The sequence below is a fragment of the Xanthomonas sp. NCPPB 901 genome, assembly GCF_056725085.1.
In genome coordinates this window covers 4,219,167-4,331,515 of the sequence record NZ_CM161511.1, presented here as the reverse complement: position 1 = coordinate 4,331,515, position 112,349 = coordinate 4,219,167, and the positions used below count along the sequence as shown (strand labels likewise).

General features: G+C 68.0%; 100 protein-coding genes and 1 riboswitch (1 of these 101 only partly in view). Of the genes, 54 read left to right on the top strand and 46 right to left on the bottom strand.

Translation table 11 applies throughout. From position 1 onward, the window contains the following. The 5 genes from atpG to AC1PME_RS18315 form a co-directional block, all read left to right on the top strand. Positions 1-708, top strand: partial view of a F0F1 ATP synthase subunit gamma gene (gene atpG, locus AC1PME_RS18335; protein ID WP_254459258.1) — the 3' portion only. 156 nt of this gene lie to the left of the window's left edge; only the last 708 of its 864 coding nucleotides appear in the window; its start codon lies beyond the left edge, outside the window; the stop codon is at positions 706-708. A 119-nt stretch (positions 709-827) separates the two neighbouring features. Further along, positions 828-2,234, top strand: coding sequence for a F0F1 ATP synthase subunit beta (atpD, locus tag AC1PME_RS18330; protein ID WP_307552592.1), 1,407 nt, complete (start codon positions 828-830; stop codon positions 2,232-2,234). A 169-nt stretch (positions 2,235-2,403) separates the two neighbouring features. Next, positions 2,404-2,826: a F0F1 ATP synthase subunit epsilon gene (locus AC1PME_RS18325; RefSeq protein ID WP_019796279.1), complete on the top strand. Its 423-nt coding sequence runs from the start codon at positions 2,404-2,406 to the stop codon at positions 2,824-2,826. Positions 2,827-2,860: 34 nt separating this feature from the next. Beyond that, complete coding sequence (locus tag AC1PME_RS18320; RefSeq protein WP_481096634.1) at positions 2,861-3,229, top strand: hypothetical protein; 369 nt, start codon at positions 2,861-2,863, stop codon at positions 3,227-3,229. A 462-nt stretch (positions 3,230-3,691) separates the two neighbouring features. Beyond that, on the top strand, positions 3,692-4,270 hold the full coding sequence (locus AC1PME_RS18315; protein ID WP_481096633.1) for a chorismate mutase: 579 nt from the start codon (positions 3,692-3,694) through the stop codon (positions 4,268-4,270). Between the two features lie 954 nt (positions 4,271-5,224). Here the strand turns inward: AC1PME_RS18315 and AC1PME_RS18310 are convergent. Continuing rightward, positions 5,225-5,608, bottom strand: a complete 384-nt coding sequence (locus tag AC1PME_RS18310) for a GtrA family protein (RefSeq protein WP_026144629.1) — start codon at positions 5,606-5,608, stop codon at positions 5,225-5,227. A gap of 140 nt (positions 5,609-5,748) precedes the next feature. Between AC1PME_RS18310 and glmU the strand changes: the two genes are divergently transcribed. Both glmU and AC1PME_RS18300 read left to right on the top strand, forming a co-directional pair. Next, a complete protein-coding gene (gene glmU / locus AC1PME_RS18305) occupies positions 5,749-7,116 on the top strand; it encodes a bifunctional UDP-N-acetylglucosamine diphosphorylase/glucosamine-1-phosphate N-acetyltransferase GlmU (protein ID WP_481096632.1) in 1,368 nt (455 codons plus the stop codon). Positions 7,117-7,118: 2 nt separating this feature from the next. Then, the gene (locus tag AC1PME_RS18300; RefSeq protein ID WP_481096631.1) at positions 7,119-7,640 is read left to right on the top strand and encodes a GNAT family N-acetyltransferase; all 522 of its coding nucleotides are present in this window, start codon (positions 7,119-7,121) and stop codon (positions 7,638-7,640) included. A gap of 455 nt (positions 7,641-8,095) precedes the next feature. Here the strand turns inward: AC1PME_RS18300 and AC1PME_RS18295 are convergent, their stop codons facing one another. The 14 genes from AC1PME_RS18295 to AC1PME_RS18230 all read right to left on the bottom strand — a co-directional run bounded on the left by AC1PME_RS18295 (position 8,096) and on the right by AC1PME_RS18230 (position 25,916). Then, positions 8,096-9,451, bottom strand: a complete 1,356-nt coding sequence (locus AC1PME_RS18295; protein WP_481096630.1) for a sensor histidine kinase — start codon at positions 9,449-9,451, stop codon at positions 8,096-8,098. Further along, positions 9,448-10,785, bottom strand: coding sequence for a sigma-54-dependent transcriptional regulator (locus AC1PME_RS18290; RefSeq protein WP_481096629.1), 1,338 nt, complete (start codon positions 10,783-10,785; stop codon positions 9,448-9,450). The genes AC1PME_RS18295 and AC1PME_RS18290 overlap by 4 nt, the downstream gene beginning before the upstream one ends. A 102-nt stretch (positions 10,786-10,887) precedes the next feature. Then, positions 10,888-12,108, bottom strand: coding sequence for an ABC transporter permease (locus AC1PME_RS18285; RefSeq protein WP_307552577.1), 1,221 nt, complete (start codon positions 12,106-12,108; stop codon positions 10,888-10,890). A 38-nt stretch (positions 12,109-12,146) separates the two neighbouring features. Next, on the bottom strand, positions 12,147-13,448 hold the full coding sequence (locus AC1PME_RS18280; RefSeq protein WP_481096628.1) for an ABC transporter permease: 1,302 nt from the start codon (positions 13,446-13,448) through the stop codon (positions 12,147-12,149). 49 nt (positions 13,449-13,497) lie between these two features. Beyond that, the gene (locus AC1PME_RS18275; RefSeq protein WP_254459249.1) at positions 13,498-14,724 is read right to left on the bottom strand and encodes an ABC transporter permease; all 1,227 of its coding nucleotides are present in this window, start codon (positions 14,722-14,724) and stop codon (positions 13,498-13,500) included. 46 nt (positions 14,725-14,770) lie between these two features. Next, positions 14,771-16,066, bottom strand: coding sequence for an ABC transporter permease (locus AC1PME_RS18270; RefSeq protein ID WP_481096627.1), 1,296 nt, complete (start codon positions 16,064-16,066; stop codon positions 14,771-14,773). A gap of 13 nt (positions 16,067-16,079) precedes the next feature. Further along, a complete protein-coding gene (locus tag AC1PME_RS18265) occupies positions 16,080-17,321 on the bottom strand; it encodes an ABC transporter permease (RefSeq protein ID WP_481096626.1) in 1,242 nt (413 codons plus the stop codon). Next, positions 17,318-18,628, bottom strand: coding sequence for an ABC transporter permease (locus AC1PME_RS18260; protein WP_481096625.1), 1,311 nt, complete (start codon positions 18,626-18,628; stop codon positions 17,318-17,320). The genes AC1PME_RS18265 and AC1PME_RS18260 overlap by 4 nt, the downstream gene beginning before the upstream one ends. 12 nt (positions 18,629-18,640) lie before the next feature. Then, the gene (locus tag AC1PME_RS18255) at positions 18,641-19,855 is read right to left on the bottom strand and encodes an ABC transporter permease (RefSeq protein ID WP_254459245.1); all 1,215 of its coding nucleotides are present in this window, start codon (positions 19,853-19,855) and stop codon (positions 18,641-18,643) included. A gap of 15 nt (positions 19,856-19,870) precedes the next feature. Next, positions 19,871-21,193: an ABC transporter permease gene (locus AC1PME_RS18250; RefSeq protein WP_481096624.1), complete on the bottom strand. Its 1,323-nt coding sequence runs from the start codon at positions 21,191-21,193 to the stop codon at positions 19,871-19,873. 12 nt (positions 21,194-21,205) lie between these two features. Further along, the gene (locus tag AC1PME_RS18245) at positions 21,206-22,441 is read right to left on the bottom strand and encodes an ABC transporter permease (protein ID WP_481096623.1); all 1,236 of its coding nucleotides are present in this window, start codon (positions 22,439-22,441) and stop codon (positions 21,206-21,208) included. Positions 22,442-22,451: 10 nt separating this feature from the next. Then, positions 22,452-23,780: an ABC transporter permease gene (locus AC1PME_RS18240; RefSeq protein ID WP_481096622.1), complete on the bottom strand. Its 1,329-nt coding sequence runs from the start codon at positions 23,778-23,780 to the stop codon at positions 22,452-22,454. A 13-nt stretch (positions 23,781-23,793) separates the two neighbouring features. Then, entirely contained in the window at positions 23,794-24,519 is a 726-nt protein-coding gene (locus AC1PME_RS18235; RefSeq protein WP_481096621.1) for an ABC transporter ATP-binding protein, read from the bottom strand. 128 nt (positions 24,520-24,647) lie between these two features. Continuing rightward, the gene (locus AC1PME_RS18230) at positions 24,648-25,916 is read right to left on the bottom strand and encodes an efflux RND transporter periplasmic adaptor subunit (protein ID WP_254459240.1); all 1,269 of its coding nucleotides are present in this window, start codon (positions 25,914-25,916) and stop codon (positions 24,648-24,650) included. A 205-nt stretch (positions 25,917-26,121) separates the two neighbouring features. Here AC1PME_RS18230 and glmS point away from each other — a divergent pair, with 205 nt between their 5' ends. Beyond that, positions 26,122-27,954 carry a glutamine--fructose-6-phosphate transaminase (isomerizing) gene (glmS, locus tag AC1PME_RS18225; protein ID WP_481098148.1) on the top strand — a complete coding sequence of 611 codons (1,833 nt, stop codon included), beginning with the start codon at positions 26,122-26,124 and terminating at the stop codon, positions 27,952-27,954. Between the two features lie 67 nt (positions 27,955-28,021). After that, positions 28,022-28,450 carry a hypothetical protein gene (locus AC1PME_RS18220; protein WP_481096620.1) on the top strand — a complete coding sequence of 143 codons (429 nt, stop codon included), beginning with the start codon at positions 28,022-28,024 and terminating at the stop codon, positions 28,448-28,450. Here the strand turns inward: AC1PME_RS18220 and gloA are convergent. Beyond that, entirely contained in the window at positions 28,425-28,949 is a 525-nt protein-coding gene (gene gloA, locus AC1PME_RS18215) for a lactoylglutathione lyase (protein WP_254459238.1), read from the bottom strand. The genes AC1PME_RS18220 and gloA overlap by 26 nt on opposite strands. A gap of 207 nt (positions 28,950-29,156) precedes the next feature. On the opposite strand from gloA, the gene AC1PME_RS18210 reads away from it, so the two are divergent. After that, positions 29,157-29,618 carry a hypothetical protein gene (locus AC1PME_RS18210; RefSeq protein WP_481096619.1) on the top strand — a complete coding sequence of 154 codons (462 nt, stop codon included), beginning with the start codon at positions 29,157-29,159 and terminating at the stop codon, positions 29,616-29,618. Between the two features lie 200 nt (positions 29,619-29,818). Here AC1PME_RS18210 and AC1PME_RS18205 read toward each other — a convergent pair whose 3' ends face one another. The 3 genes from AC1PME_RS18205 to AC1PME_RS18195 form a co-directional block, all read right to left on the bottom strand. Then, positions 29,819-31,009 carry a copper resistance protein B gene (locus tag AC1PME_RS18205; RefSeq protein WP_481096618.1) on the bottom strand — a complete coding sequence of 397 codons (1,191 nt, stop codon included), beginning with the start codon at positions 31,007-31,009 and terminating at the stop codon, positions 29,819-29,821. After that, positions 31,006-32,823 carry a copper resistance system multicopper oxidase gene (locus AC1PME_RS18200; RefSeq protein WP_481096617.1) on the bottom strand — a complete coding sequence of 606 codons (1,818 nt, stop codon included), beginning with the start codon at positions 32,821-32,823 and terminating at the stop codon, positions 31,006-31,008. Before AC1PME_RS18200 ends, AC1PME_RS18205 begins: the two co-directional genes overlap by 4 nt. Before the next feature lie 120 nt (positions 32,824-32,943). After that, on the bottom strand, positions 32,944-33,351 hold the full coding sequence (locus AC1PME_RS18195) for a CopL family metal-binding regulatory protein (RefSeq protein WP_481096616.1): 408 nt from the start codon (positions 33,349-33,351) through the stop codon (positions 32,944-32,946). Positions 33,352-33,467: 116 nt separating this feature from the next. On the opposite strand from AC1PME_RS18195, the gene AC1PME_RS18190 reads away from it, so the two are divergent. The 6 genes from AC1PME_RS18190 to AC1PME_RS18165 all read left to right on the top strand — a co-directional run bounded on the left by AC1PME_RS18190 (position 33,468) and on the right by AC1PME_RS18165 (position 41,106). Continuing rightward, the gene (locus AC1PME_RS18190; RefSeq protein WP_254459233.1) at positions 33,468-33,908 is read left to right on the top strand and encodes a heavy metal-responsive transcriptional regulator; all 441 of its coding nucleotides are present in this window, start codon (positions 33,468-33,470) and stop codon (positions 33,906-33,908) included. Continuing rightward, positions 33,905-36,343: a heavy metal translocating P-type ATPase gene (locus tag AC1PME_RS18185; RefSeq protein WP_481096615.1), complete on the top strand. Its 2,439-nt coding sequence runs from the start codon at positions 33,905-33,907 to the stop codon at positions 36,341-36,343. Before AC1PME_RS18190 ends, AC1PME_RS18185 begins: the two co-directional genes overlap by 4 nt. A gap of 34 nt (positions 36,344-36,377) precedes the next feature. Continuing rightward, entirely contained in the window at positions 36,378-36,587 is a 210-nt protein-coding gene (locus tag AC1PME_RS18180; protein WP_254459231.1) for a heavy-metal-associated domain-containing protein, read from the top strand. Between the two features lie 124 nt (positions 36,588-36,711). Further along, positions 36,712-37,815: a PLP-dependent cysteine synthase family protein gene (locus AC1PME_RS18175; protein WP_254459230.1), complete on the top strand. Its 1,104-nt coding sequence runs from the start codon at positions 36,712-36,714 to the stop codon at positions 37,813-37,815. 61 nt (positions 37,816-37,876) lie between these two features. Then, positions 37,877-39,901, top strand: a complete 2,025-nt coding sequence (locus tag AC1PME_RS18170) for a M3 family metallopeptidase (RefSeq protein WP_481096614.1) — start codon at positions 37,877-37,879, stop codon at positions 39,899-39,901. Between the two features lie 668 nt (positions 39,902-40,569). Continuing rightward, positions 40,570-41,106: a hypothetical protein gene (locus tag AC1PME_RS18165; RefSeq protein ID WP_481096613.1), complete on the top strand. Its 537-nt coding sequence runs from the start codon at positions 40,570-40,572 to the stop codon at positions 41,104-41,106. A gap of 46 nt (positions 41,107-41,152) precedes the next feature. On the opposite strand, the gene fabB is transcribed toward AC1PME_RS18165, so the two are convergent. Then, positions 41,153-42,361: a beta-ketoacyl-ACP synthase I gene (gene fabB, locus AC1PME_RS18160; protein WP_481096612.1), complete on the bottom strand. Its 1,209-nt coding sequence runs from the start codon at positions 42,359-42,361 to the stop codon at positions 41,153-41,155. Next, complete coding sequence (gene fabA / locus AC1PME_RS18155; protein WP_481096611.1) at positions 42,361-42,876, bottom strand: 3-hydroxyacyl-[acyl-carrier-protein] dehydratase FabA; 516 nt, start codon at positions 42,874-42,876, stop codon at positions 42,361-42,363. Before fabA ends, fabB begins: the two co-directional genes overlap by 1 nt. Positions 42,877-43,085: 209 nt before the next feature. Between fabA and dinB the strand changes: the two genes are divergently transcribed. Both dinB and gph read left to right on the top strand, forming a co-directional pair. After that, the gene (gene dinB, locus AC1PME_RS18150) at positions 43,086-44,147 is read left to right on the top strand and encodes a DNA polymerase IV (RefSeq protein WP_481096610.1); all 1,062 of its coding nucleotides are present in this window, start codon (positions 43,086-43,088) and stop codon (positions 44,145-44,147) included. A gap of 460 nt (positions 44,148-44,607) precedes the next feature. Then, positions 44,608-45,261: a phosphoglycolate phosphatase gene (gph, locus tag AC1PME_RS18145; protein ID WP_481096609.1), complete on the top strand. Its 654-nt coding sequence runs from the start codon at positions 44,608-44,610 to the stop codon at positions 45,259-45,261. 82 nt (positions 45,262-45,343) lie between these two features. Here the strand turns inward: gph and AC1PME_RS18140 are convergent, their stop codons facing one another. From AC1PME_RS18140 to AC1PME_RS18130, 3 genes are read right to left on the bottom strand one after another with little or no spacing between them, the layout of a single operon-like run. After that, positions 45,344-46,186 (bottom strand): MBL fold metallo-hydrolase, encoded by an 843-nt coding sequence (locus tag AC1PME_RS18140; protein ID WP_481096608.1) that lies wholly within the window; start codon positions 46,184-46,186, stop codon positions 45,344-45,346. A 15-nt stretch (positions 46,187-46,201) separates the two neighbouring features. Further along, positions 46,202-46,528 (bottom strand): hypothetical protein, encoded by a 327-nt coding sequence (locus AC1PME_RS18135; RefSeq protein ID WP_254459222.1) that lies wholly within the window; start codon positions 46,526-46,528, stop codon positions 46,202-46,204. A gap of 7 nt (positions 46,529-46,535) precedes the next feature. Next, the gene (locus tag AC1PME_RS18130; protein WP_481096607.1) at positions 46,536-47,081 is read right to left on the bottom strand and encodes a hypothetical protein; all 546 of its coding nucleotides are present in this window, start codon (positions 47,079-47,081) and stop codon (positions 46,536-46,538) included. A gap of 162 nt (positions 47,082-47,243) precedes the next feature. Between AC1PME_RS18130 and AC1PME_RS18125 the strand changes: the two genes are divergently transcribed. After that, positions 47,244-48,143, top strand: a complete 900-nt coding sequence (locus tag AC1PME_RS18125) for a LysR substrate-binding domain-containing protein (RefSeq protein ID WP_481096606.1) — start codon at positions 47,244-47,246, stop codon at positions 48,141-48,143. Between the two features lie 40 nt (positions 48,144-48,183). Here AC1PME_RS18125 and AC1PME_RS18120 read toward each other — a convergent pair whose 3' ends face one another. The 4 genes from AC1PME_RS18120 to AC1PME_RS18105 all read right to left on the bottom strand — a co-directional run bounded on the left by AC1PME_RS18120 (position 48,184) and on the right by AC1PME_RS18105 (position 51,956). After that, the gene (locus AC1PME_RS18120; RefSeq protein WP_481096605.1) at positions 48,184-48,639 is read right to left on the bottom strand and encodes an N-acetyltransferase family protein; all 456 of its coding nucleotides are present in this window, start codon (positions 48,637-48,639) and stop codon (positions 48,184-48,186) included. A 181-nt stretch (positions 48,640-48,820) separates the two neighbouring features. Then, positions 48,821-50,692 carry a TonB-dependent vitamin B12 receptor gene (btuB, locus tag AC1PME_RS18115; RefSeq protein ID WP_254459218.1) on the bottom strand — a complete coding sequence of 624 codons (1,872 nt, stop codon included), beginning with the start codon at positions 50,690-50,692 and terminating at the stop codon, positions 48,821-48,823. A gap of 114 nt (positions 50,693-50,806) precedes the next feature. After that, positions 50,807-51,023, bottom strand: a riboswitch (cobalamin riboswitch). A 25-nt stretch (positions 51,024-51,048) separates the two neighbouring features. Beyond that, positions 51,049-51,477, bottom strand: coding sequence for a TfoX/Sxy family protein (locus AC1PME_RS18110; protein ID WP_481096604.1), 429 nt, complete (start codon positions 51,475-51,477; stop codon positions 51,049-51,051). Continuing rightward, positions 51,474-51,956: a GAF domain-containing protein gene (locus tag AC1PME_RS18105; RefSeq protein ID WP_481096603.1), complete on the bottom strand. Its 483-nt coding sequence runs from the start codon at positions 51,954-51,956 to the stop codon at positions 51,474-51,476. Before AC1PME_RS18105 ends, AC1PME_RS18110 begins: the two co-directional genes overlap by 4 nt. Positions 51,957-52,072: 116 nt before the next feature. On the opposite strand from AC1PME_RS18105, the gene bioD reads away from it, so the two are divergent. Further along, entirely contained in the window at positions 52,073-52,762 is a 690-nt protein-coding gene (gene bioD / locus AC1PME_RS18100; protein WP_481096602.1) for a dethiobiotin synthase, read from the top strand. A gap of 416 nt (positions 52,763-53,178) precedes the next feature. Here bioD and AC1PME_RS18095 read toward each other — a convergent pair whose 3' ends face one another. Then, positions 53,179-53,556 (bottom strand): phasin family protein, encoded by a 378-nt coding sequence (locus tag AC1PME_RS18095; protein WP_254459215.1) that lies wholly within the window; start codon positions 53,554-53,556, stop codon positions 53,179-53,181. Between the two features lie 277 nt (positions 53,557-53,833). After that, positions 53,834-54,193: a 6-carboxytetrahydropterin synthase QueD gene (gene queD, locus AC1PME_RS18090; RefSeq protein ID WP_254459214.1), complete on the bottom strand. Its 360-nt coding sequence runs from the start codon at positions 54,191-54,193 to the stop codon at positions 53,834-53,836. A gap of 195 nt (positions 54,194-54,388) precedes the next feature. On the opposite strand from queD, the gene AC1PME_RS18085 reads away from it, so the two are divergent. Continuing rightward, complete coding sequence (locus tag AC1PME_RS18085) at positions 54,389-56,998, top strand: TonB-dependent receptor plug domain-containing protein (RefSeq protein ID WP_481096601.1); 2,610 nt, start codon at positions 54,389-54,391, stop codon at positions 56,996-56,998. Between the two features lie 32 nt (positions 56,999-57,030). Next, positions 57,031-59,307 carry a transferrin receptor-like dimerization domain-containing protein gene (locus AC1PME_RS18080; protein WP_481096600.1) on the top strand — a complete coding sequence of 759 codons (2,277 nt, stop codon included), beginning with the start codon at positions 57,031-57,033 and terminating at the stop codon, positions 59,305-59,307. A 157-nt stretch (positions 59,308-59,464) separates the two neighbouring features. On the opposite strand, the gene AC1PME_RS18075 is transcribed toward AC1PME_RS18080, so the two are convergent. Beyond that, positions 59,465-60,844, bottom strand: a complete 1,380-nt coding sequence (locus tag AC1PME_RS18075; protein WP_254459211.1) for a DEAD/DEAH box helicase — start codon at positions 60,842-60,844, stop codon at positions 59,465-59,467. A 344-nt stretch (positions 60,845-61,188) separates the two neighbouring features. Here AC1PME_RS18075 and AC1PME_RS18070 point away from each other — a divergent pair, with 344 nt between their 5' ends. Both AC1PME_RS18070 and maiA read left to right on the top strand, forming a co-directional pair. Further along, positions 61,189-62,178: a fumarylacetoacetate hydrolase family protein gene (locus AC1PME_RS18070; RefSeq protein WP_481096599.1), complete on the top strand. Its 990-nt coding sequence runs from the start codon at positions 61,189-61,191 to the stop codon at positions 62,176-62,178. Positions 62,179-62,267: 89 nt separating this feature from the next. After that, positions 62,268-62,924: a maleylacetoacetate isomerase gene (maiA, locus tag AC1PME_RS18065; protein WP_481096598.1), complete on the top strand. Its 657-nt coding sequence runs from the start codon at positions 62,268-62,270 to the stop codon at positions 62,922-62,924. A 138-nt stretch (positions 62,925-63,062) separates the two neighbouring features. Here maiA and AC1PME_RS18060 read toward each other — a convergent pair whose 3' ends face one another. Further along, positions 63,063-64,202: a PilT/PilU family type 4a pilus ATPase gene (locus AC1PME_RS18060; protein ID WP_254459208.1), complete on the bottom strand. Its 1,140-nt coding sequence runs from the start codon at positions 64,200-64,202 to the stop codon at positions 63,063-63,065. Between the two features lie 99 nt (positions 64,203-64,301). On the opposite strand from AC1PME_RS18060, the gene AC1PME_RS18055 reads away from it, so the two are divergent. The 17 genes from AC1PME_RS18055 to AC1PME_RS17975 all read left to right on the top strand — a co-directional run bounded on the left by AC1PME_RS18055 (position 64,302) and on the right by AC1PME_RS17975 (position 83,853). Next, on the top strand, positions 64,302-64,694 hold the full coding sequence (locus AC1PME_RS18055; protein WP_481096597.1) for a DUF4398 domain-containing protein: 393 nt from the start codon (positions 64,302-64,304) through the stop codon (positions 64,692-64,694). 17 nt (positions 64,695-64,711) lie between these two features. Then, a complete protein-coding gene (locus tag AC1PME_RS18050; protein WP_481098147.1) occupies positions 64,712-65,584 on the top strand; it encodes a hypothetical protein in 873 nt (290 codons plus the stop codon). A 334-nt stretch (positions 65,585-65,918) separates the two neighbouring features. Beyond that, the gene (locus AC1PME_RS18045; protein ID WP_010340228.1) at positions 65,919-66,137 is read left to right on the top strand and encodes an HP1242/YdcH family protein; all 219 of its coding nucleotides are present in this window, start codon (positions 65,919-65,921) and stop codon (positions 66,135-66,137) included. 192 nt (positions 66,138-66,329) lie between these two features. Beyond that, positions 66,330-67,700: a pyridoxal-phosphate dependent enzyme gene (locus AC1PME_RS18040; protein ID WP_481096596.1), complete on the top strand. Its 1,371-nt coding sequence runs from the start codon at positions 66,330-66,332 to the stop codon at positions 67,698-67,700. A gap of 84 nt (positions 67,701-67,784) precedes the next feature. Further along, the gene (locus AC1PME_RS18035) at positions 67,785-68,969 is read left to right on the top strand and encodes a cystathionine gamma-synthase (RefSeq protein ID WP_481096595.1); all 1,185 of its coding nucleotides are present in this window, start codon (positions 67,785-67,787) and stop codon (positions 68,967-68,969) included. Between the two features lie 25 nt (positions 68,970-68,994). Further along, positions 68,995-70,386, top strand: a complete 1,392-nt coding sequence (locus tag AC1PME_RS18030) for a glycosyltransferase family 4 protein (protein ID WP_481096594.1) — start codon at positions 68,995-68,997, stop codon at positions 70,384-70,386. After that, complete coding sequence (locus AC1PME_RS18025) at positions 70,374-71,165, top strand: ABC transporter permease (RefSeq protein WP_307552500.1); 792 nt, start codon at positions 70,374-70,376, stop codon at positions 71,163-71,165. The genes AC1PME_RS18030 and AC1PME_RS18025 overlap by 13 nt, the downstream gene beginning before the upstream one ends. Beyond that, positions 71,162-72,406, top strand: a complete 1,245-nt coding sequence (locus AC1PME_RS18020) for an ABC transporter ATP-binding protein (protein ID WP_481096593.1) — start codon at positions 71,162-71,164, stop codon at positions 72,404-72,406. Before AC1PME_RS18025 ends, AC1PME_RS18020 begins: the two co-directional genes overlap by 4 nt. Further along, positions 72,403-73,908, top strand: a complete 1,506-nt coding sequence (locus tag AC1PME_RS18015; protein WP_481096592.1) for a methyltransferase domain-containing protein — start codon at positions 72,403-72,405, stop codon at positions 73,906-73,908. Before AC1PME_RS18020 ends, AC1PME_RS18015 begins: the two co-directional genes overlap by 4 nt. Continuing rightward, a complete protein-coding gene (locus AC1PME_RS18010) occupies positions 73,901-74,821 on the top strand; it encodes a GDP-mannose 4,6-dehydratase (protein WP_307552495.1) in 921 nt (306 codons plus the stop codon). Before AC1PME_RS18015 ends, AC1PME_RS18010 begins: the two co-directional genes overlap by 8 nt. Beyond that, the gene (locus AC1PME_RS18005; RefSeq protein ID WP_307552493.1) at positions 74,818-75,786 is read left to right on the top strand and encodes a GDP-mannose 4,6-dehydratase; all 969 of its coding nucleotides are present in this window, start codon (positions 74,818-74,820) and stop codon (positions 75,784-75,786) included. The genes AC1PME_RS18010 and AC1PME_RS18005 overlap by 4 nt, the downstream gene beginning before the upstream one ends. 22 nt (positions 75,787-75,808) lie before the next feature. Beyond that, complete coding sequence (locus AC1PME_RS18000) at positions 75,809-78,304, top strand: glycosyltransferase family 4 protein (RefSeq protein WP_481096591.1); 2,496 nt, start codon at positions 75,809-75,811, stop codon at positions 78,302-78,304. 596 nt (positions 78,305-78,900) lie between these two features. After that, the gene (locus AC1PME_RS17995) at positions 78,901-79,851 is read left to right on the top strand and encodes a UDP-glucuronic acid decarboxylase family protein (RefSeq protein ID WP_307552489.1); all 951 of its coding nucleotides are present in this window, start codon (positions 78,901-78,903) and stop codon (positions 79,849-79,851) included. A gap of 11 nt (positions 79,852-79,862) precedes the next feature. After that, positions 79,863-80,801 (top strand): glycosyltransferase, encoded by a 939-nt coding sequence (locus tag AC1PME_RS17990; protein ID WP_307553057.1) that lies wholly within the window; start codon positions 79,863-79,865, stop codon positions 80,799-80,801. Continuing rightward, on the top strand, positions 80,785-81,183 hold the full coding sequence (locus tag AC1PME_RS17985; protein ID WP_481096590.1) for a GtrA family protein: 399 nt from the start codon (positions 80,785-80,787) through the stop codon (positions 81,181-81,183). The genes AC1PME_RS17990 and AC1PME_RS17985 overlap by 17 nt, the downstream gene beginning before the upstream one ends. Next, positions 81,180-81,779, top strand: a complete 600-nt coding sequence (locus tag AC1PME_RS17980) for a hypothetical protein (protein WP_307552485.1) — start codon at positions 81,180-81,182, stop codon at positions 81,777-81,779. Before AC1PME_RS17985 ends, AC1PME_RS17980 begins: the two co-directional genes overlap by 4 nt. A 16-nt stretch (positions 81,780-81,795) precedes the next feature. Then, a complete protein-coding gene (locus tag AC1PME_RS17975) occupies positions 81,796-83,853 on the top strand; it encodes a hypothetical protein (protein WP_481096589.1) in 2,058 nt (685 codons plus the stop codon). 68 nt (positions 83,854-83,921) lie between these two features. Here the strand turns inward: AC1PME_RS17975 and AC1PME_RS17970 are convergent, their stop codons facing one another. Beyond that, positions 83,922-84,272: a hypothetical protein gene (locus AC1PME_RS17970; protein WP_307552481.1), complete on the bottom strand. Its 351-nt coding sequence runs from the start codon at positions 84,270-84,272 to the stop codon at positions 83,922-83,924. Between the two features lie 680 nt (positions 84,273-84,952). Between AC1PME_RS17970 and AC1PME_RS17965 the strand changes: the two genes are divergently transcribed. After that, positions 84,953-86,119: a nucleotide sugar dehydrogenase gene (locus AC1PME_RS17965; protein WP_307552479.1), complete on the top strand. Its 1,167-nt coding sequence runs from the start codon at positions 84,953-84,955 to the stop codon at positions 86,117-86,119. 407 nt (positions 86,120-86,526) lie between these two features. On the opposite strand, the gene AC1PME_RS17960 is transcribed toward AC1PME_RS17965, so the two are convergent. Next, positions 86,527-87,468, bottom strand: a complete 942-nt coding sequence (locus tag AC1PME_RS17960; RefSeq protein WP_481096588.1) for an electron transfer flavoprotein subunit alpha/FixB family protein — start codon at positions 87,466-87,468, stop codon at positions 86,527-86,529. Then, the gene (locus AC1PME_RS17955) at positions 87,468-88,214 is read right to left on the bottom strand and encodes an electron transfer flavoprotein subunit beta/FixA family protein (RefSeq protein ID WP_254459193.1); all 747 of its coding nucleotides are present in this window, start codon (positions 88,212-88,214) and stop codon (positions 87,468-87,470) included. The genes AC1PME_RS17960 and AC1PME_RS17955 overlap by 1 nt, the downstream gene beginning before the upstream one ends. Before the next feature lie 234 nt (positions 88,215-88,448). Between AC1PME_RS17955 and rfbB the strand changes: the two genes are divergently transcribed. From rfbB to AC1PME_RS17930, 5 genes are read left to right on the top strand one after another with little or no spacing between them, the layout of a single operon-like run. After that, positions 88,449-89,504 (top strand): dTDP-glucose 4,6-dehydratase, encoded by a 1,056-nt coding sequence (gene rfbB / locus AC1PME_RS17950; protein WP_481096587.1) that lies wholly within the window; start codon positions 88,449-88,451, stop codon positions 89,502-89,504. Between the two features lie 52 nt (positions 89,505-89,556). Further along, a complete protein-coding gene (rfbA, locus tag AC1PME_RS17945) occupies positions 89,557-90,444 on the top strand; it encodes a glucose-1-phosphate thymidylyltransferase RfbA (protein ID WP_017911203.1) in 888 nt (295 codons plus the stop codon). Further along, positions 90,441-91,013 carry a dTDP-4-dehydrorhamnose 3,5-epimerase gene (rfbC, locus tag AC1PME_RS17940; RefSeq protein ID WP_043090220.1) on the top strand — a complete coding sequence of 191 codons (573 nt, stop codon included), beginning with the start codon at positions 90,441-90,443 and terminating at the stop codon, positions 91,011-91,013. Before rfbA ends, rfbC begins: the two co-directional genes overlap by 4 nt. Continuing rightward, positions 91,010-91,900: a dTDP-4-dehydrorhamnose reductase gene (gene rfbD / locus AC1PME_RS17935; RefSeq protein WP_307552470.1), complete on the top strand. Its 891-nt coding sequence runs from the start codon at positions 91,010-91,012 to the stop codon at positions 91,898-91,900. Before rfbC ends, rfbD begins: the two co-directional genes overlap by 4 nt. 55 nt (positions 91,901-91,955) lie before the next feature. Further along, positions 91,956-93,194: a hypothetical protein gene (locus AC1PME_RS17930; RefSeq protein WP_481096586.1), complete on the top strand. Its 1,239-nt coding sequence runs from the start codon at positions 91,956-91,958 to the stop codon at positions 93,192-93,194. A gap of 64 nt (positions 93,195-93,258) precedes the next feature. Here the strand turns inward: AC1PME_RS17930 and AC1PME_RS17925 are convergent, their stop codons facing one another. After that, entirely contained in the window at positions 93,259-94,662 is a 1,404-nt protein-coding gene (locus AC1PME_RS17925; protein ID WP_481096585.1) for a mannose-1-phosphate guanylyltransferase/mannose-6-phosphate isomerase, read from the bottom strand. A gap of 54 nt (positions 94,663-94,716) precedes the next feature. Further along, entirely contained in the window at positions 94,717-96,063 is a 1,347-nt protein-coding gene (locus tag AC1PME_RS17920; protein WP_481096584.1) for a phosphohexomutase domain-containing protein, read from the bottom strand. A 132-nt stretch (positions 96,064-96,195) separates the two neighbouring features. On the opposite strand from AC1PME_RS17920, the gene AC1PME_RS17915 reads away from it, so the two are divergent. Then, entirely contained in the window at positions 96,196-96,933 is a 738-nt protein-coding gene (locus tag AC1PME_RS17915) for a CoA transferase subunit A (protein ID WP_481096583.1), read from the top strand. A gap of 1 nt (position 96,934) precedes the next feature. Further along, positions 96,935-97,567, top strand: a complete 633-nt coding sequence (locus AC1PME_RS17910; RefSeq protein ID WP_307552462.1) for a CoA transferase subunit B — start codon at positions 96,935-96,937, stop codon at positions 97,565-97,567. 18 nt (positions 97,568-97,585) lie between these two features. On the opposite strand, the gene AC1PME_RS17905 is transcribed toward AC1PME_RS17910, so the two are convergent. Then, entirely contained in the window at positions 97,586-99,652 is a 2,067-nt protein-coding gene (locus AC1PME_RS17905; RefSeq protein ID WP_481096582.1) for a glycoside hydrolase family 99-like domain-containing protein, read from the bottom strand. Further along, complete coding sequence (locus tag AC1PME_RS17900; protein ID WP_481096581.1) at positions 99,649-101,292, bottom strand: electron transfer flavoprotein-ubiquinone oxidoreductase; 1,644 nt, start codon at positions 101,290-101,292, stop codon at positions 99,649-99,651. Before AC1PME_RS17900 ends, AC1PME_RS17905 begins: the two co-directional genes overlap by 4 nt. A gap of 113 nt (positions 101,293-101,405) precedes the next feature. Between AC1PME_RS17900 and AC1PME_RS17895 the strand changes: the two genes are divergently transcribed. Then, a complete protein-coding gene (locus AC1PME_RS17895; protein WP_481096580.1) occupies positions 101,406-101,981 on the top strand; it encodes an alpha-ketoglutarate-dependent dioxygenase AlkB family protein in 576 nt (191 codons plus the stop codon). 362 nt (positions 101,982-102,343) lie between these two features. Here the strand turns inward: AC1PME_RS17895 and AC1PME_RS17890 are convergent, their stop codons facing one another. The 4 genes from AC1PME_RS17890 to AC1PME_RS17875 all read right to left on the bottom strand — a co-directional run bounded on the left by AC1PME_RS17890 (position 102,344) and on the right by AC1PME_RS17875 (position 105,961). Then, a complete protein-coding gene (locus AC1PME_RS17890; RefSeq protein WP_254459182.1) occupies positions 102,344-103,018 on the bottom strand; it encodes an ABC-type transport auxiliary lipoprotein family protein in 675 nt (224 codons plus the stop codon). Further along, entirely contained in the window at positions 103,015-103,941 is a 927-nt protein-coding gene (locus AC1PME_RS17885) for an MlaD family protein (protein WP_019797240.1), read from the bottom strand. Before AC1PME_RS17885 ends, AC1PME_RS17890 begins: the two co-directional genes overlap by 4 nt. A 4-nt stretch (positions 103,942-103,945) precedes the next feature. Next, positions 103,946-104,767 carry an ABC transporter ATP-binding protein gene (locus tag AC1PME_RS17880; RefSeq protein ID WP_307552453.1) on the bottom strand — a complete coding sequence of 274 codons (822 nt, stop codon included), beginning with the start codon at positions 104,765-104,767 and terminating at the stop codon, positions 103,946-103,948. Positions 104,768-104,848: 81 nt separating this feature from the next. Beyond that, positions 104,849-105,961, bottom strand: a complete 1,113-nt coding sequence (locus AC1PME_RS17875) for an ABC transporter permease (protein WP_481096579.1) — start codon at positions 105,959-105,961, stop codon at positions 104,849-104,851. Between the two features lie 100 nt (positions 105,962-106,061). On the opposite strand from AC1PME_RS17875, the gene AC1PME_RS17870 reads away from it, so the two are divergent. Next, positions 106,062-107,321 carry a threonine/serine exporter family protein gene (locus AC1PME_RS17870; protein ID WP_254459179.1) on the top strand — a complete coding sequence of 420 codons (1,260 nt, stop codon included), beginning with the start codon at positions 106,062-106,064 and terminating at the stop codon, positions 107,319-107,321. A 59-nt stretch (positions 107,322-107,380) separates the two neighbouring features. Here the strand turns inward: AC1PME_RS17870 and AC1PME_RS17865 are convergent, their stop codons facing one another. The 3 genes from AC1PME_RS17865 to AC1PME_RS17855 all read right to left on the bottom strand — a co-directional run bounded on the left by AC1PME_RS17865 (position 107,381) and on the right by AC1PME_RS17855 (position 110,264). Continuing rightward, positions 107,381-107,842 carry an H-NS histone family protein gene (locus AC1PME_RS17865; RefSeq protein ID WP_307552451.1) on the bottom strand — a complete coding sequence of 154 codons (462 nt, stop codon included), beginning with the start codon at positions 107,840-107,842 and terminating at the stop codon, positions 107,381-107,383. A 245-nt stretch (positions 107,843-108,087) separates the two neighbouring features. Next, positions 108,088-109,782 (bottom strand): proline--tRNA ligase, encoded by a 1,695-nt coding sequence (locus tag AC1PME_RS17860; RefSeq protein WP_481096578.1) that lies wholly within the window; start codon positions 109,780-109,782, stop codon positions 108,088-108,090. 89 nt (positions 109,783-109,871) lie between these two features. Beyond that, the gene (locus tag AC1PME_RS17855; RefSeq protein WP_254459176.1) at positions 109,872-110,264 is read right to left on the bottom strand and encodes a DUF4124 domain-containing protein; all 393 of its coding nucleotides are present in this window, start codon (positions 110,262-110,264) and stop codon (positions 109,872-109,874) included. Between the two features lie 77 nt (positions 110,265-110,341). On the opposite strand from AC1PME_RS17855, the gene pssA reads away from it, so the two are divergent. From pssA to rimI, 3 genes are read left to right on the top strand one after another with little or no spacing between them, the layout of a single operon-like run. Beyond that, the gene (pssA, locus tag AC1PME_RS17850; protein ID WP_254459175.1) at positions 110,342-111,118 is read left to right on the top strand and encodes a CDP-diacylglycerol--serine O-phosphatidyltransferase; all 777 of its coding nucleotides are present in this window, start codon (positions 110,342-110,344) and stop codon (positions 111,116-111,118) included. Between the two features lie 14 nt (positions 111,119-111,132). Then, positions 111,133-111,582 carry an alanine acetyltransferase gene (locus AC1PME_RS17845; RefSeq protein WP_481098146.1) on the top strand — a complete coding sequence of 150 codons (450 nt, stop codon included), beginning with the start codon at positions 111,133-111,135 and terminating at the stop codon, positions 111,580-111,582. Continuing rightward, entirely contained in the window at positions 111,579-112,067 is a 489-nt protein-coding gene (rimI, locus tag AC1PME_RS17840; RefSeq protein WP_254459174.1) for a ribosomal protein S18-alanine N-acetyltransferase, read from the top strand. The genes AC1PME_RS17845 and rimI overlap by 4 nt, the downstream gene beginning before the upstream one ends. Positions 112,068-112,349 lie beyond the last annotated feature (282 nt).

Genomic DNA, 112,349 nt, shown 5'->3' with positions numbered 1-112,349 from the left:
ATCGGGCATCTGGCGCAGGCCAGCACCGACTACACCCATCCGTTCCTGGTCCAGCGCGAGTCGGTCAAGCGCGTCGGCTACATCGTGATCTCCTCCGATCGCGGCCTGGCCGGCGGCCTGAACAACAACCTGTTCCGCAAGATGCTGGGCGAAGTGCGCCAGTGGCAGGACCAGGGTGCGGGCGTGGACGTGGTCACCGTCGGCCAGAAGGCCTCGGTGTTCTTCCGCCGGCTCAAGGTGGACATGGTCGGCAGCGTCAGCCACCTGGGCGACCAGCCGCGCGTGGAGCAGCTGATCGGCGTGATCAAGGTGATGCTGGACGCGTTCACCGAAGGCAAGCTGGACCGCGTGTACCTGGTCTACAACCGCTTCATCAACACGATGACGCAGAAGGCCAGCTTCGACCAGCTGCTGCCGCTGCCGGCGGCCGAGAGCCAGGTCGCGCACCACGACTGGGACTACCTGTACGAACCCGATGCCGCGAGCGTGCTCGAGCACGTGATGACGCGCTACATCGAGTCGCTGGTGTACCAGGCGGTGCTGGAGAACGTGGCGTCCGAGCACGCGGCGCGCATGGTCGCGATGAAGGCGGCCAGCGACAACGCCAGCAAGCTGATCAGCACCTTGCAATTGGTCTACAACAAGGCGCGTCAGGCTGCGATCACCCAGGAAATTTCCGAAATCGTCGGCGGCGCAGCCGCTGTGTAGCCGGGAATAGGGAATGGAGAAACGGGAATGGTCGCAGCATCGCTCGATCTTCCCATTCCCGATTCCCCGTTCCCCATTCCCGACACCAGTTTCGAATAGACATTAGTGGAGTTATCCAAATGAGTCAGGGCAAGATCGTTCAGATCATCGGCGCGGTCGTCGACGTCGAATTCGCGCGTGCCGATGTGCCGAAGATTTACGACGCACTGAAGGTCGACGGCACCGCCATCACGCTGGAAGTGCAGCAGCAGCTGGGCGACGGCATCGTGCGCACCATCGCCCTCGGTTCCACCGACGGCCTCAAGCGCAACCTGGTCGCCACCAACACCGGCCGCGCGATCTCGGTGCCGGTCGGTGCCGGCACGCTGGGCCGCATCATGGACGTGCTGGGCCGTCCGATCGACGAAGCCGGCGACGTGCAGGCCAGCGACCATTGGGAAATCCACCGTGCGGCGCCGACCTACGAAGATCAGTCCTCGGCCACCGAGCTGCTGGAAACCGGCATCAAGGTCATCGACCTGATGTGCCCGTTCGCCAAGGGCGGCAAGGTCGGCCTGTTCGGCGGCGCCGGCGTCGGCAAGACCGTCAACATGATGGAGCTGATCAACAACATCGCCAAGGCGCACTCGGGTCTGTCCGTGTTCGCCGGCGTGGGCGAGCGTACCCGCGAGGGCAACGACTTCTACCACGAGATGAAGGACTCCAACGTCCTGGACAAGGTGGCGATGGTGTACGGCCAGATGAACGAGCCGCCGGGCAACCGCCTGCGCGTCGCGCTGACCGGCCTGACCATGGCCGAGTACTTCCGCGACGAGAAGGACGCCTCGGGCAAGGGCAAGGACGTGCTGCTGTTCGTCGACAACATCTACCGCTACACCCTGGCCGGTACCGAAGTGTCGGCGCTGCTGGGCCGCATGCCGTCGGCGGTGGGCTACCAGCCGACCCTGGCCGAGGAAATGGGCGTGCTGCAGGAGCGCATCACCTCGACCAAGTCCGGCTCGATCACCTCGATCCAGGCCGTGTACGTGCCCGCGGACGACCTCACCGACCCGTCGCCGGCGACCACCTTCGCCCACCTCGACGCCACCGTCGTGCTGTCGCGTAACATCGCCTCGCTGGGCATCTACCCGGCGGTGGATCCGCTCGACTCGACCAGCCGCCAGCTGGACCCGAACGTGATCGGCCACGAGCACTACGACACCGCCCGCCGCGTGCAGTCCACCTTGCAGAAGTACAAGGAACTGAAGGACATCATCGCGATCCTGGGCATGGACGAACTGTCCGAAGAGGACAAGCAGGCCGTGTCGCGCGCGCGCAAGATCGAGCGCTTCTTCAGCCAGCCGTTCCACGTGGCCGAAGTGTTCACCGGTTCGCCGGGCAAGTACGTGTCGCTGAAGGACACCATCCGCGGCTTCAAGGCCATCGTCGACGGCGAATACGACCACCTGCCGGAGCAGGCCTTCTACATGGTCGGCGGCATCGAGGAAGCGGTCGAGAAGGCCAAGAAGATGGCCGAGAAGGCCTGATCTGGACGCCGGCCGCATGCGGCCGGCATCCGGGAATGGGGAATCGGGAATAGAGAATCGTCAAGGCGGGAGACACGGCATCCGAGGCATCGCACAGTGGTCAGAGGCAATCCGCTTCTCCCATTCCCGATTCCCGATTCCCGATTCCCGCCTCACCCAGTGAGGCACCATGAGCACCATCCGTTGCGACATCGTCAGCGCCGAGCATGAGATCTACCACGGCGACGCCACCCTGGTGGTCGCGACCGGCGAGCTGGGCGAGTTGGGCATCGCGCCCAAGCACGCGCCGTTGATCACCCGGCTCAAGCCCGGCAAGGTGGTGGTGACCACCCCCAGCGGCGAGCAGCTGGATTTCGCCATTTCCGGCGGCATCCTCGAGGTGCAGCCGCAGGTGGTGACGATCCTGGCCGACACCGCGATCCGCGCGCAGGACATCGACGAGGCGTCGGTGCGCAAGGCCAAGGAAGAAGCCGAGCGCCTGCTCGCCAACCGCGGCGAAGGCATGGACGTGGCCGAGGCGCAGGCCAAGCTGGCCGAAGTCACCGCGCAGTTGCAGGCGCTGGAGCGCCTGCGCAAGAACCTGAAGCACTGAACCGGCGCGCGCGCCGCCAGACCGGGGGACAGCCGTGGGCAAAGCGATCGCCTATCTCATCGTCGTCCTGGTCGGCGTGCTCCTGCTGCGCAGCACCGGGCTGTTCGATGGCATGGGCAGCCGCGGCAATCTGCAGGAACGCGACGCGTTCTGGCAGAAGACCGCCAGCGCAGAAGCCCCCGCAGGAACCGCGAAGGCCGCGGTGGAAGCGCTCGCCGCGCGCCATGGGGTAGTGCTCGACTGCTTCAGTTCCTCGCTCACGCCGCCGGTGACCGAGTGCCGCGGCGACGATCCGACCGCCAAGGGCGGCACGGCCGGTCATCCGGTGACGCTGCGGTTGAACTTCACGTTCCACGGCGATGCCTTGGCCGCGTTCGAGACGAGCCGGCGGGTCATTCAGTAGGGTCAGGCCCATCCGCTTTGCCCCGGCCGGCACCGATGGCGTGCAGCCGGTGTGGCGCAGGTCAAGCAGGCAGTGGCGCGTGCGCAGGATCGATTGTTCGACAAACGAGGTGGACGCATCGGCGTTTGCGGGCGTCGTCGCGTTCCTTGCAGTTGCTCAGCCATGGCGACCGTGCCGTGCTGACCGCTTTCGCCCAGGAGTTCGACGGCTCGCCTTCGTCCTGCGACCCGTCGGCCAAGCGCGGCGCGGACACGCTGCGCTTGTGCGCATTGTTTGACCCTCGTCGCGCGGCCGTCGTGCATTGCGACGCAGCGCACGGCGCAGGCTTGCTGGTCGCTGACTCGATGGCGTCGCCATGCGACAAGACGGATCCGCGGTCATCGAGCGGTCCCTCGACTGCGGCAAGATGGCCGCCCGATCTGCGGCCATCCCCCATCCGCAGACGGCTACCGGAGAACCGAGATGAGCCTGTCCGCTTCCATTCCTCGCCCCTGTGCGCATGCCCTGACCGCCGTCCTGGCCGGCGCGATGCTGATGGGATGCGCGCTGCCCGCGCGCAGCGCCACCCCGTTGGAGCCGCTGCTGGATCGCATCGTCGAGCGCAATGCGATCGGCGACCAGGTCGCACTGAGCAAGTGGGATAGCGGCAAGCCGGTGCTGGATGCCACGCGCGAGGCCGCGGTGCTGGCCAGCGTGCGCGCGCAGGCGCCGGCCCACGGCGTGGATCCGGACGATGCGGCGCGCTTCTTCGGCATGCAGATCGAATCCAACAAGCTGGTGCAGTACGAGCTGCTGTCGCGCTGGCACTTGCGCGGCCGTGCGCCCAACAGCCCGCGCCCGGACCTGGCCGCGCTGCGTGCGCGCCTGGATCAGCTGCAGGGCGAGATGCTGGATGCCCTGCAGGCCAGCGCCGCGGTGCGCCAGGCGCCCGACTGCCCGGCCACGACCGCGCGCGCGGCCGAGGCTTATGCGCTGCGCTGGCAGTTGGACCAGCTGCACCGTACTGCGCTGGTGCGCAGCCTGGGCGACTTCTGCCACTGACGTGGCAGCAGCGGGAGCGGAGGGGCGGATGGTGCGATGCCAGCGCCCGAAGGGCGATGGAGCCGAGCTGGCGCTCTGCAGGCCCGATCCGCGCTAGCAGTTTAGGCTTCGCTCGTCGCGACTGAAGTCGCTCCCACGGGGAGACTCCCTGCATCCGGTGGGTTCCTTGTGGGAGGGGCTTCAGCGCCGACCGCGGTCGTCGCCGATCGCCGTTTGGACTTCGCTCGTCGCGACTGAAGTCGCTCCCACAGGGAGACTCCCCGCATCCGGTGGGTTCCTTGTGGGAGGGGCTTCAGCCCCGACGGCGGTCGTCGCCGACCACCATTCGGTCCTCGTTCGTCGCGACTGAAGTCGCTCCTACAGGAAGGCTCCCTGCAGCCGGTGGGTTTCTTGTGGGAGGGGCTTCAGCCCCGACGGCGGTCGTCGCCGATCACCATTCGGTCCTCGTTCGTCGCGACTGAAGTCGCTCCTACAGGAAGGCTCCCTGCAGCCGGTGTGCTCCTTGTGGGAGCCGCTTCAGCGCCGACGGCGGTCGTCGCCGACCGCCGTTCGGTCTTCGCTTGTCGCGACCGAAGTCCTTCCCACAGCGAAGTTTCCCGTATCCGATGGGTCGCTTGTAGGTGGGGGGTGAGCCCGGTCGCTGTCGAAACCGATTGCTGCCCGGACTTCGCTCTTCGCGGCGGAAGCTGCCCCTGATGGCAATGGCACGCGCAGCCGTAGGAGCGGCTTCAGCCGCGACGCGGCGTTACCGATAACGCGTCGCGGCTGAAGCCGCTCCTACGGTGCAACCCATTCATCGCGGAAACCGGTGGTGAGAGCGATCCGAAATCGCTCCCATGGGCAGCCTGGTGCATCTGCTTGGCCTTCCGTGGGAGAGGGCGTCAATCCCCACTGCCGTCGCCGCGAACCGCATGCAGGCAGTACCGCGTGTCCGCCAAACCGTGCTCGCCAGCGCTAGCGGTAGACCAACTGCCGGCCCAGGAAGAACGACACCACCGCCAGCATGCCCTCGACCAGTGGCTTGGCCAGCCAGGCCAGGCGCAGGCCCAGCGCGTGCGCGCACAGCGCCACCAGCCAGGTGCTGAGCGCGGTAAGCACGAGCCACATCGCCATGAAGCGGCCGAAGCGCCGCCAGCCCAGGCGCGCGGCGTCGTCGCTGGCGAAGGTGATGCGGCCGTTGAGCCAGAAGCCGAGCAGGGCGCCGCAGACGCGGCCCAGCACGTTGCCCGGCACCGTCGGCATGCCGGCCGCGGTGGCGGCGACGAACACGCTCCAGTCGACCAGCAATTGCAGCAGGCCGATCAGCAGGAATTGGCTGCCCTGGCGCAGGAGACCCATGAACATCCGCAGGAGAAGACGATCGCGCATGCTAGCGCCTGCCGCGCCGATGTACAGCCCGCCGCGCGTGCGGCGGTCGTGACGGCAGGCGCGGCCGGCACGCTCTAGAATTCGTCGTCCCCCCGCACCGGAACCGCCCCATGAGCCTGCCCCTGCACGTCGTGATCCTCGCCGCCGGCGCAGGCAAGCGGATGAAGTCGGACAAGCCGAAGGTGCTGCAGCCGATCGCCGGCCGGCCGATGCTGGCGCATGTGATCGAGACCGCGCGCCACCTGCAGCCGGATGCGATCCACATCGTCCATGGCCACGGCGGCGACGCGGTGCTGGCGGCCTTCGCCGACCAGCCGGACCTGCGGTGGGCCGAGCAGGCGCAACAGTTGGGCACCGGCCACGCGGTGCAGCAGGCGATGGCGGCCGTACCCGACGCGGCCACGGTGCTGGTGCTGTACGGCGATGTGCCGCTGATCCGCGCCGAGACCCTGACCCGCCTGCTGCACGCGCCCGGCCGCGTCGCGGTGCTGGTCGCCGAACCGGAGGATCCCAGCGGCTATGGCCGCATCGTGCGCGACGCCGCCGGCAAGGTCGCGGCGATCGTCGAGCAGAAGGACGCCGACGACGAGCAGCGGCACATCCGCACCATCAACACCGGCATCGTCACCGCCGAGTCCACCGCGCTGAAGCGCTGGCTGGCGCAGTTGCGCAACGACAACGCGCAGGGCGAGTACTACCTGACCGATATCTTCGCCGCCGCCGCCGCCGAGTTCACCCCGGCGGAGATGGTGCTGGTGGCCGACCCGATCGAGGCTGAGGGCGCCAACGATCCGTGGCAGCTGGCGCAACTGGAACGCGCCTGGCAGGCGCGGGCCGCGCGTGCGCTGTGCGAACAGGGCGTGCAGCTGATCGACCCCAACCGCCTGGACCAGCGCGGCCGCGTGCGCGCCGGCCGCGATGTGCGCATCGACGCCAACGTGATCCTGGAAGGCGAGGTGGAACTGGGCGACGGCGTCAGCATCGGCCCGTTCGTGCGTTTGAAGGACGTGGTGCTGGGGCCGGGCACCGAAGTGCGCGCGCATTGCGACCTGGAAGGCGTGGTGGCCGAGGGCGCGGTGCAGATCGGCCCGTTCGCGCGGCTGCGCCCGGGCACGGTGCTCGCCGACGGCGTGCACATCGGCAACTTCGTCGAGACCAAGAAGGCGGTGCTCGGCGTCGACAGCAAGGCCAATCACCTGACGTACCTGGGCGATGCGACCATCGGCAGCGGCGTCAACGTCGGCGCCGGCGTCATCACCTGCAACTACGACGGGGTCAACAAGTCGCAGACGGTGATCGGCGACGGCGTGTTCGTCGGCTCCAACAGCGCACTGGTGGCGCCGCTGGAGATCGGCGACGGCGCCACCATCGGTGCCGGTTCGGTGATCACCCGCAGTGCGCCGGCCGGCAAGCTGAGCGTGGCACGGGTGCGCCAGGAAACGGTCGAAGGCTGGAAGCGTCCGGGCAAGCGCGACTGAGCATGGCCGGGCGCATCCGCCTGGCGCGCGCGCAGGAGTTGGCGCGGTTGCCGCGGATCGAGCGGCGCGCCGGCGCCCTGTTGCAGGGCCATGCGGCGCAGGCCGTGTTCGCGGCGCATACGCTGGATGCGCAGGCGCTGCGCGCGGGGCTCGCACGCGGGCAACTGTGGGTGGCGCTGGAGGAGAATGGCGACTGCGCCGGCTATCTGCTCGGCGGCTGCCTGGACGAGGGCTTCCACGTGCAGCAGATGGATGTCGACCCACGCTACGGTCGTCGCGGCCATGGTCGTGCGCTGCTGCGGCATGCGCGCGTGGCCGCGCTGGCCGCCGGCTTCCCGTGCATGCTGCTCACGACCTTGCGCGACGTGCCGTGGAATGCCCCGTTCTACGTCAGCGAAGGCTTCGCCGAACTGCCACCCGCGCAATGGGGGCCGCAGCTGCGCGCGACGCTGCAGCAGGAAGCCGCGATGGGCTTCCCGATGCATCTGCGGGTGGCGATGCGCTGTCCGCTGCGGGACGACTGAGCGCGGGGGGCGCTGGGCGATCTCGTGGTCGTCCGCTTGCAGGGGGCTGGTCAGCAGCGCAGCCATGCCGCTGCGACACGACGATAGGGAGCACACGATGCAAGGGGCGTCGGGGTGTCGGCCCGGGTGTTGCGCATCTTTCCGGCGTCGACATCCGGACACCGCGAGTAACGACGGGACGCGTCCTGTAGGAGCGGCTTCGGCCGCGACGGGTTTACCGGGAACGCCCGTCGCGGCCGAAGCCGCTCCTACGGGACAGCGTCATGTGTGGCAAAAGCAGGTGATTCGAGGTGCCCTTCAGCCGCGCCGAACGCGTCCTTGGTGCACGCCGCCGCACCGCGGAGCGTTCGCTGGAACAAAGTTCAGTGCGGCGGTCGCTGCGTTCCCTACCCTTGATTACGCGCTTCCGGTCCCGGGTCCCCAATCCCCAATCCCCAATCCCGGCTCCCAAAAAATCAGCCCCGCTCCCCCTGCGGCAACTGCACCGTCACGCACAATCCGCCTTCTTCGCGATTGTGCAGCGACAGGCGGCCGCCGTGGGCCTCGACGATCTCGCGGGTCAGGGCAAGGCCCAGGCCGGTGCCGTTGCGCTTGGTCGAATAGAACGGCATCAGGGCGTTGTGCAGTACCGCCTCGTTCATGCCGCTGCCGCGGTCCAGCACTTCCAGGCGCAGCCAGTCCGGGCGGGTGGACACGCGCACGCGCACGCCGTCTGCCGGCGTCTGTCCTTCCGGCAGCGATTCGTGCGCGTTCTTGACCAGGTTGAGCAGGGCCTGCTGCAGTTGCGCCGGATCGACCCGGCTGTGCAGGTCCGGCGCCTCCAGTTCCAGCGCGAATGGGATGTGCTGCTGCAGCCCGGCCAGGAACTGCGCCCAGTGCACGGTCTGCAGCTGCGGCTGCGGCAGCTTGGCGAAGCGCGCATAGCCGCGGATGAAGCCTTCCAGGTGCCGCGCGCGCTCTTCGATGGTGCCGAACACTTCTTCCAGCCGTTCCACCTTCTGCCGCCGCACCAGTTCGGCACCGGAATGCGCCAGCGAGGCGATCGGCGCCAGCGAGTTGTTGAGCTCGTGGCTGATGACCCGGATCACCTTCTTCCAGGTGTGCACTTCCTGGCGCCGCAGTTCGGCGGTGAGCAGGCGGATCAGCAGCAGTTCGTGCGGGCGGCCGTTGAGATGGAAGCGGCGCTGCGACAGGTGGTAGATCTGCTCTTCGTCTGGATCCTCGTCGCCGCCCTCGATGGCGAACAGGCTGTCGCCGCCGCGCGAGATCGCCTCGCGCAGCGGCGCCGGCACGCCCAGCAGCAAGTCGTCCAGGCGCTGGCCCTCCAGCTTCCAGCCGCTGTGCAGCAGCTTGCGCGCGGCCAGGTTGGAGAACACCACGCGGCGCAGGCCATCGCCGCCCTTGGAAGTGAGCAGCATCGCCACCGGGGTGTTCTGCACCATGGTGTCGAGCATCAGTTCGCGTTGCGCCAGGCCCTGGCGCTGCTCGCGCAGGATCTCGCCCAACTGCGCGTGCGCGGCGACCATCTCGCCGAGTTCGTCGTCGCCGCGCCAGTGCACGCCGAAGTTGTACTCGCCGTCGCGGTAGCTGCTGACGGTGCCGGCCAGGGCGCGGAACAGCGAGCGCATCGGCGCGGTGGCGCGGCGCAGGGTCCACCACATCAGCAGCAGCAGGGCCAGCGCCGAGGCGGTCACCACTTCCCAGCCGCGGTCCATCCAGTAGGCCAGCAGCCACGGCAAGGCCGCGGCCAGCGCCAGCACCGGCAGCAGGCGCAGGAACAGCATGACGGTGAAGGAGCGGCGCAGTTTCATTCGCGCGGGATGCCGTAGCGGTCCATGCGCCGGTACAGCGCCTGCCGGCTCATGCCCAGTTCGGCGGCGGCCTGGGCGATGACGCCGTGCGCACGGCCCAGTTCCGCCACGATGCGCTCGCGATCGGGTTCGGCGGCGGCCGCCAGGCGCGGCGCTGCCGGCTTCGGCAGGTTGAGGTCGGCCGCCTCGATCTGCGTGCCGCCGGCGAGCAGTTCGGCGCGTTGCACCACGTTGCGCAGCTCGCGCACGTTGCCGGGCCAGGCGTGGCGCTGCAGCGCCTGGCAGGCGCCGGCCGACAGCGGCTTGTCGCCGGACAGGAAGTGCTCGGCCAGCGGCACGATGTCGCCGGGGCGCTCGGCCAGCGCCGGCAGCGACAGCTCCACCGCGTTGAGCCGGTAGTACAGGTCCTCGCGGAACGTGCCCTCGCGGATCATCGCGGTCAGGTCGGCATTGGTGGCGCTGATCACCCGCACCTTGACCTGCCGCTCGCGGTTGGAGCCGAGCCGCTCGAAGCGGCCGGTCTCCAGCACGCGCAGCAGCTTCATCTGCCCGGCCAGCGACAGGTTGCCGATCTCGTCCAGGAACAGGGTGCCGCCGTCGGCGGCCTCGAACTTGCCCTCGCGCACCTTGTTGGCGCCGGTGTAGGCGCCGGCCTCGGCGCCGAACAGTTCGGCCTCGATCAGGTCGGCGGGGATCGCGCCGCAGTTCAGCGCCACGAACGGGCCGCGCCGTACCGAGGCGTTGGCCTGGATGATCTGCGCGATCTTCTCCTTGCCGCTGCCGTTGGGGCCGGTGATCAGCACCGGCAGCTCCGAACGTGCGACCTGGCAGGCCAGGGCGATGGCGCGCTCGCTGGCGGGGTCGGCGAACACCGCGCCGCACAGGTCGTAGCGCTGCGCCAGCTGCTGGCGATGGCGGCGCTCGCCGTCGCGGCGGCGCTCCAGTTCGCGCCGCGTCTCGGACAGTTCCAGCAGGTTGTTGACCGTGGTCAGCAGCTTGCGGTCGTCCCAGGGCTTGGCCAGGTAGTCGGCGGCGCCGGCCTTGACCAGTTCCACCGCGCTGCTGAGCTGGGTCCAGGCGGTCAGCAGGATCACCGGCAGGTCCGGATGGCGCGTGCGGATCGCCTCGAACAGGGCCACGCCTTCCTCGCCGGAGGTGGTGTCGGCGCTGAAGTTCATGTCCTGCAGGACCAGGTCGATGTCGCCCTCGCCCAGGCGCTGCAGGCCCGCCTCGGGGCTGTCGGCATAGACGGTGTCGATGTCGTGCAGCGAGAACAGCACTTCCAGGGCGGTGGCGACCGCGGGGTTGTCGTCGATGATCAGCAGGCAGGGCATCGTGCACCTCGGGCGCGGGCGGGCGCGCCGGCGCAGAAAAGCGGAACAGCCCGCATCATCGCAGCCCGCGCCCGGCTTGTCGTGCCTGCGCGCATCGGCGCCTCACACACTGCGCGTGGCCACCGCCGGCGGCACCGCGGCGGCGCGGCGCGCGGGCGGCAGCACCGCGCACTGGCCGAGCAGCCACAGCGCCAGCGCGCCCACCGGCAGGTATCCCAGCGGCAACCGCGGCAACTCGTAGGCGCTCATCAGGTACAGGTTGGCGGCATAGGCCAGCAGCATGCCGAGGCCGATACCGGAACTGGCGAGCAGGAAATTCTCCAGTTGGAAATGCCGCAGGATCTGTGCGCGGGTGGCGCCGAGCGCGCGGCGGATGCCGATCTGCTTGGTGCGCTGCTGCACCCAGAAACTGGTCAGGCCGACGATGCCCAGCGCGGTAACCAGCAGCAGCGCGACGCAGACCCCGACCAGCAGCCAGGCCATCGCCTGGTCGTTGCGGTAATAGGCCGCGCGCGCCTGCTGCAAGGTCTTGGTGCGGTTCACCATCCGCCGTGGACCGTGTTGCGACAGCGTCGCCTTGGCTTGCCGCAACACGGCCTCGCGCTGCGCCGGATCGCGCACGCGCAGCAGGTAGGTGCCGCGATCGTAGGGAACGTTCACCGGGAACAGCATCGTGTCCTCGTAGTTGCCGGTGCTCCCGCCTTCGCGGGGTTGCACCAGGCGCTGCACCACGCCGACGACGCGGTGTTCGCCGTAGACGTAGATGGTGCGGCCCACGGCGTTCTGACCGGGGAACAGGCGTTGCGCCAGCGACTGGCTGAGGATGACCGAGGGCGGGATGCGTTTGGCCACCGGATCGCGCAGTTGCGCGTCGTCGATGAACTCGTCGTCCGCGAAGCGGCGCCCTGCGACCAGATGCAAGCCCAGGGTGTCGAGCAGCCGCGCGTCGCCGAAGTACTGCACCGCATGCAGGGTGCTGCGTTCCTGATCCGGGCGCAGCGACACGCCGCTGTAGCCGAGCGAATCGCCGAACAGCGCCTGGTTGATGATGCTGGCCTCGCGCACACCCGGGATGCGTCGCAGCGCGTCCAGGTCGGCCCGGGTCTGCGCGGCACCGTTGCCGTCGCTGACCACGCTGCGGCTACGCAGCTGCACCAACTCCTGCTCGGCGGCGCCGCTGGGCCGCCGCATGCGCTCGAGCCGCTGATCGATCAGGAACAGCGCGTTGCAGACGACGGCGCAACTGAAGGCGATCTCCAGCACGATCAGGGCGGCGGCGACCCGGTGTTTGCGCAGGCTGGAGAGGATGGGATGCAGGGACACGGCGGGAATTCCTGGTGGAGAAGGGCGCGCGTGGCGCGTCATTGCGACTTGAGCTGCAGGGCGGTAGACACGCGCATCGCCTGCCACGCCGGCAGCGCGCCGGCGAGCAGGCTGCTGCCCAGGCTCAGCGCCAGGGCGAGCAGCAACATGCGGCCGTCCAGGTGCGCCAGCGCGGCGTAGTCGGCCGGCTGCTGCCGCACCAGCCAGGTGCCGATCCAGGCCAGCAGCAGGCCGCCGGCGCCGCCGGCCAGGCCGATCGCCGCCGCTTCGATCAGGTGCTGGGCGAAGATCGTCCGCCGCGAGGCGCCGAGCGCGCGGCGCACGCCGATTTCGCCGCTGTGGCGCAGGAACTTGGCCAGCATCAGCCCGGCGGTGTTGAGCAGGCAGATGCCCAGGAACGCCAGCGCCAGCCCCACCTGCAGGCGCACATCGGAGGGGACGGCGTGGTTGCGGTCCAGCCAGGTCATCACGTCGCTGAGGCGGATGTCCGGCGGGTGGCGGAAGCCGCCGGCGTCGCGCAGCTGGCGCACATAGGCTTGCAACGCATCCAGATAGGCGATGCGCTTGGCGGGGGTGTCCAGTTCCACCCAGTACTGGATCCAGGCGCAGGGGGCGTTCTCGCTGGTCCTGTTGCCGGCATGGTCGCCCCAGCAGGACATCGAGCCGCTGACGTCCAGGTCCAGGTCGCGCGCGGTGGAGAACGGCACGAACACCTCTTCGCTGTCGCCATATTCGGTGTTGGTCAGGTCGTAGAAGCGCGGGTTCATGTCCCAGGCGTCGATCACCCCGACCACCCGCAGCACTGCATCGCCCAGCTGGAGTTGGCGGCCGACACTGTCCACGTCGCCGAACAGCTGGGCATTGAGTCGCCGGGAAATCACCGCGACACGCGCGCGCCGGGCATCGTCGTCCGCGGTCCAGGCGTGGCCATAGCGCATCGGCACGGCGAACATCGGGAAGAAGTCGGCGCTGGTGTAGCGTGCCTCGGCGCCGAACGGCGACTGGTTCGCCTGCGCCGGCACCACGGTCACGCTGCCGCCGGACATCATCGCCTGGCGGTCGCCGCGCTTGTCGCGCAGCAGCGTCTCGGCGTCGCGCCGGGTCAGCTGCTGCGGATCGGTGTCGTTCGGATCGTAGTGGTCGTCCGGTGCGATGTTGAACTCCACGTTGAACAACTGCGCGCTCTTGCCGGGAATCGGATCGGCCGCCAGCACGTGGAACACGGTCAGCGTGGTCATCGATGCGCCGATGCCCACCGCGATCGCCAGCACCATCAGCGCGGTGAGCAGGCGGTTGCGGCCGAAGCTGTGCAGCGCCAGTTTGCAGTAGTAGCCGAACATCGTGCTTCCTGAAGAAAAAGGGCCGTTCGGAGCCGGCCAAGGGGGTGGGTCAGGTGCTGCGGGTGGCCACGGCCGGCGGCACATCGGCGGCGCGGCGGGCCGGCGCGAACACCGCCAGCTGGCCGAGCAGCCACAGCGCCACCGCGCCGATCGGCAGGTAGGCCAGCGGCAGCCGCGGCAGTTCGTACTTGCCCATCAGCCACTGGTTGATGGCGTAGGCCAGCAGCATGCCGAGCACGATGCCGGTACTGGCCAGCAGGAAGTTCTCGGTCTGGAAGTAGCGCAGGATCTGCCCGCGGGTGGCGCCGAGCGCGCGGCGGATGCCGATCTGCTTGGTGCGTTGCTGCACCCAGAAGCTGGCCAGGCCGACGATGCCCAGCGCGGTGACCACCAGCAGCGCCACGCAGACCGCGCCGAGCAGCCACACCATCGCGCGGTCGCCCTGGAAGTAGGCGTCGCGGATCTCGCTGTAGGTCTGTTGCTTGAGCACCAGCCGGCTGCTGTCGACCTTCATCAGCGCCGCGGTGGCCGCGTTCAGCACCTCCTGGCGCCGCGCCGGATCGGTGACCCGCAGCACGTACATCCCGTCGGTGTAGGTCAGGCGGAACGGCATCAGCATCGCATAGTCGATCTCGCCCAGGCCGCTGACCGCATTGGGCCGCGCCAGGGTCTCGACGATGCCGACCACGCGGGCGCCCACCGGCCCGGTGTACACGGTCTTGCCCAGCGCGTTCTGCCCCGGGAACATCTTTTCCGCGGTGGCGCGGTTGAGGATGATGGCGGTGCCTTTCTCCTGTACCCGCTTGTCGGTCTCGGCGGCTTCCAGATCCATGTACTCGTCGGGAGCGAAATCGCGTCCGGCCACCAGCTTCAGGCCCAGGGTCTTCAGCGTGCCCTCTTCGGCCATGTACTGCGCCGCGTTGAGCGTGGGCCGCTCCTGGTCCGGGGTCAGCGACAGGCTGGTGTTCCAGGAGGAGTGCACGAACGGCACCTGGTTGAGCAACGTGGCGCTGCGCACGCCGGGCACCGCGCGCAGCGCGGCCAGGTCCTCGCGGGTGCGCGCGGCGGCGTTGACCTGCTGGCCGATGCCGCCCAGCGAGATCGTCACCAGCTCCGACTCGGCGATGCCGCTGGGCCGGTGCAGGGTCTCGATGCGGTTGCCGATCAGGAACAGCGCGTTGCACACGATCGCGCAGGCCAGGGCGATCTCCAGCACGATCAGCGCGGCGGCGGTCTTGTGCCGGCGCAAGGTGGACAGGATGGGGCGGATATCCATGGCGGTGACCTTGTGAGAGGGCGTGGGAGGCGCAGGGCGCGCAGGATCAGGATTTGAGCTGCAGGGCGGGTGCCACCTGGATGGCGCGCCACGACGGCAACAGGCCGGCGAGCAGGCTGGCGCCGACCGCCATGGCGAAGGTCAGCGCCAGCATGCTCGGGTCCAGGTGCGCCAGCTTGGCGTAGCTGGCCGGCTGCTGGCGGACCGCCCACAGGCCGAGCATGGCCAGGCCGAGCCCGGCCACGCCGCCGGCCAGGCCGATCGCGCCGGCTTCCACCAGGCATTGCGCGAAGATCGCCGCGCGCGAGGCGCCCAGTGCGCGGCGCACGCCGATCTCGCCGCTGCGGCGCAGGAACTTGGCCAGCAGCAGGCCGACGGTATTGAGCAGGCATACCAGCAGGAAGCCCATCGCCAGCCACAGCTGCAGGCGCACGTCGCCGGGCACCACTTCCTTGTAGTCCAGCCACTGCATGACGTTGCGCAGGCGCACGTTGTTGGGGCGCTGGAAGCGACCGGCGGCGCGCTGCTGGGCCGAATAGTTCTCCAGGTAGGCCTTGTAGTCGGCGGCCTGCGCGGGGCTCTCCAGTTCCACCCAGTACTGCACCCAGGCGCAGGGCGCGTTGAGTGCGGTCTGCTCGCCGTTGCTGTCGCCGAAGCAGTTCATGCTGCCGTTGCGGTCCATCTTCAGGTCCATCGCCACCGAGAACGGCAGATAGGCCTGCTCGTCCGACCCGTAGGTGTTGGTCACGTCGTAGAAGCGTGGTTTGGGCTCCCAGGTATCGAGCACGCCGACGATGCGGAAGGTGTTCTGGTCCATGCGCAGCTCGCGGCCGACGCTGTCGGCGCCGTCGAACAGCTTCTCGTTGAGCTTCTTGCTGATGACGACCACGCGGTCGTGGCGCTCGTCTTCGGTGCCGGTCCAGCCGTGGCCGTACAGGAACGGGGTGTCGAACATCGGGAAGAAGTCCGCCGAGGTGAAGCGCACTTCCGACTTGAACGGCTTCAAGCCGCTCTTGTTCGGCTCGATCGCCACGCTGCCGCCGCTCATCAGCGCCTGGCGCTTGGCGCGCTTCTCGCGCAGCAGGGCCTCGGCATCGAAGCGGGTGTTCTGCGAATCCGGCTCCTCGCCCGGCTGGAAGCCGGCCTTGGGCTGGGCGTCCACCTGTACGTAGAACAGGCGGTCGCTCTTCTGCGGGATCGGGTCGCCGGAGAGGACGTGGAACACGGTCAGTGTGGTCATGCTGGCGCCGATTCCTAAAGCGATGGCCAGCACCATCAGCGCGGTGAGGACGGTGTTGCGGCGGAAGCTATGCAAGGCGAGGCGGAGGTAGTAGCCGAACATGGGAGCTCCGGGGTCAGGCGCTGCGGGTGGCGGTGGCGGGCGGGACGGCGGCGGCGCGCAGGGCGGGGCCAAGCACGGCGAACTGGCCGAGCAGCCAGACCGCGAGCACGCCGGTGAGGACGGTGGGCGAGGACAGCCGCTCCAGTTCGAAGCGCTGCATCAGCCACTGGTTCATGACGTAGGCGAGCAGGGCGCCGAGCACGACGCCGCCGCCGACGATCAGGAAGTTCTCGAGCTGGAAGTACTGCACGATGTCGCCGCGGGTGGCGCCGAGCGCGCGGCGGATGCCGATCTGCCGGGCGCGTTGCTGCACCCAGAAGCTGGCCAGCCCGCCGATGCCCAGCGCGGTGACGGTAAGCAGGATCAGGATGATCGCCAGCAGCATCCGCGCCACCGCACTGTCGCTCTTGAAGTAATCCGCACGCACTTCCTGCAGGGTGGCGACCTGCTGCTGCACGTAGGTGGGATTGGCGCGCTGCATCGCCGCCGCGGCGCGCGGCAGCACCTGCGCCAGTTGCCCGGGCTTGCTGCGGATCAGGTAGATGCCACCCCAGCCTTCGCTGCGGGCGGCGACTTCGGTCAGCAGCGCGTCGGCGTCGTCGTCGTGGCCGGTGATGCTGCCCCGGACCGGCGCCATCACCCCGACGATGTCCAGGCGCACCAGCTGGTTCCACAGGGTGGTGTACACCTGTCGCCCCAGCGGCGAGACGCCGGGGAACAGCTTGGCCGCCAGCGATGGCGTGATCAGCGCCGGCAGTCGTCGCTGCGCGTCGCCGCCATCGCCGAACACCGTGGCGGCGGAGGGAAGTTCGGCATCGCGCAGGTCGCGGCCGGCGACGATACGGATGCCCAGGGTCCGGTTCAGGCCCTGGCTGCCGTTGAACAGCGTCGCCCGTGCGGCCGGCTGCGTGGCCTGCGGTTGCAGGAACAGTTGCGCCCGGTTGGGGCCGCCCAGCGGCGGCGGACCGAACGCCGCCGCCTCCACGCCGGGCACCGCCTGCAGGAGGTCCAGGCTGCGGCCGACACTGCTGACGCTGCCTTGCTCGCCGATCACGCCGATGCTCTGGATCAGGCCGATGTCCTGTTCCATCACCCCGGTCGGGGTGTGCACGCGCTGGTAGGTGCGGGCGATGATGAACACCAGGTTGCACAGCACCGCCAGGGTCAGGGCGATCTGCAGGGCCATCAGCACCACCGCGGCGCGATGGCTGCCCAGCGCCGACAGAATGGGACGCACGGGAGGCAGCGCGGTCATAGCGATTTCACCTGCAGGGCGGGGGCGATGCGCGAGGCGCGCCAGGCCGGCCACAGGCCGGCGGCCAGCGTCGAGAGCGTGGCCACGGCCAGGGCGACGCCCAGGATCGCGGGGTCGGCATGGGCCTGCTGCGCGTAGGCCACCGGTTGCTGGCGCACCAGCCACAGGCCGATCCAGGTCAGCGGGATGCCGAGCAGGCCGCCCAGGCCGCCGATCAGCGCCGATTCGGCCAGGCATTGCGCGAACACCGCGCGGCGGCTGGCGCCGAGCGCGCGGCGCACGCCGATCTCGCCGGCCTTGCGCATGAACTTGGCGACCAGCAGGCCGACCGCATTGAGCAGGCACACCAGCAGCACGCCGAAGGCGATCCAGGTCTGCATGCGCACCGTGGCCGGCACCACCCGCTTGTAGTCCAGCCAGTCGACCAGGCTGCGCAGGCGGGTGTTCGGGGCGCGTTCGAAGCGGCCGAGCTGGCCTTGCTGTGCGCTGTAGGCGTCCAGCGCCGCGCGGTAGCGCCGCACCTGTTCCGGCGTGTCCAACCGCACCCAGTACTGCACCCAGGTGCATTGCGCGGCCTTGGGGTCGTGCAGGCCGGCCTCGCCGTCCTTGCCCCAGCACTGCATCGGTCCGTAGCCGTAGTCCTGCGGCAGGTCCAGCCAGGTCTCGAACGGCATGTACAGCGCTTCCGGCGGCGCGTAGGCGCCGGAGTTGAGGTCGTAGAAGCGCGGCTGCGCATCCCAGGCGTCGATCACCCCGATCACCCGGAACGGGCGGGTGGCGATGGTCAGGGTCTTGCCGACGCTGTCGGCACCGCCGAACAGCGCGTCGTTGAGCTGGCGGCTCAGCACCACCACCAGTGCGCGCTGCGTATCGTCGCGATGGCTCCAGCCGCTGCCGTAGAGGAAGCGCATGCCGAACATGCCGAACAGATCGGCCGTGGCGGCGCGGGTGGTGAGCATGCGCAAGGGGCTGTTGGGCACGGTCTGGCGCACCGGCAGCCAGTTCCCGCTGGTCATGGTCTGCGCCGGCGCCGCCTGCGCCCGGTACAGCGCGGTCGCATCCTGCCAGGTCAACTCGTCCGGCGGCTCGGGGTCGGCACTGGGCAGGTTGCGCGGACGCGGATCCAGCTGCGGGTGGAACAGCGTGGCGCTGTGCCCGGGCAAGGGATCGCCGGAGAGTGTGTGCAGCACCGTCAGCATGGTCATCGACGCGCCGATGCCCAGCGCCACGGCCAGCACCATCAGCGCGGTGAGGATGCGGTTGCGGCCGAAGCTGCGCAGCGCGAGGCGTAGGTAGTAAGCGAGCATGCGGACTCCGGGTCAGGCGCTGCGGGTGGCGATGGCGGGAGCGACCGCGGCGGCGCGCAGGGCCGGGCCGAGCACGGCGAGCTGGCCGAGCGCGCAGAGCAGCAGCGCGCCCACCGGCAGGTAGCTGGCCGGCAACCGCTCCAGTTCGAACACGTGCATCAGCAGCACGTTGCCGCCGTAGGCCAACACCATGCCCAGCGCCACGCCGGCGCCGACGATGAGCAGGTTCTCGGTCTGGAAGTAGCGCAGGATGTCGCGGCGGGTGGCGCCGAGCGCACGGCGGATGCCGATCTGCTTGGTGCGCTGCTGCACCCAGAAGCTGGCCAGGCCGACGATGCCCAGCGCGGTGACCAGCAGCATCGCAACGATGACGGCGACCATCAGCCCGGTCATCGCCCGGTCGCTCTGGAAGTACGTCTGGCGCAGGTCGCTCAGCGGCTCGCTGTAGGCGTTGTCCATCACCGCTTCGGGGACCGCCCGCGCCACCGCCGCGCGCGCCGCGGCGACGATCCGCGGCAGTTCGCGCGGATCGGCGCGCAGCACGTAGACCCCGGATTGCGCCGTCTCGCGCACCGGCACCACCACCGACCAGTCGCTGCCGATCACCCCATCCTCGCTGCGGCCGGGATCGGGGCGTGCCAGGTGGGCGAGCGTGCCGATCACGCGGAAATGGCCGCCGGCCCAGAACTCCTGGCCCAGCGGGTCCTGGCCCGGCCACAGGTGTTCGGCCAGCGCCCGCGTGATCCACACGCTGGTGGCGGTGGGAATGCCGTTTTCGATGGTCTGGTAGTCGGCGTCGCCGAACGCGCGGCCGCTGTCCGGCGTCAGCGCCAGCGCGGCCACCGCACCCGGATCGACCATGTAGAAATGCGGTACGCCGCCGACCTGCCGGCAATCCCGATCCAGGCACAGGCCGCTGTTGTAGACCGGCGGCGCGAAAGGAAGCGTGTTGACGGTTCCGGCGGCGCGCACGCCGGGAATCCGGCGGATGGCATCGAGCGCGCGGGCATTGAGATCGGTGGCGTTGCAGTCGTCGCAACTGGCCAGGCTCACCAGCCCCAGCGCCGATTCGTCGATGCCGCTGCGCAGATGCACCAGGTCCAGCCGGTTGCCGATCAGGAAGAAGGCGTTGCACAGCACGGCGCAGGCCAGCGCCACTTCCAGCGCGATCAGCGTCGCGGCGATGCGGTGGCGCGACAGCGCGCTGAGGATGGGGGCGATCTGCATCGTCGTGGTGTCCGGTTACAGGCTCTTCAACTGCAGGGCTGGCGCGATGCGGCTGGCGCGCAGGGCGGGGAACAGGCCGGCCGCGAGGCTGCAGGCGATCGCCAGCGTGAAGGTGCCGGCGAAGGTGGTCAGGTCCAGATGCGCCAGATCGGCGTAGGCGGTCGGCTGCTGGCGCACGCTCCACAAGCCCAGCAGGGTCAGCAGCCAGCCGCCGATGCCGCCGACCAGCCCGATCACCGCCGCCTCGGCCAGGCACTGCGCGAAGATCGCGCGGCGCGACGCGCCCAGCGCGCGGCGCACGCCGATCTCGCCGCCGCGGCGCAGGAACTTGGCCAGCAGCAGGCCGACGCTGTTGAACAGGCACAGGCCCAGGAACGCCAGCGCCAGCCAGCTCTGCAGGCGCACGTCGCCCGGCACCACGCGGTTGTGGTCCAGCCATTGCGGCAGCGACAGCAGGCGCGCGGTGTCGGCGCGGCCGATGCGTCCGGCGGCGTGCTGCTGCGCGGCGTAGTCGGCCAGCAGCCGGCGGTAGTCGGCGACCTTGGCCGGCGTGTCCAACTGCACCCACAACTGCAGCCACACGCAGGGGGCGCTGCGCAGGTCCAGGGTGGCCTCGGGCTTGCCGAAGCAGGTCCACGGCTGGATGTGGCCGTCGTTGACCTCCAGGCTGCTGGACAGCGGCATGAACACGTCCTGCGGCCGTCCGTAGAAACTGGCGGTGTCGCCATGGGCGAAGCTGCCGCCGGCCAGCGTGTAGAACAGCGGCGACGGCCGCCACGGCGCCAGCACGCCGACGACGCGCACCGCGGTGCCGCGCACCAGCAGCGTGCGGCCGACACTGTTGCGGCCGCCGAACAGCTTGGCGTTGAGATCGGACGAGATCACCGCCACCCGTGCCCGGTCCTGGTCGTCGCGTGCGCGCCAGCCGCTGCCGTAGGCGAACGGCACCTGGAACATCGGGAAGAAGTCGGCCTGGGTCATCAGCAACTGGGTCATGAAGGGCGCGGCGGCGCTGTCCGGCGCGTGCACCTTGATCTGGCTCTCGGCGACCATGGCCTGGCGATCGGCGCGCCCGCTGTTCCACAGGTCCATGGCCGAGGGGTAGTCGAGCTTGTCGTACGGCTTCTGGTTGGCGCGGCTGCCCGGGCGCGGATCGAGCTGCGCGAAGAAGATCTGCTGGCTGCGCCCGGGCAACGGATCGCCGGACAGCAGCCGCATCACCGTCAGCGTGGTCATCGCCGCGCCGATGCCCACCGCGATGGACAACACCATCAGCGCGGTGAGCACCGGGCTGCGGCGCAGGCTGCGTACTGCCAGTTGGATGTAGTAACGGAACATGGGGTCCTTGGCTCAGGCGCTGCGGGTGGCGGTGGCAGGCGGGATCGCGGCGGCGCGGCGCGCCGGCGACAACACCGCGCATTGGCCGAGCAGCAACAGGGAGAGCAAGCCGATCGGCAGGCACGCGGCGGGCAGCCGCGACAGTTCGTAGTGCTGCATCAACCAGAGATTGGCGATGTAGGCCAAGGGCATGCCCAGGACCACGCCGCTGCCGATGACCATCAGGTTTTCCAGCAGGAAATGCCGCAGGATCTGGCCGCGGCTGGCGCCCAGGGCGCGGCGTATGCCGATCTGCCGGGTCCGCTGCTGGATCCAGAAGCCGCTGAGACTGGCGATGCCGATCAGGGTGATGAGGGTAACCACCGCACTGACCGTGCCGAACAGCCACACTGCCGCGCGGCGCGGCTGGAGCCGTTCGTTGCGCTGGGACTCGTAGTCGTTCGCACGGATCGTGATCCCGCGCAGCAGCGCGTCGCCGAACAGGTGTTGCAGACGCTGCGGGATCTCGGCCATCACGGCCGCGCGTCGCTCCGGCGCGGTCCTCACCGCGTAGGTCAGGATCGGCGTCCCGGTGACCGTGCCCGCCGTCAGCATCGTGTACTCGGCCTTGCCGTCGTCCAGCGCGTCGAGCTGGTAGCGCAGCAGGTGGCGGACGATGCCGACCACGACGAAACGTCTGGTCGCGTTCGCCTGTCCGTCGGTGAGTACGCCGCCCAGGGCCGGGCGCGAGCCGAACAGCCGCTGTGCCAGCGCCTGGGTGAGGATGACCGCGGTGGTACGGTCGGGCGCGGTCGCGGCGGGCAGGTCGCCGACCCGCATTTCGTCGGCGCTGAAGTTGCGTCCGGCCACCAGGTCCAGGCCCAGCGCACCGATCAGGTCGTCGCCGACCAGCAGGCTCACGCGCTCGGTCGCCGCAGGGCCGGCGACGCGGCCGACCATGATCATGGAGGAACTCATCGGCAGGCCGATCGTCGGCGAGACCGCGGTGACCCCGGGGATGCGTCGCAGCGCGTCGGTACCGACGCGGATCTGCGGCGCTTTCCAGCCGCCTTGGCCATTGATCACCTGGTCGACCAGGATCACCTCATCGTGGGCGATGCCGTCCGGGATCAGCATCGGTGCCAGCTTCTGCCACAGCAGGAACAGCACGTTGGTCAGGATCGCGCAGGCCAGGATGGTCTGCACGATCACCAGCAGCGGCATCAGCGGATGCCGCAGCAGGGGCGAGAGGTAGGGGCGCAGTGACATCGGCAGGCCCTCAGAGGCTTTTCACTTGCAGCGCCGGTTGCAGCAACGCTGCGCGCCACGCCGGGAGCAGGCCCACCAGCAGGCCGGTGCCGATCGCCAGCAACACCATCGCCAGGAACAGGCTGGGCTGGAAGTGCGCCAGGTCGCTGTAGTCCTGCGCCTGCATGCGCACGATCCACAGGCCGAACAGCGTGGCCGGCAATGCCAGCACGCCGCCCAACAGGCCGATCGCCCCGGCTTCGGTCAGGCAGCGGACGAACACCGCCGCGCGCGGGGCGCCCAGCACCCGGTGCACGCCGAGTTCGGCGGAGCGGCGCAGGAAACGTGCGGCCAGCAGGCCGGCGACATTGACGATGCACAGCCCGAGCAGCGCGATCGCCAACCAGACGTTCAGGCGCACGCTGTCCGGGACCACGCGGTTGCGCGCAAGCCAGTCGGCCACGCCGTACACGGTTGCCTGCGGCGCGCGCTGGAACACGCCATCGGCATGGCGCGCTTGCGCGAACGCGGACAGCGCATCGCGGTAGGCATTCACCTGCATGGGGGTGGACAACTGCGCCCAGAGCATCATCCAGCGGCAGGCGCCGAGGTCGAGTTCGTTGAAGCGCACGCCGGCGCGGCCGGTGTCGTCGCAGTCCTGGGCGAATGCCGGCTTGGCGTCCGCGTCCAGGGCCGCCCGTGCCGGAACGAACACCTCCAGCGGATTCTGCTGCCATGCCGTTTCCGGCCCATTGAGGAAGTAGAAGGCCGGGCGCGGTTTCCAGTCGTCGCTGATGCCGACGATCTGGAACAGATGATTGCCCAGCCGGATCTGCTGGCCGACGCCGTTCTCGCTGCCCAGCAGCTTCAGGCTGAGCGCGTGGCTGATTATGGCCACCGGCGCACGGTTGCGTTCTTCCGCGTCTGTCCAGTAGCGGCCGGACCGCAGCGGCAGGCCGAACAGCGCCGGCATCGGTCCCAGCGCGCTGATCGCGTAGACCTGCTGGTGGCGCGTACCTGCCTGGTCGCTGACGTCGAACGTGCTCAGCGTCAGCGCCGCCTGCCGCACCTGCGGCAGCGTGGCCATGAAGGCCGTGGCATCGTCCAGCTTCCACAGCGCCGGCGGCGTCGCGCCCGCGTCGGGGTCGTCCTGGCGGGCGATCTGCCGCGAGTCCACCCAGCCCAGGTACAGCTGCTGGCTGAGGCCGGGCAGCGGATCGGCGGACAGCATCGCCTGCAGGGTCAGCATCGTCATCACCGATGCCAGGCCCAGGGCGAGAGTGAGCACGGCGAGCAGCACCGTGCGCGGATGCCGGCGCATCCCACTCAATCCCAGTTCCACGGCATACGGCAGCGACATGGCAGGGCCCGTCTCAGCGGTCGTCGTTGGCCGACGCCGCCGCCGCGCCGCCGTGCGCCAGCGCCGGTTCGCGCTGCAGGTCGGTGGCCTGGCCGTCGACGATGTGCACGTTGCGCTGGGCGCGCGCGGCCAGTTCCGGGTCGTGGGTGACCATGACGATGGTCGAGCCCTGCGCGTTGATCTCCTCCAGCAGTTCCATCACCCCGCGCGCCATCTGCGAGTCGAGGTTGCCGGTCGGTTCGTCGGCCAGCAGCAGGCGCGGGCTGCCGGCCAGGGCGCGGGCGATCGCCGCGCGCTGCTGCTGGCCGCCGGACAGTTCGGACGGATAGTGCTTCATGCGCGAACCCAGCCCGACCCGGCTCAGCGCCTCCTCGATGCGCTGCTTGCGCTCGGCCGCGCCCATGCCGCGGTAGCGCAGCGGCACGTCGACGTTGTCGAACAGGTTGAGGTCGGGAATCAGGTTGAAACCCTGGAAGATGAAGCCGATCTTCTGGTTGCGCATGCGCGAGCGCGCATCGTCGTTGAGGTTGCTGACGTCCTGGCCGTCGAGCAGGTACTGGCCGCTGGTGAAGGTCTCCAGCAAGCCGGCGATGTTGAGGAAGGTGGTCTTGCCCGAACCCGACGGCCCGGTGACGGCGACGAACTCGCCCTCGCGGACATGCAGGTCCAGCGAGCGCAACGCATGCGTCTCGACCTGTTCGGTGCGGAAGACCTTGGAGACGGCGCGCATTTCGAGCATGGCATGAGTTCCTGTGGTGGTGGAGCGGGGATTGGGGATTGGGGATGTCGGGATTCGAAAGCGGTGGCCAGGAAAGGAAAACGAGAGGGGCTTGCGCATCCCCATTCCCGATTCCCCAATCCCGGCTCCTAATGCACCGTGACCTGCGGCGCATCGCCGAACAGATCGCTGCCGGAGACCACCACCCGGTCGCCCGGCTGCAAGCCCGAGCGCACTTCGACTTCGCCCAGGCTGGTGACGCCCAGTTCGACCGGGCGGCGCACCGCCGAGTCGCCGTCCATGACGTAGGCGTAGCGGCCGCCGGACTGTTCGACGAACGGGCCGCGCTCGAGCTTGAGCACGTTCTTGCGGGTGTCCAGCAGCACCCGCGCGCTCATGCGCTGGCTCTGGCGCAGGCCCGGCGGCTGCTTGTCGGTGAAGCGGATGCGCGCGGTGACCTCGCCGTTGACCACTTCCGGCGACACCGCCGAGATCGCCCCGGCGAACGGTTCGCCGGCGCCGCTGGTCAACTGCGCCGGCATGCCGATCGCCAGGTCGCGGGCGAAGCTTTCCGGCACCTTGATCTCCAGTTCGAACTTGGACAGGTCGACCACGCTGAGCACCGGCGCGTTGGCGGCGACGTTGGTGTGCTGCGAGACCTGCACCTGGCCGACCTGGCCATCGAACGGCGAGCGCAGGGTCAGCAGGTCGACCTGGCGCTGCACCTCGGCCACCACCGCGCGCTGGCGCTCGGCGAGCAGGCGCTTGTTGCGCGCGTCCAGCGCCGCGCCCTGCGCCTGCAGGCCCGAATCCTTCTGCGCGTGGCTCATCGCGATGTCGGCCTTCTTCAGCGTGTCCTGGGCCTTGGCCAGCTCCACCTGCGGCACCGCGCCGCCGGCGTAGCCGCGCTGGTAGCGCTCCAGGTCGCGGCTGGCGGCCTGGCGTTCGATCTGCGCCTGGTCGATCAGCTTGCTGGCGTTGGCGCGGGCCAGGGTCGCGTCCAGGTCGGCGCGGCCGGCCTCCGCTTCCAGGCCGGCCAGGGTGGCCTCTTCCTGGGCCAGCTTGCTGCGCAGCTCCGGGCTGTCGATCTCGGCCAGTTCCTGGCCCTGCTTGACCACGTCGCCGGCGACCACTTTCAGGGTCACGGTGCCGCCGGAGATGGCGTACAGGGTGGGGCTGTTGGCGGCGATCAGGCGGCCGTCGGCGGAGATGTCGCGGACCAGGTCGCCGCGGGTCACCGTGGCGATGCGCACGCGCTGCGCGTCGAACGAGCGGCTGCCGGCGATCCAGCCGCGCGCGGCGAAGGCGATGCCCAGCAGCACCAGCGCGGCGATCAGCCCGGGCCACAGCCAGCGGCGCCAGGCCGCGGAGCGGGGGCGGGCGAGAACCTGGTCCTGGGCGGAGGTGTCACGGATCATCGTCGGGTCGCAGCGGTGAGGACGGAAACTCCAAAGCACGCGGCGTGCCAACTGCAAGCCATTGAATTGAATGGAAGTGGCCGGCGCGGACAGGTGTCCGGGTGTCCGCGGACACGTTCGCGGACACCGTGTCCGGCAGCGGACAGCGGCGAGACATTCAGCGGACTTGGCTAGAATGGCGGACTTTTCGGCGAAGGGCGTGGCTATGTGCGGTATCGTCGGTGCGATCGCGGATCGCGATGTGGTTCCGGTCCTGATCGAAGGGCTGAAACGCCTGGAATACCGGGGCTACGACTCGGCCGGCATCGCCGCCATCGCCGACGGCCAGGTACGCCGCGTGCGCCGCACCGGCCGCGTGGCGGAGACCGAAAGCGCCGCGCTGGCCGAGGGCCTGCACGCGCCGCTGGGCATCGGCCACACCCGCTGGGCCACCCATGGCGGCGTCACCGAGGCCAACGCGCACCCGCACGTCAGCCACGGCGACCTGGCCCTGGTCCACAACGGCATCATCGAGAACCACGAACAGCAGCGCGAGCGCCTGACCGCGCTGGGCTACGTGTTCGAGTCGCAGACCGACACCGAGGTCATCGCCCATCTGATCCACCACTACATCGCCCAGGGCCGCGACCTGCTCGGCGCGCTGCAGGCGGCGGTGAAGGAACTGACCGGCGCCTACGCCGTCGCCGCGGTGAGCAAGGCGCGTCCGGACGTGCTGGTGTGCGCGCGGATGGGCTGTCCGCTGCTGATCGGCCTGGGCGAGGGCGAGAACTTCATCGCCTCCGACGTCTCGGCGGTGATCCAGGCCACGCGCCGGGTGATCTTCATGGAAGAAGGCGATACCGCCGAGCTGCGCCGCGACGGCGTGCAGGTGTACGACGCGCAGGACCAGCCGGTGCAGCGCGAGCCGCACGTGTCCGACGTGTCGCTGGCCTCGCTGGAACTGGGCCCGTACCGCCACTTCATGCAGAAGGAGATCCACGAGCAGCCGCGTGCGCTGGCCGACACGCTGGAAGCGCTGTTCGATGCCGGCGGGTTCGACACCGCGCTGTTCGGCAGCAAGGCCGAGGCACTGCTGGCCGACGTGGACGGGGTGCAGATCCTGGCCTGCGGCACCAGCTACTACGCCGGGCTGACCGCGCGCTACTGGATCGAGGGCATCGCCGGGCTGCCGTGCAGCGTGGAGATCGCCAGCGAGTACCGCTACCGCGACGCCTGCGCCAATCCGCGGCAACTGATCGTGACCATCTCCCAGTCCGGCGAAACCCTGGACACGATGGAGGCGCTCAAGTACGCCAAGGCGCTGGGCCATGCCAAGACCCTGTCGATCTGCAACGTGCCCGAGAGCGCGATCCCGCGCGCCAGCGCGATGGTGCTGTACACCCGTGCCGGTGCCGAGGTCGGGGTGGCCTCGACCAAGGCCTTCACCACCCAGCTGGCGGCACTGTTCCAGCTCACCTGCGTGCTGGCCAAGCGCCGCGGGCGGCTCAGCGCCGAGCAGGAGGCCGACTACCTGGAACAACTGCGCTACCTGCCCGGCAGCGTGCAGCACGTGCTCAACCTGGAGCCGCAGATCGCGGTGTGGGCCGAGCGCTTCGCCGACAAGCACAATGCGCTGTTCCTGGGTCGCGGCCTGCACTACCCGATCGCCCTGGAAGGCGCGCTCAAGCTCAAGGAAATCACCTACATCCACGCCGAGGGCTATCCGGCCGGCGAGCTCAAGCACGGCCCGCTGGCGCTGGTCGACGCCACCATGCCAGTGGTGGTGATCGCGCCCAACGACACCTTGTTGGAGAAGGTGAAGTCGAACATGCAGGAAGTGCGCGCGCGCGGCGGCGAACTGTTCGTCTTCGCCGACCAGGACAGTAATTTCGTCGAATCCGAGGGCGTGCACGTGATCCGCACGCCGCGTCACGCCGGCGTGCTCAGCCCGGTGCTGCACACCGTGCCGGTGCAGTTGCTGGCCTATCACACCGCGCTGGCGCGCGGCACCGACGTGGACAAGCCGCGCAACCTGGCCAAGTCGGTGACGGTGGAGTAAGCGCGTCCAGGCGCGTTCGGCGCGCGCGGGCCGTCACGTAGGTGCGAGGCGCAGGCAGTGCGCCGTCGTGGCGACTTCCGCCGCCGTGCAGCTGGGGGCGTCGCCGCTTGCGGCGCGGCCGCTGCGCGCGAGCGGCACACGCATGCGCGTGCGAAGGCGTACTCGCCGCGCCGGCAGCGGTGCGCGGATCGGGGTTCTGCCGGACGGCCAGGCGTGTGCGATCGACGTCAAGATGCCGCGTGCCGGCCTGGGCGATCGCGACACGGTCGATCCGTTGGTGGTCGACACCGCCCGCGATCGGAAGCATTCCGGCGCCGCCGGTCTGGTCTGCCCGATCCGCAATCGGGTTGGGCTGCTGCGCAACCCGGCGGTATGCAAGACGCCGCAAGCCGGCGGCCTGGGCGTACAGGCGGCGATGGTGGATCAACCGCGGCAATGCCGCAGTTCGCCGCCATCGCCGCGCGCTGTACTCAGTCGCTGGAGGTGTTGGAGATGATCTCCACCCAGTAGCCGTCCGGGTCCTTGATGAAGGCGATGTTGCGCATGCGCCCGTCGCTCAGGCGCTTCTGGAACGGCACCTGCAGCGCCTCGAAGCGCGCGCAGGCCGCTTGCAGGTCCGGTACCGACACGCACAGGTGGCCGAAGCCGCGCGGCTCGCTGTTGCCGTCGTGATACACCGGTCCGTCCTGCAGCTCGCTGCCGTGGTTGTGGGTCAGTTCCAGCACGCCGGGCAGGCCGGCCATCCACACCTGCCGTTGCGCCGGGTCCGCCGGCACCGGCACCGTCGGCGGCAGCAGCGCCAGGAAGTACAGGCTGAACTGCGCCTCGGGGAACGCACGGTGGTCGATCGGGCGGAAGCCGAGCACGCGGGTGTAGAAATCCAGCGAACGGGCGATGTCCTTCACCCGCAACATGGTGTGGTTGAACACGAAACCGGTGGTCTCGGCGGGCGGCGCGGAAACGCCGGGCAGATGGTCGAACGAGGTGGTGGGCATGAGGGGTCTCGCGTGGGGGAGGTGCCGCGGCACGTGGTTGCCGGCAATTCTAACGGCGGCGGCGTAGCGGCCGATGTGGAGAGCCGTCGGCGCGCCGTGAGATCCGTGCCGATCCGCCGGTTGGCAGACGCGCCGTCGGTCTGCCAACGCAGCGGCACGGCGCGTGCATAAGATTTCGGCGAGGGTTCCCACGACGCAGGAGGACGCATGTACGAGTCTTTCAGACAGGGGGCGCCGGCCGAGCTGTGGCAGGCGTTGGTGCACGAGGCCGGGCAGCGCCTGGGCCGGCCGCTGGACGAATCGCGCGAGCACTATCTGGTGTTCGTGCTGCTGCGCTACCAGCGCGACGCGCAGTTGCTGGCGCGCATCCAGGCGCTGGCCTGGCTGCATGCGCAGGACCAGGTCGGACGCGCGCGCGCCGACGCCTTGCGCGAGGTCGGCGACGGCTGCCTGCTGATCGCCGGGCTGTTTCCCGGCGTGGCGGCGCGGCGCCGGGTCAGCGTGGACTACTTCATCGACCTCGGCCGCGGCGCCTATGCCGAAGTCGCCGAGACCCGGGCCAGCGACGCGGGGCTGTTCGCGCAGTTGGCGCGCAGCTATCGCGAACTGGTGACCACGCTGGGCGCGCTGCGGCCGCCACGACGCGAGGCGGCGGCGCTGCAGGCGTAAGCCGGTAGCGGCGCACAGCGGCTGCGGCGCCGCCTTGTACCTCCGCAGGCGCGCGCCCTGTCTGCAGGAGCGGCTTCAGCCGCGACAGGCTTTCCCGGGAAAGCCCGTCGCGGCTGAAACCGCTCCTACAGATGACGACGTCCGTGTGCAGTGCCTGGAAGCGCGGCGGCACATCCTTCGCGCCGCCGCGCGCCCGCGGCTCAGAACCAGAACCGCAGGCCTGCGACCCAGCGCGTTTCGCGCACTGCCTCGCCGCTAGCGCGGCGCGCGTCGGCGGTGCCGCCGACGTTGCGGACGTGGTCCACGCCGAGGTAAGGCGCGAAGCGGCGGGTGATCTCGTAGCGCAGGCGCAGCCCGCCTTCCACTGCAGTCAGGCCGCTGCCGGTGCGGTGCGCCGGATCGTCGCGCGCGGCCAGTTCCGCCTCCAGCCGTGGCTGCAGGATCAGGCGATTGGTCAGCAGCACGTCGTACTCGCCTTCCAGGTGCAGGCTGGCATGGCCGCCGTCACCGACGTACAGCATGGCCGAGACCTCGAACTTGTACGGCGCCATGCCCTGCACGCCGAACGCCGCCGAGGTTCGTGCGCGTCCCGGTGCGAACGCCTGCTTGCCGCCGACCAGCACATCCCACCACGGCGAGATCGCGCGGCCATAGGCCAGTTCCAGCGTGGACGCGGTGGTGCGGCCGCCCTCGCGTTCGCCGTCGCTGCGCAGCCACAGCCGATCGATGTCGCCGCCGTACCAGCCGCGCGCTTCCCAGGCCTGGCCGCTGCCGTGGGCGTTGTCCCAGCCCTCCAGGCGATCGACCAGCAGGTAGCCGGTACGCGACGCGCCGTGTGCCATGCCGTGATCGCGCAGCACCGGGAATGCCGCCGCACGGTCGGCCGCAGTGATCGGCGGGATCGGCTCGCGCGGCAGCGCCGTGTCGGCGTTTCCGGGGCACCGGCATGCGGCCGCCGCTGGTGTGGGCATCGACGGTATCGCATGGCCCGTGCCGTCGTGCGCGGAGTGCGCGCTGTGATCGACCTGCGAAGTCGGCGCGGCCGTGTGGTCCAGCGGGGCGTGGTCCATGTGCCCGTGCGACATGGCATCGGCGGTCCCTGCCGCGGTCTGCGTGGCAGGCGTGCCGTGCATGGTCGGCACGGGCGCGGCATGCCCCATCGTGGCGTGGTCCATGGTGCCGTGCATCGCCGTGTCGGGCTGCGCGGCCACCGTGTTGTCCGGCATGGGCATGGGCATGGGCATGGCGGCAGCGGAGGCCGGGCAGGCGCAGCGCGCGGCGGATGCGTCGGTGTCGGCAGCGTGGACATGTTGCGCGTGCGCCGTGGCGTGCGCGAACAGCAGCGCCAGGCCGGTCGCCTGGGCCAACTGCGAGAAGTGGATGCGGCTCATGCGTCCACCCGCACTTCGCGCATCATGCCGCCGTCCATGTGGTAGAGCAGGTGGCAGTGGTAGGCCCAGCGCCCCAGCGCGTCGGCGCGCACGCGATAGCTGCGGCGCGTGCCCGGCGGCATGTCCACGGTGTGCTTGCGCACCTGGAAGCGACCGGCGCCATCCTCCACGTCGCTCCACATGCCGTGCAGGTGGATCGGGTGCTGCATCATCGTGTCGTTGACCAGCACGATGCGCAGGCGCTCGCCGTAGTTGAGCCGCAGCGGCTCGGCGCTGGCGAAGGGAATGCCGTCGAACGACCAGGCGAACTTCTCCATGTTGCCGGTCAGGTGCAGCTGGATCTCGCGCCCCGGCTCGCGTCCGTCCGGGTCCTCGAACAGGCTGTGCAGGTCGGCGTAGGTCAGCACGCGGCGGCCGTTGTCGCGCAGGCCGATGCCCGGGTCGTCCAGGCGTGGCGCAGTGGCGGAGGACTGCATGTCCACCAGGGGATTGCCGCGTTCGCTGCGCGGATGCGCAGGCGCGGCGGCAGCGCCGGCCGCCGCGTGCGCGGCGTGGTCCATGCCGGGCATGGCGGCCATGTGCATGTTCGCCCCGCAGCTGCCTTCCATGCCGTGCATGGCCGTGCCCACGGCGTGGCCCATGCCGGCGTGTTCGCCCATCGCGTGGCCCATGTCCTGCATGCGCAGCAGCGGGCGCGGATCCTGCGCCGGCACCGGCGCCTGCAGCCCGTCGCGCACCGCCAGGGTGCCGCGCGCGTGGCCGGTGCGGCCCATGTCCTGGGCGAACACCGTGTAGGCGTCCTGGCCGCTGGGTTCGACCAGCACGTCGTAGGTTTCGGCCGCGGCGATGCGGAACTCGTCCACGCTCACCGGATGCACGTACTGGCCGTCGGCGGCGACCACGGTCATCTTCAGCCCGGGGATGCGCACGTCGAAGTAGCTCATGCTGGAGGCGTTGATGAAGCGCAGCAGCACCTTCTCGCCGGGACGGAACAGCCCGGTCCAGTTGCCGGCCGGGGTCATGCCGTTGAGCAGGTAGGTGTAGGTGTTGCCGTTGACGTCGGACAGGTCGCTGGGGGTCATGCGCATGCGCCCCCACATGCCGCGGTCGGCGAGGGTGGCGCGCAATCCGTCCTCGCGCGCGTCGCGCAGGAAATCGCCGACGGTGCGCTGGTACAGGTTGTCGTAGGACGGCATCTTCTTCAGCCGCCGGAACAGCGCCGCCGGGTCCAGGTCGGTCCAGTCCGACAGCAGCAGCACGTGCTCGCGGTCGTAGCGGTACGGCGGCGGCTCGCGCGGGTCGATCACGATCGCGCCGTACAGCCCGGCCTGCTCCTGGTGCAGCGAATGGCTGTGGTACCAGTAGGTGCCGGACTGGCGCAGGGCGAAGCGGTACTGGTAGGTCTCGCCGGGATAGATGCCGTCGAAGCTCATGCCCGGCACGCCGTCCATGTTGGCCGGCAACAGCAGGCCGTGCCAGTGCACCGAGGTCTGGGTGTGGCCGGGCAGGTGGTTGGCCACGCGGATGGTCACGGTGTCGCCTTCGCGCCAGCGCAGGATCGGCGCCGGCACGCTGCCGTTGACGGCGATGGCGGGGCGCTCGCGCCCGGTGAAGTTGACCCGGGTGCTGCCGATGCGCAGGTCCAGGTCGGTGCCGTGCAGCACGTAGGGGGCGGCGCCGTTGCGCGCCAGCGCGCTGGCCTGGGCGCCGCGCAGCGGCAGCCCGGCGAGGCCGGCGGCGGCGCCCAGCGCCAGCCCGGTGACGAAGCGGCGCCGCGACGGCAGCGCCGGCAGGCCGGAAGAAGATGCGTTCATGTGCGATGTCCGGAAGCGGAGGCAATGCGCCACGCCGCGCCGACGGTGGCGCGGCAGGCGTGGACGCGGCGGCGCCTGCGCGCCGCCGCCAGGAGGCCGCCGAGGGGCGGCCGCTCGCGCTCAGGCGCTGGGAGGACGTTCCAGCCGCGGCAGGCCGGGCGCGCCGTGCGCGGCCTGGGGAGCGGCGGCGACCAGGTGGCGGGGCATGCGCGGCAGTGCCAGCGGCATCGCCAGCAGGGCCGGCAGCGGCTGCGCATGCGGGCATTGGCAGCCGGCCATGCCGCAGCCGCCGCCGTGCTTGCCGGCATGGTCGTGGCAGTGGCCGTCGTGCTCGGCCGGAGGCGCCGGCACCTGCTCGTGGCAGGGCATCGCCGCATGCGTCGGCGCCGGCGCCGCGCTGGCGACGGCGGCGGGGTGCATCGAGGTGGCGTGTGTCGCCATGCCCGGCATCGCCATCGCGGTCGCGGTGCCGTTGAGCAGCAGGCTCAGGCACAGCAGCAGGCGCATCAGGACGGCGAAGGTCGGCACAGGCGGCAGCGTGGCGGCGGGAAGCGCAGAGGATACCGAAGCCGGCGTGGGCGGCAAGCGACCGCGGCACCGCAAGGCTTGACTCTGGACCCGGGTCCAGGGAGTAGGGTGTGCGCATGCGATCCGACCCCGCCACCGCCCGCTTCACCATCGGCGCGCTCGCCCGCCAGGCCGACGTCGCCATCGACACCGTGCGCTACTACGAGCGCCAGGGCCTGCTGCCGCCCGCACCGCGCCGTGCCTCCGGCTACCGCGAGTACGACGCCGCGGCGGTGCAGCGGGTGCGCTTCATCCGCCGCGCCAAGGAGCTGGGCTTCTCGCTGGAGGAGATCGGCGAGCTGCTGGCCCTGCAGGACGACCAGGTGCATGGCGTGGAAGGCATCAAGCAGCGCGCCAGCGCGCGCCTGCAGGCGCTGGACCGGCGCATCGCCGAGCTGACGGAGATGCGCCAGGCGCTGGCCGCGCTGGTCGAGGACTGCCCCGGCCACGGCGCGCCGGACGCCTGCCCGATCCTGGGCGACATCCGCGGCGCCGGCGCCGCCGACACGCCGCGATGAGCGCGACCCCGGCCACCGCCTCGCTGACCCTGCCGGTGCAGGGCATGACCTGCGCCGCCTGCGCGACCGGCGTGGAGAAGGCGCTGCAGCGCCTGCCCGGGGTCGCGGCACAGGCCAGCTACGCCGCGGCGCGTGTGCAGGTGGACTACGACCCGCAGCAGGTGGACCTGCCGACGCTGCTGCAGCGCATCCAGCAGGCCGGCTACGCGGTGCCGACGCAGACCCTGACCCTGGAGCTGAGCGGCCTGCACTGCGCGTCCTGCGTGGCGTCGATCGACGCAGTGCTGGCGAAGACGCCGGGCGTGCTCGCCGGCCACGCCAACCTGGCCTCGGCCAAGGCGCGGGTGGAGATCGTGCCCGGCGCGGTGGCGCCGGCGGACCTGGTCGCGCGGATCGCCCGCGCCGGCTTCGGCGCGCGCGTCGTCGAGGCCATGGACCCGGCGTACCTGGCCGAGCGCGAGCGCAGCGAGCGTCGCGCCTGGCGGCGCGAGTTGGGAATGTTCGCCGCGGCGGTGCTGCTGACCCTGCCGTTCTGGGGGCAGATGCTCGGCATGCTGGACGGCGACGCCCTGCGCGGCGCGCACGCCGAACCGCTGCCGCGCTGGCTGCAATTGCTGCTGGCCACGCCGGTGCAGTGCTGGATCGGCGCGCGCTTCTACCGCGCCGGCTACCGCGCGCTGCGCAACGGCAGCGCCAACATGGACGTGCTGGTCGCGCTCGGCACCGGCATGGCCTATCTGTACAGCGCCGTGGTCACCGTGGCCGGCCTGCACGGCCAGCACGTGTACTTCGAGGCCAGCACCAGCGTCATCACCCTGGTGCTGCTCGGGCGCCTGCTCGAGGCCCGCGCCAAGCGCCGCACCACCGCGGCGGTGCGCGCGCTGCTCGACCTGGCGCCGACCACCGCGCGGGTCGAGCGCGACGGCGCGATCGTGGAGGTGCCGGTGGCGGAACTGGCGGTCGGCGACGTGTTCGTGGTCGCCGCCGGCGAGCGCGTGCCGGTGGACGGCGAGGTGCTCGAGGGCCACTCCAGCGTGGACGAGGCGATGCTGTCGGGCGAGGCCATGCCGGTCGCCAAGGCGCCGGGCAGCCGCCTGCACGCGGCCACGGTCAACCAGTTGGGCCTGCTGCGCGCGCGCGCCACCGGCGTCGGCGCGGACACGCTGCTGGCGCAGATCGTGCGCATGGTCGATGCCGCGCAAGGCTCGCGGGCGCCGATCCAGCGCCTGGTCGACCGCATCGCCGCGGTGTTCGTGCCGGCGGTGCTGGGCATCGCCGCGCTCACCCTGGGCGCGACCTGGGCGCTGGGCGGCAGCTTCGCCGACGCGCTGGTGCACGCGGTGGCGGTGCTGGTGATCGCCTGCCCATGCGCGCTGGGCCTGGCCACGCCGACCGCGATCATGGTCGGCACCGGCGTCGGCGCGCGTGCCGGCATCCTGATTCGCGACGCCGAAGTGCTGGAACGCGCCCGCGCGCTGACCGCGCTGGTGGTCGACAAGACCGGCACGCTGACCCTGGGCCAGCCGCAGGTGACCGCGGTGCTGGTCGCCGACGAGGCCGGGACCGCGCCGCTGCTGCGCCTGGCCGCGGCGCTGGAGGCCGGTTCGGCGCATCCGCTGGCGCGCGCCATCGTGCAGCGCGCCGCCGACCTGGGCGTGCGCGCGGCGCTGCCGGCACCGCGCGCCGAAGCGGTGCAGACGCTGCCGGGACAGGGCGTGCGTGGCCGCGTGGACGGGCACGAGGTCGCGCTGGGGGCGCTGGCGTGGATCGACGGGCTGGCCGCCGCCCCGGCCGACGCGGCCCAGCGGCACCGGGCCGAGGCGGCGCAGGCGCAGGGCCAGAGCGTGGTCGCGGTGGCGGTGGACGGCGCGGTCGCCGGCTATCTGGCCATCGCCGATCCGCTGCGCGAGGGCGTGGCCGAGGCGGTGGCGCGGCTGCAGGCGCGCGGCATCGCGGTGACCATGCTCAGCGGCGACAACCGCCACGCGGCGCAGGCGGTGGCCGCGCGGCTGGGCATCGCGCAGGTGCAGGCCGAGGTGCTGCCGCAGGACAAGGCCGAGCATGTGCGCCGGCTGCAGGCGCTGCCCGGCGCGCATGTCGGCATGGTCGGCGACGGCATCAACGACGCCCCGGCGCTGGCCGCGGCCGACGTCAGTTTCGCCATCGGCAGCGGCTCGGACATCGCCATCGAGGCCGCCGACGTGGTGCTGATGCACGGCGACCTGGCGGGCGTCGCCGCCGCCATCGACCTGTCCGCGGCGACGGTGCGCAAGATCCGCCAGAACCTGTTCTTCGCCTTCGTCTTCAACGGCCTGGGCATCCCGCTGGCCGCGTTCGGCCTGCTCAACCCGGTGATCGCCGGCGCGGCGATGGCGCTGAGTTCGGTCTCGGTGCTGGGCAATGCCTTGCTGCTCAATCGCTGGCGCGCGCAGTGAGCGCGGATTCGATTTCTCGACCCTGGAGCATGACATGCAGCATCTCGATCTCCTCGTCCACGGCATGACCTGCGGCGGCTGCAGCGCGCGGCTGCAGCGGGTGCTGGACGCCTGCCCGGGCGTGACCGCCAGCACGGTGGTGCTGGAAGGCGGGCGCGTCGGCATCGATTACGACCCCGCGCGCATCGACGTGGCCGCGCTGCAACAGGCGATCGCCGACGCCGGCTTCGTGGTGGCCGGCTGAGCGAGGGCCGCTGCCGTCGGCGTGCGACGGCGGGTGAACGCCGGCGTGGCCGCCGCTGCCGCGCATGGCCCGGGCGCGCGGCCGGGCGTGTATCGTGGGCGGGATTTCTCCCTCCCGCACCGCCATGACCCATCGCGCTTGGGTGGCTGCCGCCATCCAGAAGATCGAAGCCGACTTCAACCGCTCGGCCGATACCCACCTGATTCCGCTGGACCTGCCCGGTTTCCCCGGCATCGACCTGTACTTCAAGGACGAGTCCAGCCATCCCACCGGCAGCCTCAAGCACCGCCTGGCGCGCTCGCTGTTCCTGTACGCGCTGGCCAACGGCTGGCTGCGCGAGGGGCGCCCGGTGATCGAGGCCTCCAGCGGTTCCACGGCGGTGTCCGAGGCGTATTTCGCACGCCTGCTGGGGCTGCCGTTCATCGCGGTGATACCGGCCAGCACCTCGCCGGAGAAGATCGCCGCGATCGAGTTCCAGGGCGGGCGCTGCCACCTGGTCGGGCGCGCCTGCGACCTGCACGCCGATTCGGTGCAGCTGGCGCGCGAGACCGGCGGCCACTTCATGGACCAGTTCCTGTACGCCGAACGCGCCACCGACTGGCGCGCCAACAACAACATCGCCGAGTCGATCTTCCGGCAGATGCAGGAGGAGCCGCATCCGATCCCCGAGTGGATCGTGTGCAGCCCCGGCACCGGCGGCACCGCGGCCACGCTCGGCCGCTACGTGCGCTACCGGCGCCATCCCACCCGCATCCTGTGCGCGGATCCGGAGGTGTCGCTGTTCTTCGACGGCTACCGCGAGGCGCTGGCCGGGCGCGACTACGCCGGCCTGGAAAGCACCGGCGGCTCGCGCATCGAAGGCATCGGCCGGCCGCGGGTGGAGCCGAGCTTCATTCCCAGCTGCGTCGATGCGATGGTCAAAGTGCCCGACGCGCTGAGCCTGGCGGCGATGCGCTACGTCAGCGCGCGCCTGGGCCGGCGCGTGGGCGGCTCCACCGGTACCAACTTCGTCGGCGTGCTGCAGGCGGCCACGCGCATGCGCGAACAGGGCCGCAGCGGCGCCATCGTCACCATCCTGTGCGACAGCGGCGAGCGCTACGTGCACAGCTACTACCGCCCGCAGTGGTATGCCGAACACGGCATCGACGTGGACCAGGCCGATGCGCAGCTGGCCGCGGCGGTGGCCGGCGCCGGCTTGCCGCCGCTGCCTTGTGCGGCGCTGGACTGACCGCCATCTGCCTTCCATGACCGGCCGCGCCGGTCCTTCCTCCGCTACCGAGAGTTCCGCGATGACCAATCCCCTGCTCGACTTTTCCGGCCTGCCGCGCTTCGATGCGATCCAGCCCGAGCACATCGCTCCGGCGATCGACACGCTGCTGGCGCAGGCCGAGGCCGCGGTGGCCGCCGCCGAGACGGTGGCGCCGGTGCGCTGGGACAGCTTCGTGGCGCCGCTGGACGACGCCACCGAGCGCCTGTGGCGCGCCTGGGGCCAGGTGAGCCACCTGCAGGCGGTGGTCAACACGCCGGCGCTGCGCGAGGCCTACAACGCCAACCTGCCCAAGGTGACGCGCTTCTCCAGCGCGCTGGGGCAGAACCTGGCGCTGTTCGCGCAGTACCGCACGCTGGCGCAATCGCCGGAGGCGGCCACGCTCGCCCCGGCGCAGCGCAAGGTGCTGGACAACGCGCTGCGCGATTTCCGCCTGGGCGGCGCCGAACTGGGCGAGGCCGACAAGCAGCGCTTCGCCGCGATCCAGGAGGAACTGTCGGCGCTGTCGGCCAAGTTCTCGCAGAACGTGCTCGACGCCACCGATGCGTGGTCGCTGCTGATCGACGATCCGGCGCGCCTGGCCGGCCTGCCCGAGGACAGCATCGCCGCCGCGCGCGCGGCGGCCGAGCGCGACGGCCAGGCGGGCTGGAAGCTGACCCTGCAGATGCCGTGCTACCTGCCGGTGCAGATGTACGCCGAGGACCGCGCGCTGCGCGAGACGCTGTACCGCGCCAACGCGATCCGCGCCTCGGAGTTCGGCGATGCGGCGCTGGACAACAGCGCGGCGATCGGCCGCATCCTCGCCCTGCGCGGCGAACTGGCGGCGCTGCTCGGCTTCGGCAGCTACGCCGAGTATTCGCTGGCGACGAAGATGGCGCAGGATCCCGCACAGGTGCTGGAGTTCCTGCACGATCTGGCCGCACGCGCCAAGCCCTACGCGCAGCGCGACCGCGCCGAGCTGGAGGCCTATGCACGCGAGCACCTGGGCCTGGACACCCTGGAAGCCTGGGACCTGGCCTACGCCGGCGAGCAGCTCAAGCAGGCGCGCTACAGCTTCTCCGAGCAGGAGGTGAAGCGCTACTTCACCGAGCCCAAGGTGCTGGAGGGGCTGTTCGGCCTGATCCACGACCTGTACGGCTTGCGCGTGGAGGCCGACAGCGCGCCAGTGTGGCATCCGGACGTGCGCTTCTTCCGCCTCAGCGACGCGCAGGGGCGCCTGGTCGGGCAGTTCTACCTGGACCTGTACGCGCGCGAAGGCAAGCGCGGTGGCGCCTGGATGGACGATTGCCGCAACCGCCGCGAGCGTGCCGACGGCGTGCAGACCCCGCTGGTGTACCTGGTGTGCAACTTCGGCCGTGGCAGCGACGGCAAGCCGGCCACCTTCACCCACAACGAGGTCACCACGCTGTTCCACGAGATGGGCCACGGCCTGCACCAGTTGCTGACCCAGATCGGCGAGCTGGGCGTGGCCGGCATCAACGGCGTGGAATGGGACGCGGTGGAACTGCCCAGCCAGTTCATGGAGAACTTCTGCTGGGAGTGGCCGCGCCTGCAGGCGATGACCGCGCACGTGGACAGCGGCGAACCGCTGCCGCGCGCGCTGTTCGAGAAGATGCTGGCGGCGAAGAACTACCAGAGCGGCATGTTCACCGTGCGCCAGCTCGAGTTCGCGCTGTTCGACATGCAGTTGCACCACAGCTTCGATGCGCAGGCCGACAGCGTGCTGCAGTTGCTCGAGCGCGTGCGCGACGCGGTGGCGGTGAACCGGCCGCCGGCGTGGAACCGCTTCCCGCACCAGTTCAGCCACATCTTCGCCGGCGGCTATGCGGCCGGCTACTACAGCTACAAGTGGGCCGAAGTGCTCAGCGCCGACGCCTACGCGGCGTTCGAGGAAGCGCCGGACCAGTTGGCGGACACCGGCGCGCGCTTCCTGCGCGAGATCCTCTCGCGCGGCGGCAGCCGCCCGGCGCTGGAGAACTTCACCGCTTTCCGCGGCCGCGCGCCGGAGCTGGAGGCGCTGCTGCGGCATAGCGGCATGGCGGGGTAGGCGGGGAGTCGGGATGAAAGCCGGGATTAGGGATTAGGGATTAGGGATTAGGGATTTTTCGCGCGTTTCTGGCAGTTGCGAGGATGTTGTGGGAGGGGCTTCAGCCCCGACGGGCTTTCCCGGGAAAGCCCGTCGGGGCTGAAGCCCCTCCCACAAAAAAAGCGGCGACCTTTTTCATCGGAGGGCAGCCACATTCTTCAGATCGCTTTATCGCGATGTTGCTCCGTGCACGACGACCCCGTTGCCGTTCTCGAATCCCCAATCCCCAATCCCCAATCTCTGCTTTCAACAGTCGTAGGCGGGTCATCCCGAATCCCGGCTCCTCTGTGCTAGAACAGGGCAGCCGCGATCGCGGCGCAGGACACAGCCGCACTGCACAAGGAGGACCGCATGAAGCGAGCAAGGTGGTGGACGCCGTTGCTGTTGAGCATGGCCGCGCCGGCGCTGGCGCAGGACGGTAGTGGCACCGTGCGCATCGGCGCCAGCCTGCGCGCCGGCCCGGCGCCGGAGTATCCGCGCGTGGCCACCCCGGTCACCGACGACGCGTTGCGGGTGCATGGCTGCACCCGGGACTGGGCTGGTGCGACGTCAGTTGGCGCGAGAAACGCGGCTGGCTGCCGGCAGGCGCGATCGATTTCAGCGCACGGGAACAGGGCACTGCACCCGGCGTGCCCACGGTCGGCTTTGCGCTGGATCGCTATTGGGACGCGCACTACCGCGGTCAGCCGTGGGCGCGCGAGCGCGCGCGCTATCGGCCGCTGGAAAGCGCAGCGAGCGCGGCCGGGCCGGCGCAGATTCCGGCCCCGTTGCAGCGGCAGTTGGGGCCGCAATGGCGGGCGCCGCCGCCAGCGGCGTCTGCCTCCGAGGCCGTGAGCAGCGCGCCGCAATGGACGCCGCCGGGCGAACGGATGTATCAGATCCCGCCGCCGGATGCGCTCAATCCCCGCTACAACAAAGACCTGTCGAAGGAACTGCAACGGCAGGAAGACGACCGGCGCCAGCGCGAATCGATGGGATTGCAGCCGGTGCCGCCGCCTGCGTCCGCGCCCTCGGCATCGCCGAAGTGGCCACCGTCGCCGGCGACCATCCAGTGGGTCGAGCGGCATTCGCCGAAGCCGACCCCGCCTCCAGCGCCACCGACCAAGCCGGAAGCGCACAAGGACGACGACGCCGGGCGTCGCGACGTCAGGCAGCTGGAGCGCTGACGCACGGCACGCTGCCGCTGCCGGCGCCGTGCAGGCGTGGCCCGACTCAGGTCTTGGCGAACACCAGCGCGGCGTTGGTACCGCCGAAGCCGAAGCTGTTGGACATCACCGTGCGCAACGCGGCGTCGCGGCTTTCGCGCACGATCGGGAAGCCCTCGGCGCGCGGATCCAGCGTGTCGATGTTGGCCGAGCCGGCGGTGAAGCCGTCGCGCAGCATCAGCAGGCAGTAGATCGCCTCGTGCACGCTGGCCGCGCCCAGCGAATGCCCGGACAGCGCCTTGGTCGAGGACAGCGGCGGCACCGCGTCGCCGAACGCCGCGCGCACCGCCTCCAGTTCGGTGACGTCGCCCAGCGGCGTGGAGGTGCCGTGGGTGTTGAGGTAGTCGATCGGCGCGTCCACGCCCTGCAGCGCCATGCGCATGCAGCGCACCGCGCCTTCGCCGGACGGGGCGACCATGTCGGCGCCGTCGGAGGTCACGCCGTAGCCGACCAGTTCGGCATGGATGCGCGCGCCGCGCGCCACCGCGCGGTCGTAGTCCTCCAGCACCAGCATGCCGCCGCCGCCGGCGATGACGAAACCGTCGCGCGCGGCGTCGTAGGGCCGCGAGGCCACCGCCGGCGTGTCGTTGAAGCCGGTGGACAGCGCGCCCATGGCGTCGAACATCAGGCTCATGGTCCAGTCCAGTTCCTCGCCGCCGCCGGCGAACATCACGTCCTGCTGGCCGTGGCGGATCAGGTCCGCCGCCGCGCCGATGCAGTGCGCCGAGGTCGCGCAGGCGGCCGATAGCGAATAGCTCACGCCCTTGATCTTGAACGCGGTGGCCAGGCTGGCCGACACCGCCGAACACATCGTGCGCGGCACCATGTACGGGCCGACCTTGCGCACGCCACGGTTGCGCAGCAGGTCCGCCGCTTCCACCTGCCAGTGGCTGGAACCACCGCCGGAGCCGGCGATCAGGCCGATCCGCGGGTCGCTGATCGCCGCTTCGTCCAGGCCGGCATCGGCCAGCGCATCGCGCAGCGCCAGGTAGGCGTAGGCCGAGGCGTCGCCCATGAAGCGCTTGAGTTTGCGGTCGATCGCCGCGTCCAGGTCCAGTTGCACGTCGCCGCCGACCTGGCTGCGCAGGCCGGCCTCGGCTGCCTGCGCGTTATGGCGGATGCCGGAGCGGCCCTCGCGCAAGGCGCGCGACACACTGTCCAGATCGTTGCCCAGGCACGAGGTGATGCCCATCCCGGTAATGACCACGCGCCGCATCAGAAGGCCTCCGTCGAGGTGAACAGGCCCACGCGCATGTCCTTGGCGGTATAGATCTCGCGCCCGTCCACCGCCATGCGGCCGTCGGCCACCGCCATCACCAGCTTGCGGTTGATCACCCGGCTGATGTCGATCTCGTACACGACCTGCTTGGCGCTGGGCAGCACCTGCCCGGTGAACTTCACTTCGCCCACGCCGAGCGCACGGCCACGGCCGGGTGCGCCCAGCCAGGTCAGGAAGAAGCCGGTCAACTGCCACATTGCATCCAGGCCCAGGCAGCCGGGCATCACCGGGTCGCCGATGAAATGGCAGCCGAAGAACCACAGGTCCGGGCGGATATCCAGTTCGGCGCGGATCACGCCCTTGCCGTGCGCGCCGCCGGTCTCGTCGATGGCGACGATGCGGTCGAACATCAGCATCGGATCGTTGGGCAGGCGCCCGGCGTTGGCGCCGAACAACTCGCCGCGTGCGCTGGCGAGCAGTTGCTCGCGCGAATAGGAGGACAGACGACTCATGAGCGGAACATTCCCAGGCGAGACAGTCGAGGCGCGCAAGAGTGCATGAGCGTCGCGCGTTCAATCAAACGTTTTATCCGTACGCACGCGTAGTGTCGGCACCCGCGGCGGCGCATGCACTGCGCTGGATCAAGGCGCGCATTCTCAGTCCGTGCGCAGTGCCGGGCTTATCATGCGGATACCGTTCGCAGGCGTAGGGTAGGGGGTCGATGCGCAAGATCATTCACGTCGACATGGATGCGTTCTACGCGTCCGTGGTGCAGCGTGACGATCCGGCGCTGCGCGGCAAGCCCGTGGTGGTGGCCTGGCGCGGCATGCGCTCGGTGGTGTGCGCCGCCTCCTACGAGGCGCGGGTGTTCGGCGTGCGCTCGGCGATGCCGGCGCTGCGCGCCGAGCGGCTGTGCCCGGACGCGATCTTCGTGCCGCCGGATTTCGCCCGCTACAAGGCGGTGTCGCGGCAGGTGCGCGAGATCTTCCAGCGCCATACCGACCTGATCGAGCCGTTGTCGCTGGACGAGGCCTACCTGGACGTCACCGCGCCCAAGGGCGAATTGCGCACGGCCACCGAGATCGCGCAGACCATCCGCGCACAGATCCGCGAGGAAACCGCGCTGACCGCCTCGGCGGGGATCGCGCCGAACAAGTTCCTGGCCAAGATCGCCTCGGACTGGCGCAAGCCCGACGGCCAGTTCGTGATCCGCCCGCATCGCGTGGAAGCGTTCCTGACCCCGTTGCCGGTGAACAAGGTGCCCGGCGTGGGCAAGGTCATGGAGGCGAAGCTGGCGGAACTGGGCATCGCCACCGTCGGCGACCTGCGTGCGCGCAGCGAAGCAGAATTGGAGGCGCGCTTCGGCAGCTTCGGCCTGCGCCTGTACCAGCGCGCGCGCGGCATCGACGAACGCCCGGTGGAGTCGGACCAGCCGGTGCAGTCGATCTCCTCCGAGGACACCTTCGCCGAAGACCTGGCGCTGGACGCACTGGAGCCGGCGATCCGGCAATTGGCCGAGAAGACCTGGAACGCCACCCGCCGCACCGAGCGCATCGCGCGCACCGTGGTGCTGAAGCTGAAGACCGCACAGTTCCGCATCCTCACCCGCAGTTTCACTCCGGAGCAGCCGCCGGAATCGCTGCAAGCCTTGATCGACATCGCCCTGGCGCTGCGCGAGCGCGTGGACCTGCCGGCATCCACCCGCTACCGCCTGGTCGGCGTGGGCCTGTCCGGCTTCCACGAGCGCGAGCCGGGGCAGGCGCAGGGGCGCTTGTTCGGTTGATCTGGGATAGCAGGAGCGCGCGCTTGGCTGACGTTTCAGTGCCTCCTCGGCCAGGTGCTGGTCGCTGCGAGGTCGCACCTGTATGGGTGCGTGGATTGAAACATTTCCGCAAGAGGACATAGCAATGGCCGACAACGTCGCACCCTCGCGGGTGCGTGGATTGAAACGGGTCGAAGAACACGTTCGGCTGGTTGGGACCGCGGCGCACCCTCACGGGTGCGTGGATTGAAACAGCTTGTAGTGCGGATTCGGGTCCGGGATGACCAGGTCGCACCCTCACGTATGCGCGGATCGAAACCGGATGGATTGCAGCATGAGCAGCTTGTAGAACACGTTGCCTCGTGCCGACGCATCGCTGGAACGAGGCGCCGTCCCCGCGCTTGCGGCCTCGTGCGCGCCACGGCGGCGCACACGTCCGGCGCCGCTACAATGGGGACACCCTTTTACGCGCAGGTCGGCGATGACATTTCCGTACGCATTGGTGGTGTTCGACCTGGACGGCACCTTGGTCGACAGCGGCGCCGACATTGCCGAGGCGCTGAACCGCACCCTGGTCGACTTCGGCCTGCCGCGCGTGCCCGAGACGACCGTGCTCGGCTGGATCGGCGAGGGCGTGCGCACACTGGTCGAGATCGCCTGGCGGCATGCCGGCGACGCCACGCCGCTGGAGACGGTGATGCCGACCTTCATGCGTCACTACGCCGAGTGCCTGTTGCGCAGTCCGCGGCTGTATCCCGGCGCGGCCGAAGCGCTGACGCAGTTGCACGCCGATGGGGTGACGCTGGCGCTGTGCACCAACAAGCCCTCGGCGATGGTGCCGCCGCTGCTGCGCCATCTGGGCGTGGCCGATCTGTTCTCTGCCGTGCTGGGCGGCGACAGCCTGCCCGAGCGCAAGCCCAGTCCGGCGCCGCTGCTACACTTGGCCCGGCAGTTCGGACAACCGCCGGCACGCTGCCTGATGGTCGGCGATTCGCCCACCGACCTGCAGGCCGGCCATGCCGCCGGCATGCCGGTGGCGCTGGTGCGCTACGGCTATCCGCGCGACCTGGATCTGGCCACCGCCGACGTGGTGCTGCTGATGGACGACCTGCGCGAGTTGCTTACGCTGCGTTGACGCCGGCGGTGGAACGCGGCTGGCACGGCATGGCCGCTGCCTGCGTGCCGATGGGCAGCGGCCGCAGGTCGCCATCGACCGGTCACGACCGAGCGCTGGCGATTGCGTAGCCGGTGCCGCGGCGTTCGATGTGGGCGAAGCCGGCCTCGCGCAGATGCATGCCGGCGATCGGCAGCCGCTCCGCGCTGACCAGATCCAGCAGCGCCGCGCGGGTCGCGGTGGCGAGTTGCCGATCGTGGTCGAAGACCACCGCCACGTCCGGGCACGGGATCTGGATGTCGGGAAAATGCACGATGTCGCCCCACACCAGCAGGCCGCGGCCGCCGGAATCGAGCCGATAGCCGGTGTGCCCGGCGGTGTGCCCCGGCAGCGGCAACGCATGGATGCCGGGCAGGATTTCGCCGTCGTCGAACCTGCGCAACCTGTCGCGATAGGCCGCGAACACCTGCCGCGCGAGCAGGAAGTTGCCGCGGGCACGTGCGGGCGCGCGGCTCAGGTTGGCGTCGTCCTGCCAGAACCCGACTTCGCGACGCTGCACGAGCAACTCCGCATTCGGGAACGCGGCGTCTCCGGATGCCTCGATCAGCCCGCCGACATGGTCGGGATGGGCGTGGGTCAGCAGTACCGCATCGATCTGCGCCGGCTGCAGCCCGGCCGACGCCAGGTTGCCGCGCAACCGGCCGGCGCCGTCGCGGAAGCCGCCGGCGCCGGCATCGATCAGCACGGCGCGGCCGCCGATGCGCACCACGTAGCAGTTGATGTGCACCGCACTGGGCTGCAGCACCCGCGCGGCCTGCTGCATCTGCAGCGCATCGGCCGCGGCGATGGGCGACAGGATCTCCAGGCCGGTGGCGAGATAGCCATCGCTGAGGGCGGTGACGCTGACATCGCCGATCTGCAGGTGCGGAAACGTGGGGATGGACATGCGGATCCCGGGGGCTCAGTTGCGTGCGTGCAGTTCGGCGGGCGCGTGGCCGACGCAGCGGATGCGTGCGGTGGCGCCGGTCGCGCCGCGGATGGCGTCGTCGATTGCGGCCATGAACCGCTGCATGACCGCCGGCGTGCGCGCGTCGGCGCGTCGGTAGCGGAGTTCCGCGAACACCGGGTGGCCACGACCGTGCCGGACCGGCACATAGATGATGTGCACGTTCTGCACCGCGGCCAACAGCACGTCCGTGCACAGCGCGGTGCAGTGGTCGGTCAGTGCGGCCAGCACCGGATCGGCCGGCATGGCCTGCGCGGGGATGAAAAGGGTGAGGTTCGGCATCGCGCGCCTACTGCGGCATCGTGCGGGCGATACCGCGATCTGCGACCAGTTGCGCGGTCATTGGCGCGTAGGCCTGGAGATCCTGCGCCAGCTCGCCGATGGCCGGCAGCCGGGCGCGGTCGCACCTGGCGAGCCAGCGCTGCGCCGGCACCTTGTCCAGTTCCACCGCATGCAGGCCATGCGGCGCGAGACCGAGCCGCAACAGCGATTCGGGGCCTTCGGCGCTGACCAGCAGCACCTCGTCGCGCGCCACGGCCGGCGCGCGCTCCAGGCCGTCATAGAGATTGCGGTGCCAGTCGGCGATGTGGCGTTGCCAGCGGGCGAAGTTGCCGCCGCCCTTCTGCCGGTATTCCGCACCGCTTAGGATGTGCGGGCCGTCGATGGCGTGCAGCGCAAGATAGGTCGGACTGCCGTCGCGAAGGGCCTTGAAGCGCTGCGAACTGCGAAAGCCCTCGACCGAGATCAGCGCCGGCAGTTTTTCCCGGCTGTAGAAGTCGTTCCATTCCGCTTCGCTGGCGGGATCGGCGAAGCTGCATTCCACGGTGTAGAGCATCGGATCGTCCTGGGCCGGAACGGTGCGTGCCGGCGTGTCATGGTTGAGGATGACTCATCCTAGTCCGGTGTTTTCTGCGTTGATATCGATATTTGGTCACCCTTCCGTGACTGCATGTCATGCTCGGACTGGTAAAGTGCGCCGCCTGCTACCGGAGCCGATATGCGCCGCAAGATCCCCAGCCATTCCGCGCTCATGGCGTTCGAGGCGGCGGCCCGGCATGGCAGTTTCGCGCGCGCGGCCGAGGAACTGGTCCTGACCGAAGGCGCCATCAGCCGCCAGATCGGCCGCCTGGAAAGTTTCCTCGGCGTGGTCCTGTTCGAGCGCATCGGCAATCGCGTGCGGCTGCTGCCGAACGGCCGGCGCTATGCGGCGCAGGTCCGCGAGACCCTGGACCGGCTGGAGCGCGACAGCCGCGATCTGATGGGGCGGCCGCGCGACGGCGCGAGTCTCGACATCGCCGCGCTGCCGACTTTCGCCATGCGCTGGCTGATTCCGCGGCTGGGCCGGTTCCAGGCGCGGCATCCGCAGATCACCGTGCATCTGGCCGAACGGATGGAGCCGTTCGTGCTCGTTGGCAGCGGCTTCGATGCCGCCCTGCATTTCGAGCACCCGGCCTGGGCGGGGATGCGCGTGCAGCGCCTGCTGCACGAAGTGCTGGTGCCGGTGTGCCATCCGCGGCTGTTGCACGGGAAGGACCCGACCAGCGCGCTGGATGCGCTGCCGCGGCTGCAGCGCCGGCAGAATCCGGATGCCTGGCAACGCTATGCGCAGGAGTCCGGGATCGCCCTGAGCCACCCCGCGCACGGCGCACGCTACGACCTGCATGCCATGGCGATCGAAGCCGCACTGGCCGGCCTGGGGGTCGCGCTGGTGCCGCGCCTGTATGTGGAAGCCGAACTGGCCGACGGCCGCTTGCTGTGTCCGTGGCCCGCGGCCACCTCGATCGCCAAGACCTTCTGCCTGGTGCTGCCGGAGCCGGTGCAACTGAGCGATGCGCCGCTCCAGCGATTCGTCGACTGGCTGCTGGAGGAGGCGCGCGCCACCGCCGCTGCGCACTGACCGCGACGAGGGCGGCGTCGCCGATGGCGGCGCGAACCGCTCAGCGCGGCAGCCGATACTCCAGCACCTCATCGCCCAGGGCGTCGATCGCGCCGGTCGGGCGCCAGCCGAGGTGGCGATAGAACCCATGCGAGCGCAGCGCCGGGTCGGCCGCGCAGCCCAGAAACAGGCGTGCGAAGCCCCAGCGGCGGAAATCCTCGACCATCCGCGCCAACAGCGCCTTGCCGATGCCGTGGTTCTCCCATTCGGGCAATAGCGCCAGCACCATGATTTCGCCGTTGTGGCGGTTGCCGAAGCAGTAGCCGACCATGCGCCCGGCGACCTCGGCCACGTGCCCGGGCACGCTGCCATCGGCGATCCACGCCTGCCAACTGCCCGCATCGATCTCGAGCGCGGCCAACTGCTCGGCGGAGAATGCGTTCTCGCGGGTGCGTGCGCGCAGGTCGATACAGGCGGCCGCATCGGCGGGAACGGCAGGGCGATAGACGACACGCATGCTGGCAATCCTTTGCATCGGCCGGCACTGCCGGTGGGTGCGCAGCATGCCATGGGCACGCTGCGCACGCCCGCAAGCAGCCGCGTCACCGCTCCTGCAGGAGCGGCTTCAGCCGCGAACGGAGCGTTCCTGGCGATGCCCGTTCGCGGCTGCGGTTGTTCCTGCGGCGCGCTGCGTGCGGTCAGCGCACCGCCGGCGCGTAGCGCAGGGTCAGCGCGTACTCGCGGCCCGGCTGGTTGTACCAGTTCACCGTCTGGTAGTCGCGGTCGAACACGTTGCTGGCCTTGGCCTGCAGCGTCCAGTCCGGGGTGAACGCGTATTCCGCGCGCAGGTCGACGGTGCCGTAGCCGGCCAGGCGCACGCGGTTGGCCGCATCGTCGAAGCGGTGGCCGCTGCCGAAGACGGTGACGCCGAGCTTGACCGGGCCGATGCCGCGGTCCACGTCCAGGCGCGCGGTGTTCTGCGCGCGGCGTGCCAGCCAGTTGTCGCGGTTGTCGCCGTCGCTGCGGTTGCGCGGGTCGGTGTGGCTCAGCTGCGCCGACAGTTCCCAGCCGGCCAGCAACGCATAGCCGGTCAGCTCGGCGCCGCGGATCCGCGCCTCGTCGACGTTGACCGGCAGGAAGCTGACCGCGTCGTAGGAGATCAGGTCCTTGACCCGGGTCTCGTAGGCGTTGAAGGTCCAGTTCCAGCTGTCGGCATACTGCGCAATGCCGAGGTTGCCGCTCTTGGAGCGCTCCGGCTTCAACGCCGGGTTGCCGGCGAACGGGTAGTACAGGTCGTTGAAGGTCGGCGCCTTGAAGCCGGTGCCGACGCTGGCGGTGAGCTTGAGGCCGTGGTCCAGCGCCAGGCCCCAGCCGAGGCTGCCGGTGGTGTGCTCGCCGAACTGCTCGTTGTCGTCGCTGCGCACGCTGGCCTGCACCTGCTGCGCGCCGAAGCGGCCCTGGTACTCGGCGAACACGCCGGTGTTGTCGCGGCTGTCGACGTCGAAGGCGGTGCTGCTGGCGACGTGCTCGCGCTGCCAGTCGCTGCCGACGCTGAGCAGGTGGCCTTCGGCCAGGGTGATGTCGCCCTGCAGCGAGGCGGTGTCGCGGCGGCTGTCGAAGGTGCTGACGAAGCTGCGGGTGCGCGCGCCGGGGGCGCGGTAGTAGCTGTCGGCGTCGTCGACGTTGCGGCCGAGCTGCGCGGCCAGGTGCAGGCGATCGGAGGGCGTCCAGTCGAGCTTGCCGCCGAACACCTGCTGGGTGTTGTCGGCCTCGTTGCCGGCGAATTGCGGGTCGCCGTCGTATTCGTTGCGGCTGTCGATGTTCAGCGCCTGGCCTTCGATGCGCAGCGTATCGGTCAGCGCGTAGCCGCCGCGCGCGCTCAGCGAGACGTTGCGGTAGCCGTCGCGGTCGGGCTGGTCGACGAAGCAGCCGGCGAACAGCGTGGCCGAGCCGTTGCAGGCATTGATGCCGTCGGTCTTCTGGTAGCCGCCCTGCACGGCCAGCCAGCCGCGCTCGCCGCGGTTGCTGAAGCCGGCGCCGGCCTCGCGCAGGCCGTGGCTGCCGCCGCCCAGGCTCAGGTTCTGCTGGAAGCCCTGGCCGCCGCGGCGGGTGAAGATCTGGATGACGCCGCCGATCGCGTCCGAGCCATACAGGCTCGAGCGCGGGCCGCGCACGATCTCGATGCGCTCGATCTGGCTCAGCGGCAGGTCCTGGAACGCGGCCAGGCCGGCGCTGGCCGAGCCGATGCGCACGCCGTCCACCAGCACCAGCACGTGGTCCGATTCGCTGCCGCGCAGGCTCAGCGTGGTCAGCTTGCCCAGCCCGCCCTGGTTGGAGATGCCGATGCCGGCGCGGCCCTGCAGCAGCTGCGCCAGCGAATCGGCCTGGCTGCGCTCGATCTCGGCGCGGTCGATGACCTGCGCCGGGACCACGCTGTCCTCCACCGAGATCTGGGTGCGGGTGGCGGTGACCAGGACCTGGTCGAGGTCGGTGGCGGCATCGGCGGCGTGGGCCAGCGCGGGCAGGGACAGGGCGGACGCGATCGCGACCGAAAGCAGGCGGGACGACATGGGTGGCAACTCCGGCGCGCGGCTGCGCGCTGTGACGGCAAGGGAGTCGCGAACGGAAGGTGCAAGCGGACGGCGCCGGACGCGGCGCGGCACGCCGCGACGCCCTCCGCATCGCAACCAGTGAACTGCAAGGCCGGTCTCCGGGCTGGCGATCGGGGAGGCGGGCCTCCCGGCTGCGACGCCTTCCCATGCCGGGGCACAGTGGCGCAGGTCGTCAGCGCGGATCGCTTACCGTTGCGGGGGCAGCGCCGGCCTTGTCGCAAGACGCACCGGCTTCCCGTTTCAACCCGCTGACCGGAGCCGGCGGGTCACCTTGAAGCGGCGCGATTGTACGCGATCGCCGCCGGCCGCGCGGCTTAGTCTGCGTGGGACCCGTGGCCGTCGTCGTCGCCGTGGCGGTCGGCCAGCGGCGCGTCGGGCGTGTCCTGCGCATAAGCGCCGTCGGCGTCGTCGTCGCCGCGTGCGTCATCGCGGTCGAAATGGGTGGTCGCCACCGGTCCGGCGACTGGCAGGCCGCGCTGCGCCGGCAGCGCCGCCGTCGCGGTCTCCAGCTCGCCCAGCAACTGCGCGCGCCGCGCCTCGGACAGTTCCTGCCAGTGGCAGCCGCTGAGCGCGCCTTCCAGCGAATACAGCAGGTTGAGGCTGGGCTTGAAGCCGGCGCGCTTGACCTTGACGAAGGCGCCGACCGCGCCGGCCGCCTCCAGGTCCTGCTGCGTGCGCACGCCGACCTGGCGCAGCCAGGCCGCGCTCTTGGGGCCGATGTTGCGCAGCTTGGCGGTACTCATCGCAGGCTGTCGACGAAGACCTGGGCGATCGCTTCCAGGCCTTGCTGGTCGTCGGCGTCGAAGCGGGCCAGGTCGGGGCTGTCCAGGTCGAACACGCCGACCAGCGCACTGTCGCGCAGCAGCGGCACCACCAGTTCCGAGCGCGAGGCCGCATCGCAGGCGATGTGCCCGGGGAATGCCTCCACGTCGTCGATGCGCTGGGTCTGGCCGCTGCTGGCGGCCGCACCGCACACGCCCTTGTGCAGCGGAATGCGCACGCAGGCGGGCAGGCCCTGGAACGGCCCGACCACCAGCTCCTTGCCGTCGTAGAGATAGAACCCGACCCAGTTCAGCCGCGGCAGCGCGTGGTAGACCAGCGCCGCCAGGTTGGCGGCATTGGCGATGCGGTCGGGTTCCCCGGCGACCAGGGCGCGGGCCTGGGCGAGCAACTGGGCGTACTGTTCCGGCTTGCTGCCGGTGAGCGAGGACGAGGCGAACATCCCGCGAGTCTAGCAGCGCGCCGGGTCCGCCGGCACCGCGGCGGCTGACGCGCGCGGCGTGCCCGGCTATCCTGCGCGCCGCCGCGCGTCCCGCCGGCCAACCGACAGGGTTTCGCATGGCTGTGTCCGCCTTCTACGTCACCGGCACCGATACCGGCATCGGCAAGACCATCGCCAGCACCGCGCTGCTGCACGCCTTGCGCGCGCGCGGCCAGCGTGCGGTGGGCATGAAGCCGGTGGCCAGCGGCTGCGCCCGCGACGCCGGCGGCTGGCGCAACGAGGATGCGCTGGCGCTGCAGGAGGCGAGCCTGCCGCGTCCGGCCTACGCCGATCTCAATCCCTACGCACTGCCGTTGCCGCTGGCGCCGGAACTGGCCGCCGCCGACGCCGGCGTGGAGCTGGAGCTGGCGCCGATCGCCGCCGCGTTCGCGCGCCTGCGCGCGCAGGCCGACGTGGTGGTGGTGGAAGGCGTGGGCGGCTGGGCCGCACCGCTGTCGGCGACGCTGGACCAGGCCGATCTGGCGCGCGCGCTGGGGCTGCCGGTGCTGTTGGTGGTCGGCCTGCGCCTGGGCTGCCTCAACCACGCCCGGCTCAGCGCCGCGGCGATCGCCGCCGACGGCCTGCAGTGCATCGGCTGGATCGGCAACGAGATCGATCCGGCGATGGAGCGCATCGACGACAACATGGCGATGCTGCGGGCGCGCCTGCCGATGCCGTGCTGGGGCCGCCTGCCGTACCGGCCGCAACCGCAGGCCGAGCAGTTGGCGGCGCAGTTGCAGCCGTGGGCGGGAATGTCGCCCGACTGAGCCGCTGCCGAGCGCGCGCCGCGCTGCCGCCGTTTGTGGGAGGGACTTCAGTCCCGACGCGTCTTTGCTGAGGCGTCGGGGCTGAAGCCCCTCCCACAAAAGTAAGATGTCCCGGCACTGCAAGATGGGCTACTCCCGAGTGCACAGTTCAGCTCTCGGAATAGGCGCATGGGTAAGCCCGATAGAAGCAGGAGATCTACCGGTCTCTGGCGAAGCATCGGGGCTGAAGCCTCTCCCACAAGGAAAGCCAGCAACGCGCGCAATCGACAACTCCCCAATCCCAACTCCCGAATCCCGCCCATAAAAAAGGCCCGGTAGAGGGAGGGATCTACCGGGCCTGGGGTTGCACGGGGGGAGGGACCCATGCAGACCGAGCGTGCGTCGGGCGGCGTACCGCAGCGACGTCGAATACGGTGTTACTTGGCGGAAGGCTTGGCCTTCGGCGCGGCCTGTTCGGTCGCCGCCTCGAACTGGTGCTTGGCGAGCTGGCCGATGGCTTCGGAGGTCTTCAGGCCCAGGCCGAACACTTCCTGGTTGGCCGAGGCCAGCCGCTCGAAGTTGTCGCGGGCGATCTGCAGGCCCTTCGGCCACAGCGCCTGCACGGTGCCCAGGTCGCGCGCCTCGGTCAGTTCGCCGAAGAAGCCGGTGGTGGCCGACACGTTCTTCTCGAAGGTCTTCAACTGCACGCCGAACACGCTCTCGGCGCTTTCCAGGGCCAGGCGGTTGGCGCGCGCCGCGGTGGCGGCGAACTGCTGCGTATAGCTGCTGAACTGGTCGTTGAACTGAGCGGACATCACGCAACTCCATGGGAATGCTGATTGCTGTTGCAGTGCAACATACGCCCATTCTGCTGCGATGCAACAAAATTTTCTGAAGCCGCTCAGGATTCGTTCAAACTGCTTTTCAGATCAACGGCTTGGCACATCGCCAGCGCCGGCGCCGGGTCGCGCAACGCCCCCGCCAAGCGCTACGACGCGCGTCGATCCTCCGACATGCCGTCCATTGGGAATCCCGCAGCCACCTCAGCGCCGCCTTTGCGATTCCCCATTCCCCACTCCCCATTCCCCGCCTTCAAACCGGCCCGCGGTAACGGCAGCCGGAAGTGCAGGTCTCGTGCACCACCACCTCGCTCAGCAGCGGCAGCGCCGGCTTGAGCCGTTCCCAGATCCACACCGCCAGGCGCTCGCTGGTGGGGTTCTCCAGCCCGGCGATGTCGTTGAGGTAATGGTGGTCGAGCTGGTCGTAGAGCGGACGGAACGCCGCCTTGATGTCGCCGAAATCCATCACCCAGCCGCTCTCGGCGCCGGGTTCGCCGCTGACGTGCAGTTCGATGCGGAACGAGTGCCCGTGCAACCGCGCGCACTTGTGCCCGGGCGGCACGTTGGGCAGGCGGTGCGCGGCTTCGAGGGTGAAGACTTTGAAGATATCCATGCGCGGCATTGTAAGGCCAGGCCGGCCAGGCCATCGCCGCGCTCACCGTGTCATGCCGTGCGATGTCGATGCATGTCACGCGAAGACATATTCGTATGCCGTTATGTAATTTTCGTTAAGCCGGTGGCGATGGCTCACTGTGGCGCCCCACCTACGGATGTCCGTGTGCAGCCGCGCGTTCCCCACCTGCTCGCCATGAGCCTTGCGGGCGTCCTGCTCGCCCCTGTCGCCTCCGCCCAATCCCGAAGCGACGACGACGCCGGAAAAACCCTGGCGACGGTCAGCGTGACCGGCTCCAACATCAAGCGCAGCGACAGCGAAGGCCCCAACCCGGTGCAGGTGCTCGGCCGCCAGCAACTGGAGCGCTCCGGCAAGCTCACCGTCGCCGACGCGCTGCGGTCGATCTCCGCCAACACCGGCAATGCCAGCAACGAGACCACCAACAACGGCTGGGCCTCCGGCTCGGCCGGCATCGGTCTGCGCGGCCTGTCGCAGAAGAACACCCTGGTGCTGCTCAATGGCCGGCGCCTGGCCAACTACGGCTTCCCGGCCAACGGCCTGGGCGACACCTTCGTCAACCTCAACGCCCTGCCGCTGGTGGCGGTGGAACGCATCGAAGTGCTGAAGGACGGCGCCTCGGCGGTGTACGGGTCCGATGCGGTCGCCGGGGTGGTCAACATCATCACCCGCCAGGACTTCCAGGGGGCCGAATTCGGCCTCAGCGGCGGCACCTCGGACCAGGGCGGGCTGGATACCCAGCGCGCCAAGTTCATCGGCGGCATCGGCGACCTGGACCGCGACGGCTACAACCTCCTGTTCAGCGTCGACGCCTACAACCGCGACCGGCTGGACCAGGACCAGCGCGCGCTGACCCGCTCGGGCATCTACACCGATTCGCCGGGCGGCCGCTGGAACGGCTGGTCGGCCAAGGGCGCGCGCTATCTGGTCGGCGGGCGCTCGGTACCCATGCTCGACGCCCAGGGCCGATGCCCCGAGCGTACGGTGCTGACCGCCAGCGCGCCGATCGACGGACTGGCCGGCGACACCTGCGCGTTCAATCTGGCGCCGTACACCACGCTGATTCCCTCGACCAAGCGCTACCAGGCCTATACCAACGCCACGTTCCGGCTCGGCGACAATCTCGAGGCGTTCGGCGAGGCGCTCTACAGCGAGGTCAAGGGCGTGTCGATCTTTGGCTCCAGCCCGTTCTTCACCCTGGAAGGCGGGCGGTTCGCGCTGAACGCGACCACCGGGCTGGCCGAGCCGGTCTCCAACCTGCTGCCGGCCTCCAGCCCGTACAACCCCTACGGCGTGGCGGTGCCGATCGAATACACGTTCTTCGACCTGGGCGAGTCGATCAAGACCAACCGCTCGCAGTCCTACCGTTTCCTCGGCGGCGTGCGCGGGTCGACCGCGCGCTGGGAGTGGGAAGCGGCCGCCTTCGCCGCGCGCAGCAGCGAACACGAGACCGTGTCCGGCGGCTTCGCCAATCGCTGGACGCTGGCCCAGGCGCTGGCCGACGGCAGCTACAACCTGTTCGATCCGGCGGCCACGCCGCAGTCGGTGATTGCGGCGATCAACCTCGGCACCCTGCGGCCGGCGCGCTCCACCCTGCGCGGCGTCGATGCCAGGCTGTCCGGCAGCCTGTTCAAGCTGCCGGCCGGCAGCGTCGGCTTCGCCGCCGGCGCCGAATGGCGGCAGGAGCAACTGGTGTCGCGCAATCCGTGGCAGATCGACGCCGGCCTGCAGATCCGCCCGGCGATCGCCGAGGTCGATGGCAAGCGCGCGGTGTCGGCGCTGTACGCCGAGGTCAACCTGCCGCTGCTGCCATCGCTGGAACTGCAGCTGGCCGGGCGCGGCGACCACTACAGCGATTTCGGCGATGCGTTCTCGCCGAAGGTCAGCCTGCGCTGGCAGCCGCTGGATGCGCTGCTGGTGCGCGCGGCCGCCTCGCGCGGCTTCCGCGCGCCGTCGCTGTCGGAGAACGCGGCCAGCACCAACATCTCCTACGGGTCGGTGGTGGATCCCTACGACCCGGACGTGCCCGGCTCGCGGCAGACGCCGACCTTCTTCACCGTCGGCAACACCGGCCTGGACCCGGAGCGCACGCGCAGCTACAACGTCGGCGTGGTGCTGTCGCCGTGGGCCGACGGCAGCCTCAGCGTGGACTGGTACAAGATCGAACTGGACCACCTGATCGGCACCAACAATGTCGCCACCGTGGTGCAGAACAACGCGCCGGCCGACGTGGTCCGCGACGCGCGCGGCAAGCTGGTCGCGGTCTACAACCGCTACCAGAACCTGAGCACGCTCAGCACCTCGGGCATCGACGTGGAATTGCGCCAGCGCTGGCGCAGCGCCGCGCTCGGCGAGTTCGGCCTGAGCAGCGCCTACACCCATGTGCGCGACTACCGGCGGCCGACCGTGGTCGGCGGTCCGCTCGAAGACTACGCCGGCAGCAACCTCGGCCCGTCGCTGCCGCGCAACAAGGCCACCACCACGCTGGACTGGAGCCTGGGCGACGTCAGCGCGGCGCTGACCTGGTACTACACCGGCGGTTACGCGCAGAAGGCCAGCGCGGCGGCCAGCGCGGTGCAATCGCGGGTCGATCACTACGACCAGTTCGACCTGTACCTGGGTTACCGCGGCAGCGACAGGCTCACCGTCTACGCCAAGATCGAGAACCTGGCCGACGCACGGCCGCCGTACGACGCCTCCTTCCCCGGCATCCGCGCGCCCTACGACTTCACCCAATACGACCTGCGCGGGCGCTACTTCACCGTCGGTTTCGATTACCGTTTCTGAGTTCGCGCATGTCCCCTTCAAGGAGTGTCTTCATGTCGCACCGCCGCCGCAGTGCCGGGCTGGTCCTGATCCTCGCCGTGTCCTCCGCGTTCGCGCAGCCGGCGCCGTTGCCCGGCTACGACGCCGCGGCCGCCGAGGCGCAACGCGCGCTGGAGGCGCGCTTCGATGCCGGGCTGCAGGACGCGGACTACCGCGGCTGGCTCAAACAGTGGTCCTCGCGTCCCAACCAGGTCGGCGCCCCGCACAACCTGGAGAACGCCCGCGACCTGCAGGCGCGCTTGCGCAGCTACGGCTGGGATGCGCGGATCGAGGAATACCAGGTGCTGTGGCCGTCGCCCAGGAGCGCGGAACTGCGCTTGCTGGGCGCGCAGCCGTACGTGGCGCGGTTGCAGGAACCGCCGCTGCCCGGCGACAGCACCTCGACGCAGACCCAGGACGTGTTGCCGCCGTACGTGATCTACGGCGGCAACGGCGACGTCACCGCCGACCTGGTCTACGTCAACTACGGCATCGCCGAGGACTACGAAACGCTGGCGCGCAATGGCGTGGACGTGCGCGGCAAGATCGTCATCGCCCGCTACGGCAAGGGCTGGCGCGGGCTCAAGCCGCGCCTGGCGCAGGAGCACGGCGCGATCGGCGCGATCATCTACTCCGATCCGCGCGACGACGGCTATTTCCAGGACCTGCCGTATCCGGACGGTCCGGCGCGCAACCAGTGGAGCGTGCAGCGCGGCTCAGTCGCCAACTTCGCGATCTATCCCGGCGATCCGTTGACCCCCGGCGTGGGCGCGACCGCCGGCGCCAAGCGCCTGCCGCTGGATCAGGCGCGCAGCGTGCTGAAGATCCCGACCCTGCCGATCAGCTGGGGCGATGCGCAACCGCTGCTGGCGGCGCTGCGCGGCCCGGTGGCGCCGGAGGACTGGCGCGGCGCGTTGCCGATCACCTACCGCCTCGGCGGCGACGGCGCCGCGCAGGTGCACCTGAAGGTCGACGCCGACTGGAGCGGGCGCAAGACGCTGTACAACGTCATCGCCACCTTGCGCGGCAGCGAGTATCCCGACCAATGGGTGGTGCGCGGCAACCATCGCGACGGCTGGGTGTTCGGCGCCGCCGACCCGCTGTCCGGCACCGCCGCGCTGCTGGCCGAGGCCAAGGCGATCGGCGAACTCGCGCGGCAGGGCCAGCGGCCCCGGCGCACGCTGGTCTACGCCAGTTGGGACGGCGAGGAAGCCGGGCTGCTGGGGTCCACCGAGTGGGCCGAGCAGCATGCCGACGAGTTGCGGCGCAAGGCGGTGCTGTACGTAAACACCGACGGCAACGGCCGCGGCTTCCTCAACGCCGGCGGCAGCCATGCGCTGCAGCGGCTGGTCAACGGCGTGGCCGCGGACCTGCGCGATCCCGACAGCGGGGTCAGCGTGCTCGAGCGGCAGCGTGCCCGCGCGCGCCTGGAGGCGCTGGCGTCCAACGCCAAGCCGCTGCAGAAGGACATCGCCAGGAAGGCCGCAGCGGGCGAGGACCTGCCGCTCAAGGCGCTGGGCTCGGGCAGCGACTACAGCCCGTTCCTGCAGCACCTGGGCCTGGCCACGCTGGACCTGGGCTATGGCGGCCAGGGCGGCGGCAGCGGCGTCTATCACTCGCTCTACGATTCCTACGACTACTTCGCGCGCTTCATCGACCCGGACTTCCACTACCTGCCGCTGCTGTCGCAGACGGTCGGCCGTACCGTGCTGCGCGTGGCCAATGCGCCGGTGTTGCCGCAGCGCTTCGGCGACTTCGCCGATGCGGTGGCCGGCTATGCCAAGGAACTCAAGCAGCAGGCCGACAGCGATCGCGAGGCCGCGCTGACCCAGGCCGCGCTGCTGCGCGACGGCGCCTACCGCGCGGCCGACAATCCGAATCGTCCGCTGCAGCCGCCGCCGCCCAAGCAGGCGGTGCCGCCGATCGATTTCGCCGCGCTGGACCAGGCCATCGCCCGCCTGCAGGCCAGCAGCCAGCGTTACGACGCGGCGCTGGCCGCGCGTGCCGGCGCGCTGGATGCGGCGACGCGGCGCACGCTCAACGCCTCGTTGCAGCGCATCGACCAGCGCCTGTTGGCCGAGGAAGGGCTGCCCGGGCGCGCGTGGTACCGCAATCTGGTCTACGCGCCGGGGCTGGCGACCGGCTACGAGGTCAAGACCTTGCCCGGCATCCGCGAAGCGCTGGAAGACCGGCGCTGGGACGATCTGCGCACCTACATCGCGCGCACTGCCGCGGTGCTGGACGCGTATCGCGCGCAGATCGACCGCAATGTCGCGTTGATCGGCGGCTGAGGCGAAGGCGCGTGGCGGGGGCGGCCGCCAGCGACGGCCGCACGCTGCGCGGGCTCCTGGCGCAGGAGCGGGGCGCATGAAAAAGCCGCCCCGAAGGGCGGCTCTGGCGGTGTTGCGGCGCCCACGGCCAATGCCGTGGGCGCGCGCTCAGTGTGGCTCAGCGCGGCGCGGCGGGCGCGCGGTTGCCGCCGTTGCCGTGGCGGCGACCCTGGCCCTGACCCTGGCGGCGGGCGCCGTCGGCGTGACTGCCGCCGGGCTTCTTGCTGCCGGCATGGGCGTGCGCGTGCGCCGGCGCATCGCCATGGCCGCGGCGGGCATGGCTGCCGCGGCGCGGCGGACGCTGGCCGCCCGGACGCTCGTCCGGCGGGTTGTTGTTGCCCCAGCGGATCGGCGTGGCCGGTTCGAAGCCGGGCACGTCGCGGATGTCCATGTCGCGCTTGAGCATGCGTGCGATCGCGCGCAGCAGCTTGGCCTCGTCCTGCGCCACCAGCGAGATCGCCTCGCCGGTCGAACCGTTGCGGCCGGTGCGGCCGATGCGGTGCACGTAGTCCTCGGCGACCATCGGCAGGTCGTAGTTGATGACCTTGGGCAACTGGTCGATGTCGATGCCGCGCGCGGCGATGTCGGTGGCCACCAGCACGGTGATGCGGCCGGCCTTGAAGTCGCTCAATGCGCGCAGGCGCTGGCCCTGGCTCTTGTTGCCGTGGATCGCCGCGGTCTTCAGCCCGGACTTGTCCAGGAACGTGGTCAGCTTGTCGGCGCCGTGCTTGGTGCGGGCGAACACCAGGGTCTGCTTGCGCGAATCGGCGGCCAGCAGGTGCAGCAGCAGTTCGCGCTTGCGCGCGCCGTCCACCGGGTGCACGCGGTGGGTGATGGTGTCGGCAACGGTGTTGCTCGGGGTCGCCTGGATTTCCTGCGGGTCGTGCATGAACTCGCGGGCGAGCTGCTTGATGCCTTCCTCGAAAGTGGCCGAGAACAGCAGGGTCTGCCGGTTCTGCTTGGGCAGCTTGGCCAGGATGCGCTTGATCGACGGCAGGAAGCCCATGTCGAGCATGCGGTCGGCCTCGTCCAGCACCAGGATCTCGATGCCGGACAGGTCCACGCTGCGGCGCTCGAGGTGGTCGAGCAGGCGGCCCGGGCACGCGATCAGCAGGTCCACGCCGCGGCGCAGCGCGTCGAGCTGGTTGCCCATGCCCACGCCGCCGTAGATGGTGGCGCTGGGAATGCGCAGGTACTTGCTGTAGCCGCGCAGGCTGTCGTGCACCTGGGTGGCCAGTTCGCGGGTCGGGGTCAGCACCAGCGCGCGCGGCTTGCGCGGGCCGGGGCCCACCGGCTGCGGCGAGGTGCCCAGGTGCTGCAGCAGCGGCAGGCCGAACGCGGCGGTCTTACCGGTGCCGGTCTGCGCGCCGGCCATCAGGTCATGGCCTTCCAGGGCGACGGGAATGGCCTGCGCCTGGATCGGGGTGGGGGTTTCGTAGCCCTGCTCGGCCAGCGCGCGCAGCAGGAAGGGCGCAAGGCCCAAGGATTCGAACGACATTAGGATGCTCCGGATAACGCGCCGACACCGGGACGGACCCGGTGCGCAGGCGCAAGTAGGTGAGGCTCGGAGCGTTCCCGTGAACCGCGCTGCGAGAGGGTGGATCAACCCGCAGCACGAGGCTGGGGTTCGTCGGCACCACGAAAGGCGTCGGGCGGGGCGGGCGAGCGGATCATTGCGATCCTGGCCTCGCCGGCGGTCCCTGAGGGAAACGGACGGCCGCATGCAGACCGCCGCAGTGTACCTGAATTGGCGCGCCGCACAAAATGTCGTTCCGTTTCAGTTGAAACCAAGCGGCCGTCTGGCCGTACAATCGCCGGCTCAGCCCCCAGCACTGGACGGACATGAAGCTAGGTTCCCTGAAGGAAGGCGGTCGCGACGGCACCCTGATCGTCGTGTCCCGCGATCTGACCCGCGCGGTGCGCGCCACCGGCATCGCGCCGACCCTGCAGCGCGCGCTGGAGGACTGGAGCAACCTCGCCCCGCGCCTGAACGCCCTGTCCGAGTCGCTCAACGACGGCAGCGCCGACGGCCAGTTCGACCTGGACATGGCGGCGCTGGCCGCGCCGCTGCCGCGGGCCTACGAGTTCCTCGACGGCAGCGCCTACCTGCCGCACGTGGAGCGGGTGCGCCGCGCGCGCGGTGCCGAGGTGCCGGAGAGCTTCTATACCGACCCGCTGATGTACCAGGCGGTCAGCGCCGGTTTCTACGGCCCGCGCGATGCGGTCAAGGTGGTCAGCGAGGACTACGGCATCGACCTGGAAGCCGAGCTCGTGGTGGTCACCGACGACGTGCCGATGGCGGTGACGCCGGCGCAGGCCGCCGCGCACATCCAACTGATCGGCCTGGTCAACGACGTGTCGCTGCGCAACCTGATCCCGCCGGAGCTGGCCAAGGGCTTCGGCTTCGTGCAGTCCAAGCCGCGCTCGGCGCTGTCGCCGGTGTTCGTCACCCCCGACGAACTGGGCGAGGCCTGGCGCGACAACAAGGTGCATCTGCCGCTGCTGACCCATATCAACGGCGCTTGGTTCGGTGCGCCGGAGGCCGGCGAGGACATGCAGTTCGATTTCGCGCAGCTGGTCGCGCACGCGGCCAAGACCCGGCCGCTGGCGGCCGGCGCGGTGGTCGGCTCGGGCACCATCGCCAACCAGGACACCACGCGCGGCGCCTCCTGCTTCGCCGAACAGCGCACCGTGGAAACCCTGCGCGACGGCAAGCCGAGCACGCCGTACATGTCCTTCGGCGACGTGGTGCGGATCGAGATGCTGGACCGTGACGGAGTGAGCATCTTCGGCGCGATCGAGCAGCGCATCGAGCAGGCGCCGCTGCCCTGACCCGGCCGGCGGCGCTACCGGGGCGACCGGCGGTGCCGTGGCGCCGGTGTCCACCGGTATCGTTGTCGACTGCGCAGACGGAGGCGGGCATGGACGAGGCACTGCAGCTTTACACCTATTGGCGATCCAGCGCCGCGTACCGCGTCCGCATCGGGCTGCAGCTCAAGGGGCTGGCCTACCAGGCGGTGCCGGTGCACCTGGTGCGCGATGGCGGCCAGCAGCACTCGCCGGAATATGCGCGGTTGAACCCGCAGGAACTGGTGCCGACCCTGTGCCACGACGGCCAGCCGATCCGCCAGTCGCTGGCGATCCTGGAATACCTGGACGAGCACTGGCCGGAGCCGCCGCTACTGCCGGACGCGCCGATCGACCGCGCCCGCGTGCGCGGGCTGGCGCAACTGGTCGCCTGCGACATCCATCCGCTCAACAACCTGCGCGTGGCGCAGTTCTTCGAAAGCGCCTGGAACGTGCCGCAGCCCGAGCGCGAGGAGTGGATGCGGCACTGGATGCAGACCGGCTTCGATGCGCTGGAGCAACTGCTCGCCGAGTCGCCGGACACCGGCAGTTTCTGCCATGGCGAGCAACCGGGCCTGGCCGATTGCTGCCTGGTGCCGCAGCTGTACAACGCGCGCCGCTTCGGCATGGACCTGCAGGCCTATCCGACCCTGCAGCGGATCGAACGCACCTGCCTGGCGCTGCCGGCGTTCGACGCGGCGCGCCCGGAACTCCAGCCGGACGCGCAGTAACCCCGGCGTCGTCGTAGGAGCGGCTTCAGCCGCGACCGGGCACGATCGGGATAGCCGTCGCGGCTGAAGCCGCTCCTACCCAGGGATCCCTGCATAGGCGCCGCATTGCATAGGCGCCGCATTACTTACGGCGACGCCTCAGATGAAGCCGTGGGTGATGCGCGGCGCGGCGCTGGGGCCGCTGTCGTAGTCGGCGTAGGGGTCGTGCTCGCCGCTGCCGCCTTCGGACAGGCGGAACTTCAGCGCCAGGCCGTCGCGCGAGTCGGCCGCGCGTAGCGCCTCCTCCTGCTCGATCTGGCCCTGCTTGACCATGCGGAACAGGCACTGGTCGAAGGTCTCCATGCCTTCCTCCAGCGACTCCTCCATCGCCTGCTTGATCTCGTGGACCTGGCCGCGGCGCAGCAGGTCGCGGATCATCGGCGTGTTCAACAGCACTTCCGAGGCCGGCCGGCGGCGGCCGCTGCTGTCCTTGACCAGGCGCTGCGAGATCACCGCGCGCAGGTTCAGCGACAGGTTCATCAGCACGTTCTTGTGCGCGCTCTCGGGGAAGAAGTTGAGGATGCGCTCGATGGTCTGGTCGGCGTTGTTGGAGTGCAGGGTGGCCAGGCACAGGTGCCCGGTCTCGGCGAAGGCGATGGCCGCCTCCATGGTCTCCGCGTCCAGGATCTCGCCGATCAGGATCACGTCCGGCGCCTCGCGCATCGCGTTCTTCAGCGCGTTGTGGAAGGCGTGGGTGTCCAGGCCGACCTCGCGCTGGTTGACGATGGACAGCTTGTGCTTGTGCAGGTATTCGATCGGGTCCTCGATGGTGAGGATGTGCCCGGTGGTGGTGCTGTTGCGGTAGTCGATCATTGACGCCAGCGAGGTGGACTTGCCCGAGCCGGTCGAGCCGACCACCAGGACCAGCCCGCGCGGGGTCATGATCACGTCCTTGAGCACCTGCGGCAGGTGCAGTTCCTCGATGCTGGGGATCTTGCTGCGGATCGCGCGGATCACCATGCCGACCTCGCCGCGTTGCCTGAACACGTTGACGCGGAAGCGTCCGGCGTCCTGCAGGGCGATGGCCATGTTCAATTCCAGTTCGCGCTCGAACAGCGGCACCTGGCTTTCGTCCATCAGCGAGTAGGCGATCTTCTTGACCATGCCCGGCGGCAGGCCGGTGGCGCCGAGCGGGTACAGCTTGCCTTCGATCTTGATGTAGACCGGTGCTCCCGTGGTCAGGAACATGTCCGAGGCGTTCTTTTCGGTCATCAGCTTCAGGAAATAGCCGATATCCATGCGCAATGGTTCCCCAACGATCCGCAGTCGCCCGTTGCAAGCGCGCCACAGGCTTCCGACAATGGCCGTGATCGACGTCTCCGTCCACGGCCCCCCTAGATGAAAACTAGCTTCGCACACTTCCGTTGTCAGCAGTATGTGATGGCCTGCGCATTGGCGTTGTTCGCCGCGCCGGCCGCGTTCGCCCAGGTGGCTTCGCCGGAACTGCTGGCCGCGCAGCAGGCGTTGCAGCGCGCGATCCAGGCCGATGCCGACCAGTACGCGCCGGACCTGCTCGCCAGCGCCCGCCAGGGCCTGGAGCAGGCGCAGCAGGCCGCGCTCGATCGCCGCGCGCGCAAGACCGCGCCGCAGTTGGCGCTGCGCGTGGCCGCCGATGCCGACCTGGCGCGGGCGCGCAGCGAGGAGGCGGTGGCCACCGCGCAACTGAAGCAGCGCCAGGCCGAGGTGGCCCAGCTGCAACAGACCCTGGGCACCGGGGAGGGCACGCCATGAGCCGCGCGCTGCACGGGATGCGCCGCCTGGCCCTGCTGGCGCTGCTGCTGGCGCCGCCGGGCGCACTGGCCGCCGACGATCCGGAACTGGCCGTGCTCAACCAGCGCCTGATGGCGCTGCAGGCCGATCCGCTCAACGCCGATGTCGCCGCCTACGAGCGCCTGCAGGCGCAGCAGGCGGTGGCCAACTTCGCCAACGCCAAGCGCAAGGAGCGCGACGAGGCGCGCTACCTGGCCGAGCGCCGGGTCGAGATCGCCGAGACCATGGCCCGCGCGGAACTGGCACGGCGCCAGGTCGACCAGTTGGAGAAGACCCGCAGCGACCTGCTGATCGAGGCCAGCCGTCGCGAGGCCGCGCGCGCCCGCCAGGAGGCCGAGCGCCTGCGCGTGCAGGCGCAGATTCAGGCCGAGGAGGCCGAGAGCCTGCGCCAGGCCGCCGAGGCCGAGCAGGCCGCGCGCGCGGATGCCGATGCGGCGCTGGCCAGCGTTGCCGGGCAGCAGACCGCCAAGCTCAGCGCCGCGCAGCAGAAGTCGGCCAAGCTGGCGCGCGAGGAGGCCGAACTGGTCGCCGGCGCCAAGCTGCCGGCTTCGCGCTTCGAGGCCCGCGGGGAGGTCTTCACCTTCACCGGCGCGGCCTTCGGCGCCGGCAAGGCGGCGCTGTCGGGCGATGCCGCGAACCAGGCCAAGGCCTTGTCGCAGTACCTGCAGATCAATAAGGGCCGGGCGCGGATCGAGGCCTACGACAGCGACGCCGGGGTGGCGCAGAAGCGCGCCGACGCCCTGCGTGCGGCCCTGGTCAGCGCTGGCGTCGCCGCCAACCGGGTGCAGGCGGTCGGCAAGAAGGGCGCCTCGACCAAGGCCCGTTCGGCCGAAGTCGTGATCGCGCCCTGAGGCAGTCGAGGTCCCTGCGCCGGTGGTTTAACGGGGTTTTTCCCTGGTCCTGAGCGCCGAGCAACTGAATGCGGTAAAGCGGGCCTGCTTCTCTTGTCCGCGGCGGTGGGGAAGCGTAGGGTCGGTATTCCAGGCGACACTCCCGCCGCCTGGTGCCAACGGAGGAGTTCGAGCCGATGATGCAGTGGCGCGCACCGCAATCCGACGTCGCAGGAACCGCGGTTCCAGGCGTTGCGGCGGTGCAGCCGGCGGCTCGCACGCTTCCGCTCCCAGGCAACGCCCCGTGCCGCAGCGGCCGGGGCGTTCTTGTTTCTAGCTGAAGGAGGCTATTCCTATGTTCGAAGGGCAACCGCAGACCGAAATCGACGCGTTGATCAAGTCCGATCCGGAGTTCAAGCAGCTCTACCAGCGGCACAAGACCTTGGACAAGAAGTGCATGGACGCCGAGCTCGGCGTACTGCCGATCGACGATGTCACCCTGGCGCAGATGAAGCGCGAAAAGCTCGCCGCCAAGGAAAAGCTGCTGCGCCTTTACGAGCAGAAGCCGCACTGACCGTCCGCTTTCCCCTTGTCGCGGGCGGTGGCTGGCCTCCTCGTCGGCTTGCCACCGTCCGCGTCATCCCCCTCCCGAAAGCCGCGATTGCGGCTTTTTTCGTCTGCGCCGCGCGCATTCTCTGACTTTCCACCCCCGAGCAGGGATAATGCCCGGTCCAGCCGCTGCCGCGGCGCGACGCACTCGGACCCGATGGCCATTCACTCCTCCGTACTCGACCTGATCGGCGACACCCCCATCGTCAAGGCCAGCAAGCTCGACGCCGGGGTGTGCGAGCTGTACCTGAAGCTGGAGAGCGCCAATCCCGGCGGCTCGATCAAGGATCGCATCGGCCTGTCGATGATCGAGGCGGCCGAGCGCCGCGGCGACCTCAAGCCCGGCGCGGTGCTGGTCGAGGGCACCGCCGGCAATACCGGCATCGGCCTGGCCCTGGTCGCCCAGCAGAAGGGCTACAAGCTGATCCTGGTGGTCCCGGACAAGATGAGCCGGGAGAAGATCTTCAACCTCAAGGCGATGGGCGCCGAGGTCGTGCTGACCCGCTCCGACGTGGCCAAGGGCCACCCCGAGTACTACCAGGACCTGGCCGCGCGCATCGCCGCCGAGACCCCCGGGGCCTACTTCATCAACCAGTTCGGCAACGCCGACAACCCGGCCGCGCACGAGTTCGGCACCGGCCCGGAGATCCTGCGGCAGATGGACGGCCGGCTGGATGCGATCGTGTTCGGCTGCGGCAGCTCCGGCACCATGACCGGCCTGTCGCGCGCCTTCGCCGCGGCCTCGCCGCATACCGAGCTGGTGCTGGCCGACCCGGTCGGTTCGATCCTGACCGAGTACATCGAGCGGGGCACGGTCAGCGAGAAGTCCGGCAGCTGGCTGGTGGAAGGCATCGGCGAGGACTTCCTGCCGGCGATCTCCGATTTCAGCCGGGTCAAGAAGGCCTATTCGATCAGCGACGCCGAAAGCTTCCACACCGCCCGCGAATTGCTGGCCAAGGAAGGCATCCTCGGCGGCTCCTCCACCGGCACCCTGCTGGCGGCGGCATTGAAGTACTGCCGCGCGCAGACCGAGCCCAAGCGGGTGCTGGTGTTCGTCTGCGACACCGGCAACAAGTACCTGTCGAAGATGTACAACGACTACTGGATGCTGGACAACGGCTTCCTGGAGCGCCCGCAGCACGGCGACCTGCGCGACCTGATCCTGCGCCCGTACAGCCAGCGCGACACCGTGGTGGTCGGCCCCAAGGACCTGCTGACCACCGCCTACCAGCGCATGAAGCTGTACGACGTGTCGCAGCTGCCGGTCATGGAAGGCGACCAATTGGTCGGTATCGTCGACGAAAGCGATGTCTTGTTGCACGTTTACGGCGACGAGGCGCGGTTCCGCGACCCCGTGGCCACGGCCATGGTCAGCAAGCTCGACCGGCTGGATGTCAAATCGCCGATCGAGGCCCTGCTGCCGGTGTTCGACCGCGGCCAGGTCGCCATCGTGATGAACGAAGGCGCCTTCCTCGGCCTGATCACCCGCATCGACCTGCTCAACTACCTGCGCCGCCGGGTGCAGTAATCCCTGCGGTCGGCACGGCCCCGCGCTGCATGGGGCCGTTCAGACCGCGCTGCTAGAATCACGCCCCTTTTCCGGGAACCCCTCATGACGGACAACACGTCGAATCCCCATGGCGACGGCCCTGCGCTGGCGCTGGCGACCCTGGCCATTCATGGCGGACAGCATCCGGACCCGTCCACCGGCGCGGTGATGCCGCCGATCTACGCGACCTCGACCTATGCCCAGTCCAGCCCCGGCGAACACCAGGGCTTCGAGTACTCGCGCACCCACAATCCGACCCGCTTCGCCTACGAGCGCTGCGTGGCGGCGCTGGAAGGCGGCAGCCGCGGCTTCGCCTTCGCCTCCGGCATGGCCGCCACCGCCACGGTGATCGAGCTGCTGGACAGCGGCAGCCACGTGATCGCGATGGACGACCTGTACGGCGGCAGCTACCGCCTGTTCGAGCGCGTGCGCAGGCGCACCGCGGCGCTGGAGTTCGGCTTCGTCGACCTGACCGATCCGGCCGCGTTCGAGGCGGCGATCCGTCCGACCACCAAGATGGTGTGGATCGAGACCCCGACCAATCCGATGCTGAAGATCGTCGATATTGCCGGGATCGCCGCGATCGCGCGCAAGCACGGCCTGCTGGTGGTGGTCGACAACACCTTCGCCTCGCCGCTGCTGCAGCGGCCGCTGGCGCTGGGCGCGGACATCGTGGTGCATTCGGCGACCAAGTACCTTAATGGCCACTCGGACATGGTGGGCGGCATGGCCGTGGTCGGCGACAACGCCGAGCTGGCCGAGCAACTGGCCTTCCTGCAGAACTCGGTTGGTGGCGTGCAGGGCCCGTTCGACAGTTTCCTGGCGCTGCGCGGCCTGAAGACCCTGCCGCTGCGCATGCGCGCGCACTGCTACAACGCCCTGGCGCTGGCGCAATGGCTGGACACGCACCCGGCGGTGGAGAAGGTGATCTACCCGGGCCTGCCCTCGCACCCGCAGCACGCCCTGGCCGGCCGGCAGATGAGCGGCTACGGCGGCATCGTCTCGATCGTGCTCAAGGGCGGCTTCGAGGCGGCCAAGCGCTTCTGCGAACGCACCCGCCTGTTCACCCTGGCCGAATCCCTGGGCGGCGTCGAAAGCCTGGTCAACCACCCGGCGGTGATGACCCACGCCTCGGTGCCGGTGCAGCGCCGCGAACAGCTCGGCATCAGCGATGCGTTGGTGCGGTTGAGTGTGGGGGTGGAGGATGTGGGGGATTTGCGGGAAGACCTGGAGCGCGCGCTGGCATGAGGGTGTGGCGGCTGGAGTCCATCCGGTGAGCGAGCTGCGCCAGCGCGGGCCGAAAGGCCTGCTTTTGCTCAATCTGTCTGCCTGGATCAGGCAGCGCAGCGGGCTGGGCGTGCTCTACCGGAAATTGCCACTTTCCTGGCGCGTTGGTGCCGCTCGGTTGCTGTCTGCGCCGTCCGCCGAAAGCGTGCGTTTCCAACGGACGCCCGCCTGGGAGCGCTTGTCGCACTCGGCTGGTGCCGGCCCCGTTGCGCCGATGCGGGCGGCTGCTGGTCCGGGGGTCAATATTCTTGGCTACGTACGCGGACAGTTCGGCTTGGGTGAAAGCCTGCGGATGTATGCACGTGCGCTGATCGAGGCTGGGGTGCCGGTGCGGCTGTTCGATATCGACCTTGGTCTGCCGCACGGCTGGGATGAGCACAGTCTGGATGCGTGGGTCGGCGATGATCTTCCGTATCCGGTCAGTATCATTTTTGTCAATCCCGATTATCTGGAGCGAGCACTCGAGCTCGTGGGCGTCGAACGTCTCTCAGGAAAACATCTGATTGCCTGCTGGTTCTGGGAACTCGAGCGCGTTCCCGACGCTTGGCTTCCCGCCATTGCCCAGGTCGACGAAATCATGGTCGCCAGCCGCTTCATCGAAGGCGCATTCTCCAAGGCCACTGGCAAACCGATCTTGCGCGTGCCGCAGCCACTTTCGGCCATCGGCGACAGTGGCCTGCAACGCGCGGATTTTGGGCTTGAAGAAGGCAAGTTCATTTTTTTGATCACCTTCGACTTTAATTCCTGGGTGGAGCGCAAGAATCCCTATGCTGCAATTGCGGCGTTCAAGCGTGCGTTCCCCAAGGATCGTGACGATGTGCGCCTGCTGGTGAAGTCCAGCAATGGGCACCGCTACCAGGATTGGTTCCGTCGCCTGCTCAACGAGGCAGCCACTGATCCGCGCATTATCGTGCGCGACGAAGTGATTGAGCGTCCTCACGTGTATGCCTTGCAGCGCTGCTGCGATGCGTATGTCTCGCTGCATCGAGCAGAGGGCTTCGGTTTGGGGCTGGCCGAATGCATGGCGATGGGCAAGCCCGTCATCGCGACCGCCTGGTCCGGCAACATGGACTTCATGGAGGCAGGCAATGCGATGCTTGTGGGGTATCGATTGGTGCATGTACGCGAGGGGGAATATCCGCACGAGCCTGGCGATGTCTGGGCCGAACCTGACGTGGAGGAGGCAGCAGCGTTCATGCGGACGCTCGCCGACGACCCGGTTCGAGCGCGGGAACTCGGCCAGCGTGCTGCGGAATCGGTTTGCACGCTCCTCTCGCCACAGCGCGCGGTCAGCGCCATCGATGTTCGCCTGCGCGAGCTTGCCGCCGGCCCGGCGATTCACTCTCATTACGATACGGGTACCTCATGTCATCACTGATTGCGGCCGCATGGCGCTACAGGGGCTTCATTGCCTCGTCGATCGCCAACGATTTCCGCTCCAAGCTGGCGCGTAGCAAGCTGGGTACGCTCTGGATCGTTCTGCAGCCATTGGCACAGGCATTGATTTTCGCGATCGTGCTGTCGAATGTCCTGGCGGCCAAGCTGCCGGGTGTCGACAATCATTTCGCCTTCGCGGTCTACCTGCTTTCCGGCCTGCTGTGCTGGTCGGCGTTCGCGGAGATCGTGCAGCGTTGCCTCACGGTCTTCATCGACAATGGCTCGCTGCTGAAAAAGATGCAGTTCCCGAGAATCAGTTTGCCGTTGGTCGTGGTTGGGTCGGCGCTGGTAACAAATGTTGCCTTGTTCGCGGTCATCATGGTGCTGGTGCCTATCTTGGGGATCTCGCTGACGCCGGCGCTGGTGTGGTTGCCCCTGTTGCTGCTGATTAATGTAGCATTGGCGACCGGGGTCGGCCTGCTGCTTGGTACGCTGAACGTGTTTGCACGCGATATCGGACAAATCATGGCCGTGGTGATGCAGTTCTGGTTCTGGATGACGCCGATCGCTTACCCCGCGCAGGTTGTTCCTGAAAGGTTCCAGGTCGTCCTGCGATTGAATCCTGTCGCCGCACTAGCGACGGGATACCACGACATTTTCCTTTACGGTCGTGCACCGCAGAACTCACTCGTTTATCCGGCTGTGTTTGCGTTGGTGGCGCTTGCCCTCTCGTTCTTCGTTTTTCGGCGCGCCTCGGCCGAAATGGTTGATGCGTTATGAAAAATTCCGTGTTGGTCGTCGATGGGGTGGGCAAGTGCTACCGAAGCTATCGGAGTGAGTTGCAGCGTTTTGCCAGCTGGTTCGGCGTTCCCGTCAAGCCACAGTCCGAGCACTGGGTGCTGCGGCACGTTTCGTTCCGGATAGGGCGCGGCGAAGCAGTTGGCCTGGTCGGGCAGAACGGAGCCGGCAAGAGTACGCTGCTCAAGATCATTACCGGCACGGTGCGCCCCAACGAAGGCTCGGTGATGGCCAATGGGCGCATTTCGGCGCTTTTGGAGCTTGGGCTTGGTTTCAATGCGGAACTAACTGGTCGCGAGAATGCCCGCCATGCTCTCGGCCTAATGGGGGCGTCGAGTCACGAGATCGAATCGATGCTCGAATCGATCGAGGATTTTGCCGAGATTGGTGAGTATTTCGACCAACCGATCCGTGCCTATTCGAGCGGCATGCAAATGCGCGTGGCGTTCAGCGTGGCGACTGCTGTGCGGCCGGAAACCCTGATCGTGGACGAAGCACTATCAGTGGGGGACTCGTATTTCGTACACAAGTGCTTCAAGCGGATACGCGAGTTCCGTGAGGCTGGCACGACGCTGTTGATTGTTTCCCACGATGCCGGCGCAATTCAGGCATTGTGTGATCGCGCATTGCTGATCGAGGGCGGCCGACTGATAAGAGATGGCGATCCGCAGGAAGTCATGGATTACTACAACGCCCTAATTGCCGAAAAGGAAAACACCAGCGTCAGGACTGCAAGCACCGAGGACGGTCGTACAGCGACCGAATCCGGGAGCGGCGAGGCCGTGTTTGATTCGATTCAACTTCTCGACGAAGCCGGTGATCCGGTTGAATACGTTGGCGTAGGCGATGCGGTGACTCTGCGCTGCAAGATTCGCGTCAACGACTCGATCGACCGGCTGGTGCTCGGCTACATGATCAAGGATCGGCTGGGTCAGCCGGTTTTTGGCACGAACACCCATCATACTGGTCAGACTCAAGAGGGTTTGGAGGCTGGTGACCAGTTGGTCGCCGAGGCGCGCTTTCCGATGAATCTCGGCCCGGGTACCTATTCGGTCTCGGTGGCGCTGTCCAGTACCGAGACCCATCTTGTCAAGAACTACCAGTGGCGGGACTTGGCCTTGGTTTTCAATGTCGCCAATATTCGTCACGACACCTTCGTCGGTACCGCTTGGATTCCGCCAATGTTGTCGATCCACGTTCCGCGCGGAGATCGCTTGCCGTGACTACGCAGCCCAAGAACGTTGTGACGTCCCCGCCGGTGCTGCTGGAAATGAGCGTTGGCGAGGTCTTGCGGAAAATCAACGCGGTCGTGCTCAGAAGAACGGCAACGGGTGTCACTGGCGTCGATTCGCTGCTGTGGCCGGAAAACTTCGAGATATGGACGGCGGCCGCACCCGCAACGCCGCCACGTGAAGTCTACGACTTGCCGGATCTGCTTTCTCAGGACGATGCCGACTTCGTCAGCAACGCTTATCGTGTGCTGCTACGTCGTGCACCGGACTCGGCTGGGTTTCTTGGAAATATTGAAGCGCTGCGTCAGGGGGTGCAGACCAAGCTTGAAGTCATCGCCTCGCTGCGTTTTTCGCCCGAGGGCATGGCCGTGGGCGTGCCGGTGCGTGGATTGCGCCTCGCCTGGCTATTGCATCGCTGGAAGCGCAAGCCTTTGGTGGGCCCGCTCCTCTCCTGGGGCCATGAGCTGCTGTGCCTCGGGCGTCGCGGACGCCAAATGGAGTGGCTGGAGGTGCGAGGCGCACGCGAGATCCATCGATTGGGGCGGCACGTCAATCAAATAGTACTGGAAGCCGGCAGCAGGCTCGAGGCGGTCGAGCATGAGCTTTCTGCGTCGCGTGAGGCTCGCAAGGCGCTGGAGGCGCTGGTGCAGTCTCAGGTCGCCCCGCTTCTCGAGGTCGCAAGTTCTTTACGGGACTTGTCCTCGAGCCTGGAGCGTGATCGGGCAACCCTTTCGCGTCTGGAAGCGCGTGAAATCCGACTGGTGGAGGAGGAAGCGCGTCGCGCTGCTTTCGCGCCACAATTGGATGCGCTGTATTCATCGTTCGAAGATCGCTTTCGTGGACCGGAGTGGCTGATCCAGGCGCGCGCCCGACCCTACTTGCAACTCGTCCGCGACTGTGGAGCAGGAACGCTGGAGGCCCCTGTCGTCGATGTCGGCTGCGGTCGTGGAGAGTGGCTTGCGCTGTTGCGTGATGAAGGATTGCATGCGCGTGGTGTCGATCTCAACTCCCGTTTCGTCAATGATGCGACGGAGCGGGGTATGGAGGTGATCGAGGGGGATGCCATCGAAGTGCTACGAGCCATGCCTGCAGGTAGCGTTGGCGCGGTCACCTCGATGCACCTGGTCGAGCACCTTCCGTTCGACCGTGTTGTGGAACTCATTGACGCGTGCCATCACGTGCTGCGTCCTGGCGGTGTGTTGATCCTGGAAACGCCCAATCCCGAGAACCTGGATGTGGCGACGATCTATTTTTACATGGATCCTACCCATCGCAATCCGTTGCCGCCCGAGATGCTGCGTTGGGTTGTCGAGGCGCGTGGTTATCCGGACGCAAAGATCGAGCGCCTCAGTGAAGAGCGTGATCTGAGTGCTCCAGCCCTGCTGCCCGACGCGTTGCCGGGGTCATCCTCGATCAACAGTCTGCTCGCCCGTACGCACGCCGCTCCTGACTACGCGATTGTTGCCCATCGTGGGGAAGTTTCCAATGAATGATGCTCGAAAAAAGCTTCTTGTGACTGGCGCCGGCGGATTCGTCGGAAAGCATCTGCTGGATTCGGTGGCGCGAGGGCATTTCGGTGATGTCGAGGTCATGTCCTTGCCAGCCGGGACCGACTTGCGTGACGTGGCCGCGATTGAAGACGCACTGGGTGACGCGTGTCCTGACTCGGTCGTCCATCTTGCTGCACAGAGTTTCGTACCGCAGTCGTTCGACGATCCTGAGGAGACGTTGCAGGTCAACTTGATCGGGACTCTGCACCTGCTTCAGGTGCTTGCTCGAAAAGGCTTTGCCGGCCGTTTCTTGTACGTCAGTTCCGGTGACATCTACGGAAGCGTGCAAGAGAGCGATCTTCCTGTCGACGAAACCCTTTTGCCGGAGCCTCGCAACCCATATGCCGTCAGCAAATGGGCCGCCGAACAGCTCTGCCTGCAATGGCACCGAAGCGAGAAGCTCGATGTGGTGATCGCCCGCCCGTTCAATCACGTTGGCGCTGGCCAGAGCGGTCGTTTTGTGCTTTCTTCCCTGGCTCGGCAGGTCATCGCCATTGCCGAAGGGCGGCAGCCCCCGGTGATCGAGGCGGGGGACATCGACACGACGCGCGATTTCAGTGACGTGCGCGATGTTGTTGCGGCTTATGCCTCTTTGCTGGCGCGTGGCAGGTCCGGCGATACCTACATCGTTGCGTCCGGCGTAGAGCGCCGCGTCCGCGATTTGCTCGGGGAAATGTGCCGTCTCACCGGCGTCGAGGCGGAAGTTCGCCAAGATCCGGCCAAGCTGCGCCCGTCTGAGCAGAGGCGCATGGTGGCCAGTCCTGCAAAACTCCAGCGCGATACCGGCTGGGCTCAGGCTTTCGACATACAATCAACGCTTTCTGAAATTCTCGAACATGCAAGGAAAAATCAATGAGTAAGAGCGCCCTGATCACTGGGATCACCGGCCAGGACGGTGCATACCTGTCCCGGCTTCTGCTGTCCAAAGGTTACAAGGTGTATGGCATCCTTGCCCGTCGCAGTAGCGACACGCTGTGGCGCCTTCGTGAACTGGGTATCGCCGACGATGTCGTCCTGCTCGATGGAGATCTGACGGATCTGTCCTCGCTCATCCGCGCCATGCAGATCTCCAAGGCGGACGAGGTCTACAACCTGGGTGCTCAGAGCTTTGTCGGCTCGTCTTGGCAGCAGCCGATCTTGACGGCTCAGGTCGATGGCGTTGGCGCCCTCAACGTGCTGGAGGCGGTGCGTATCGCCAATGACAAGGCCCACTTCTACCAGGCGTCCACCAGTGAGATGTTCGGCCTGATCCAGGCCGAGATGCAGAGTGAGTCGACGCCTTTCTACCCTCGTAGTCCCTACGGCGTGGCGAAGTTGATGGCGCACTGGGCGACGGTGAACTATCGAGAGAGCTTCGGAATGCACGCTTCGAGCGGCATCCTGTTCAATCATGAGTCGCCGCTGCGTGGTATCGAGTTCGTGACGCGCAAGGTCACTGATGCTGTGGCCCGTATCAAGCTGGGCAAACAGCGTGAGCTGCGCCTGGGCAACATCGATGCAAAGCGCGATTGGGGCTTTGCCGGAGACTATGTTGAGGCGATGTGGCTGATGATGCAGCAACCAGAAGGTGGCGATTATGTGGTTGCCACTGGCCTTACCACGACCGTGCGCGACATGTGCAGGATCGCCTTTGGCCATGTGGGCTTGAACATGGATGATCACTTGGTGATCGACGAGAAGTTTTTCCGTCCGGCCGAAGTGGACGTGCTGCTCGGAAATCCCGGCAAGGCAATGGAAAAGCTTGGCTGGAAGCCTAAGACCTCCCTTGAGCAGCTGATCACGATGATGGTAGACGCGGATATGCGTCGACTCTCGAGCTGAACGACCGAGTAGGGGGAGTACGGTGCGTTTTGCTATCGACATGCAGGCCTGTTTGACCGATTCGCGGGATCGCGGGATCGGCAGGTATGCCGACAACTTGGTCGCTGAGATGGTGCGGCAGCGCCAGGACGACGAGATCCTGCTGGCGCTGGATGGTGCGGACCCTGTGCGTCTGCGCCAGGCTCGGTCGCGCTTGCGCCATCAGTGTGTGCGTGCAGCCACTACGGTAATGCACTATCCCACAAGCGCTTTCGTCGATCATGACGCGCTGCGGATGCATAGCGCGGCGCGCCTTCGGGGCCGATTCTTTGAGTCCCTGGGTCTCGATGCGCTGTTGCATACCAGTTTCTTTGAAACGCGCAGTAGCTATACAACGGCAATCGATTGGGCGGCGGACCCGAGACCGAAGACAGCGGTGATTGCATACGATGTAATCCCGCTGCTGTACCCGGAGCGCTATCTTGAGCCGGACCCGTTCTTGGCCGAGTGGTATCCGCGCAAATGCGAGAGTTTCACAAAATTCGATTGTTTTTTGTCAATCTCTCAAGCGACGCGCGTCGATCTGATCGACAAGCTCGGTATCTCTCCGGAAAAGATACATGTGATCAATGCCGGACTTGATCCGGACATGCTGGCCATTGCGCAGGCTGATTCGCCTGTAGATGAGCGGATTCTTGCGCGGCACGGTATCGACGCGCCCTTCGTGCTGATGGTCGGTAATGGTGACTGGCGCAAGAATACCCTGGGTGCGGTTGAGGCGTTCGCAAGACTGCCGCGTAGCCTCCAGAAGAAATACCTGCTTGTGCTCACCCAAGTTGGAACCGATGTCAAAGAGGCTCTTGCAGGTTCCTTTTCGCATATAGCTTCGCGGGTGCGCGTGCTCGGGCGGGTTGACGATGTCGAGTTGGCAACCCTTTATCGGGCCTGTCGAGTATTCTATTTTCCTTCCTTCTACGAGGGCTTTGGCCTCCCTGTGCTTGAGGCGATGGCATTCGGCGCGCCTGTTCTGAGCGCTGACACCGGCAGCCTGCCTGAAGTGGTGCACGATCCGCGCTGCCTGTTCAGTCCGCATGACATCAATGCGGCCACATCGCTTCTTGAAGCCGCATTGGAAGATGTTGCTTTTCGCGAGGTGTTGGTTTCCGGCGTCAAGGCGCATGCCTGGGCGTACACCTGGGAATCCTGTGCTGAAACCGCGCTGGCGGCGATGCGCACTCTGGCGAGCGACGCAACCGTGGTGCAATCCGAGTCTGGCAAGGTCGGGGATTCCGACCGTGTGCGGGTGACCCATGAGGATATCGATACCTGGTCGGGCTTGCTGATTGCAGCGCCCGACGCAGTTGGTCAGCTGGAAGGGGGGCTTGCCGCGGCTGCCGCACGCGGTCGACGCCGGATCCTGGTCGATGTCAGTGAGGTAGTGCGACTGGATGCGCGCAGCGGCATTCAGCGCGTTGTCCGCAACTACTGTGCAGGTTTGCATGCGCTGGCCGAGGACGTTCAAGTGGAAGTCCAGCCTATTTGCTGGACCGAGCACGGGATCCTGTATGCCAGCGACTACGCTGCCAGCCACCTAGGCATGTCCATCGACATCGCCAATGCGGGTATGCGAGTCACGGTAAAGCCGAATGATCTGCTTTTCATGCTCGACTCGTCGTGGTGGAGTCCGGAGCGGTTCGACGCCCTGCACGCTCAGGTCGCCGCCGCGGGCGGTGAGGTGGTGTGGATGGTTTACGACCTGATCCCCCTGCTAGTGCCACACACCTGCGATCCCGGCATGCCGCCAGCGTTCCGGCGATGGCTTGAGCATGCTGCCGCCACCGCCGATGGGTTTGTCTGTATTTCCGAGGCGACGCGGCAGGATCTTGAGCGTTTCCTTGATGAGCAGTCTGTCCGTCCCGTAGCGAGGCCCTGGACGCGCGCGATGCACTTGGGCAGCGATCTGGAGTCCGGCCAAATCTCCGGTCAGGCCTCTGAGGCGATCGTGTCTTTGCTGGATGCGCTGGGGAGCATTCCTTTGGTACTCGCGATTGGTACGGTCGAGCCGCGTAAGGATTACGCCACGATCCTGGTAGCCTTCGAGAAGGTGTGGGCACGTGGTGGTGATGCCGCACTCGCCATCGTCGGTAAAAATGGTTGGAACGTCGAGGAACTCGTTAAAAAAATCGAGGCGCATCCGCAATTGGGCAGGCGACTTTTCTGGTTGCAGGGAATGTCCGACACCGACCTTCACCACTTGATGGACAGGGCGGACGTCTTGGTGCAGGCATCACTTGCGGAAGGGTTTGGTCTGCCTGTGGTGGAGGCAGGCAGTCGAGGTAAGCCGCTTCTGCTCAGCAATCTCGATGTTTTCAAGGAGATCGCGGGAGAGGAGGCGAGCTACTTCCCCGTCGGAGATGCAGATGCGTTGGCAGACGAGATCGAGCGTGGTGTAGCGCAGGGATGGAAGGTGCCGGCCAACATCCGGACCTTAACTTGGCGCGAGTCGTCGCATGGGTTGATGGAAAAGTTGCTGTACTAGAGAGCGCATCGGTGCTCGCTGGAGCATGCGGCACTTTGAACCCAGCGTTGACTCGGTGTCCCTGCGCGGTGACTTGGGGGAGCCTGCTTGCAGGAATGCCTCGCGCGCAGCCGTGGGGACGCGACGGCCGGCACCACGCTGCCGATAATCAGTTGCGATCCGTCGGCAGTCATCGTGATCTGCGATCGTGTCATGCCCTCAGTGGGCCCCGAGCCTGGCTTGCTTCGAGGGCGCGTTCGAACCCAGTGGCGCGCCTTGGATGCGGGCCTGTGCTCGCTGGCCTCCGGTAGCTGGCTAGTCCACGGCCGTCATCCCGATTGTGGCGAGTGGTCGCTAGTCTGTCCGGGGCCCGATCTGCCGTGACGATGAGGCGTTGCTTGGTCTACTGCTGCAGGGGGCTTGGCTGGATAAGCCCCGAGCGCAGGATGGGCCACGTCCGGCGCCCTTGGTTCGCCGTCCCCTGCTGGGAGGGCAGAGGGCTCCGTGGCTCCGAATCGGACAGCAATTTCGAATACAATCCACAGCTAAAATGCCGGTGTGCCGCTTGCGGCCCCTCGGCCCGTCCGTCGTGCCGCAACTTTCTCGGAGAATCGTACGTGCTTGAACATCAACAGAGGGTGCTGGTCACCGGTGGGGCTGGCTTTCTGGGGTCCCATTTGTGCGATCGGCTGATCAACGCCGGCCACGACGTGTTGTGTGTCGATAACTTCTATACCGGGGCGAAGGCCAACGTCGCAGGCCTGTTGAATCACTCGCGTTTTGAACTGATGCGTCACGACGTGACCTTCCCGCTTTACGTCGAAGTCGATCGCATCTTCAACCTCGCCTGTCCTGCCTCTCCTGTGCACTATCAGTACGATCCGGTGCAGACGACCAAGACCAGTGTGCACGGTGCGATCAACATGCTTGGCTTGGCCAAGCGCGTCGGTGCACGCATCTTGCAGGCCAGTACCAGCGAAGTCTATGGCGATCCGGAGATCCACCCGCAGGTGGAAGGCTACTGGGGACGGGTCAATCCGATCGGTATCCGCAGTTGCTACGACGAAGGTAAGCGCTGCGCGGAGACATTGTTCTTCGATTACTGGCGCCAGCACCAGCTCGAAATCAAGGTCATGCGTATCTTCAATACCTATGGGCCGCGTATGCACCCGAATGATGGCCGCGTGGTCAGCAACTTCATCGTGCAGGCGCTCAAGGGCGAGCCGATCACCATCTATGGCGACGGAACCCAGACCCGCAGCTTCTGCTACGTCGACGACTTGATCGAAGGCATGCTGCGCCTGATGGAGTCGCCCGCAGATTTCACTGGACCGGTGAACATCGGCAACCCGGGCGAGTTCACCATGCTCGAACTGGCGGAAACCGTGCTGCGCCTGGTCGGCGGGCGATCGAAGATCGAATATCGTCCGCTGCCTTCGGACGATCCCAAGCAGCGGCAGCCGGACATCCGTCTGGCCAAGGCTACCTTCGATTGGGAACCCAAGGTTGCACTGGAGGACGGTCTGAAGGAAACAATCGCATACTTCCGTCAGCGTCTGCAGGCCTGAGCGTGACGACGATGCGCAAGGTTGTGGTGATGCCGGTGTACGAGGACCTGGAGGCGTCTTCCAAGTTGTTCCTCGAGCTCGCCCGGACCCAGGGGCCGGATATCTACATCGTCGCCGTCGACGATGGCTCGGTCCGTCAACCGCTAGAGGTGTCGGCGATCGAAGCCGCGGCTTTGGAGGGCGTGGTAATCAAGCTGCGGCGCAATGTCGGTCACCAGCGCGCTATCGCAATTGGTTTGAGCTATGTCGCCGAACACTTCGGTGACGATGTCATCGTCGTTAGCATGGATTCCGACGGCGAGGACACTCCGCAAAGCATTACCGAACTGGTTCGAGGGCTGGCCTCATCTGAGGTGGACGTGGTCGTGGCGACACGTAAGAGCCGAGTTGAGTCGCTGAAGTTCAAGAGTTTCTATCTGGTCTACAAGCTGCTGTTCTCCCTGCTGAGCGGCCGCAAGATCAGCTTCGGAAATTTCATGGCGGCGAAGATGCCGGCGGTGCGTCGGCTGGCAGCCATGCAGGAGCTGTGGACGCATGTCGCCGCTGCGGTACTGGGCTCGAAGCTGCGTGTGCAGACCTGTGCGCTGGATCGCGGTCCCCGTTATGCGGGGCGTAGCAAGATGAACTTCGTTGGCCTAGCCTTGCATGGATTCCGCGCTCTGATGGTGTTCGCGGAGGATGTGTTGGTAAGGGTTGGTATCGCTTGTACCTTGGTCGCGGGCCTTTCCATTCTTGGTGGCGTAATTGCGCTAGTTCTGAAAACGTTTGGTTTCGCGACACCAGGTTGGTTTTCGCTCGCCGCGGGCATTCTCCTGCTGGTATTCCTGCAGACTGCCGCACTGACGCTCATTATCCTCATGCTGTCCGGAATGATGCGCGGCGGCGGAGTCCTGCTGAGCGGAAGTTATCGCGACTTCGTGGCAGAGGTTCTGCATGCCCGTAGTGAGTAAGGCACTGCTGGGAGGCCAGGTCGCTCGCTATCTAATCAATGGCGTGGTCGCCACTGCCATCCATTTTCTGGTGTTGAAGTTCAACCTGGAGGTGTTGGGCATGACCTCCGCCGGCGCCGCCAACGGATTGGCGGCGATCTTTGGTATCACGGCTTCCTTCATCGGTAGCCGCTATTTCGTGTTTCGTGGTACCTCCGGTCGATTGCTGAAACAGGGTACGCTGTTCGTCCTTTTATATGCATGCATCGCCGTGTTGCACGCTCTAGTCATGCACATTTGGGCCGATCGACTCGGGTTGGATTACCGGGTTGGCTTCGTATTGGCCACGTTTATGCAGATGGCCTTTAGTTTCGTCGTCAACAAATTTATGGTGTTCAAGTGAATAAGATTCTGCGCGCGTTCCTCGCGACGATCGTTTTCGTCGTCGTCCTGTTGGGGGTGTACTACCTTCATATGCGCCACTTTCGCGTTAACGTAGTTCTATACGCGAGCATTCTGGATGCGCTCATCGCCGTGGTGGTTGTGGCGACAGGGATGGCGTTGCTTCGCGGGTTCCGGGACTTTTCCCGCCTTGAGATCATCCAGCTCTTGCTGATCTGGATGCTCGGCGGCTACGTCTTCGCCATCTCTGTGCCGACGGTCATCGATCGATCGCTTTCCTTCTATATCCTGGAAAAGCTGCATCAACGTGGCGGCGGGATTCGCGAGGATGCATTCCGACAGGTATTCACCGACGAATATGTGCGCGAACATCATCTTGTCGAAGTGCGCCTGACCGAGCAGCTGCAGTCCGGTACCATCGAAATCCACAACGGCTGTGTCCGGCTAACCCCGCGCGGAGAGCGCCTGGCATCGTTCAGTAGGTTCTATCGGAAAAACCTGTTGCCAACGCATCGATTGTTGATGGGTAAGTACACCGATACGCTGACTGATCCGTTCCGTGATAGCCGGATGAGCTCCGACTATCGATGCCATTGAATTAGAGGTATATGACGTGCAGCAGGGCATGGGTTTGGGTTCGACTAGACATGGAAACGGCCAGGAGTGGCGCTGGCTTGCTCCGATCGTACTGCTGCTGTTGGGATTCTGGTTCGTACCTTTGGCGCATACCTGCCAAATGGCGTGTGTGCCTGGAGATCTGGGAGATGCGCGCTTCAATGGCGTGATTCTCGAGCACTTCTATCGATGGCTGGGCGGAAAGGAGGCCAGCCTCATCAGTCCTTCGTTCTTCTTCCCGATGCCGGGGGCTTTGACGTTCTCGGACAACCTCTGGGGCACCGGATGGTTGTATTCGATTTATCGCTTCCTGGGTGCGGACCGCTACCAGGCGTTCGACCTGTGGTACATGGGCGGCTACGTCGTCAATTTCATCGTTTGTCATTGTGTGCTGCGTCGATTGGGTTTCTCGCCGGTTGCCAGTGCATTGGGTGCGTTCGCATTCGCGTTCGCAATGCCGGTGATTGCGCGCCATGGTCACGCACAGTTGGGTTATCGATTTCTGATTCCCGTCGCCTTGTTGTTATGGCAGCGCTTCCGAGAGAGTTCGCGATGGCTGTGGCTCGGATGGTTGGCGCTAGCTGTGTGCGGGCAGTTCTATCTTTCAATCTACCTGGGCTATTTCCTGCTGTTGCTGCTCGGAGCGTGGGCGATCGCGCAGGCGGTGATAGAGCGTAGTCGGCCATGGAATTGGTTCGCTCCGGGGCTTCGCCTGTCCGATTCGACTGCGCGCCGTGAACTGCTGTTCGCGGCGGCGATGGGTGCCGTGGCGCTGGTCGCTCTAATCGGTCTGATGTACCCCTATCTGTACTATTCGAAGTTGTACGGTTTTCAGCGTGATACGCAGGAGATCGCCTCCTTGCTGCCGCGTTTGCGCAGCTACCTGTTGGCCGATGGATCGGCGATCTGGGCAGGTATGAGCGCTAGCCTGGTAGACACCATGCCCATGCGCCACGAGCAGCAAATTTTCTTTGGTTTGGGTATTGGCGGATTGGCTCTGCTGGGCCTTCTCAAATCCTCTCTGCGCCTGCGTTGGGTAGCGCTGCTGGCTATTGCGCTGATCGTCGTGCTGACTGTCAGCATCCGTGGTCATTCTCTTTATCTGCTATTGGCGAGCTTGCCCGGCGTGAATTCAATTCGCGCAATGGCGCGGATCGGCCTTGTTCTGGCGATGCCCGTCGCGGTATTGGTTGCCATTGGCGTCGACTCTATCAGGGGGCGTGGAGAGTTCTTGCGCCTTCTGGTCGCAGTTTTGGCGTTGGTGATGATTGCCGAATCTATGTCGATGCGAACCGTCAATTTCGACGTGGCTCAGGCGCGTTCCGGAACGCTGGCCTTGCAACGTGAACTGCCGGTGCCACTGCCAGCGAATGCGATGCTGTTCGTGCCGATAGGGCCGGACAACAACTTCATCAATGCGCAATTGGATGGCATGGTGCTGGGGCAGGCTGCTGACAGGCCAACACTTAATGGCTACTCGGGCAATCTTGCGCCAGGGTATTCCCCGGCACCGAGAAACGATGTTTCGGCCTGCGTGCAGGCAGCACGAAGACTCCGGGCGGCAGAAGCTTTCTATGCGGATCGATTGCATGCCGGATTGCCGAACGCGGCGAGCGGTCCAGTCGTTGTTCCTGGACGTCCGTCCTGCCCGCCAGGCAGCGAAAAGGCGCTGCCCCTGGGTGACTTCCGGCTGGTTTCGCTTGAGGTGCTTTCGGTGTCTCGAGAGTCCTCGCGGTATCGGGTGCATGTGCTTGTGAAGAACGGCTCCCAGTATGTGCTCGACGCGATGCCCACGGAGCACCCCATGCGAGTGTCCTGGCAGAAGTTGCTGCCGGGTGCGCAGATTGATCCTGCTCGCTGGGTGGCGCGTGTGGAAATTGGCGATGGTCTCGACTTGGGGCCTGGAGAGCAGCGAGAAGTCGAGTTTGACGTGCCTGCATCGGCAGATGATGGCGACAGGTTGGCACTGAGCATGGTGATCGATGGGCGCGCCTGGTTCCACGATCAAGGCGTGCCGCCTGTTGTGGTGCCCTTGCCCGGCATTCAGGGGCGTTAAGCGCTGGCAACGGGATCGCCAAGGCGTCATCGTTTTTGGTAGCCTTGGCGTTTCGATACCGCGCGGCCTCATTGGTAGAGGTTGAAAAAGAGTGGTAGAGCGCTCGCTTGCAGCTTGGTCTGCAAGACTTGGTGTGGTGTGCTGTTGCCGATGCCGCGCGTGAGTTCCTGGACGTCGTATTGCTGGTGCCGGGTTACGCGATTTGCCTCTATACGAATGGGCTTGAGATTCGCATTGGGGGCGAGCGTCGCCATTTTTGCTTGGGTGGATCGCGTGCTCCCTTTTTGAATTTTTCCGAACGCCGGGAAATTTTCGATGTCGAGAGCGCGATCTTGAGTGAGGCCGCGCTGCAGTCGCGTTACCGCTCCAGGTGCCGCCCCCGGCAACCGGGTGCCGCAGGTGCTGGTTTGTCGCAGCAACTGATCATCGATCTGGCGGATTCAGTATTCTCCATTTGCGAAAATTGTGTCGTGCTGTTGCGTTGTAGCGCAGCGCGGTCTGCCGACGTTGCAGTCTATTGCCGAAGAGATGTCCTGCTGGCGAGCCCAATTCCACCAAGGCGAGGATGCGGACGATCTGGCTCAGAGAGGCATGTGCCTGCCGGCATGCCCCTGCAGGACGTCAGCGCGATGCCCGGTGACTCATTGTGAAATGCATCGGCAGAGAGGTTGGGAGTCGGCAGGCTGCAACGTTGGTGCTTCGAGTACGAAGTCCGCAACATCGAGTTGAACTGTGAGGGCTGCAGCAGTGGTCTGGTGGGATTTCGGAAGTACACTTGCTGGTCTGGAACCGGAATAGTTCAGCCCTATGTCAGTGAGGAATGCAAGCTCTCCCCGTGTTGTCGCTGCTTCCTTGAGGCGTGCGCAAGTCGGGTTGATGGCGCCGAGCTGCCGCGCCAACCTGGGTTTGTTCCGAACGAAACGGAGTGGTCTGTGGATTGTCGTGACGCCGCATGCGTCTTCGCAAGGTGCACGACGAGACGTTTTTTAGCGGTGCAGAAGAGTGCATGCTGGGCGCTCGCCATTGGTGTCGCTACTGGCGGTGATTTGGCAAGAGTCAGATTTGGAATCAATTAATTAAATAAGAAGGGCGATGATTGATGAAGATTGCGATCGCAGGAACAGGTTATGTAGGGCTTTCCAACGGCGTGCTACTCGCCCGGCACCACGAAGTAGTGGCGCTGGATATCGTCGAGGAAAAGGTGCGGCTACTCAATGAAGGACGTTCGCCCATTGTAGATGCGGAGCTCGAGCAGGCCTTGGCCGACGGTGGCTTGAACTTCCGAGCCACGCTGTCGCCGCAGGAAGCATACGAGGGTGCGACGTTTGTCATCATTGCCACGCCAACCGATTACGATCCTAATACGAACTACTTCAATACCCGTTCGATCGAGGCGGTAATTTCTGATGTGTTGGCTATCAATCCTGCCGCGACGATGGTGATCAAATCGACCATCCCTGTAGGGTATGTGGCGAATGTCCGCAAGCTGTTCGGAGTCGACAACATCATCTTCTCGCCGGAGTTTCTGCGCGAAGGCCGCGCGTTGTACGACAACCTCTATCCTTCGAGGATTATCGTTGGCGAACACTCCGAGCGGGCCAAAGTGTTCGCAGGCTTGCTGAAGGAGGGGGCGCTGAGGCACGACGTGCCGGTGCTTTTCACTGCGCCGACGGAAGCTGAAGCGATCAAGTTGTTCGCCAATACCTATCTGGCGATGCGCGTTTCCTATTTCAACGAGCTGGATTCTTACGCGCTCATGCATGGGCTGGAAAGCCGCCAGATTATCGAGGGAATCAGCCTCGATCCGCGCATCGGGGCACACTACAATAATCCTTCTTTCGGGTACGGTGGCTACTGTCTTCCGAAGGATACGAAGCAACTATTGGCCAACTATCAGAGTGTGCCGCAGAATCTGATCAGGGCGATCGTCGAGTCCAACACCACGCGGAAGGACTTCATTGCCGAGGATATTCTCAAGCGGAAACCGAGGGTGGTGGGTATCTATCGCTTGATAATGAAAAGTGGTTCCGATAATTTCCGCTCCTCTAGCATCCAGGGCATCATGAAGCGCATCAAGGCAAAAGGAGTGGAGGTCGTCATTTACGAGCCTTGCTTGCAGGAGGATGAGTTCTTTCACTCGCGCGTCATCAGGGATCTGGATCTGTTCAAGCGGGAAGCGGATGTGATCATCAGCAACCGTATGTCCGAGCATCTGCGAGATGTCGCGGAAAAGGTCTATACGCGAGATCTGTTCGGAGACAATTGACGCCCTGGCTCGCCAGAGCTTGGGTGCCTTAATGCAGCCGTTCTTTGCCCCGCCTGATGCAGGCGGCGGCATGGAGAGAAAGGGCTGATCGCTCCGGTGGTGAGGTCAGGCAAGTGGCAAGTCGCGGCGTGTCACAGGTGTTAAGCCGTTGGCCCAGGCCTACTCTATCCGAGGCGATCAGGGGGAATCGTTGTTTGGTGCTGGCGAGAGAGGCGCGAGAACGCCTGCCACGTCTGTAGGAGCAGATTGGCCAGGTCGGAGGCTGTGCAGCATTAAAATGCGAGCGCCGAGTCGATACAAAGATCACGACGACGGCGCGAGCATATCCAGGGCCAGGCTGCGCGCCGCGACGGCGGTCCCGCAGTAGTCGGGTACGTCGCCACGGTGGGGCGACGTACCCGCAGGGTTCAACCCAGCGCTTTTTCCAGCTCCGGCAACACCGTGAACAGGTCGCCGACCAGGCCGATGTCGGCGATCTCGAAGATCGGCGACTCCGAGTCCTTGTTGATCGCGACGATGGTGCCGGCGTCCTTGATGCCGGTCAGGTGCTGGATCGCGCCGGAGATGCCCACGGCCACGTACAGTTCCGGCGCGATGATCTTGCCGGTCTGGCCGACCTGCAGTTCGTTGGGCACGTAGCCGGCGTCGACCGCCGCGCGCGAGGCGCCGACCGCCGCGCCGAGCTTGTCGGCGAGCTGGTAGACGATCTGGAAGTTCTCGGCCGAGCCGACGCCGCGGCCGCCGGAGACCACGCGCTTGGCGCTTTGCAGGTCGGGGCGGTCGGAGCTGCCGGCGGCCAGGCCGACGAAGCGGGTGTGGCCCGGCAGGGCGGCGTCGACGCTGGCCGCTTCGACTGCGGCAGTGCCGCCCTGTGCGGCTTCCGGCCAGGACGCGCTGCGCACGGTGGCGACCACGATCTGGTCGGCCGGTGCCTGCACGCTGATGATCGCGTTGCCGGCGTAGATCGGACGCTTGAAAGCGTATTCGCCGTCCACTGCCATCAGGTCGGAGATCTGGTTGACGCCCAGCAGCGCGGCCACCACCGGCATCAGGTCCTTGCCGAAGGTGGTGGACGGGCCGAACACGTGGCTGTAGCCCTTCGCCAGGGCGGCGATCTGCGGGCCCAGCACCTGCGCGATGGCGTGTTCGTTGGCCGGATTGGCGACGGTGAGGACGCGGGCGACGCCGGCGATCTGCGCGGCCTGGGCGGCAACCGTGGCCGGATCGGCGGCCAGCACGACGATGTCGATGGCCTCGGGCGACAGCGCCTGCGCGGCGCTGACGCACTTGGCGGTGGCGGCGTTGAGCTGCCCGTTGAGGTGTTCGGCGACGACGAGGATTTTAGACATCACAGCAACCCCTTCTGCTTGAGTGCGGCCACCAGTTCGGCGGCGTCCTTGACCATCACGCCGCGGCTGCGCTTGGCCGGCGGGGCGTAGTGGGTGGTGGTGAGGCTGTCGTTGGCCTCCACGCCCAGCTCGGCGAAGGCCAGCGTCTGCAGCGGCTTGCTCTTGGCCTTCATGATGTCCGGCAGCTTGATGAAGCGCGGCTCGTTCAGGCGCAGGTCGGTGGTGACCACCGCCGGCAGGTCCACCTCCAGGGTCTCCAGGCCGGCGTCGACTTCGCGGGTCACCGTGGCCTTGCCGTCGGCCACCACCAGCTTGCCGGCGAAGGTCGCCTGCGGACGGCCCCACAGCGTGGCCAGCATCTGCCCGGTCTGGTTGGCGTCGTCGTCGATCGCCTGCTTGCCGAGGATCACCAGGTCCGGCTGTTCCTGCTCGACCAGCTTGAGCAGGGTGCGCGCGGCGGTCAGTGGTTGGATCGCCGCGTCGGCGACCACGTGGATGGCGCGGTTGGCGCCCATCGCCAGGCCGTTGCGCAGATGCGCGGCGGCGTCGGCCGGGGCGATGGTGGCGACCACCACCTCGCTGGCGATGCCGGCGTCGCGCAGGCGCAGCGCCTCTTCCAGGGCGATTTCGTCGAATGGGTTGGCGGAGAGCTTGACGCCCTCGGTGACCACGCCGGAGCCGTCCGGCTTGACCTGAATGCGGACGTTGTAGTCCACCACGCGCTTGTAGGCGACGAGGATTTTCATCGTGTACGAGATCCTTCAGCAGTGCGGGAAGGCCCGGCCGCGGCGGCTGGCGCGGGGCAGTCGGAGGATTCTAACCGGGCGCGGGGGACCATGCGAGGGCGTATGGTCAAGGGCGGTCGGCGGACTGAACAGCGGCGGTTGCACGCGTATCGCACCGTCTCCGGGGCGCTATGCTTACCGGTTACGCTCCAGCGATTGTGTCTGGTGCACAGGCCGAGAAACGGGAGAAAGACAGTGGCAACGTGGCTCGTGACCGGCGGTGCCGGCTTCATCGGCGGCAATTTCGTGCTCGAGGCGGCGGCGCGCGGCGTGCGCGTGATCAACCTCGATGCGTTGACCTATGCCGGAAACCTGAACACGCTGGCGTCGCTGGAGGGTAACCCCGACCACGTGTTCGTGCACGGCGATATCGGCGACCGCGCGCTGGTGAGTCGCCTGCTCACCGAGCACCAGCCCGACGCCGTGGTCAATTTCGCCGCCGAGAGCCACGTGGACCGCTCGATCGACGGCCCCGGCGCCTTCATCCAGACCAATGTGGTCGGCACCCTCGGCCTGCTGGAGTCGGTGCGCGATCACTGGAAGGCGCTGCCGGAGGACCGCCGCGCCACGTTCCGCTTCCTGCACGTGTCCACCGACGAGGTCTACGGCACGCTCGGCGAGACCGGCAAGTTCAGCGAAACCACACCGTATGCGCCGAACTCGCCGTACTCGGCGTCCAAGGCCGCGTCCGACCACCTGGTGCGCGCGTTCCACCACACCTACGGCCTGCCGGTGCTCACCACCAACTGCTCCAACAACTACGGCCCGTACCACTTCCCCGAGAAGCTGATCCCGCTGGTGATCGCCAAGGCCCTGGCCGGCGAGCCGCTGCCGGTGTACGGCGATGGCAAGCAGGTGCGCGACTGGCTGTTCGTCGGCGACCATTGCGAGGCGATCCGCACCGTGCTGGCCAAGGGCAAGGTGGGCGAGACCTACAACGTCGGCGGCAACGCCGAGAAGCAGAACATCGAGGTGGTGCAGGCGATCTGTGCACTGCTGGACGCGCGGCGTCCGCGCGAAGACGGCAAGCCGCGCGCCAGCCAGATCACCTATGTCGCCGACCGGCCGGGGCACGACCGCCGCTACGCGATCGACGCCTCCAAGCTGAAGAACGAGCTGGGCTGGGAGCCGAAATACACGTTCGAACAGGGCATCGCGCTCACCGTGGACTGGTACCTGAGCCATCAGGACTGGGTGCAGGGCGTGCTCGATGGCAGCTATCGGCTGGAACGGATCGGCACCGCGGCATAACGCGCGTCCCGCGCAAGCGTCCGGACGTGCGGACTTCACCAGGGAACACCTCATGACACAACGCAAGGGCATCATCCTCGCTGGCGGCTCCGGCACGCGGCTGTATCCGATCACCAAGGGCGTCAGCAAGCAGCTGCTGCCGGTATACGACAAACCGATGATCTATTACCCGCTCAGCGTGCTGATGCTGGCCGGGATCCGCGAGGTGCTGATCATCAATACCCCGCACGAACAGGCGCTGTTCCGCGCGCTGCTGGGCGATGGCGCGCAGTGGGGCATGGACATCCAGTACGCGGTGCAGCCGAGCCCGGACGGGCTGGCCCAGGCCTACCTGATCGGTCGCGATTTCGTCGCCGGCAAGCCGAGCTGCCTGGTGCTGGGCGACAACATCTTCCACGGCCATGGCCTGACCGAAACCCTGCGCCGCGCCGATGCGCGAGAGCATGGCGCCACCGTGTTCGGCTATTGGGTCAACGACCCCGAGCGCTACGGCGTGGCCGAGTTCGATGCGTCGGGCAAGGTCATCGACATCGAGGAAAAGCCGGCCAAGCCGCGCTCGAACTATGCGGTGACCGGGCTGTATTTCTACGATGGCCGCGCCAGCGACTACGCCGCGGAACTGCAACCTTCCGCACGCGGTGAACTGGAAATCACCGATCTCAATCGCCGTTACCTGCAGGACGGCGAACTGCATCTGGAAGCGCTTGGCCGTGGCTACGCCTGGCTGGACACCGGGACCCACCAGTCGCTGCACGAGGCTTCTAACTTCATCGAGACCATTCAGTCGCGGCAAGGGTTGCAGGTGTGCTGTCCGGAAGAGATCGCGTTCGGACAGGGGTGGATCGATGCCGCGCAATTGGAAAGGCTGGCCGCACCTTTACTTAAGAATGGCTACGGCAGATATCTGCAGGAGCTGGCTGTACGAGGAATCGTTCCGTGAAAGTGATTGAGACAAACTTGCCCGGCTGCATGGTGATCGAACCGGCAGTGTTCGGCGATGCCCGCGGTTACTTCATGGAACTGTGGAATGCCGAACGTTTCGCGGAACTGGGGCTTCCCAGTCGATTCGTGCAGAGCAACGTGTCTGCGTCGTCCAAGGGCGTTTTGCGCGGCCTGCATTACCAGTGGCCACGGCCGCAGGGCAAGCTGGTCAGTGTGCTGGAGGGGGAGGTCTACGATGTGGCGGTGGACCTGCGCCGAGGCTCGCCGACCTTCGGACGCTGGGAAGCGGTGATTCTGAGTGCGGAGAACCGCCGCCAGTTCTGGATTCCCGAGGGATTCGCACACGGGTTCGCGGTTCTCTCTGAGTTCGCGGTCTTCAGCTACCTGTGCACCGATGTCTACGTGAAAACCGCCGATGCGGGCGTGCGCTGGAACGATGCGAGCATTGCCGTCGATTGGCCAATCGCCGACCCCATCCTCTCGTCGAAGGACGCGCACGCACCGTTCCTCGAGCAGCTCGGCGAGGAATGTCTGCCGGTATATCCGGCGCAGGGAGACGCAGCGTGAGCGTGCTGGTCATCGGCGGTAACGGTCAGGTTGGTCAGGAGCTGCTGCGTGCGCTTTCCGGCAGCAGGGTACTGGCGACTACGCGCAGCGGCCTGCTGGCCGACGGATCGGCCTGTCTGCGCGCGGACCTGGACAAGCCGGAACAACTGGTCGCGCTGCTGTCCGTCGCGCGGCCGACCTGGGTGATCAATGCGGCTGCTTACACCGCAGTGGACAAGGCCGAACAGGAGCGCGCGGCGGCGTTCCGGGTCAATGCCGAGGCGCCCGCCGCGATCGCGCGCTGGTGCGCCGAGCAGGGTGTGCCGTTGTTGCACTACTCGACGGATTATGTCTTCGACGGTCGCGCCAGGCGCCCCTATTTGCCGGACGATCCGACCGGCCCGCTTTGCGTCTACGGTGAGAGCAAGCTGGCTGGAGAGCAGGCGATCCGAGCTGCGGGCGGTCGCCATTTGATTTTCCGCACCGCTTGGGTGTATTCGGCACACGGCCACAACTTCCTGCGCACGATGCTGCGTGCCGGTGCCGAACGCGACGAGTTGCGAGTGGTGGCCGACCAGATTGGCACGCCAACGCCGGCGGCGTTGATCGCGCAGATGACGGTGCGGGCGATGCGGCATCCCATCCAACGTTCGGGAACCTGGCACCTGACGGCCACCGGAGAGACGAGCTGGTATGGCTTTGCCGAACACATTTTTGCGACCGCCCTTGCGCTCGGGCTGGCCGATCGCGTGCCGAAGCTGACGCCGATCGCGACCGCAGATTACCCGACCGCGGCGGCACGGCCAGCCTATTCACGGTTGGATACGAGCTCGTTCTTTGCCGATTTTGGCGTTGAGTTACCGCAGTGGCAAAATGAAGTTACAAATGTGATAAGTTCGATGCAATGATTGGCCGTGCCGCCTTCCGATAGGCGCGCGCAGATCGCGGCTCAAATGAAGGCTGATGAAAACTCAGTTAAACCCTGGTGTCCAAGCATCTGGATCGCCGGCGTCAGCCCTGTACTACCTGCATATCCCGAAGACGGCAGGGACCACACTCACCGCTTTTCTCGATGCGCAGTATGCGCATGATGAAATATGTCCGAGCCAGTTGCTGCCGGATTTGTTCGCACTCGACCGGAATCGCCTGGGTGGGTACCGCCTGTTCCGCGGCCATCTGTGGCACGGGCTGGAACGGTATGTCGGTCAGCCACTGCGTTATCTGACGATGCTACGGGACCCTTTGCAGCGCACATTGTCGTGGTATGCGCATGTGCGTCGCGATCCCAATGCGTACCGGCACGAACAGGTGGTACGCGAACGCTGGTCGTTACTGGATTTCGTTTCCGATCCTGAAACGCGCTGGGATCTGGTCAATACGCAAACGTTGTCCCTGGCCGCAGATCTGGATTTCGAAAGGCTGGCAGCGGATCCGACCGGTTATGGCCGCCGTACGATCCGCGCCTATGCCGAGCGCGGCGACGATCCGGCGTTGCTGGAGACCGCGAAACACCGCCTGCAATCGATGCAGTTCGGCATCGTCGAGCGTATCGAAGATTCCCTTGCCCTGTTCGCGCACACCTTCGGATTCGATCCGGGGCTGCCGGTTCCGCATCTCAATGCATCGGTCGATCGCCTCCCCGAGTTCGGGGTGGCTGCCGATGTGCGTGTCGCCGTGGAAAGTGTCACCGGGTTGGACCGCGCACTGTACGAGTGGGCCAGGGGCGCGTTCGCGGAACGCTTCAACGCGATGGCGCGCTCGCTGGTGATGGAAGAGGCCAGGCGCGAAGGTCATGCCGGACTGGCCTGGCGGTTGCCGCTGCAGCCGTCTACGTTCAAGCGCATCAGTGTGACGCTCCTGGAATGTCCACGAACGCTACCTGCCGATACGCGGGTCGTGCTGAAGGCACGCGTCCGCAACGACTCCGACGAACTGTTGAGCAGCCGTCCGCCGAACCCGCTACATGTCTCCTACCACTGGGTCGATGCCGAGAGCGGCGAGGTGGTTGTGTACGACGGTGAGCGCAGTGTGCTGCCCGTAGCATTGGGGGCGGGCGGGCATCTGACGATTGCGGTGCAAGTACGTACTCCGGCACGTAGCGGCCGGTTCACGCTCCAGCTGAGGTTGGTACAGGAGGGCGTGAGCTGGATCGAAGACGGTGGCCTTGCGCAGGATGTGGACGTGCAGAGGGTGGCGGACTGACATCGGGATGGAGGCCGTAAGCGGCCTCCATCCGGTCCGTCGCATCCGTGCAAGGGTCTCAGTCTCACGTGCGCCCGTAGGTGTCCTCGAAGCGCACGATGTCGTCCTCGCCCAGATAGCTGCCCGACTGCACCTCGATCAGCTCCAGCGGCAGCTTGCCCGGGTTCTTCAGGCGGTGGGTCACGCCCAGCGGGATGTAGGTGCTCTGGTTCTCGGTGAGCAGCAGCACTTCCTCGCCACGGGTGACCTCGGCGGTGCCGCTGACCACGATCCAGTGCTCGGCGCGGTGGTGATGCATCTGCAGGCTCAGCGTGGCGCCGGGCTTGACCGTGATGCGCTTGACCTGGAAGCGCTGGCCGTTGTCGATCGAGTCGTAGGCGCCCCACGGGCGGTACACCTTGCGGTGCCAGGTGGCTTCGGAACGGCCATTGGCCTTGATCTTGGCGACGACGTCCTTCACTTCCTGGATGCGCTCCTTGTGGCCGACCAGCACCGCGTCGTCGGTCTCCACCACCACCACGTCCTGCAGGCCCACCATGGCGATCAGACGCGAGCCGTAGGCGTAGGTGTTGCGGCAATCGATCTCGATCACGTCGCCGTGGTGGGCGTTGCCGTTGGCGTCCTGCGGCGACACGTCCAGCAGCGCCGACCACGAACCGACGTCGCTCCACTGCGCGTCCAGCGGCACCACCACCGCGTCGGCGGTCTTCTCCATCACCGCGTAGTCGATGGAGTCGGAGGGGCTGGCGGCGAAGGCGTCCTTGTCCAGGCGGGTGAAGTCGGCATCGCGCTTGGCGGTTTGCCATGCCTTGCTGCAGGCGTCGGCGATGGCCGGCTGGAAGCGCCGCAGCTCTTCCAGGTAGCGCGAGGCGCGGAACAGGAACATGCCGCTGTTCCAATAGTATTGGCCCGAGGTCAGATACCCCTGGGCGGTGGCCAGGTCGGGCTTTTCGACGAAGCGTTCGACCGCGCGTGCGCCATCGCCGGCGGCGGCCTTGATGTAGCCGTAGCCGGTTTCCGGTGCGGTCGGTTTGATCCCGAAGGTCACCAGTTTGCCGTCTGCAGCCGAAGACGCGGCGGCCTTGACCGCCGCCTGGAACGCCGCTTCGTCGAGGATCACGTGATCCGAGGGCAGGACCAGCAGCAGCGGATCGGCGCCGTCGCGCATCGCCTCCAGCGCCGCCACCGCAATGGCAGGCGCGGTGTTGCGGCCCTTGGGTTCGAGCAGGATCGCGCCTGGCGTGACGCCCAATTGCTGCAATTGCTCTGCGGCGATGAAGCGGTGTTCTTCATTGGCCACCAGGATGGGGGGACGCCCGGCGATCGGCGCAGCGCGCAGCCAGGTCGACTGCAGCATGGTGGTGTTTCCCACCAACGGCAGGAACTGCTTGGGATAGGCCTCGCGCGACAGCGGCCAGAGGCGGGTGCCGGAACCACCGGACAGGATGATGGGCAGAATGTCGCTCATAAACGGAAGGACTCCATGGATCCGTTGAAGGGGGAGAGAAAGGCAACGACGCGATCAGGCTTTCAGCAGCTCGGAAATTTCCTGCGTACGCTGTTCCAGCAGGGCCGCATCGCCGCGGGTTTCCACGTTCAGGCGCAGCAGCGGTTCGGTGTTGGAGCTGCGCAGGTTGAAGCGCCAGTCGGCGAATTCGGCGCTGACGCCGTCGGTATAGTCCAGCGCCGGCGCATGCGCGGCGAAGTGCTCCATGACCCGCGCCACCGCCGCCTTGGCATCGGCGACCTTGAAGTTGATCTCGCCGCTGCACGGGAACTTCTGCATGCGCGCCTCGACCAGGTCGGCCAGCGAGCGGCCGGACTGCGACACCAGCTCGGCGATCAGCAGCCACGGGATCATCCCCGAGTCGGCATAGGCGAATTCGCGGAAATAGTGGTGCGCGCTCATCTCGCCGCCGTACACGGCGTTCTCGCTGCGCATCTTCTCCTTGATGAAGGCGTGGCCGCTCTTGCACAGCACCGGGATGCCGCCGGCCTCCTCGACCTGTTCGATCGTGTTCCAGGTCAGGCGCGGGTCGTGCACGACCTTGCCGCCCGGTTGCTTGGCCAGGATCGCCTGTGCCAGCAGGCCCACCAGGTAGTAGCCCTCGATGAAGCGGCCGTCGGCGTCGAAGAAGAAGCAGCGGTCGAAGTCGCCGTCCCAGGCGATGCCGAAGTCGGCGCCGTGCTGCTTGACCGCGTTGGCGGTGGCGGCGCGGTTTTCCGGCAGCAGCGGGTTGGGAATGCCGTTGGGGAAATGGCCGTCCGGCTCGTGGAAGACGCGCACGAACTCGAACGGCAGGTGCGGCGCCAACAGGTCGACGATGGCGCCGGCGCCGCCGTTGCCGGCGTTGACCACCAGCTTCAGCGGCTTGAGCGTGGCGCGGTCGACGTAGCTGAGCAGGTGTTCGATGTAGGCGCTCTTGTCCGGGCGGTGATGCTCGGCGGCGGTGGGGGCAACGGCCGCCGCGGTGTCGGCGGCGACGGTGTCGCGGATCGCGAACAGGCCGGTATCGGAGCTGATCGGGCGCGCGTTCTCGCGCACCAGCTTCATGCCGTTGTAGTCCATCGGGTTGTGGCTGGCGGTGACCATCACGCCGCCGGCCGCCTGCAGGTGGTCGGTCTGGAAATACACTTCCTCGGTGCCGCACAGGCCGATGTCGATGACCTCGCGGCCGCTGGCGCGCAGGCCCGCCGACAGCGCCGCCTGCAGCGCCGGGCTGGCCAGGCGCACGTCGTGGCCCACCACCACCGGGCCGCTCTGCAATTGCCCGGCCAACGCCACGCCGATGCGGCGCGCCAACTCCTCGTTCAGTTCGTCGGGAACGCGACCGCGGATGTCGTAGGCCTTGAATGCGGGAAGCGACATGGATGAGGGTCCTAGATGGGGGAAACCGGAGTGTAACGTTACGGCGCTTAATCGGTCGTTGCGGCGGTGCGGCGGGGGTCCGGCGCGGCGAGCGGCTAGACTACGCGCCTATTTCCAACGCGGAGCTGGCGAATGGGCGACACCTCTACCCCTGCGGGCGGGCGGCGCGGCAAGCTTTTCCCCGATGCGGCCACGGCGCTGGCCGACGTGGTGGCGGACGGCCAGACCCTGGCGGTCGGCGGCTTCGGCCTGTGCGGCATCCCGGAGGCGCTGATCGCGGCCTTGCGCGACAGCGGCGTCGGCGGCCTCACCGTGATCTCCAACAATGCCGGCGTCGACGGTTTCGGCCTAGGCCAGTTGCTGGCGACGCGGCAGATCCGCAAGATGATTTCCTCCTACGTCGGCGAGAACAAGGAATTCGAACGCCAATACCTGGCCGGCGAACTGGAACTGGAATTCAACCCGCAGGGCACCCTGGCCGAACGCCTGCGCGCCGGTGGCGCCGGCATTCCCGCCTTCTTCACCGCCACCGGCTACGGCACGGTGGTGGCCGAGGGCAAGGAGACCCGCGAGTTCGACGGCAAGCACTATGTGCTGGAGACCGCCCTTCGCGCCGACGTGGCCCTGGTCAAGGCATGGAAGGCCGATGCCGCCGGCAACCTGGTGTTCCGCAAGACCGCGCGCAACTTCAATCCGGCCTGCGCGATGGCCGGCAAGCTCTGCATCGCCGAGGTCGAGCAGTTGGTGGAGACCGGCAGCCTGGATCCGGACCAGGTGCACCTGCCCGGCATCTACGTGGACCGCATCGTGCACAACCCGCATCCGGAAAAACGCATCGAACAGCGCACCCTGCGCCAGAAGGACGCCTGACATGGCCTGGACCCGCGACGACATGGCGCAGCGCGCCGCCCGCGAACTCACCGACGGCGCCTACGTGAACCTGGGCATCGGCCTGCCGACCCTGGTCGCCAACCACATTCCCGAGGGCGTGGACGTGTGGCTGCAGTCGGAAAACGGCCTGCTCGGCATCGGCCCATTCCCGACCGAGGACGAGGTCGACGCCGACCTGATCAACGCCGGCAAGCAGACTGTCACTGCCCGCGCCGGCGCCAGCTACTTCGGCAGCCACGACTCCTTCGCGATGATCCGCGGCGGCCATATCGACCTGGCCATCCTCGGCGCGATGCAGGTCAGTGCGCAGGGCGACCTGGCCAACTGGATGGTGCCGGGCAAGATGGTCAAGGGCATGGGCGGGGCGATGGACCTGGTGGCCGGGGTCAAGCGCGTGGTCGTGCTGATGGAACACGTGGCCAAGGACGGCAGCCACAAGATCCTGCCGGCCTGCGATCTGCCGCTGACGGGCGTGGGTGTGGTCGACCGCATCATCACCGATCTGGCCGTGTTCGACGTCACCGACAACGGCCTGGTGCTGGTCGAGACCGCCGAGGGCGTGGACGAGGCCGAACTGGTCGCCAAGACCGGCGTGCCGTTCCGGCGCGCATAAGCGCTGCGCCGGCGCCGCTCAGGCGCTGCGCTGCGCGTAGGCGTAGTCGGTGGCTGCTGGTGGCGGCTGGCCGAGCAGCTCGGCCACGGTGGCCACCCGGTAGCCGGCGCGCTCGGCCAGCGGCGCCGCCAGCCGTTCCACCGCGTGCGCCAGGGTGGCGTCGAGCTGCCCTTGCTCCGCCTCGAATTCCGACGGGCAAAGGCCGCTGTCCAGCAGCGGCCGCAGCGCGTCCAGCCGCGCCCAGAACATGCTGCCGGAGATGAACTGCGCCTGCTCCAGGCGCGCGTCGCTGTGGCCGGTCCGGCGCAGCAGATAGTCGGCGGCCGTGCGGTTGCCGCCCCAGAACTCCGCCAACGGCAGCAGATGGCCTTCGGGTGCGACCAGGCCGAGCGCAGGATCCTGCGCGAAGGCCTGCAGCACGCGCGCGGCGCGGTCGGCGCCGGCCAGGCGTTGCAGCAGCTCGGAGCGCCAGGCATCGCCGTTATGAAGATGGGTGCTGCGCTTGGTGTGCAGTTTCAATGCCACGTCCACGCCGTCGCGCAGCAGCCGCTCGGCGGCGTGCAGGAACGGCAGGATGTCGCGGCCACGGTTTTCCAGCACCATCAGTTCGGATGGGAAGGCGCACGCGCGCAGGTGCGCCCTTACCGCATCGGCCTGGTCGGGCGAGGTGGTGACCAGCAGGCGCCACGACAGGGCGCTCGCCGTCAGTTGCGCCAGCAGTTCGGGCAGCACCTCGGGATACCACGCGTGGACGATCGCGTGCGGCGTGGCGTCGCGTGCCGGCCGCGGCGCCAGCGCGCGGCGGGTGGCGTCGAGATAGGCGTGGCCCAGCCGCGCGTCCGGTTCCAGCACGGCGCCTTCGGCCCACTCGTTCCAGGCATTGACGAATACCAGGCGCTGTTCGGCACGGCGGTCCTGCAGCCGGGTATGGATGGTGGTGCGCAGCCAGTCCTCGTAGCCGCGCGGCGAGGCGTGCAGATAGACACGGCCGGCGCCGGGGCGGCGCGCTTCGTTGTCCCAGCCCGGGTTGACGCCCGGATACAGCAGGTAGTCGGGCAGCGGGCGCGCGGCGATCTCCGCGGCTAGGGCGCGCCAGTCCAGCACGGCGCCGGTGTAGTCGGGATTGAGCAGTTGCTGGTCGGCGGCCAGCGAGCGAGGATTGCTCATGTTCGGCGGGAACTCGACCGCCGCGTCGAAGCCGATGTCGCGCGGGTCCGGCCGCTCGAAGCCCTGCACGTAGGCCAGGTGCAGTTCGCCGATGCCGTGCTGTCGGCACCAGTCGCGCCAGCGCGTCGCGGTCGCCTGCGGATCCGGCAGCAGGTGCGGGCGGTACACCAGCAGCATCGGCCGGCCGTCCACGCGCAGGCAGCGTGGGTCGCGCAGGTAGTCGGCGACGTGCGCGATGAAGTCCAGGTCGTCCTGTGCGCTGTGCGCCTGCGCCATCAGCACGTCGTCGCCGCGGCCGTCCCAGCGCCGCGACCATTGCTCGTTGGCCCAGCACAGGCAGAACGGCAGCTCCAGCGTGGGATCGTCCAGCCACTGGCGCAGCGGCGTCTCCAGCAAGGTCTTGCCGCCGAACCAGTAGAAGTAGAAGCAGAACGCGCCGACGCCGTACTGCTTCGCCAGCGCCACCTGCTGGCGCATGCTGTGCGGATTGCGCAGGTCGTAGAACCCCAGGTCTGCCGGCAGGCGCGGCTGCACGTGTCCTTCGAACTGCGGCAGCGCGCGGGTGACGTTGCGCCATTCGGTGAAGCCGGTACCCCACCAGGCGTCGTTCTCCGGGATCGGGTGGAACTGCGGCAAGTAGAACGCCACCAGCGTGGCCGGCAGCGGCGTTGGCACTGGTGCGGCGTGTGGTGCGACGTGGCCGATCGCGCGTTCGTCGGCGCGCGCGCGCGGCCGGCGTTCGCCGTGTCCGGCGGCGGCGCGGCCGCGCGGCGGTGGCGGTACCAGGTCCGCATGGCGGTCCAGGAAGCGCGCGCGTAGACGGTCGCGCTGTGCCGGCGCCAGCGGCAGGGCGCGGAAGCCGGCACGCAGCGTCAGGTACAGCGCGGTCTTCAGGCGCGCGGGCAGGCCGGCGCTCACAGGTTCTGGTAGTTCGGCCCGGAGCCGCCTTCCGGGGTGACCCAGTCGATGATCGCGTACGGGTCCTTGATATCGCAGGTCTTGCAGTGCACGCAGTTGGCGGCGTTGATCTGCAGGCGCTTGCCGGCCGCGTCGTCGACGATCTCGTATACCGCCGCCGGGCAGAAGCGCGTGCACGGGTTGCCGTATTCCTCGGTGCAGCGGGTCACGCAGATCTGCGGATCGCGCACGTGCAGGTGCACGGGCTGGTCCTCGTCGTGCTCGGTGGCGGCGAAGTACACGCCCTGCAGGCGGTCGCGCGGGGCCAGCTCGCGTTGCACGTAGTCGCGCTTGGGCTGCTCGTGCTCGCCCAGCCGGTCCAGGCTCTTCCAGTCGGCGCCGACCTTGAGGGTCCACGGCGAGGCGCCCTTGACCAGGGTTTCCCAGGCGCCGTTGAGCAGGCCGAACCACAGGCCCTTCTTGAAGCCGGGCTTGATGTTGCGCACCTGGCGCAATTCGGCCATCACCTCCGAGCCGCGCAGGCGCGCGTCGAAGCCGGCCGGGTCCAGCGCGGCGCCGGCGGCGAGGTGCTCGGCGGCGAGCATGCCGCTGCGGATCGCCTGGTGGGTGCCCTTGATCTTGGGCACGTTGAGCAGGCCGGCGGTATCGCCGATCAGCAGCGCGCCGGGCATCTCCACCTTCGGCAGCGACTGCCAGCCGCCGCTGGCGATGGCGCGCGCGCCGGCCGAGAGGATGGTGCCGCCTTCCAGCAGCGACTTCATCATCGGGTGGTTCTTCCACTGCTGGAACGCTTCCCACGGCCGGTATTCGGGGTCGTGGTAGTCCAGGCCGCTGACGTAGCCCAGCGCCACCTGGTTGTTCTCCAGGTGGTACAGGAAGCTGCCGCCATAGGTCTTGCTGTCGGCCGGCCAGCCCAGGGTATGCACGATCCTGCCGGGGCTGACGCGGCCCTCGGGCAGCTGCCACAGTTCCTTGATGCCGATCGAGAACGCCTGCGGATCGTGGCCGGCGTCGAGCGCGAAGCGCGCGATCAGGCGCTTGGTCAGATGTCCGCGCGCGCCTTCGGCCAGCACCGTGACCTTGGCGTGGATGTCGATGCCGGCGGTGTAGCCGGGCTTGTGCGATCCGTCCTTGGCTACGCCCATGTCGCCGATGCGCACGCCCAGCACCGTGCCGTCCTCGGCGTGCAGGGTCTCGGCGGCGGCGAAGCCGGGGTAGATCTCCACGCCCAGCGCTTCGGCCTGCGGCGCCAGCCAGGCGCATAGGGCGCCGAGGCTGACGATGAAGTTGCCATGGTTGCGCATGCTTGGCGGCACCATCGGGAACTTGTACCCGCCGTCCTTGCTCAGGTACCAGAACTCGTCCTCGGCCGCCGGCACGCAGATCGGCGGCGGATTGTCGCGCCAGCCCGGCAGCAGCGCGTCCAGCGGCGCCGGTTCGATCACCGCGCCGGAGAGGATGTGCGCGCCGATGGTGCTGGCCTTCTCGATCACGCAGACCGAGAGGTCGGGATTGAGCTGCTTGAGCCGGATCGCGAACGCCAACCCGGCCGGACCCGCGCCGACGGTGACGACGTCGTATTCCATGACGTCGCGCTCCACTGGCTGCGGCGCGTTGGCGCCGCCCTCGGTTCCCGTCATCTGCTCCGCTCCCGTTGGCTCGTTCTGGCTGCCCGCATTTTCAGGGTTTGCGCGTGAAGGGGCAAATTCCGCACGCCGGCGTATGGTGGCGGCCGGCATGCTAGCGTGACGCAATGGACCTGGACCTGCCCGGCGCCGATCTGCGCTGGTATCCCGAGTGGCTGGACCCGGCGACGGCGGCCGCGCTGTGCGCGCAGTTGCTGCGCGAGGTGCCGTGGGAGGTGCACCGGATCCGGTTGTTCGGAAAGCTGGTCGATTCGCCACGGCTGAGTTGCTGGATCGGCGATGCGGACGCCAGCTACCGCTATTCCGGCACCCGTTTCGCGCCGCATCCGTGGCCGGCGGCGCTGCTGCCGTTGCGTGCGCGGTTGGCGGCCGAGACCGGGGTGGCGTTCAACAGCGTACTCGCCAACCGCTATCGCGATGGCCGCGATGCGATGGGCTGGCACAGCGACGACGAGCGCGAACTCGGCCCGGCCCCGGTAATCGCCTCGCTGAGCCTGGGCGCGCCGCGCCGCTTCGTGCTGCGCCACCGCCAGCAACCGGCGCTGCGCCAGGCGCTGGAGCTGACCTCCGGGGGACTGCTGCTGATGGCGGGCGACACCCAGCGCCTGTACCGGCACGCCCTGCCGCGCACCGTCAGGCAGGTTGGCGAGCGGATCAACCTGACGTTCCGTCGGATCGCCTAGCGCCCACCCTTCTCCCATCGGGAGAAGGTGCCCCGAAGGGGCGGATGCGGGTCGGGTTGCTAGGGAGGCGTCTGGAGGAATAAAGCTCCCTGGCCGCCGTACCCTCACCCCCAGCCCCTCTCCCGGTGGGAGAGGGGAGCAGAGCTGGCGTGGCATGGGCTTACTGAGCTGAGCGCACGCGCCGGTCGCTGCCTCAGCGGAAGGTCCGAATGCTGCAACCGCATCCCTTCTCCCATCGGGAGAAGGTGCCCCGAAGGGGCGGATGAGGGTCGGGTTGCTAGGGAGGCATCTGGAGGAACAGGGGCTCCCTGGCCGCCGTACCCTCACCCCCGGCCCCTCTCCCGGCGGGAGAGGGGAGTCAATCAGCGCCGCGGCGGCTTCGGGCGGGCTGGCGGCGGAACGCTGGGGGCCAGTGCGGTGGCGGCGTCGGCCTGGCCCTGTTGCAGGGTCCAGCCGACCACGTCGTGGCCGATCTGCGACAGCGCCTTGGCGAAGGCATCGACCACCTGCGATTCGGCGGTGCCGGCGGCCGGCTCGGTCACCAGGAAGGTGCGCGAGGCGACCACGCGCTGGTCGGCGCTGTACAGCAGCTTGGCGTTGAGTTCGATGGTGGCCGACGGCACCGCGCGCCCGGCGTAGTCCGATTCGAAGCGGCGCAGGTCCAGCAGCAGCTTGTAGTCGGCGCGGATGCCGGTGCCGAGCCGGGCCACGCCCGGAATGCGCCCGGAATCCTCGAACCCGCGCAGCAGCATGTCCTCGAGCATGTCGGTGGCCGGCTGCGCCCAGCTGACGCCGCCGTACACCTGCAGTTCGTCCGGGGTCGGGCGCACCGCGATGCGCGAACTGTCGACCACGCGCGCGGCGCTGGGCTTGGTCAGCGCCAGTTGCCACGTCACCTGCGGCCAGGCCGGGTCCGCGGTCACCCGCACGTCGGGCGCGTAGATCGTCACCGGCTCCTTGCTGCCGCCCGGCAGCGAACAGCCGGCCAGCAGCAGGGCCGGCACCGCGAGCAGGAGGAAGGCGCGCATCGGCTTCATTTGGGTTTGAACTCCTTCGGGGCGTCGCGGCCGAGCAGGTAGCGCGCGGGGTTGTTGTCCAGGCGGTCGCTGACCCGGCGCAGGTCGCGGATCAGGCCGCGCAGTTCGGTCAGGGTCGGGCCGAGCTGGCCGAGGCCGTCGTTGGCGAAGCTGTTGATCGCCGAGCGGTTCTCGCCAAGGATCTTGTCGGCATTGCCGGCAGCCGAATCCAGCTTGCTCAGCGTGTCCTCCAGCTTGTCCAGGATCGGTGGCAGCTGCTGCACCAGGTTCTGGTCCAGGCGCTGGATGGTGCCATTGGTGGTCTTGAGCGTGGTGTCCAGGTTGCGCGCGGCGTCGCGCGCGCTGACGATCAGCGACTGCATGCCCTGGTCGCGGTCGGCCAGGCCGCCGCTGATGGTCTCCAGGTTATGCAGGGTGGCGGTGATGCTGGCGACATTGCGGTCGCTGAGCACTTCGTCCAGGCGCTCGACGATGCGGTTGGCGGTGTCGGTGATGTTCTGCAGCGCCGAGGGCGTGGTCTGGATGATCGGCGCATCGCTGTTGTCGATCGAGGTCAGCGTCGGCGCTTCCGGGGTACCGCCGGAGAGCTGGATGATCGACGGTCCGGTCAGGCTGGTAATGCCCAGCTTGGCGCGGGTGTCGCTCTTGATCGGTGTGGTCGAGTTGACCCGGATCCGCGCCACCACCTGGCGCGGGTCGTTCGGCGCCAGGGTCAGCTCGGTGATCGAGCCCACCGCGATGCCGTTGTACTGCACCGGGCTGCCGACCGACAGGCCGGTCACCGCCTCGCGGAAGACCACGCGGTATTCCTGCCAGGTGCGGTCGGAGGAGTACTTGGCGGCCCAGAGTCCGAACAGCAGCAGCGCGATCCCCACCACGATGGTGAAGGCGCCGATCAGCACGTAATTGGCTTTGGTTTCCATGGGCTCAGCGGGTCTCGGTCCAGGCGGTCTTGGCATCGCGTGCGGCGCGGGCGCGCGGGCCGTGGAAATACTCTTGGATCCACGGGTGGTCCACGTGCTCGATCTCGGCCAGCGGCGCGTTGGCGATGACCTTGCGGTCGGCCAGCACCGCCACGCGGTCGCAGATAGCGTACAAGGTGTCCAGGTCGTGGGTGATGAGGAACACGGTCAGGCCCAGCGCTTCCTGCAGGGTGCGGATCAGCCGGTCGAAGGCGGCCGCGCCGATCGGGTCCAGGCCGGCGGTGGGTTCGTCCAGGAACAGCAGCGGCGGGTCCAGCGCCAGTGCTCGCGCCAGCCCGGCGCGCTTGCGCATGCCGCCGGACAGCTGCGAGGGCAGCTTGTTCAGCGCGTCGGCGGGCAGGCCGGCCAGCTTCACCTTCAGCAGCGCCAGCTCGTAATGCCAGCTGTCGGGCAGTTCGCCGAAATGCTCCTTCAGCGGCACCTGCACGTTTTCGCCGACGGTCAACGAGGAGAACAGCGCCCCGTCCTGGAACAGCACGCCGGTATTGCGCTCCACGTGCAGGCGATCGGCGCGGCGGCCGGAATCGGTATCCACGCCGAGCACCTGGATCTTGCCGGCATCGGGTTCGCGCAGGCCGAGGATGGTGCGCATCAGCACCGACTTGCCGGTACCCGACCCGCCGACCACGCCGAGGATCTCGCCGCGGCGCACGTCCAGGTCCAGGTCCTCGTGCACGGTCTGGCTGCCGAAGCGGTTGACCAGGCCGCGCACGGAGATGGCGAGTTCCTGGTCGGGAATCGGGAGTGGGGAATCGGGAATGGTCAAGGCGTGCACTCCCGGCCGACGTCGCTGACGCAGCCGGCGTTCCCCATTCCCGATTCTCGACTTTCGATTCCCGGCTTCAACTCACCACCCCATGTTCATGAACCACAGCGCGGCGATCGCGTCGATGATGATCACCAGCGAGATCGTCTGCACCACGCTGGAGGTGGTGCGCTCGCCCACCGACTGCGCGGTGCCTTCCACCCGCAGCCCTTCCAGGCAGCCGATCAGGCCGATCACGATGGCGAAGATCGGTGCCTTGGACAGGCCGACCAGCATGTGCCGGATCTGGATGGTGTCGTGCATGCGCGCCAGGTACATCTGCGGCGGGATGCCCAGGTCGAAGGCGCCGACGGTGACGCCGCCGGCCAGGCCGGCGATCATCGCCACGAAGGTCAGCAGCGGCAGCATCAGCAGCAGTGCCACCAGCCGCGGGATCACCAGCAGGTCCATCGGGTCCAGGCCCAGGGTCTGGATCGCGTCGACCTCTTCGCGCGCCTTCATCGCGCCGATCTGCGCGGTGAACGCGCTGGCGGTGCGCCCGGCCAGCACGATCGCGGTCAGCAGCACCGCGAACTCGCGCAGGAAGGCGATACTGACCAGCTCCACCACGTAGATTTCGGCGCCGAAGTCGCGCAGGATGGTGGAGCCGAGGAAGGCGATCACCGCGCCGACCAGATACGACAGCAGCGCCACCAGCGGCACCGCGTCCAGGCCGACCTGCTCCATGTGGTGCACGGTGGCGGTCAGGCGGAACCGGCGCGGCGCGTGCAGCAGCCGCAGCAGCTTGACCAGGGTCTCGCCGAGGAAACCGACCAGGGCGACGATTTCCTTGCCGTTGCGGTGCACCGCATAGCCCAGGCGTTCCAGCGCCGCGGCGAAACCGTAGTCGCGCTTGCGCTTGGGGCGGTCGTCGGCCACGTCCTCGATGGTCGAGACCAGCGCGCGGTGGTCCTGGCGAAAATCCACCGCATCGTGGGCGATGCCGTTGCGGGTGGCGTAGCGCATCAGCTGCAGCACCCCCGCCGAATCCAGCTGGCCGATGCCGCTGGCGTCGATGCCGGTGGTGCCGGCCGGCATGCCGCGCAGCACTTCCGAGGAGGCCAGGGCGGTGGCCAGGGTCCAACTGCCGGTCAGCCGCACCCGCGAGGGGTCTCGGTCGTCCTGGCTGAGTTTGGGCGGTTGCGGTTCGATCATGGGGGCGTCCGGTGCGCGAGCATACCTGTTTCGCCCGTGTTGCAGATGTGGTGATCGCGACAGGGTGGCCGGGCGCGGCGTTGGCGCCATACTAGCCGACATGCCCGCCGCTCCCACCGTCAGTCCCTCCGCCAATGCGACCTACGCGCAGCGCATCGCCTTTGTCTCCGACATCGCCGGGCGACTGCACACCTACGGCACCACCGCGCAGCGGCTGGAGGCGGCGGTGGTGGCGCTGTCGCAGCAACTGGACCTGGACTGCGAGCCCTGGTCCAACCCGACCGGGCTGATCCTCAGCTTCAGCGACCCGACCAAGGCGATCGGCTCCAGCGACATCACCCGCGTGGTGCGGCTGGCGCCCGGCGACAACGACCTGCACAAGCTCAGCGTCGCCGACCGCATCGCCGACGACGTGGCCAGCGGGCGCATGAGCGTGGCCCAGGGCCACACCGCGCTGCGCCAGCTGGACCAGCCGCCGGGACGGCGCTGGATGGCGATGCAGGTGCTGGGGTTCGGCCTGGCCGCGGCCGGCGTGGCCGGGCTGTGGCGCCTGCCGTGGCTGGACATCGCCACCGCCACCGTGATCGGCCTGCTGATCGGCGTGCTGACCCAGCTCACCGACAAGCGTCCGGCAACCAAGGAAGCCAACGACGCGCTGGCGGCGCTGCTGGCTGGTTTCGTCGCGACCCTGGTGGCCAGCTTCGTGGCGCCGCTCAATCTCAACACGGTGATCATCGCCTCGCTGGTGGTGCTGCTGCCCGGCATGGCGCTGACCAATGCGGTCAACGAACTGACCAGCCAGCACTGGGTGTCGGGCACGGCGCGCTTCGCCGGCGCGGTCACCACCGTCGTCAAGCTGACCGTCGGCGCGGTGATCGCGGTGACCCTGGCGCAGCTGCTCGGCCTGGAGCCGATGGTGCGGGCATCGCGGCCGCAGCACGGTTGGGTGGAATGGGCCTCGCTGCTGGTCGCCGCCTACGCGTTCGCGCTGCTGTTCAAGGCCAGCGGCCGCGATTACCCGTTCGTGATGGCGGCCTCGGCGGCCGGCTATGTGATCGCGCGCTTCGCCGGCGACGCCTGGGGCAGCCCGGTCGGCATCTTCCTGTCGGCGATGGTGTTGACCGCCGCCGGCAATCTGTTCGGGCGCATCGTGCAGCGGCCGGGCGCGCTGGTGCGGCTGCCGGGCATCATCATGCTGGTGCCCGGCAGCGCCAGCCTGCGCGGGTTGTTGACCCTGGTGCAGCAGCAGGACGTACTCGGCGGGCAATCGGCGTTGCTGACGGTGACCAATATCGTGATGGCGCTGGTCGCCGGCCTGCTGTTCGGCAATCTGTTGGTGCCGGCGCGCAAGAATCTTTGAAGACTGAAACGAAGAACGCCGGCATGGCCGGCGTTCTTCGTGACGGCTGTCGCGGCGAATCAGGCCTTCGGCGCGGGGGTCTTGCTGGCCTTCTTGGCAACGCGCTTGGCGGCCTTCTTGGCGGTTTTCTTGGCCGGTGCGGCGGATTTGGCGGCGGCGCCGGCGATCAGGAAATCCTCGACCTTCTTGCCCTTGGCGACCAGATCGGCCAGCCAGCGCGGCTGCTTGCCGCGGCCGGTCCAGGTGTCGGCGGCATTGGCGGGATTGCGGTACTTCGGCGGCACCTTGCCCAGTTTGCGGCCCGGCTTCGGACCCGGCTTGCCGGCCTTGCGGCCGCGTGCGGCGGGCGCGCCGCCGAAGACTTCCTCGATGCTGTAGCCGTGGCTCTTGGCCAGGCGCGCCAGCTGGGTGCGGACCTTGGCGATGGGAGTGCGCTTGGCGACGATGGACTGCTGCTTCTTGGCGGTCTTGATGAGGGCGCCCAATTGCTTGGCGGACAGGCCGCTGAGATCGATGGTCATCTTTGCTCCGGAAAATGGGTGGTGTCCGTTCGCCATTCCCTGGCAACCGCGAAAGCATAATGATGCTTTATCGGATTGACAAATATCAGGCTTATTCGCGGCAGGCATTTGCAAGTGGAATGCCGCTGCAGTATTCGTCTGCCGTTGTATACCCGCTGTATTCAATTGCGGCAGTAGCGCGAAGATTTCGCTTATGGGCGTGACGATAGCGTAAAAAGGCCGGGATATACTCCCGGCCCCATTCTTCAGCCCTGCAGTCGCGCCAGCAGCGCGCTGCGATCCAGGTGCTCGGCATCGCCGCCGCTGCGCGCGCGATATTCGAAGGTGCCGGCGGCCAGGCCGCGTTCGGACACCACCACGCGGTGCGGAATGCCGATCAGTTCGATGTCGGCGAACATCGCGCCGGCGCGCAGCCCGCGGTCGTCCAGCACCGCATCCAGCCCGGCCTGCTGCAGTTCCGCCAGCAACGCCTCGCCGGCGGCATCGACCGCCGGATCGCGCTTGGGATTGATCACGCACACCGCCACCGTCCACGGCGCCATCGGCTGCGGCCAGCGGATGCCGGCGTCGTCGTGGTTCTGTTCGATCGCCGCGGCGACGATGCGGGAGATGCCGATGCCGTAGCAGCCCATCGCCAGCGTCACGGTCTTGCCGTTCTCGTCCACCACCGTGGCGTCCAGCGCCTGTGCGTACTGGCGGCCGAGCTGGAACACATGGCCGACCTCGATGCCGCGGGCCAGGCGGATCTCGCCGCCATCGGGCGCGCGCTCGCCCTCGACCACGTTGCGCAGGTCGGCGACGGCGTCCGGCTCCGGCAGGTCGCGGCCCCAGTTGACCCCGGCCAGGTGGAAGCCGGGTTCGTTGGCGCCGACCACGAAGTCGGCCAGCGCCGCGACGTCGCGGTCGGCGACCACGCGGATCGGCTGGCGCGGACCCAGCGGGCCGAGGAAGCCCGGTTCGCTGCCCAGGTGCGCGAGGATCTCGGCCTCGTTGGCCATGCGGTAGCCGGCCAGGCCGGCGACCTTGCCCAGCTTGATCTCGTTGACCGTGTGGTCGCCGCGCACCAGCGCCAGCACGAAGGTTTCGCCGGCCATCACCGCCACCGACTTGACCGTGCGCTGCAGCGGGAGGCCGAGCAGTTCGGCCACCGCCTCGCAGGTCTTCTGGGTGGGCGTGGCGACCTTGCGCAGGTCCTCGCTGGCCGCCGCGCGCGGCGCCGGCGCCGCGGCGATCGCCGCCTCGACGTTGGCCGCGTAGTCCGAGCCGGTGGAGAACGCCAGCGAATCTTCGCCGGAGGCGGCCAGCACGTGGAATTCCTGCGAGGCGTCGCCGCCGATGTCGCCGGAATCGGCCTGCACCGCGCGGAACTGCAGTCCCAGGCGGGTGAAGATGCGGGTGTAGGCCGCCTTCATGTTCTCGTACTCGCGCGCCAGGTCCTCATCGCTGAGATGGAACGAGTAGGCGTCCTTCATCAGGAACTCGCGCGCGCGCATCACCCCGAAACGCGGGCGGATCTCGTCGCGGAACTTGGTCTGGATCTGGTAGAAGTTGACCGGCAGCTGCTTGTAGCTGTTCAGCTCCTGCCGCGCGAAATCGGCGGCGGCCTCCTCGGCGGTCGGGCTGTAGCAGTAGTCCTGCTCCTTGCGGTCCTGCATGCGCAGCATCAGGCCGCCGAACTTGCTCCAGCGCCCGGTGGCGTCCCACAGCTCGCGCGGCTGGATGGTCGGGAACAGCACTTCCAGGGCGCCGGCGTGGTTCATTTCCTCGCGCACCACCGTTTCCACCTTGCGCAGCACGCGCAGGCCCAGCGGCGACCAGGTGTACAGGCCGGAGGCGAGCTTGCGGATCATGCCCGCGCGCAGCATCAGCTTGTGACTGATCAGTTCGGCGTCGGCCGGGGTTTCCTTGGTGGTGTGCAGGTGGAACTGGGAAAGGCGCATCGAAGGGCTTCGCAGACGGCGGGTCGCCCATTTTGCCAGTCATTGCCGGCGCTGCGGGCATCGCCCGCGGCTGGCCTGGCGTGTCCGGGTTACTTGGCGGGCGCGGCCGCCGGGCTGCAGTAGGCCTTGATCGCGGCTTCGGCCAGGGCCTTCTGCGCATCGCGCTGGGATGCGTCCAGTTCCCCGTCCGGCTTGCCGTCGCCATCGTTGTCGGTGGCGATCTTGCCGGGCTTGCCGAGGATGTCCAGGTTCTTGCGCGCGGTCTGGCACTGGCCGTTCTCGGCCGGGGCCGCCGCGGGCGTCTCGGCCGGGGCGTCGCCGCGGGTGTCGACCTTGCGGACCTGGTACTTGCCGCCGGGGGGCGGGGTCTCGGCATAGTGGGTGACGCCCTGCGCGTCCTTCCACTGGTACAGGGTGGTGGCGCCGAGCATGCCGCTGACGGCGAGCAGGGGCAGGCAGCAAAACCGGGGCAGGGCGCGCATCGCGGTCTCCAGGGCGCGGCGGGAGCGCCGATTGCAGCACCCGCCGACGCGCCTGGCAAGTCGATTAGACTGAGGGGATGGACCCATCCCGACCGCCCCCCCGTTCGCGCACCATCTACCTGCTGCCGAACCTGTTCACCACCGCCGGCCTGTTCTCCGGTTTCTACGCCATCATCGCCGCCGCCAACGGCCAGTTCGTGCACGCCAGCGTGGCGGTGTTCGTGGCCGCGGTGATGGACGGGCTGGACGGGCGCGTGGCGCGGCTGACCGGCACCAGCAGCGAATTCGGCGTGCAGTACGACTCGCTGGCCGACCTGGTCAGCTTCGGCATGGCGCCGGCGCTGGTGATGTACCACTGGTCGCTGTCGGCGCTGAAGTTCGACGGCAGCATGCTGGGCCGGGTCGGCTGGTCGGCGGCGTTCCTGTACGCGGCCTGCGCCGCGCTGCGCCTGGCCCGCTTCAATACCCAGGTCGGCACCGTCGACAAGCGCTGGTTCGTGGGCCTGGCCAGCCCGGCCGCGGCGGGGCTGATGATGGCCTTCGTGTGGTCCTTCGCCGACGGCTCGCTGGGCTGGGACGGCGAACAGCTGCGCTATGTGGCCCTGGGCCTGACCGTGACCGCGGCGCTGCTGATGGTCAGCCGCATCCGCTTCTGGAGCTTCAAGGGCAGCGGCGAGAAGGGCCCGCGCACCGACCGGGTGCCGTTCCTGATGCTGGTGCTGGCGCCGGTGGTACTGGCGGTGCTGGTGATCGACCTGGCGCGGGCGCTGCTGGCGATCGGCGTGCTGTACGCGCTGTCGGGGCCGTGCCTGTGGCTGTGGCGGCGCTGGCGCAGGGTGCCGGACGCGGCATGAGCGAGCACGCGTCCATGCACGCGCCGTTGTGGTCGGCCGAGCAGGTCGGCTGGCTGCAGGCGCTCGGCCACACCGTCTACGTGGATGCCGCGGCCGTGGTCGAACCGACGCCGCCGCCGGAGGTGGAGCCGGCGGTACCGGCGCAGCGGCAGGCGCCGATGCCGCCGCGGACGGCGTCTCCTGCCGAGGTGCCGGAGCGGCGCCGGGCGCCGCCGCCACCGGCGCCGGCGGTGCAGCCGGATGCGCTGCGAGCCGCACCCGTGGCGGGCGCGCGTCGGGTCGGGCTGCGCCTGCCCGACCGCCTGCAGATCGCCCTGCTGCGCGCCTCCAGCCTCAATCCCAACGATCCGGCCACGCAGGCGCTGATGGCGACCTGGCCGCTGGACGAGCTGCGCGGCAACGCCGCGGCCAAGCGCGCGCTGTGGCCGCAGTTGCGCGCGTTGCGCAAGCGGGCGCCGCGATGAGCGCGCTCGGCTCGGCGCCGGCGCCGATGGCCACGCTGCGCGCCTTGCGCGAGGCCGATCTGGACGCGGTGATGGAGATCGAGCGCCGCGCCTATCCGTTCCCCTGGACCCGCGGCATCTTCCGCGACTGCCTGCAGGCCGGTTATCCGGGCTGGGTGCTGGTGGAGGAGGGCACGATCGTCGGCTACGGGGTGATCAGCGTCGCCGCCGACGAGGCGCACATCCTCAACGTCTGCGTGGCGCCGGAGCGGCAGTCGCGCGGCTACGGCCGGCTGCTGCTGCGCGCGTTGATCAAGTACGGCGTCGACCTCGGCGCGCGCCGGGTGTTCCTGGAAGTGCGCCCGTCCAATCCCAACGCGATCGCCCTGTACCACAGCGAAGGCTTCAACGAGATCGGCCGGCGCCCGCGCTACTACCCGGCCGCGAACGGCCGCGAGGACGCGTTGGTGATGGCGATCGAGCTGTTCTTCGAAGGCATGTCCTGAGCCATCCTCGCGCCGCGCGCCGTTCGCGCGCCTGGCCGGTGCACAGCGCAGCGGCCGTTGGCGGATGCCGGGAGGGGCGCGCAATGCAAGCACGCCGCGTGCCGCGCGTTCCCCGCCCGCTTCCGACGTCAGGGGCGCCGCGGTGGCTTCCTGGTGCGGCGACATCGCCTGCCGATACGGACCCTGCCGCCCCACCGGTATCGCGTCGGCGACAGGCGCGCTGACCGCCAACGGCGACGCGCGTGCGGTCGGCGTCCGCCACGCGCGTTTGCGGCGTTCTGG

Excerpts from the sequence above, each read along its gene's own strand:
- fabB (WP_481096612.1), bottom strand. The coding sequence starts at position 42,361 with ATGCGGCGCGTGGTCATTACCGGGATGGGCATCACCTCGTGCCTGGGC.
- AC1PME_RS17965 (WP_307552479.1), top strand. The coding sequence starts at position 84,953 with ATGAAGATTGCGATCGCAGGAACAGGTTATGTAGGGCTTTCCAACGGC.
- AC1PME_RS18245 (WP_481096623.1), bottom strand. The coding sequence starts at position 22,441 with ATGTCACTGCGCCCCTACCTCTCGCCCCTGCTGCGGCATCCGCTGATG.
- AC1PME_RS18050 (WP_481098147.1), top strand. The coding sequence starts at position 64,712 with ATGCGCCGCCTGGCCCTGCTGGCGCTGCTGCTGGCGCCGCCGGGCGCA.
- AC1PME_RS18205 (WP_481096618.1), bottom strand. The coding sequence starts at position 31,009 with ATGAGCCGCATCCACTTCTCGCAGTTGGCCCAGGCGACCGGCCTGGCG.
- AC1PME_RS18240 (WP_481096622.1), bottom strand. The coding sequence starts at position 23,780 with ATGTCGCTGCCGTATGCCGTGGAACTGGGATTGAGTGGGATGCGCCGG.
- rimI (WP_254459174.1), top strand. The coding sequence starts at position 111,579 with ATGAGCGCGCTCGGCTCGGCGCCGGCGCCGATGGCCACGCTGCGCGCC.
- AC1PME_RS18105 (WP_481096603.1), bottom strand. The coding sequence starts at position 51,956 with ATGTTCGCCTCGTCCTCGCTCACCGGCAGCAAGCCGGAACAGTACGCC.
- AC1PME_RS18280 (WP_481096628.1), bottom strand. The coding sequence starts at position 13,448 with ATGTTCGGCTACTACTGCAAACTGGCGCTGCACAGCTTCGGCCGCAAC.
- pssA (WP_254459175.1), top strand. The coding sequence starts at position 110,342 with ATGGACCCATCCCGACCGCCCCCCCGTTCGCGCACCATCTACCTGCTG.
- AC1PME_RS17960 (WP_481096588.1), bottom strand. The coding sequence starts at position 87,468 with ATGTCTAAAATCCTCGTCGTCGCCGAACACCTCAACGGGCAGCTCAAC.
- AC1PME_RS18170 (WP_481096614.1), top strand. The coding sequence starts at position 37,877 with ATGACCAATCCCCTGCTCGACTTTTCCGGCCTGCCGCGCTTCGATGCG.
- AC1PME_RS18200 (WP_481096617.1), bottom strand. The coding sequence starts at position 32,823 with ATGAACGCATCTTCTTCCGGCCTGCCGGCGCTGCCGTCGCGGCGCCGC.
- AC1PME_RS18290 (WP_481096629.1), bottom strand. The coding sequence starts at position 10,785 with ATGCCCTGCCTGCTGATCATCGACGACAACCCCGCGGTCGCCACCGCC.
- AC1PME_RS18140 (WP_481096608.1), bottom strand. The coding sequence starts at position 46,186 with ATGTCCATCCCCACGTTTCCGCACCTGCAGATCGGCGATGTCAGCGTC.
- AC1PME_RS17875 (WP_481096579.1), bottom strand. The coding sequence starts at position 105,961 with ATGATCGAACCGCAACCGCCCAAACTCAGCCAGGACGACCGAGACCCC.
- AC1PME_RS18110 (WP_481096604.1), bottom strand. The coding sequence starts at position 51,477 with ATGAGTACCGCCAAGCTGCGCAACATCGGCCCCAAGAGCGCGGCCTGG.
- gph (WP_481096609.1), top strand. The coding sequence starts at position 44,608 with ATGACATTTCCGTACGCATTGGTGGTGTTCGACCTGGACGGCACCTTG.
- AC1PME_RS18055 (WP_481096597.1), top strand. The coding sequence starts at position 64,302 with ATGAAAACTAGCTTCGCACACTTCCGTTGTCAGCAGTATGTGATGGCC.
- AC1PME_RS18040 (WP_481096596.1), top strand. The coding sequence starts at position 66,330 with ATGGCCATTCACTCCTCCGTACTCGACCTGATCGGCGACACCCCCATC.
- AC1PME_RS18300 (WP_481096631.1), top strand. The coding sequence starts at position 7,119 with ATGGCCGGGCGCATCCGCCTGGCGCGCGCGCAGGAGTTGGCGCGGTTG.
- AC1PME_RS17845 (WP_481098146.1), top strand. The coding sequence starts at position 111,133 with ATGCACGCGCCGTTGTGGTCGGCCGAGCAGGTCGGCTGGCTGCAGGCG.
- AC1PME_RS18020 (WP_481096593.1), top strand. The coding sequence starts at position 71,162 with ATGAAAAATTCCGTGTTGGTCGTCGATGGGGTGGGCAAGTGCTACCGA.
- AC1PME_RS18045 (WP_010340228.1), top strand. The coding sequence starts at position 65,919 with ATGTTCGAAGGGCAACCGCAGACCGAAATCGACGCGTTGATCAAGTCC.
- queD (WP_254459214.1), bottom strand. The coding sequence starts at position 54,193 with ATGGATATCTTCAAAGTCTTCACCCTCGAAGCCGCGCACCGCCTGCCC.
- AC1PME_RS18260 (WP_481096625.1), bottom strand. The coding sequence starts at position 18,628 with ATGCTCGCTTACTACCTACGCCTCGCGCTGCGCAGCTTCGGCCGCAAC.
- AC1PME_RS17870 (WP_254459179.1), top strand. The coding sequence starts at position 106,062 with ATGCCCGCCGCTCCCACCGTCAGTCCCTCCGCCAATGCGACCTACGCG.
- AC1PME_RS17900 (WP_481096581.1), bottom strand. The coding sequence starts at position 101,292 with ATGACGGGAACCGAGGGCGGCGCCAACGCGCCGCAGCCAGTGGAGCGC.
- AC1PME_RS18060 (WP_254459208.1), bottom strand. The coding sequence starts at position 64,202 with ATGGATATCGGCTATTTCCTGAAGCTGATGACCGAAAAGAACGCCTCG.
- bioD (WP_481096602.1), top strand. The coding sequence starts at position 52,073 with ATGGCTGTGTCCGCCTTCTACGTCACCGGCACCGATACCGGCATCGGC.
- gloA (WP_254459238.1), bottom strand. The coding sequence starts at position 28,949 with ATGCCCACCACCTCGTTCGACCATCTGCCCGGCGTTTCCGCGCCGCCC.
- dinB (WP_481096610.1), top strand. The coding sequence starts at position 43,086 with ATGCGCAAGATCATTCACGTCGACATGGATGCGTTCTACGCGTCCGTG.
- AC1PME_RS18265 (WP_481096626.1), bottom strand. The coding sequence starts at position 17,321 with ATGACCGCGCTGCCTCCCGTGCGTCCCATTCTGTCGGCGCTGGGCAGC.
- AC1PME_RS17915 (WP_481096583.1), top strand. The coding sequence starts at position 96,196 with ATGGGCGACACCTCTACCCCTGCGGGCGGGCGGCGCGGCAAGCTTTTC.
- AC1PME_RS18325 (WP_019796279.1), top strand. The coding sequence starts at position 2,404 with ATGAGCACCATCCGTTGCGACATCGTCAGCGCCGAGCATGAGATCTAC.
- AC1PME_RS18120 (WP_481096605.1), bottom strand. The coding sequence starts at position 48,639 with ATGCGTGTCGTCTATCGCCCTGCCGTTCCCGCCGATGCGGCCGCCTGT.
- AC1PME_RS18010 (WP_307552495.1), top strand. The coding sequence starts at position 73,901 with ATGAATGATGCTCGAAAAAAGCTTCTTGTGACTGGCGCCGGCGGATTC.
- glmU (WP_481096632.1), top strand. The coding sequence starts at position 5,749 with ATGAGCCTGCCCCTGCACGTCGTGATCCTCGCCGCCGGCGCAGGCAAG.
- AC1PME_RS18180 (WP_254459231.1), top strand. The coding sequence starts at position 36,378 with ATGCAGCATCTCGATCTCCTCGTCCACGGCATGACCTGCGGCGGCTGC.
- AC1PME_RS18315 (WP_481096633.1), top strand. The coding sequence starts at position 3,692 with ATGAGCCTGTCCGCTTCCATTCCTCGCCCCTGTGCGCATGCCCTGACC.
- AC1PME_RS17895 (WP_481096580.1), top strand. The coding sequence starts at position 101,406 with ATGGACCTGGACCTGCCCGGCGCCGATCTGCGCTGGTATCCCGAGTGG.
- AC1PME_RS18095 (WP_254459215.1), bottom strand. The coding sequence starts at position 53,556 with ATGTCCGCTCAGTTCAACGACCAGTTCAGCAGCTATACGCAGCAGTTC.
- AC1PME_RS18085 (WP_481096601.1), top strand. The coding sequence starts at position 54,389 with ATGAGCCTTGCGGGCGTCCTGCTCGCCCCTGTCGCCTCCGCCCAATCC.
- AC1PME_RS18080 (WP_481096600.1), top strand. The coding sequence starts at position 57,031 with ATGTCGCACCGCCGCCGCAGTGCCGGGCTGGTCCTGATCCTCGCCGTG.
- AC1PME_RS18275 (WP_254459249.1), bottom strand. The coding sequence starts at position 14,724 with ATGGATATCCGCCCCATCCTGTCCACCTTGCGCCGGCACAAGACCGCC.
- AC1PME_RS17985 (WP_481096590.1), top strand. The coding sequence starts at position 80,785 with ATGCCCGTAGTGAGTAAGGCACTGCTGGGAGGCCAGGTCGCTCGCTAT.
- AC1PME_RS18210 (WP_481096619.1), top strand. The coding sequence starts at position 29,157 with ATGTACGAGTCTTTCAGACAGGGGGCGCCGGCCGAGCTGTGGCAGGCG.
- AC1PME_RS18295 (WP_481096630.1), bottom strand. The coding sequence starts at position 9,451 with ATGAAACTGCGCCGCTCCTTCACCGTCATGCTGTTCCTGCGCCTGCTG.
- AC1PME_RS18175 (WP_254459230.1), top strand. The coding sequence starts at position 36,712 with ATGACCCATCGCGCTTGGGTGGCTGCCGCCATCCAGAAGATCGAAGCC.
- AC1PME_RS18270 (WP_481096627.1), bottom strand. The coding sequence starts at position 16,066 with ATGTTCGGCTACTACCTCCGCCTCGCCTTGCATAGCTTCCGCCGCAAC.
- AC1PME_RS18255 (WP_254459245.1), bottom strand. The coding sequence starts at position 19,855 with ATGCAGATCGCCCCCATCCTCAGCGCGCTGTCGCGCCACCGCATCGCC.
- rfbA (WP_017911203.1), top strand. The coding sequence starts at position 89,557 with ATGACACAACGCAAGGGCATCATCCTCGCTGGCGGCTCCGGCACGCGG.
- atpD (WP_307552592.1), top strand. The coding sequence starts at position 828 with ATGAGTCAGGGCAAGATCGTTCAGATCATCGGCGCGGTCGTCGACGTC.
- AC1PME_RS17925 (WP_481096585.1), bottom strand. The coding sequence starts at position 94,662 with ATGAGCGACATTCTGCCCATCATCCTGTCCGGTGGTTCCGGCACCCGC.
- glmS (WP_481098148.1), top strand. The coding sequence starts at position 26,122 with ATGTGCGGTATCGTCGGTGCGATCGCGGATCGCGATGTGGTTCCGGTC.
- AC1PME_RS18035 (WP_481096595.1), top strand. The coding sequence starts at position 67,785 with ATGACGGACAACACGTCGAATCCCCATGGCGACGGCCCTGCGCTGGCG.
- AC1PME_RS17930 (WP_481096586.1), top strand. The coding sequence starts at position 91,956 with ATGAAAACTCAGTTAAACCCTGGTGTCCAAGCATCTGGATCGCCGGCG.
- AC1PME_RS18125 (WP_481096606.1), top strand. The coding sequence starts at position 47,244 with ATGCGCCGCAAGATCCCCAGCCATTCCGCGCTCATGGCGTTCGAGGCG.
- AC1PME_RS18130 (WP_481096607.1), bottom strand. The coding sequence starts at position 47,081 with ATGCTCTACACCGTGGAATGCAGCTTCGCCGATCCCGCCAGCGAAGCG.
- AC1PME_RS18250 (WP_481096624.1), bottom strand. The coding sequence starts at position 21,193 with ATGTTCCGTTACTACATCCAACTGGCAGTACGCAGCCTGCGCCGCAGC.
- fabA (WP_481096611.1), bottom strand. The coding sequence starts at position 42,876 with ATGAGTCGTCTGTCCTCCTATTCGCGCGAGCAACTGCTCGCCAGCGCA.
- AC1PME_RS18185 (WP_481096615.1), top strand. The coding sequence starts at position 33,905 with ATGAGCGCGACCCCGGCCACCGCCTCGCTGACCCTGCCGGTGCAGGGC.
- AC1PME_RS18070 (WP_481096599.1), top strand. The coding sequence starts at position 61,189 with ATGAAGCTAGGTTCCCTGAAGGAAGGCGGTCGCGACGGCACCCTGATC.
- AC1PME_RS18005 (WP_307552493.1), top strand. The coding sequence starts at position 74,818 with ATGAGTAAGAGCGCCCTGATCACTGGGATCACCGGCCAGGACGGTGCA.
- AC1PME_RS17890 (WP_254459182.1), bottom strand. The coding sequence starts at position 103,018 with ATGAAGCCGATGCGCGCCTTCCTCCTGCTCGCGGTGCCGGCCCTGCTG.
- AC1PME_RS18025 (WP_307552500.1), top strand. The coding sequence starts at position 70,374 with ATGTCATCACTGATTGCGGCCGCATGGCGCTACAGGGGCTTCATTGCC.
- AC1PME_RS18235 (WP_481096621.1), bottom strand. The coding sequence starts at position 24,519 with ATGCTCGAAATGCGCGCCGTCTCCAAGGTCTTCCGCACCGAACAGGTC.
- AC1PME_RS18135 (WP_254459222.1), bottom strand. The coding sequence starts at position 46,528 with ATGCCGAACCTCACCCTTTTCATCCCCGCGCAGGCCATGCCGGCCGAT.
- AC1PME_RS17910 (WP_307552462.1), top strand. The coding sequence starts at position 96,935 with ATGGCCTGGACCCGCGACGACATGGCGCAGCGCGCCGCCCGCGAACTC.
- AC1PME_RS17955 (WP_254459193.1), bottom strand. The coding sequence starts at position 88,214 with ATGAAAATCCTCGTCGCCTACAAGCGCGTGGTGGACTACAACGTCCGC.
- AC1PME_RS17885 (WP_019797240.1), bottom strand. The coding sequence starts at position 103,941 with ATGGAAACCAAAGCCAATTACGTGCTGATCGGCGCCTTCACCATCGTG.
- AC1PME_RS18190 (WP_254459233.1), top strand. The coding sequence starts at position 33,468 with ATGCGATCCGACCCCGCCACCGCCCGCTTCACCATCGGCGCGCTCGCC.
- AC1PME_RS18310 (WP_026144629.1), bottom strand. The coding sequence starts at position 5,608 with ATGGGTCTCCTGCGCCAGGGCAGCCAATTCCTGCTGATCGGCCTGCTG.
- AC1PME_RS17860 (WP_481096578.1), bottom strand. The coding sequence starts at position 109,782 with ATGCGCCTTTCCCAGTTCCACCTGCACACCACCAAGGAAACCCCGGCC.
- btuB (WP_254459218.1), bottom strand. The coding sequence starts at position 50,692 with ATGTCGTCCCGCCTGCTTTCGGTCGCGATCGCGTCCGCCCTGTCCCTG.
- AC1PME_RS17920 (WP_481096584.1), bottom strand. The coding sequence starts at position 96,063 with ATGTCGCTTCCCGCATTCAAGGCCTACGACATCCGCGGTCGCGTTCCC.
- AC1PME_RS17990 (WP_307553057.1), top strand. The coding sequence starts at position 79,863 with ATGCGCAAGGTTGTGGTGATGCCGGTGTACGAGGACCTGGAGGCGTCT.
- AC1PME_RS18230 (WP_254459240.1), bottom strand. The coding sequence starts at position 25,916 with ATGATCCGTGACACCTCCGCCCAGGACCAGGTTCTCGCCCGCCCCCGC.
- AC1PME_RS18075 (WP_254459211.1), bottom strand. The coding sequence starts at position 60,844 with ATGTCGTTCGAATCCTTGGGCCTTGCGCCCTTCCTGCTGCGCGCGCTG.
- maiA (WP_481096598.1), top strand. The coding sequence starts at position 62,268 with ATGGACGAGGCACTGCAGCTTTACACCTATTGGCGATCCAGCGCCGCG.
- AC1PME_RS17855 (WP_254459176.1), bottom strand. The coding sequence starts at position 110,264 with ATGCGCGCCCTGCCCCGGTTTTGCTGCCTGCCCCTGCTCGCCGTCAGC.
- AC1PME_RS17865 (WP_307552451.1), bottom strand. The coding sequence starts at position 107,842 with ATGACCATCGATCTCAGCGGCCTGTCCGCCAAGCAATTGGGCGCCCTC.